The organism is Synechococcus sp. N26 (assembly GCF_900473975.1).
Taxonomy (GTDB): Bacteria; Cyanobacteriota; Cyanobacteriia; order PCC-6307; family Cyanobiaceae; genus Parasynechococcus.
In genome coordinates, this window is record NZ_UCNM01000010.1 from 52,116 (window position 1) to 155,201 (window position 103,086).

Consider the following 103,086-nt stretch of genomic DNA (forward strand, 5'->3'; position numbering starts at 1 on the left):
TGGCGGTGAAGCTGGTGGACGATCTCGAGGCAGCCACCGATCACATCCGCTCCTATGGCTCGCGTCACACCGAAGTGATCCTGACGGAGGATGCCCAGGCGGCTGATCGTTTCCTTGCGGCGGTGGATAGCGCAGGCGTCTATCACAACTGCTCCAGCCGCTTCGCAGATGGCTTCCGTTACGGATTCGGCGCTGAGGTGGGCATCAGCACCCAGACCCTGCCGCCCCGCGGACCCGTTGGTCTGGAAGGGTTGGTGACCTACCGCTATCGGTTGCGCGGCGAGGGCCACATCGCTGCCGACTACGCCAACGGCAGCCGCGTCTTCACCCACATCGATCGGCCGCTCTGATGGATTGCATCGGTGTGAGGGACCTGCGGTTGTGGGCCCACGTCGGGGTGTTGGAACACGAACGTCGGGATGGCCAATGGTTCAGCCTTGATTTCAGTGTTCAGCTCGATCTGAAGGCTGCTGCCGTGGCCGACGACCTGAGCCGGAGCCTGGACTACGGCGTGGCCATTCAGGCCCTGCAAGGCTTGTCCCGGCAGGTTCGTTGCCTCACGATCGAGCACTTCAGCGAGCAGATGCTGGATCGGCTGGAAACGTTGTATGGGCCCATCCCGGTCTGGCTGCGATTGACCAAATGTGCTGCACCGGTTCCAGGATTTAACGGCCGCGTTTTCGTGGAACGCTCCCGCCATGGCGGTAGATCAGCCCTGTGAGCATCCCGTTGGTGCTGGTCCATGGTCTCTGGGACACGCCCCGCCTGTTTCATCGATTAATTCAGGGGTTGGACCAGCCCGATCGCTCGCTGCTGGCGCCGCATCTGCCACATGGTCTGGGTTGGATTCCCCTGCGGCAGCTGGCCTCTCGCCTCGATCAGCACATCCAGCAGCGCTTTGGTGCTGACACCAGGGTCGATCTTCTGGGGTTTTCGATGGGGGGCGTGATCGGCAGGATCTGGCTGCAGGAACTGGGGGGGGTGCAGCGCACCCGGCGTTTCCTAAGTGTGGGCAGCCCGCAGCAGGGCACCCTGGCTGCTCAGATGATTCCCCGCCCGCTCCTCGCCGGTGCGGCAGATATGAAAGTGGGAAGTCGCCTGCTGCGCGAGCTGAATCGCCAACCCGATGCCCTGGCTGGGGTCGAGTGCTCCAGTTTCTTTTGCCGCTGGGATCTGATGGTCTGCCCCGGCTGGAGGGCTGTTCTGCCCATGGGCCGGTGTGAGGAAATGCCGGTCTGGACCCATCAGCAACTGATCAGCCACCCCGCCGCGATTCGACGGCTCTGCAGCAGCTTGCGCGCCTGAATTCAGGCCGCGGCCACCAAGCCGGAATGGCGAATCAGGGCTTCGGTGCTGGCAGGACGGCCTCGGAAGGCTTCAAACACCTCAGACGGGGAGCGGCTGCCACCGAGGCTGAGCACGGTGTCGCGGAAGCGGGCTCCCGTTTCACGAACCTGATCCTCCTGATCCAGACCCACCTCCTCAAAAGCGGAGAAGGCATCTGCGCTGAGCACCTCAGCCCACTTGTAGGAGTAGTACCCGGCGGAGTAGCCCCCCGCGAAGATGTGGCCGAAGGCGCAGAGGAACTGATCCTCCGGGATGGGATCCATCACCGTGGTGGTGGCGGCGATCTCACGGCGCAGTCCATCTGGGCTGACGCCGAGTTCAGGGGTCCACTGGCTGTGGAGACGAAGGTCACTCAAGGCAAAGTGAACCTGCCGCAGGGTGGCGAGGCCTGCATTGAAGGTGCGGCTGCTGCGCAGCTTGTTGAATTCCGATTCAGGCAGGGGTTCACCGGTTTGCCAGTGGCGCGCCATGCCCATCAAGGTGGCGTGATCAAGGCACCAGTTCTCCATGAACTGGCTGGGGAGTTCCACGGCATCCCATTCCACGTTGCTGATGCCGGCGGCTTCCGGTTCCTCAACGGTGGTGAGCATGTGCTGGAGCCCATGGCCGAATTCATGGAAGAGGGTCTCAACTTCCTCAAAGCTCATCAGGCTGGGCGTGTCGCCCACAGGTGGGGTCTGGTTGCAGACCAGGTAGGCCACCGGCAGCACCACAGAGCCATCAGGTTTCTTGCTCAGGCCCAGGCATTCATCCATCCAGGCTCCGCCGCGTTTGCTGGCGGGCCTGCTGTAAGGGTCGAGGTAGAAGCCGGCAATCGGTGTGCCATCGGAGCGCTTCACCCGGAAGAAGCGCACATCGTCGTTCCAGGTCGGTGCCTCGCCGTCGGCGGCAACGATCTCGACGTCGAACAGACGCGTACAAAGGCTGAACAGTCCTTCGAGCACCTGCGGCAGCGGGAACCAGGGACGCAGCGCCTCTTGGTCCAGATCGAACCGGGATTGGCGCAACTTCTCCGACCAGTAGGCGATGTCCCAAGGGGCCAGCTCATCGGCTTCGGGGGCCTTGTGCTCCCTGGCGATGGCTTGGAGATCCTGCAGTTCTTGCTCAGCTGCTGGGTATGCCGCAGCGCGCAGTTCTTCCAGCAGTGCTTCCACCGCCGGAACATCGTCAGCCATCTTGGCGCTGAGGCTGAGGTCAGCCCAATGGGCATAGCCCAGGCGGGACGCTTGCTCGCGCCTCAGGGTCAGGATCTCCTCGATCAGTGCCCGGTTGTCGAGTTCGCCTTCACTGGCTCGCCCCACATGGGCGCGATAGGCCTTCTCCCGCAGGGATCGGTTGTTGGCGTGTGTGAGGAAGGGCAGATAGCGGGGCATGTCCAGTCCCAGCAGCCACGGGCCGGACTCCGCAGACGCATCAGCATCCCCTGCTTCACGCGCTGCGGCGGCCAGTGCCTCCAAGGCCCGTTGCGGCAGGCCTTCCACCTCATGGGGCTGGCTGAGTTTCAGGGTCCACTGCTGCGTGGCATCGAGCACGTGGTTGCCGAACTGGGTGGAGAGAGCAGCCAGGCGTTCACTGGTGCTGTTGAAGGCTGCCTTCTCCTCGCCACTGAGGCCAACACCGCGCTGCTGCATCGAGAGCAGCTCGGATTTCAGGATCCGCTCCTGGGTTGGGTTGAGCGGTTCGGAGGGATCGCTTTGGAGGGCCATCAAGGCCCGATGAAGAATCTGGCTTTGGCCAAGCCGGTTGCTGAGGCGTACAACATCCGGTTGCTGGGCGGCATGGGCATCGCGCAGCTCAGGGGAATTGCAGACGCCATTGAGGTGTGCCACCACACCCCAGCTCCAACGCAGCCGTTCGCCGATGGCCTGCAGCGGTTGCATCACCCGATTCCAGGACAGCTTCGAGGGTCCGGCGAGAGCTGTCTCAAGAGCCTGCTCGAGCGCAGTGAAGTCCTGATCCAGCTGTGCGAGCAAAACCGGGATGTCTGTGCTGACGAGCTCAGGGGAAATGGCCCGGAACTCGGGAAGCCCTTGGCCGCGCAGGAGGGGGGAAACAGTCGACATCTCAGCTGGCAATGAACTGCAGGGCCAGAGCGTTGGTGGAAGCTTCGTAGAGGTCCATGGCAATGCGGGGCCAGATGCCGATCACCAGGGTTGGCACCAGCAGGCTCAGGCCAATCACCAGCTCCCTGGGGCGCATGTCAGCGACGCTGGCCAGGGCCGGAATCCTGGGGCCGAAGAACACCCGTCGGCACATGGAGAGCAGATAAATCGGTGTGAGCACCAGTCCGATGGCGGCCAGCAGAACGGTGATCGATCGGAACACGGACGTGAAGGCTTCCTGGCTGGTGATGCCGAGGAACACGGTGATTTCACTGATGAAGCCACTCATGCCCGGCAGCGCCAGCGACGCCAGGGAGCTGGCCAGGAAGAAGGCAAAGGTGATGGGCAGCGCCTTGGCCAGACCGCCCATGTTGGGGATCGAGAGGGTCTTGGTTCGCTCGTAGAACACGCCCGTCACGAAGAACATCGCGGCTGCGATCAGGCCATGGCTCACCATCTGGAGCATGGCTCCGCTGATTCCCAGGGCATCAACGGCACCGATCCCCACCAGTACAAAGCCCATGTGGCTCACGGAACTGCAGGCAATCCTGCGTTTGACGTTGTCCTGGGCGAAGGCGTTGAGCGCGCCGTAAACGATGTTCACGATCCCAAGGATCACCAGGGCTGGCGCCAGGGTGGCGTGCGCTTCAGGAAGCATCTGCACGTTGAAGCGCAGCAGGGCGTAGCCGCCCATCTTGAGGAGCACCCCTGCCAGCAGCATCGACACCGGAGCGTTGGCCTCACCGTGGGCATCGGGCAGCCAGGTGTGGAGCGGGAACATCGGCAGTTTCACGCCGAAGCCAATCAAGAAACCCACGTAACACAACAGGCCGAAGCTGCCGCCGGGAGAACGGGCCGCCAGTTCCGTGATGTTGAAGGTGAACGTGTCACCGGAGAGGGCCAGTGCCAAGCCGCTGATCAGGATCAGCAGAGAGGCCAGGGCCGTGTAGAGGATGAATTTGGTCGCGGCGTACTGGCGGTTTTGTCCGCCCCAGATGGCAATCAGCAGGTAGACGGGAACCAGTTCCAGCTCCCAGGCCAGGAAGAAGAGCAGGAAGTCCTGCGACAGAAACACCAGGCCCTGGGCCGAGGCCTGAACAAGCATCAGGGCGAAGTACAGCCTTGATTTGCGCTGAACCGACCAGCTGGCCGCGACAGACAGGAAAGTGACCAGGCCGCTGAGCACCACAAGAGGTGCTGAAAGACCGTCCACACCAAGGGACCATTCGAGCCCGAGTGCTGGGAGCCAGCTCACCCGCTCCACCAGCTGCAGCCCTTCAGTGCTGGGGTCGAAGCGGGTGGCAAACACCCCCATCATCAAAAGAAGATCGACCAGAAGGACGACCAGGGTGATGATTTTGGGCGCGGGGGAAGGCTTCTCTTCGCTGCTCGGAACCAGTGGCAGCACCAGAGCTGCTGCCGCCGGCAACAGCACAATCAGCGACAACCAAGGGAAGGGACTGCCCGAGACAGCAAGCTCTGCTAACCCAGCATCCATTCTGTGTCTGCAATCTTTAACAAAGCTAACAGGGCTGAATGCCCTGTTTAGGTGGATCTACTCATCGTCGGCCGGTTGCCAGTGGCTGCCTGAGGTCTGCAAATTCAGCACCGGCGCACGGCTGGCGACCCCGGCAGCTTCCCAGGCTTTGACCATGGCTCGGCTGACGGCTGGGCCTTTGTCTTCCTCGCACAGAGCCAGAACGCTTGGTCCGGCCCCGCTGATGGCGCAACCCCAGGCTCCCGCGTCCATGGCGGCCTGTTTGACCTGGTCGCCGCCTTTGATCAGGCGCCAGCGGTAAGGCTCGTGCAAGCGATCGTGCATGCCGTCGGAGATCAGATCACCATTGCCGGTGCGCAGCCCTTGCAGCAGCAGTGTCAGGGCACCCAGGTTGACCACAGCGTCGCCAACGGGGATGGCCTTGGGCATGGCCCGGCGGGCTTCGCTTGTGCTCAGGCGAATCGATGGAATCGCCACGACGGCCTTCACGCTCGGCGTCCATTCGCAACGCACCACGCGCCAGCGCTGAGACGCGGCCTTGGCGGTCATGCAGAGGCCCCCCAGAAGGGAGGGCACAACGTTGTCCGGGTGACCTTCGATATCGATGGCCAGCTCCAGCAGCTTCTCCTTGGAGAGAGGCTCACCGACGAGGGCATTGGCTCCCATCAATCCCGCCACGATCGCCGTGGCACTGCTGCCCAGCCCCCGTGCCGGCGGCACGGCAAGACGCACCCGTGCCTCAAGGGCGACGGGTTCCAGCCCAGCCGCTTTCCACACCCGTTGGGCCGCTCGGTAAACGAGGTTCTCAGGCCCACCCCGGAGGTGACTGCCTTCAGTTCCCTCAATAATCAGCTCAAATCGTTCACCGCCCCCTTCGATCCGCCGCATCGCGAAGCGGTTGTTCAGATCAAGGGCTGCACCGAGGCAGTCAAATCCAGGGCCGAGATTGGCGGTGGTTGCCGGGACGTCCACGACCACTTTCTGACCGATGCGCGGCTGCGCCATCGCTGATCCTCTGCTCAGGCCAGTGTCCCACCTGACTCCGCCAGCATCCGGGCGCGACAGGCTGCACTGAATAGTCCGGCATCGGGATCGATCACCGCTGTGACCTGCATCCCTTCGATCAGTTCGCGGAAGCGTCCCTTGGCGCGCATCGCATTGAGAAAGCTGGCGGATTGCAGTCCTTTCAGTTGTTTTGATGCGGTCCCCCCGCCAACCCAGAGGCCTCCTGTGCAGAGTTCCTGAAGGGCAAGATCGCCTGCCGCTGAGCCATAGGCCTCCAGCCAAAGCTGTAGGGCGCGTTGCATCAAGGGATCACCCCCTTCAGCGGCAACGCTCACCTGAGCGGGAAGATCGTTGGAGCTGTTGCGCCGCCAAGCCTCAGCCACGCTGCGCAGGGGGTGCATGGCGGCATCGGGTTTCTGAAGCAGCCAGTGGGCCACATGCCCCAGGCCGGTGCCACTCACGATGCGTTCGATCGAAAGGCGGCTGACGCCGAGGTCTTGTTTGAGCCAGCAGGCCAGCTCCCATTCCGCTTCGTTGCGCGGAGCAAATTCGCGGTGCCCTCCTTCGCTCGCCAGGGCCACCAGTCCCTGTTCGCTCTGCAGGCCTCGCGCCATGCCGAGACCGGTGCCTGCCCCAAGAATGGCCAGGGGGCCCTTGTCTTGGTGGCCTTTTTGAAGGATCACCTGCTGATGGCTGTCGAAATGGGGCAGCCCGTAAATCAGCACGCCGAAATCATTCACCAGCTCGAGCTGTTCCATGCCCGCAGCCCGCGCCAGGTCGGCCTCCCGCAGCCGCCAGGGCAGGTTGGTGATCCTGGCCTCCCTGTGTCGCACCGGACCGGCAACGGCGATGCAGGCATGCGCTGGAGCCGGGAGATCGGCGGGGCGATTGTTGAGGAAGGCCTCGAGCATCGGCTCAAGGGATGGCCATTCTCCCGAACGGAATCGTTCCTGATGCAGCAGGCGCAGCTGGCCCGCCTCACTCCCGTAGAGAGCAAGCAGAGTCTTGGTGCCTCCCATGTCCCCCGCCAGGAGTGTGCTGGTGGCCATCCAGGGCTGCGGCAACTCCTACCAGCGTGGTTGGCTCAGGAAAAGAAGTCCAGTGGGAGTGGTCCCCAGGTGGTGCTTGGCGTGGTGTCGTCGTCACCGTGGCCACTGATCAGAATTCCTTCGCCAAGGCCGTGTTCGATCCGAATGCGGATCGTGCCTCCCTTCTGATTGGCTTTCAGGAAAACAGGGCCCTGCTCCTCGGGGCTGTCGACGAGCTCCAGCGGCTCCCACTGTTGGCTTTGCTCGAGGCTGCGCAGCGCTGTGAGGGCCTGCTCCCTGGACGGGGCCATGACTCCGATGGTGAACCAGCTGGCCTGGGCCATCGCCTGATCGAGTTCTCCTCGCAGCTCGTTTCTGATCTGGGGAGGCAACTCCGGCGCTCCCCGCAGACGCGCGAGATCGGCCAGGTGCTGCACAGGGGTATCCGTCATCGGTTCAGCTCCAGGCCCGCGGCGCGCTCGCTGTTGGCCATCTGGGCAGCACTGAGAAGGTCGGCAACCGCTGTGACCCCGAGGTCACCGTCCCGTCGGCTGCGAAGGCTCACGGCGTTCTGCTCCGCTTCCTTGGCACCGATGACCGCCAGCACGGGGATCTTCATCTGTTCGCCGGTGCGGATCAGCTTGCCGAGGCGCTCACCGCTGCGGTCGATCGTGGCGCGAACACCAGCTTTGGTGAGTTGGTCCAACACCTGTTCGGCGTAGGGCTGCACCTCGTCGGTGACCGGCAGCAGACGCACCTGCTCGGGGGCCAGCCAGAAGGGGTAATCGCCGGCGTAGTTCTCGGTCATGATCCCGAAGAACCGCTCCAGCGAACCGAAGATGGCGCGGTGGATCATGATCGGCCGCTGCTTGCTGCCGTCGGCGGCGATGTAGTCGAGCTCGAACCGTTCCGGCAGATTGAAATCCAGTTGGATCGTGGAGCACTGCCACATCCGGCCGATGGCGTCTTCGATCTTGAGGTCGATTTTCGGGCCGTAGAACGCACCGCCGCCCTCATCGATTTTGTAGGCCCAACCCTTGCGCTCCAGGGCTTCAATCAGTCCCTTGGTGGCCAGGTCCCAGACGGCGTCATCGCCGATGGACTTCTCGGGGCGGGTTGAGAGGTTGATCTCGTAATTGCTGAAATCGAAGGCGGAGAGAATCCGTTCGGTGAGATCGAGGATCTTCAGAATCTCGTCGCTGATCTGCTCCGGCAGGCAGAACACATGGGCATCGTCTTGGGTGAAGCCCCGCACCCGCATCAGACCGTGCATCACACCGGGCCGCTCGTAGCGATACACCGTTCCAAGCTCCGCCCAGCGGATGGGCAGTTCCCGGTAGCTGCGCAGTTTGCTGGCGTAGGTGAGCACGTGGAACGGGCAGTTCATCGGCTTGAGCTGGTACTCCCGTTCATCCACCTCCATCGGGCCGAACATGCTCTCGGCGTAGAAGTCGAGGTGGCCTGAGGTCTTCCAGAGGCTGATGTCCGCCACGTGGGGGGTGTAGAGGAGCTCGTATCCGCCCTCGAAGTGGGCCTGGCGCCAGAACTCCTCGATCAACAGGCGCATGCGAGCACCGCGGGGGTGCCAGAACACCAGACCAGCCCCGGCCTCATCCTCGATCGAGAAGAGGTCGAGGTCTTTGCCGATGCGGCGATGGTCGCGGCGAAGCGCTTCTTCCTTGCGACGTTTGTGTTCCGCCAGCTGTTCCGGGGTTTCCCAGGCCGTGCCGTAGATGCGTTGCAGCTGCGCTTTGGTTTCATCGCCTCGCCAGTAAGCGCCTGCCACGCTTTCCAGCTCGAAGGCCTTGGCATTGAGTTGGCCGGTGTGATCCACGTGGGGGCCAGCACAGAGGTCCCACCAGTCCTCACCAAGGGTGTAAAGGGTGATCGGCTCCTGCAATCCTTCAAGAATCTCGAGCTTGTAGGGCTCGTTCTGGGCTTTGATTTTTTCCTCGGCCTCGTTGCGGCTCACCTCAACGCGTTCGAGAGGCAGCTTCTTGTTGATGATCTTGATCATCCCCTTCTTGATGGCCTTCAGGTCGGCCTCGTTGAAGGGATCGGGATTGTCGAAGTCGTAATAGAAACCTGTTTCCGTCCAGGGGCCGATGGTGACGCGCGCCTTGGGAAACAACTGCTGCACAGCCATGGCCATCACATGGCTCATGGAGTGCCGAATCTTCAGCAGTTGATCGCTCTCGCTGGTCTTGGGCAGAACCACCGGTGCTGAAGGGGCTGGGGTGGTTGCTGCAGCGCTGCTCACCGGTTCAGGTTCAGGGCCCGCCATCCTATGGGCGAGACCCGAGGACATCAGGTGGGTGAGTCAACCAATCAGGAAGCTGGCGCGCTGTTGGATGAGTTGCTGGCATCCCTGCTCGATGACTTCGAGCATTGGTTTCAGCGCGGTGAGGAGCTTCTGCAGGCCTGTCCGGAGGAGGTGATGCCGTTTCAGGAGCGCCGACGCATGCAGGAGCGGCTGCAGGAGGGCAAGAAGGCCATTGCTGCAACACGCTCCCTTGTGGCTGCATCAACGCAGCCCATGGCGGTCTCGATGGAGGTGATGAACCCTTGGCACGGCTTGGTCACCGAGGTGTGGGGCCTGGCCGCGAGGTTGGGGTCGAACCGTTCGCCTCAGGCCCCGAGCTGATTGCGCAGCTGGCGCAGGTTGCTGCTGTAGAAGCTCGCCAGGTCCTGAGGGCTCTTCACCGGTTGACCGTAGGCGGAGCGGCCGGTCCAGGTGGGGAAAGATGCCCATTCGGGAGCCAGCTTCGCCATGGCGTTTCTGGTCAGCCCTTTCCGGTCAATTTCCTTGAGAGCACCGCGACGCTCAACAAGGTGCAGAGCGGCTTGATCCTGGTGCCTGGGCTCGAAGCTGGACAGCTTGAGCTCCTTCGCCACGCCCTTCCAGGTCTTGGGCAGGAATTGATAGGCCCCCGCTGCGGCGCTGGTGTAGCGCTTCACGATCACCCGCTCGGGATGACGTGAGAGGTCCTGAAACTGCCCGCCGCCATAAATGATCCGGTAGCCCTTGTCTTCACCGTCTTTCCAGGTGCCCTCGGCATAGCGAATGGTGTTGAGCAGGGCGCGTCGCTCGGGTGTCAGCTCGTAACGACCACCCTCTTTGCCGGAGGACAGGGTGGCGCGGCTGCTGGTGTTGCGGCTGCTGGTGGCGCTTTGCTCAACCTGTTCTGCGGGCGCCTCTGTGTTCTGGAGAGGCTGTTTGGCTCCTGCGGACAGCACCAATCCTGCGGTCAGGGCTGCACCGACGACAGGCCGACTCCAACGTGTGGCTGGGCTGAACGCAGAAAAAAGGCGATGCACGCAGAACAATCAGGTGGACGATCACAGTGCTGGCCCACGAGGCCTGGACGCGAGATCGGCGCCTTAGGGGTTGACGCGTTGTCTGTGCTGTGTATTTGCAGCTGAGAGAAGGCTGAGAGTCTTGCGAGACTCGCCTCTACGGCTGACGTTGTCTCCCTCAAGCCTCAGGGGCCATGGCTTGAGCCCATGGCCGTCGCATTGATCAGAGCAGCTAATGCTTCTCTTTGTTGCTGATCAGGCTGGCCGGGCGAAACCCAAGGCATCCCGAACCCGTTCAAGCGTGGCGTTGGCCACGGTTTCGGCCTTCTCACGGCCTGTTCTCAGCACCTGATCGAGCTCTGTGGGGTCCTGCATCAGCTCCCGGTAGCGGGCCTGGATGGGTTCCAGCGCGCTCACGGTGGCTTCGGCCAGCAGCGGCTTGAACTGTCCCCAACCCATCTCGGCGCATTCAGTGGCGGCCTGCTCCCGCCCCTTGCCGCTCAGGATTGCGTAGAGCCCAAGAAGGTTGTCGGTTTCCGGTCGATCGGGGTTGCCGAATTCGAGGCCACGCTCTGGATCGGTCTTGGCGCGTTTGATCTTTTTGGTGATCAGCTCCGGAGGGTCCAGAAGCGTGATGCGACTCCCCTCGTTGGGATCGCTCTTGCTCATCTTGCTGCGACCATCTGTCAGGCTCATCACCCGTGCCCCCTCCTTGAGGATCAGCGGTTTGGGCACTTTGAGCACCGGCGTGTCCTTGCTGCCGAAACGGGCATTGATGCGCTGCTGGGCGATGTCGCGCGCCAGCTCCAGGTGCTGCTTCTGGTCCTCACCGACGGGCACCAGGTCAGCGTCGTAGAGAAGGATGTCGGCGGCCATCAACACCGGATAGTCCAGCAGGCCCACGGAGACGTTGTCCCCCTGCTTCACCGCTTTCTCCTTGAACTGAATCATCCGCTCCAGCCAGTTGAGCGGCGTGACGCAATTCAGCAACCAGCACAGTTCGCTGTGGGCTGCCACCTGGCTCTGCACAAACACCGAACAGCGTTTGGGGTCCATGCCACAGGCCAGGTAGAGCGCTGCTGTGGAACGGGTGTCCTCAGCCAGGCGGCTGGGGTCATGGGGAACGGTGATGGCATGGAGATCCACAACACATACAAAGGTGTCGTGGGTCTCCTGCAGATCAACCCAATTGCGGATGGCACCCAGCCAATTGCCGAGGTGCAGTGCTCCGGTCGGTTGCACCCCGGAAAGAACCCTTGGCCGGCTCATCAATCAGGCCTCGGTTGCTGCGGTGTTGGTGTCGTCGCTGGAGGTTGCTTCTGATTCCACCACCGGCTCCACCACTGGTTCGGCCTCCGGCTCGGCAACCGGTTCAGCTGCAGCCTCCGGCTGGGGTTTGGCTGGTCGGGCAAAGGGATTCGGACGGGACCCACGGCCACCACGCTCATCGTCAAATCGGCGGCCACGACCACCACCATCACGACCACCACCATCACGCCGGCCACCTCGGGCAGGCTGATTTTTCTGCTGTTCGATCAGAGCGTCGAGTTGGCCGTCCTCCAGCATTTGGCCAAGGCTGCGGACCGCGAAACCCAGCACAGCCACGGTCGAGCGGAGATTGAAGGCCTCCTGCAGGGCCCGGGCTGAGCGCATTTCGTTGTCACTCAGGCGAATCCGGAAGCCTCCGCCTTCACGGCCGCCACCACGGTTGCCACGACTGCGCTGACCATCTCGGCCGCCGTCTCCCTGTCCCGCCTGTTGTTGGGGATCGCTGTAGGAATCACTCATGGCCCATGGCCTGGAATCAGGCGCAAGTGTGACGCATCACCGGGGTTTTTTCGGTGATCCAGAGCAGCTGGTGGCATTCAACGCTGTTCTTCCGAGCCAGCACCAGCATCGGAACCACCGTGATCCCCCGTTCAATCCGTTCGCGATAGCTGCTCACCAGTTGTCGGTACCGCTCGGCTGTCCAACCGTGGATGGCCGTGTCACGACTGTTCCAGTAGTCCTGCAGCGCTCTTTGGCAGTCCTCGATGCCGAACTCCCGCCAGCAGCTCTGTTGGGCCAACAGTGGATCCATCCCCTGCTGCAGCAACCGCCGGTAATGCACCAGTTCCGGGGCTTCATCACGCCCATCCGGAGGGAGCCAACGATGCAGCTCGGTCAGGGGAGTTCGAGACAGCCGCAGCCAGCAGCGCTCCCGCAGCAACACCGGCAGTTGCCACGACCAGCTCTCGGCACGACGGACTTCATCGAGCACCTCAATCAGCCCCCGCTGCTGACGCTCGGTCAGTCCAGCGAGCGCCTGGGTTGTGGTGTCGACCTCAGCCATGGGCGCCGGTGTAGGTGATCCCGTCCTCCACGTAGTCCTTGGGTTCCAGATGGATGGTGCACCGCACCGGCCCGAAACTTTCGTCCAAGCGCTCTTCCACCTCTTCGGTGATCCGGTGCGCCTTGGTTAGGTCGTCTGCGTCGACAACCATATGCATTTCGATGAACACCTGCTGGCCCAGAACGCCCCGGCTGGCGATGTCGTGGCAGTTCAAGACACCGGCGGTGGCCATCGCTTCGGCATAGATGGCTTCAGGTGCAACCGCCATGTGGTCCACCAGCCAGGGCAAGGTTCCGCGCAGCACCTGCCAGCACACACGGATCAGCAGGAGTGCCATGGGGATGGCCAGCGCAACGTCGAGCCAGCTCACCTGCAGCCACACCGCCCCGGCCATGCCCACCAGCACCACCACGGTGGTCCAAACGTCGCTCGCCGCATGTTGAGCATCCGCTTTGAGCAGGTTGCTGTTCAGCCGCCGACCTTCCCGCAGCTCATATCCCGCCAGCAGGAGGTTGAACCCCAGCACCAGCGTGAGCAGCACCAGCTCCTGACTGGTCACCCGGATCGGTGGCAGGCCCTCGAGCAGCCTTTCCCCCGAACGCAGCAGGATCTCAAGGGCTGTGAACAGGATGAAACCAGCGATGCCCAGGGCTCCCACCGCCTCGTATTTGCGGTGGCCGTAGGGGTGATCCCTGTCGGGGCGCGGATCAGACAGTTTGTTGGTGACCAGTCCCGTGAGGCTGGACAACGCATCGGTGGCGCTGTGCATACCATCAGCGATCACCGCCAGGGAACCACTCATGGCCCCCACCAGAAGCTTCAGCAGCGACATGCTGATGTTCAGGCCCAGGGCCACCATCAGAACCCTGCGCACCCCCCGGCGGTTGTCGACCATCGCATTGGGATGACTGTGTGTCACGGCTGACTCCGGCCTGTTCCCAACTTATGGAGAACTCGTGTTTCTGGCCTGAAGTTCTGGTTTCAGGTGGTGGGTTGAGCTAAGAAGGGCCACTGCTACAGCAGCCGTTCTGTTGAAACTCCCGGCTTCATGGCCAGAACTGGTGATGCCACCGTCGTCGCTGCTGCGGCCGTTGGCTCTGGCTGGAGCTGGTCTGCTTGCTGGACAGTGGCTGGTCAGTGATGTGATGCATGTTCCCGGCGGGGGGCTGGGGCTGCTGGCCGCCGGTGGCGTTGTGATCTGGCTTGGCCGCAAGCCAAGTCAGCCGCGGTTTGCGGCGCCGGTTTCCCTGGATGGATGGATCGCTCGGTGCCAGGAGGTGCTGGATCAATTCGCACGTTTTGAGCAGCAACACTCTGCCGATCTGGCACGTCGCGCTGAACTGAAACGGGTGCTGGACCGTTGTGGTCCGGTGCGCATGGCGATGGTCGCCTTGGGGGGCTCTCAGGGACCGAATGAGGCAGACCTCAGCAGCTCTCTTGCTGGCCCGGCGCCGGTGACGCTGTCGCTCTGCCATCCCCTGACCACCGACGACGGCAGCCGTTCCTGGCCCGGCGGCCTGCTGGATCAGGATCTGATCCTGTTCAGCCTGCAGGCGCCACTCCTGGCCTCGGATCTGCTCTGGCTTCAGCAGGTCCCGGATGATCAGCCGGCCTGGCTGCTTGTGTCGACCGATGCGAAGGACGCATCCACCAATGCCGTCGCGGCTGTTCGGGACGATCTTCCCGAGCGCTGGCGTGAGCGGATCCTGGTTCAGGAGTCTTCGATGCAGCTGCGCACTGCGCTGGCACCGTTGCGCCGTTCGCTGAAACAGGCTGCGGTGGAGACGCGTCCGCGACTCCTCGAGGACTTGCATCGCCGTTGGCAGCGTGACCTCGAATCGCTTCGGCGCGAACGCTTTCTGCAGATTCAGCAGCGCACCCAGTGGGTGGTGGCCGGGTCGGTGATGGCCTCCCCCATCGCCAGCCTTGATCTTCTGGCCGTGGCAGTGGCGAACGGTTTGATGATCAAGGAGATGGGAGAGATCTGGGGAACATCGCTTCAGCCGGATGTGCTGAGGGAAGCGGCGGCGCAGCTGGCTCGGGTAGCCCTCGCTCAGGGCGTGGTGGAGTGGACCGGACAGACCTTGCTGGGGCTGGCCAAGCTGGATGGGGGGAGCTGGCTGATCGCCGGTTCGATGCAGGCCCTCAGTGCGGCTTACCTCACCCGTGTGGTGGGACGCTCCATGGCGGATTGGCTGGCGATCAATGCCGGCGTTGACGAGCTTGATCTTGTGGCGTTGAAGCAACAGGCACCGTTGTTGGTGGCTCGGGCTGCAGAGGAGGAACGGGTGAATTGGAATGGCTTCGTTCAGCAATCCCGCGAGTGGTTACTTCATGCAACTTCATGAATGCTTAGTAAAGCACTTAATGAAGTTTTTTTGAGACCTGATTCTGATTGTTGAGTTGTCATGTAACGGAACGTTCCGTCCATACACTTGATCCACCTGTCCCTTTTTTTAGGGAGAGGTTCATCCGTCTTCTTTTCTTCCATGTCCACCGCAATTCGCAGCGGACGCCAGAGCAATTGGGAAGCCTTTTGTCAGTGGGTGACCGACACCAACAACCGCATCTATGTGGGTTGGTTCGGCGTGCTGATGATTCCCTGCCTCCTGGCGGCCACCATCTGCTTCACCATTGCCTTTATCGCCGCTCCCCCGGTTGATATCGATGGCATCCGCGAGCCCGTCGCTGGCTCCTTGATCTACGGCAACAACATCATCTCCGGTGCTGTTATTCCGTCTTCAAACGCCATTGGCCTGCACTTCTACCCCATCTGGGAAGCTGCTTCCCTCGATGAGTGGCTGTACAACGGCGGCCCTTATCAGTTGGTCTGCTTCCACTTCCTGATCGGCATTTCCGCCTATATGGGTCGTCAGTGGGAACTCTCCTACCGCCTGGGTATGCGCCCTTGGATCTGCGTCGCTTACAGCGCTCCGCTGTCTGCAGCGATGGCTGTTTTCCTGGTGTACCCCTTCGGTCAGGGTTCCTTCTCTGATGGCATGCCCCTGGGCATTTCTGGCACCTTCAACTTCATGTTGGTGTTCCAAGCTGAGCACAACATCCTGATGCACCCCTTCCACATGCTGGGCGTCGCAGGTGTTTTCGGCGGCAGCCTGTTCTCCGCCATGCACGGCTCCCTGGTGACCTCCTCCTTGGTGCGTGAAACCACCGAGGCTGAGTCCCAGAACTACGGCTACAAGTTCGGCCAAGAGGAAGAGACCTACAACATCGTGGCTGCCCACGGTTACTTCGGTCGCCTGATCTTCCAATACGCCTCCTTCAACAACAGCCGTAGCCTTCACTTCTTCCTGGCTGCCTGGCCTGTTGTAGGCATCTGGTTCACCGCCCTCGGCGTGTCAACCATGGCCTTCAACCTGAACGGCTTCAACTTCAACCAGTCCATCCTTGATGGTCAGGGCCGCGTCCTGAACACCTGGGCTGATGTGCTGAACCGTGCCGGCCTCGGCATGGAAGTGATGCACGAGCGCAACGCTCACAACTTCCCCCTCGACCTGGCTGCTGCTGAGTCCACTCCTGTGGCTCTGCAGGCTCCTGCCATCGGTTGATCTGGATCAACCTGTTCCCTTTGGAGCAGCCAAAACGATTCAGATCAACTGAATCGGAAAGCCCCCTCCTCGGAGGGGGCTTTTTGTTGCTGTGTTGGCTGTGAAGGTTGGGCGGCGCATCAGGCCCCTTCAGGGCACCAGCCGATCTCCTTCTCCAGCCGTTGCATCCATTGATGGCAGCGGTGTGTGAGGTGTGCTCCTTGGGGGATGCGCTGTTGGTGGTGTGCGCAGGCTGGCTGGGTAACCCCTGCCTCAGCAAGGGTGTGTTGAAAGTGCTGGCAGGTGAGGCACACCATGAGGGACCGGCTCGGTCGGAGTTGGCCTGATCCCATCGGTGGCCAGGCGCTTGGCGGAGGAGCGTTGACGATGCCCATACGCGTTTTATTAGTAACTATGTACTACTTGCAGTCCTTTTGGTTGTCAACGTGGTGTTGGGGAGAATGGAGTCATGAGTGAGCCTCGCCCCACCCTCCAGTTCGATCTGGACCTTGAAGCTGTTCGCCTGCTCCACCGCTCGGTGAGCTTTCACCTTGAGAAATGGCCCGGGGGGCCAGATCCCAGAGAGCAGGAGGCCCTGCAGTCGATGAAGACCTTGCTCACGGCAGCGTTGCTTGAGTTCAGCCTTGACCAAGACGGTCAGCGCTGAAACCTGCTCCCTTCACGGCTGAGCAGGGAAGCCGCGACAGCGCTGCGTTGGCCGCTGTACAACGCATTGAGTCGGTTCAGGCCTGGCTGGACTGCATCGCCAGCTGTTGCATTAACGATGGAAGAGAACTGGGCTCCAGCAGCTTTGGTTCCTGCGTTGTTCTCTTAAGCCGTTGTTCCCGTGGGTTGGTTGATCGCCCTTGCCATCGTCGTGGTGCTGTCCTGGCTGGGATGGCGTTGGAATCAGCTCGAATGTGCTGAAAGCCGCTCCGTCAGCGGTCGTTTGGTGAAGCGGATGCGTCGTCATTCGCGGCGACGCAAGCACCATCACTAGGCCTTCAATCAGGCCATGGGCATGCGACAACCCAGTTGAATCGTGCCTTCGTCGATCAACCGGCCAAGCCGTTGGGCGACAGCCTCCTCAGTTCGTGTGAATTGATCCTGGCGGGCGGTCACCCACGCCATCTCTCCGTTGGTGATCACGCCGGTGGACATGGCTTCGAGAAAGAGTTCGCCGAGTGTCATGACACTTGTGCCGTTGCGATCACGTTGATGGGACTCCGAAGGGGGTGCATGACCTGCTCACCTTTCTTCATGGCAAGGGGTCAAGGATGGTTTGGAGGGCTCGGTTGATCTGATCGCTGAGCTGGGAGCCGGCGGGATTGAGGCGGATCAAGCTTGTGAATCCTTCGCTGAGGTCGGGCCTGTTGGGAGGTTGGCTCAGCGTCATGTGCATCGCACGAATCACGGCTTCTGGAACGCACCGTTGGCGGCAGCGGTTCCAGACCAGACACTGATCCAATGGTGTCTGCAACCACCAGCCGGTCCATGGCAGGTGCTGGCCCCCCATGCTTCGCTGCATCAACCCTTGGCGCCAGTTGAGTTGCGCATGGGTTGCATCCACTAGCACGTTGTCGCCATCGGCGATGGCGCGGTCGATGACGCCATGCAGATGCGGTTCCAATTCAGACCAAGGGCCCTGCACATTTGCATCACCCCACAGCTGTTCCCTCAGCACGTCATTGGCGATCACCCGTGCAGGGACCAGCGGAGCGAGGATCGCCGCGAGGGTGGACTTGCCGCTGCCTGGGGGACCGATCAACAGATGGCCTTGGGGCCGTGGTTTAGGCAACGAAGCGTTTGTAGAGCCAGCGCACCAGTCCACCAATTACGGGCACTGGAGCAAACGTGGGGCCGACGAAATCGAAATAATCGCGGTGGTCCCCGATCTTTCCATCTGGATTGAAGCGGAGCCGGGTCGCCCCGGGGTAGATGAACTCAATCCCTTTGATCTTGAGGCCCATGCGCCATTCAACAAAGGCTGTTTCACCGTTCACCACCACCGATTCCGTTTCCAGGAACACGTCATCACAGCGCTGCATCAGACCGTCCTGGGCAAGGATGTAGGCGTCAATGCCCTGCCGTTCCTGGGTTGGATCGGTGAAATGCACGTCACTGGCATAGACGGCTTTCCACTGCGCAGCTGTGGGGCCAGGCGCGCCGTAGGGCTTGGTGAACAGGGCACGGATCTGTTCTGCGTCCAGCGGAGGATGAAGCATGGGTGTTGTCATCAGAAGTCGGCGCCCACCTGAGCTGTCATGGTCTCGGCCCAGCTCACGCTGGGAACCAGGCCGAGGCCGAGAAGTCCAGCCGTGGCGAGGAATGGATGCATGGCGTCAGTTGAAAAACCCCTTGGACTGAAGCCAGAGGCCGATGGCGACCAGGGGCCCGAAGCCGGCGATCAACACCGTGATCTTGAGGCGCAGCGGTGACACCTGGGGTTTGGTCTCTCGAAGAGCCATGGCAAGGCACGAAGGCAAGTGAACCTAAACGCTGTGCTGCGTTCGTGCCTGCTCAGAGCTCGTACTCCTCTTCAAACTGCTCAATCAAGCCCTTGTAGAGCGCCAGAAGGCCCTCGGTCTCTTCGCAGAATCCGTCCGTTGTGTACTTCGCGATCAGATTCACCACGGCACTGCGGATTTGCGTGAAGGCGCCGAGGTACTCACCCTGGATGTCTTCATCGCGGATGTCGTTGATCAGCGCGCCCACCAGCTCAATCTTGCGCTTTGCAGCGGCCATCTCCGCTTCCATCTCTTTGTTGAGCTTGCGGCGTTTCTTCGGCATCCCCTCAACCGGTTCAATCAGCGACATTACGGGAGCCGCAGGCCTTCCTCGTTCGAGCGACTTCCCCTAGCGTCGGGTTCGCTCGACCCTTGGCCTTGTGAATCGGACCTTCCGCGGTGTTGCCTACGTGTCCGTCTGGGTGGTGATCTGGGGAACGGTGGCGTCCTTGATGGACTGGATGCTGCTGACAGGTGAGGTTTACGAAACGGCCAGCTCTGGTCAGGCGGTGACGTTCATCGCCTACGGGGCCGCAACAGTGGTGTTGGCCACGCGGTTTTCGGGGCGTTTCCTTGCAGACGCCGATTCAGAGGCTGCGGATCAGGAGTGATCCGCCCATCAGCAGCGCCAAGATCTCGAACGCTTGTTTGACCAGGCGGCTTCCTTTCACCAGGGAATAGTGGGCCCCCAGGAAGCCTCCGATCAGCGAACCCAGCACCAGCGGTGGAAGCCAGTCCCAACGGATTTCACCGCTCAAACCCAGCACCAGCGCCCCGGTGCCATTCCACCCCAGGCCCACCAGCACCAGGGTGTGAGCAACGGCTCTGGCGTAGCTCAGCCCAAACCAGCGCACCAGCCACAGGGTGACGAACAACCCCGTGCCTGAAGTGAGGGAACCGTTGAGAACGCCAATGATGAACAGCCCGCAACTGCCAAGCCCAACGGTGCGAGCTGTAAGCGGGTAGGGCTGGTCTGTCGTCCCCAGATCCGGTTTCCGGGCCGAATAAACCCCCAGCCCAAGGGTCAGCAGCCCAAGGCTCGCTGTGGCCACTTGATCGGGCAGCGCAAGAACCATGCTGGCTCCCACAAACACACCTGGAAGACCGGCCGCCAACACCAGCGCTGAGCGTTTCAGATCAAGACTGCTGGCACGCCAATGACGCCCACTCGCTCCCAGCCCCAGCGCAACACTGGCCACCTTGTGGGTGGCCAATGCCATGGAGAAAGGAAGGCCCAGAAGGATGAGGGCGGGCAGTTGCACCAGTCCTGCCCCCCCTCCCGCCAGAGCCGAGAGGGCATTGGCGCCAATGGCGATGCCCAGCAGGGCGATTTGCATCAGCAGTTCGGACACACTCAATCTCGTGTCAGGAAGGCGATGGGAACTGAAAAGGTGATGATGCGGTGGGGATCCCCCGGAAGAATGGCAACGCAGGCCACTTCACGATCAGCGTGAGCCTCGCGGGACTGCACCACAAAGGCTGTGGCGTCTTCGATGCTCCACATCGGGGCATCACCACAACGGCGTTCGTCCCTGTAGGCCTGCCAGACCTCGCAGAACGCCTCCCCATCCTCACCACTCTTCATTTCTGTCAATGCCTGTTCCAGACCCACGTCTTCGAACCGTTCGAACAGGCGCACCATCAACGGGTGGGCAATGGTGGATGAGGCCTTCAGGGTTGAGTTGATCGTGCCGATGGCACTCACCATCAGCTTTGGTTTGGAGCGTCGTGCATCGATCACCCCCACAGGCAGATTGAGATCCCAGCTTGGGTGTCCGCTGACGGCACAGGCCAGATCGAATAGCCCCAAGCTGCATTGCTTGATCAGGCTCTGAATGGTCTCTCGATCCATAGCTCAGTTCCGCGTGGCCCGATTCACCGTTTGCGTTCCAGTGTTGCCAGGATGGCCGTCGGTTGATGCCGCTGTGGATGTCCCTGGTTCAGATTTACCTTGATGCCGTCACCCACCAGGTGATCACCAGTGAAGAGCTTGCCTATGTGGCCGGCCATCAGGAGCAATTTGATCGAACCGAACGGAAACTCACTGCACGGCTTGAACAGTTGATTGGCGCAGGGAATATCAGTGTTGGAACGCGTTGATTATCCGAACAAAAAGCGTTGAAGCCGTTTCAGGAATTGGCGCAGTGGCTTTTTGTCACGGCTAAAAATCTGCCGCTCATCTGACAACATCGCGCGACTCCCCCGATCTGCGCTTCTGATAGGCGGGAAAGCCTGTCCCGTCAACCTTCACGGCAGGGCAACCACCCCAGACCAACTCTGCAGAACGTCAGGTGCGCCTTGGGTCAGGGCGGCAACAGCACTGGCTGAGCCAATTCCGATTCCCACCACAACTCCTACGGCGAAGACAAGCAGCCCCGTCAGAACGCTGCGTTCGGAAAATTGCATCCACTCAACATCAGCCAACCCGACTTTCCTGCGGCCATCGTCCAACGGCCACTGTGGTGTCACAGGACGTGATGGGGCCCGGAGCGGATCTGTTGTGTGGTTTCGGCCACAAAGGTAGATCTACCGACTGATCGATCGGGGTGGTCTTCGCTAACAACCGAATGTCAGCCAGATGACAGTTTCAGTCATGAAAACGATTGACGAGCACATCCAGAAGGACCAGGAGGAGTTCCTTAAGGCCCTTTCTGAGCACAACGAAGGCAAGGTGCGTCATCTCACGGAGGAGCTGCAGTGGCTGTTGGATCACAAGAAGGAATTTCCTGATGATCCCCATGACCCCTCACCCCTTGAGCTGTTCTGCGAGCAGAACCCCGATGAGCCCGAGTGCCTGGTCTACGACGACTGAGTAGAAGTACCCATTCCTTGCTCCGCCCTGGCGCGAAGCCGCGTAACTACACGCAACTTATTTAAGTTGTGTGTAGTCGATGTGTTCTGTGGTGATTCGCGCCATTCTGACCCGCCCCATTGCCGGCGATCTCGGTCTGCTCCTGCTTCGGGTTTTCACCGGCGCGCTGCTGATTCACCACGGTTACGAAAAGCTCGCCAATATCGAGAATTTTGCAGATGCATTCGTTCGCCCTCTGCATCTGCCCTTCCCGATCCTTCTCTCCTACGTCGCAGCGTTCTCGGAGGTGATCGGCAGCTGGCTGTTGATTACTGGCTTGCTGACGCGGATGGGAGCCTTGGCAGTCGCCGGGACCATCTCCGTCGCCATTTATCACGCCATCGTCACAGCGGGCTTCAACATCTATCTTTTGGAGCTTCTTGGCCTTTATTTCGCGGCTGCCGTGGCCGTTCTCGCCTGCGGCCCAGGTGTCTTTTCCATTGACGAGCTCATCGCCCGCCGCCTTGAGCCCGACATGCAGTTTTCCGCTGCGGAAGACACGGATTTCGCCGCTGGCGAAGCCGCTGTTCTGGAAGAAGCCGTGGCCAGCCGCTGAACACCAGCGTGATCAGATTCAAAAGCCCCGCCATTGCGGGGCTTTTTTCATGGCTGGCGACGGTATGGGCGAAAGACGCGTCAGAATCATCGAAGTTGGATCAACGCGATGAAAGAGGTCAGCCTGCTCGAGATGATTGGCCGTTCTCTGGCAAAGGTTGCAGCAGGCGCTGGTGTTGCAGCAGTGCTGATTTGGCTCACCTACGTGATGCTTGATGTTGGTCATATGCAGTCGGGCTTCACCCTGCCCCAATCCAGTTACTGAACTCAGATGCAGTGGAATGATCTTGAATCTCCGGTTCTGATCATTGCTTCGCTGTTGATTGTTCTGCAGGTTTGTTGGATTGGAGCTGTGCTTCGGCGCAACCAACGCAGGCGCCTGGGGGAACCCCTCAGTGCCACAGCATTTCAACGCGAACTCCAGCGGATTTTCTCAAGAGCGAACGGACTGTCCTGAGCCATGAAGCAACTTCCAGGTCAACAGAGCAGAACCCTGCCGCGATGGCTGAAGACGTTCATGGCAGGTGCAATCACCGTGATTGCCACCATTTGGCTGGTGTCGTTGCTCCCCTTTCTGCTTCTCGCAGCCTTGGTGCTTTCAATCGCGCTCATCCCAATCACCCGTCGGCTGAGACGGGAGATGGAAGAGGCTGGATTCAGTGTTGATGAACCCAGGTCGAATGTTCAGCGCCCTGATCTCAACATCACCCCCTGGCACCGACAGATTCGCAATCTCTGGAGAGACTTCAGCTCTTGAACAGGTCGTTAGCCATTGAGCGATAACGATCAAGAGAACTGCCTGCGCGACGAGAATTTGTGGGCACACTTTGTCCAGGCAACAGGTTCAACGGAGCGAAATTCACCAACGTCAGCTCTGAGCGCTGCTTCTGTTCGGCTGCCAGCAATTCGGCAATGGCTTCTGCTGTGGTTTGTGCGGGAGCTGCGCTCTCCGAAATAGCTTCGGTGGTCTCCACCGGCTCGGTCATGAGAGATGTTTTGGCCTTGGAGGTGCCGAGGGGCCACAGAAAAACCAGACTCAGCAAAAGAGCAACGGCAGCCGTGAGGGTGCCGGTGAGTCCAAAGGCCAAACCCTGAAAATTCCACAGCAACCCGGAACCCGCCATGCCGAAGGTGCCGAGGATTGCCAGCATCAGGCCGAGGAAGGATGCCTGTGGTGCCTTGAATTTGAGCGGCTGGCTGGCTTCAGGGACTTCAACGGGTGAAAGTCGTGGTTCAGGCCGAAGCAGAACAAAGCTGATTCCCAGCAGAACCAATGCCGTAACCGTGCTGCCAAGCCCCAGAGTGCGGCCCTGAAAATTCCAAAGCAAACCACCGCCGGCAAGACCTGAAACTCCGAGGGTTGCCAATGCAAGTCCGCTTAAAAAAGGAAGACGATTGCGCATGGCTCAGTTGCTCCGGTTTTGCATGGCGGCGTAAGCAACGGCTCCGCCAGTGATCACAGTGAGGAGGCCTGTGGTGAGTAAGAAGCTCACCAACATGGCGAATCCAAGAACAGATCCCAGGAGGGACATCTTGATTCGCAGCAATTTCGACTTCATCAACAACACCAACAGCAAGACCACGGTGGTCTTCAAGCCAGCGATTTTTGCCGCACTGATCGGGCAAAAAGGATTGATCAACACCATTGACTGGTCTTGGTCTTCTTAAGCATTTATGAAGTCTGGCGAAAACCAGAGCGCACCGTGAAAAGAGCACCGAGAAGAGGGCACCGTGGCGTGACGTGGCGACCTGATCCGCTTTGAGCGACGGATGGGCACAAAAAAACGGGCCCGAGGGCCCGTTTGCAGCTGACGTGTCGTGCTAGCTCAGCGACGACGGTTGCGTGAACGCTGCTTCAGCTTGCGCTTGTATTTCTCAACGGGGGTCTCGTGGTGACGGATCCGACGCAGATCAGAAAAGATGCCAGCTTTGGCGACGGAGCGCTTGAAGCGCCGCAACGCGGATTCAATACCTTCGTTTTCGCCGACAGTGACCTGACTCATCCGTTCCCCGAAAGAGAGCAATAAACAACAACTTTACCAGCCGCCCTCTACCCCATCCCCCACCACCTGCCCGGGGTGGGATGGGTCTCTTGCATGACGCTTGTTGAAGAGATCGTGGCGCGTCCCGGCTTCTGCTTTGGGATGGGTCCATCACTCCGGCAGGCCCCTGTCTTGACCCTCACGCACTGCCCCCTGTGCATTGGTCTGGCTGTTCTTTCGGCCGTTCGATTTATGGCCCACTGCGTGATGGCCGTTCAGCTCGAACGCAGCACGGCAGGGGAGTCAACCCATCCCGCCATGCTGCTGGGCACTCTGTTTGAGCTCTAAAGCAGTTCCGCCTCAGGGATCGCTGGGATCAACCAGCTGCAGATAGGCCGTATCGGCGTTCTGCAGGGCTACATCATCGTGATGAGCGTCAACGCTGTAGATGAGGTGAAGCAGGCGGCCGCGATCCATGCCACGGTCGGCCACGTCTTTCCAGAGGCGTGAGCTGAGCTCCGCATCACGCCATTTGAGCTGGGCATTGACCAGTGCCCGCGTCATCGCGATGTAGCTCTGCCGGTCGTTGCGCAGCCGGTCTTCGGAGAAGCTGTGTTGAGTTGCCGGCTTGAGCAGATTGCGAATCGTCTGTGAGGCCGCCTTCAGCACCTTTGGCATCGTCGTCGTCCGACTCAGTTCAGTCTGATTCGGTCGTCTGGGCTGACAACGGAGTGAAATGCCTATGCCTGGATCAGAAATGAGTATTTGAACTCACTCCAGCGGGACGGTAGTGCTGATGACTTTTTGTGAAGTCAAGCCCGTTAGATTCAATTAGCTGTTCTTAAGCCCGTGGAAATACTTGTGATGGCGGCCGTATTTGTGCCCTTTTCTGCCCTCGTGATGAATTCATTTTCCGGTGATTCGGAAGACGATTTCGATTTCCTCTGAATGGAAGCCAAGCTCCTGGCGATGATGGCCTTTGGTGCCGCTGTTATGACCCTTTGGGCTTGGTTGATGGCAAATTTGCCGCGGATGGGGTCTGACAGGAGCAAGCCTGACAACCGCCGTTGATGCGGTAAGGCGCGAGGTGTCCACGCAGGCAAGTTGTGCCGCGGAAGAAGAGTCTTTGTCCCAGTTCTCGTGCGTGAGCATCGGTGAGTGGCAGGGAAAGCCAGCGATCAGGCACTTGACCCTTCAGCTGTGATCTGGCTTCCAGCGCTGCTTGGCGGCGTTGTTTTTCCTCCCGATCGTTTTTGCGATAAACCCCTTCAATTTGAAGTTCGCGGGAACAGGTTTCACAGGCATTCACGGTGGGCTTGCGGCGAGCCGTGTTCAGCGACAACTTGTCGCTGGGAACTTCCCGCTCGGCCCCGCAGCTGCAGCGGCACCACCAAAAAGCGTTTCCTGCTTTGGTTCGCCGTTCGGATGCGCGCACCACGGTGAGTTTGCCGTAAACCTCGCCAATGCGGTTGCGTGGACTGGAGGGCATGGCTCAGGCCGATTTCTGATCAGGAGCGTTGTTCAAGTCAGCAAACTTGGCTGCCATCGTTGGATTGCGTCGGGTCAACTTTTTAACGGTCACATCCTGTGCCTTGTCATTGGCAAGCCTCAGGTTTCGATCAGCACCCATCAGGGCATCCTTGGTTTTTTGGAGGTGATCGATCGACTTATCGATTTCATCGATTGCCGTTTGGAAGCGTCTGGAGGCGAGGTCGTAGTTGCGTGAGAAGGCTGTTTTGAAGGTTTCGAGGTCGTTCTCGAAATTGGTGACATCAATGTTCTGTGCTTTCACCAGAGCTAGTTCAGCCTTGTATTCCAGAGACTTCATTGCTGCATTGCGGAGCAATGTGATGAATGGAATAAAGAATTGTGGGCGAATGATGTAGGTCTTCGGGAAACGATGAGACACATCAACAATGCCTGAATTGTAAAGCTCATTTTCAGGCTCCAGCAGGGAGACGAGCACCGCATACTCGCAATTTTTTTCGTTTCTATCTTTATTTAGCTCTTTGAGAAAGTCTTCGTTTTTCTTTTTGGTGGCCGTTGTATCAGCCTCATTTTTCATCTCAAACATGATCGAGATGATTTCGTTGTTGTGGTCGTCCTGGTCGCGGAAGATGTAGTCACCCTTGCTTCCACTGCGCGCGTCGTTGTCTTTTTCGAAATAGGCCTTGGGGAAAGCCGCTGCACGAATCCTGTTGAATTCGGTTTCGCAGTGTTGCTCAAGGGTTTCTCCCACCATTTTGGTGGAAAGCCGCGCCTTCATGTCGCGCAAGCGTTCAATGGCCTGATCCCGATCACTGAGCTGGGCTTCGTAGCGATCTTTCAGTGATTGAGATTCCAGTTGATGCTTCAGTTCCGCTTCCTTCAAGCCGCTTTGAAGTGCATCGCGTTGCTTCTCCACGGAACTGACCGCTTCATTCACGGCCAGCTGGCGCTGCATGGCTCCAGCCTGGAGCTTCGCCTGCAAATCCCTCACTTCACTGTCTTTTTGTAGCGTCATCGCCTGCATTTCTTTGGCGAATTTGGTTTCAGCCAGGCGTAGTTCTGTGGCCTGCTGCTCACGAATCTGCTGGAGTTCAGCTGCAATGCGATCACGCTGCTTCTCCGCTTTGTTCACGGCATCTTTAATCGCCAGTTCCTGATGGATTGCACTTTGCTTGAGTTGGGCCTCAAGCGTTTGCATTTCCCTGTCTTTTTTGGCAACGGCCAACTCGATGGCATTGCGTTTGTCCTGTTCGGCGAGGGCCAGTCGTTTGTTCAGTTGCTGTTCAAATTCATGATCCCTCACCTGTTTGAGGATGTCGGCATACCCGGCCTCATCCACCTTGAAGGCGGTATTGCAGTGAGGGCAAATGATGTCGTGCATGTCTGACGATTTGTGTTGAACGTTCGCGCTACGTGCTGGGATTTTATCCGGCTCTGGCTAATACGAGATCAGCCCACGGTTCATGCCATGCCTGATTGGATCGATCCACGTTCGCTGCTCGACACGGTGATCATCTTGAGCATCGTGGCCTTGGCCGCCATCGGATTCGTGGTTGGCATCAAGGAAATGATCACCGATCTGAGCAAACTGCGTCGCGCCAAGGTTTAAGCGGCCTTCAGCTCTCCAGTCCCGACCGCAGCGCCGCCAATCGTGCGGCGTTCACACCAAGATCCGAGTCGCCGAGACGCGACTCGGACCGTGCCTGGATCCGTTTGTTGTCGCGATCAGCGAACAGCTCCAAGTCATCCACAAAGCCAAAGAAAGCGCTGCTGGCCTCGGCATGCAGGTAGGTCTCGGTTTGATCAATCACAACCGTCCGCGGCGACTCCTGCACCAACCCACTTAGCTTGCTGAAGTCCGCCATCGGGTCGGAGCTCGCCCAGGTTTGGCTGGAACAGTGAGCTGTTGTCGGGCAGTCGCGCAACGCCCCGTTGCTCACGCCGAGATCCGCAGGGACGGGGCCAGAAAGATGGAAGAGCATCAACACGGGGGCCAGTAGGCCGGCAAGGAAGGTCACTGGTCTCTGCGGGAACGACCGCCCCAGTTCAGCATCCAAAGCCAGATGCCGATCAGGGTTCCAACTGGTAAGGCGATCACCGCCAACTGGCTGATCACGAACTGGCGCACCTTAGGATCCACGGTTGCGCTGGTGAGGGGACATGCAGGCAAGACTCGCGTCCCGTTCGCCATCATGGAGCGCATTGCTGGGCAACGATGACGAATCCGGGTTGGATTGTGCTCGCATGGTTGGTGGTGGCGCTGGCGTCTGCCCTCAAGTTTTGGTCGATCACGCGCCACTACCGCGACAAAACAGCTCTTTCCCGTGGGCAAACCGTTGACGAAGCACGTCAGCGCTTGGAACGACGCTGGCGAAACGACAGCAAAGTGTGATGCTTATTTCTCGGCGATCACCCAGGCCGTGGCAGCTCTCTGACGCACATAGAGATCTGCGAGTTCCCGTGCCAGAGCTTTCAACTGGTCAAGATCGTCGGTTTCGTTGATGGACCGCTTGATCGCTTCAGCTTCGAACTGCTGAGGCAAGCTCAGGTTCATGACTTCCAAGCATGTCAACCAACTGTAACGAAGCGTTATTTCTTGTGTGGGAAGGCTGCTGCCCGTGAGCGGGCAATCTCCTGCTGCCAAGCCAGAAGCAGATCTTTGCTGATCTCCTGAAGCTGTTTCACGTCAGTCATTGAATTGATATCGCGACTGCGCTGTTCAATGTCGAATTGTTGGCCAAGTGTCAGAGCGATGGGCTCCATGGTGACGTCGGCAGGATCAGCTCAAAGTATTGACTAGATCCTGCGTTGTCGTAACAACGGGTACGTTTTATCCCTGCTGTGTGCTGTTCCGTACTTGGTCTGGATGAAAGAACATTAACCCTCGTTCTTGCCATCGTGATGTGAAGCAAGCGCCGGTCGCTAAATGTTGACATCGAAGGCGATGCCGTTATGCATTGCTTATATTTTGAGGGTGATGCAGGTAGAGCTTTGGACGGTTCTGGACAAAATCTCGAGCGCCGTTATCACCTTGAAGTTTGGAGGGAAACGGTGTTCTGGATGCAAGCGCGATGTAGCGACCTGCAGGAGCTCGATCGCGAGGGCGATGCCGCTTCGATTTATATGGAATTTCGCCTAAAAGGTGTCGGCTGACTCGAAATCAGTTCTGGGATTCAGCGACGGGCAGGGAAACAGCCACTAGCAGGGCAATTCCGATCTCCGTGGTAGCGATCAGCAGCTCGGTAACGATTCCCATGCTCAATTGCGGTTCTCGTCGATGGGTGGCATGTCACTGGGACGCATCAGGGCAAACACCACAGCAGCAGTCAACACGATGCCAATGCCCACCATGGCGATGATTGCGATTGTGTAATCACCCATCAGGTGCGACCAGCTCTCATCACGTTACACGAATGTAACGCTCTGTAAAGCGTCTCTCAGCTGGTTGGAGCCGTTGCCGTTCTCTGATTCAACAGCTCCTCTCCGCGGCGATGGATCTCCTGGGCATAGTCGGTCCAGATTCCTTGACCCCAGTAGCGAAAACAACTGGTTTCCAGCAGCAGCACATGCAGCAACGCTTCCTGATAAGCCCTGGTCCCGGTGGTGGTGGGGTCTGCGGCGACTGAGCGGTCGAACAGCGCATGAAACTGAGCGCTGAGTTGATTCATCGGGCCCAGCACGTTGGCGTAACCCTCAACCCAGCTCAGGTCGTTGGTCCAGGACGCACCCTCCATGCTGAAGCTGGTGTCGTCAGCCCTCAGTTTGCTGATGGTCTCTTCCATCGCTTCGGCTGAGGCGTTGTTGTCAAGCTCTTGCCAAAGGCGGTGTTGTTGTAACGCCTGGATGGTGGGGAAGTGGTGGCGATTCACTCCCTTGCGCTCCAGGGCCTCTAGGTATTCACTGCCGTTGATGGCCACGGTGCCGTTGGGGTTGTCACGAATGTGGTGATTGGCCTGCCGGAAAGCCTCTGGGAATTCATTCATCATCACCCCACCGTTTTCTCCGTCGGCGATCTGGCTCACCAGGGATGGCAGCGCAACGTCACCAAGACGTTGCCGTTCGCAACCCAATGCCTCGTAATAAGGCTGCATCTGGCCCACAAGTTTGGTGTCAGACCCCTGGGTTTTAATCAATGCCGTCATGCTGATCTCCTCGCCTCGACTGTTTCTGGCGAGAAGTTGATTGGGAATGAAGCATTGGCTGCGCGGCAGTGGACTGCCGTCCATGCGTTCAACGCTGTGCTCTTGCACCAGAAGCCACTGATATCCAGCTTCTTTGAGGGCTTTGATGAATTCGAACAGGGTGTCGGGATGGTTGGGCAAAGCCATCTCCGGCGGTGAGAACCCCTTGACTCGCTCCAGGGCAGCGCTGCCAAAACAGGCCTCGAACTGCTGTTGCCAGGCGCTGATTTGCAGTTTCAGGTCTGGGATGGGTGTGGATGGAGCCACGGCATGGCTCCAGAAGGTTCCAAGCCACTCCACATGTCCCTGCATCAAAGGGTCACAGGCGAGGTAGTGGAGTGCATCGCCAATGTCGCGGCGCCCCATCTGCTCGATTCCCCAGAGCAGATTGCCCGAATAGTCGAGCATGATTCTTGGGCTGCAGCCTTCGTTGATCAGTTCCGGCAACAAGTCGGCAAGACGCCGATAGCAGTGGGCGAATGGTTCGGCGTTGTGGTTATCACCCTCGTTGGGGTGATCCAGCATGTACTGGAGATGGGAGATCAAGCTCTTGTTCGCTCCCGCCGGCACCGTCGGTTGGTGCATGTGGAGAGCGCAGGCGAAGCCGGAATGCAGGTGTTCAAGATCGATCGCACTGTTCGACCAGACCTGCCGTTGTTTCCGCATCACAGCAGCAACGTCGGCTTCTCGTCCGCTGATCGGGGGACAGCCTGTCATTGCACTCCGCTCGTGATCACCATCCGGCACGCGGTGTTTGGCGCAGCATGCCTTCCCAATGATCACGCCAGGTGTGCTGATCGCCAATGCCCGCCAAAAGTTCAACCTCAGCAGGGGCCTGATCCAGCCGATGTCTCCAGCGGGTGATGTCGTCGGCTTGATCAAGCCAGGTGCTCATCACGTCGTGACGAATCGCCTCCCCATCCCAGTGGTGCTGGTCAGCCATGTTTTGCGACCAGTGCATCAATTCGTCCAGGCACAGTGGCCTGAATCCCATGATTGTGAGACCTGTGATCTGCTCGAGTTCAAAGCGACGCAGAACGTCTCCAAGGCCAAAGAAATGAAGAAGGATCATTGAGCTGATCACTTTTGAGTGAAACCTATGAGCCGTTCTCCGTTCGAATTGTTCAGGTTGATGGTCTTTGCTTTTGGAAATATTTCAATTAGATCAACATCCAGGAGTTGGCACTCATGACTTGAGAGTGCCAAGCTTCTCCCAGCATTCTTGAGCCGATGCCTCTGATTAATGTGCGCACGTCGCTTCCAGGACTGAAAGACGGATCGGCTTTGCTGCAGGAGCTTTCGTCTGAGTTGGCCAACCAGACGGGCAAGCCGGAGGCCTACGTGATGACGCTCCTGGAGACGGGCGTGCCGATGACCTTCGCCGGCAGCCATGAGCCTTGTGCCTACGTGGAGGTGAAGTCGATCGGTGCCCTGCGTCCGCCCGCGATGACGGCCGCATTCTGTGAACTGATCCAGGCACGCACGGGAATCCCTGCCAACCGGGTGTACATCGGTTTTGAGGATGTGCAGGCCAGCTGTTGGGGTTGGAACGGCAACACCTTTGGCTGATGCTCTCCCATACTGAGGCCGAGATCGCGCTCTGGTGGTGACAAGCTCCCTTCCCGGCACTCCGGGCAACCTACGTCAGACCACGTTGATCGCATCGTTGCGTGAAAGGTTTCGCTTGGCTGAACAGAACCGTGATGCCAAGGCGAAGCAGGCTCTCTTCCGCGAAGCGATCTATCTCGGCATCCAGCCGCAGCTGTTTACAGAGATCAATTGAGCAGCCCTGGGTTGCTGCTGTTCAAAACACTGTGGGGCTGGACTGCCTCCCTTGAACAGGCCTGCTCATCTGCTGAAGGCCAGCGCTTCGATGGCCTCGAGGTGAACCTCGATCACCCTTGTCTTAAGGCTCTTCAGCCTGAAGGGATTCGACGCTGCCTCTCCAATGCAAAACAGCATCTGATTCTCGAAATTGTTACCGGGGGGGATTACACCCCCGATCTCAACTGCTCTCCTTCGCAGCATCTTGATCAAGTTCAGAGTGGCTTGGAGCGGGCCATGGAGCTGGCCCCGCTCAAAATCACTCTGATCACCGGCAGCGACAGCTGGAATGAAGTCGAGCAGCATCGCTTCCTCGACAGACTGCTGGATCAAGTTGATGCCTTTTCGATTCCGGTGACGCTCGAGACGCATCGTAGTCGTTCTCTCTTCGATCCCTGGCGCATGCCCGGATTGCTGGCCCGCCATCCACGGCTTCGGCTTACAGCGGATCTCAGTCATTGGTGTGCGGTATCGGAACGGTTAATGACGCCTGAACTGTCCCCCATTCAGGCGATGGCCGCTCGGGTTGATCACATTCATGCCCGAGTTGGTCATGCTCAGGGGCCCTCAGTCAGCCACCCTTTCGCACCGGAATGGGCTGAGGCCCTCGAGAGCCATCGCCGCTGTTGGCAGTTGTTTCTCGATCAGAGCGCGAGGCCCGATCGACCGATCACGATGACGCCTGAGTTTGGCCCCGATGGCTACATGCCGCTTCAGCCATTCACAGCTGCACCTCTTGCGGATGTTTTGCTCCTCAATGCAGAGATGGCCTCATGGCTGCGTTCCTCAATGCTGATTCCTGCTGATTCCAACCGTTCTCGGTAGAGACCCTGCCAATGCAGGATCCTTCGTTCCAGCCGATGCGGAGGTCCTGGCTGGAAATCGTCTTGATATCCGTGTTGGACTGATTCAACCAAAGCCTTGTCTTCGTCCAGAAAGGTGAGCATGTCCCTCAGCCAGGCGTCGGCTGTGGCTGCATCCATGGCGCCGCTGCCTGTGAACAAGTGCAATTGCATCGTGCAGTGGTCGGGTCGTTCGGGCATGAATTCCAGCCATACCAATCGCCCGTCTGGCCAGACCAGAAGATGGCTCCATGGCGGTAGTCCGAAGGTGAGGAATCGACCACCGTCCGGGTGGGGGGTCTCCAGAAGGTTGTTGTGTTGGCTGAAGCGATGGCGGTAATCCCGCACCGGCCCTTGTTCGCGGTGCAGCGTTGTCGTATGGGCAATGGCGACGTGGTAGTCGTCAAGTGTGTTGTCGTGGGCGATCTTCCAGTTGCAAGCCAGGCTGCTTCGGCTCTGGCGCACCAGGGTGGATGAAGTATTCCAGGCTGCTCCGGCTTCGGTATGAACCAGCTGCAACTGCTCCTCGAGCGTTAGAGCCTGGTCGCTGAAAGCGATCCAGATCAGTGGACCATCGATGCGGCAGGCAAGCTCTTGCAATCCCCATCTCTGCCGGTCAAAGTCCTGCACAAAATCGGCTTCACGCGCCGCGGCCAGCAGCTCTCCGCGCAGGGTGTAGGTCCAGCCGTGATAAGGACAGACCAGGCGTCGACAGGACTGCCCCGTTTCTCCGCTTTGCCGAAATGCAACACCGCGATGGGGACAGCGGTTGCGAAAAGCACGGGGATTCTCTCCTGTGGGCCAGGTGAGCAGAAGTGGCTGATCCAGCATGGTGATGGCCACCACCTCTCCCGGTTGGAGATGGCTGATGGGTGCAACCGGATGCCAGTAGTGGTTGGCATACGTGTGGATGTCCCATTCATGCATCGCGTCGCTGCGGTACAGCGATGCAGGAAGGAACGTCTGATTCAACACGGCTTCACTTAAGACAGTTCAGTCAGGACAGTGCCGGCTCCAGCTCCCGCATGGTGGCGGAGAGGGAACGACGCATGGAGAGGAAGTCGCTGCTTAGGCGCAGCTGATCGAGATCGGTTTTATCGAGATCGACATTGAGGGATCGAATGATTCGCCCTGGATTTGGGGCAAGCACGTGAACGCGCTGGGCCAGCACCAAAGCCTCTTCCACGTCGTGGGTAATCAGCAGAACTGTCAGGCCTGTTCGTTGCCAGAGCTTGAGCAGGAAGTCCTGCATCGATTCGCGGATCTGTAGATCCAGAGCCCCGAAGGGTTCATCCAGCAGCAGAATGCTGGGGTTGGTGGCGAGGGCCCGGGCGATGGCCACCCTCTGTTGCATGCCGCCCGACAGTTCGCGCGGCAATTTTGTGGCAGCGTCACTGAGCCCAACCACTTCGAGGAAATAGGCGGTTCGCTCCTTGATCTCTGCTGCTTTCATCCGCTGAAGTCGCATCCCGAAGGCAACGTTCTCAGCGGCGTTGAGCCATGGATAAAGGCTGTATTTCTGAAACACCATGCCCCGGTCTGGCCCGGGACCAGAGACTGGGGCGCCGTCAACAGTGATGCTGCCGCTGCTCGGTTGATCCAGACCAGCAATCAGCCGCAGAATCGTGCTCTTCCCTGACCCAGAGCTGCCCACAAGGGCCATGAAGTCTCCGGATTTCATGGAAAACGAAAGGTGATCGAGGATCAATTTCTCCCCGAAACGCTTGCTTAGGTTGTTAACGATCAGTTCCAAGGCTCACACCGCCCATTTGCAGCTGAGACGCAGCAACAGCCTGAATCCCGTGTCGATGGCAAAGCCGATCAAGCCGAGAACGATCAACTCGGCGAAGATCTGATCGGTGCGGAAAAAGCGCTGAGCCAGCTGGATGCGTTTGCCAAGGCCCACTTCCGCGGCCACCAGCTCAGCCACCACCACAAGGTTCCAGGAGGTTGCGATGTTGATTCGCAAGGTGTCGATGATGCTGGGCAGGCTGTAGCGGGCGACGACTTGCACCAGGACCTGCCGGCTGCGACCACCCAGGGTGAGTGTGGTTTCGATGAGTTCTTTGGGAACGAACTTCACCGCATCCATCACCATCAGGATGTTGAAGTAGATCGTGCCGAGAAAAATCAGAGCGATCTTGGGTTCCTCCCCGATGCCGAGGTAGATGATCAGCAGAGGGATGAATGCCGCTGCAGGCATGTAACGCAGCATGGCGATCAGCGGCTCGCAGATTGCGCAGATCGCTGGGTACACCCCCATGCAGATGCCGATCGGCACCGCCAGAAGTGTGGCGAGAAGAAATCCTCCAAACACGCGGCCGGTGCTGGCCACAATGTCTTGGAAAAGGATTCCGCTCTCGGCCATGGAGGCCAGGGAGCGGAACACGGCCTGCGGAGAGGGAAGGAATTTTTCATCCACCAGCCCGAGGGAAGCGATGGCGGTCCAGAGCAGCAGGGGCACCAGCAGTGATGCCACCTGCAGGCCGCCACGCACGGCCTTGGATGGCATGGCACCAAGGGTGAACAGGGAGAGAAGCCCATTGCTTCTCCCCTTGCGAGCGGCGGCGGCCGTGGCAGTCATCAGGAGGCGGCGACCTTCTTGATGAAGCTGTCGTCAAACAGCTTGGTCAAGTCTGGTTTCTCAGGGATGAAGCCCACCGAAACCATGAAGTCGGCCATCGACTCAGCGGCGAATGGCATGAACTTCATTCCCTCACCAGTGCTGAAGGCCTCGAGGTTTTCCTCGATGGAGAAGAAGCGGGTGCCGTCTTTGTACTGCTCGTATTCCTCAGTGGGAATGCCGGCACGCTTGGCCATGATCGCCTCGGATTTTTCGGGGTTCTTTTCCATGAACTCGCGAACGTCCCACCAGGTCTTCACGATCTTCTGCACATCGTCGGGGCGCTCCTTGATCAGATCACCGCTGACGGTGAGCAGATCAGGAATGGCACCTGGATACTCCTTGGAGCTGGCAATCACCTGGGCACCTTCTCGCTGCATGGCGGTGCCTGTGTAGGGAGGGAAGGCACCAACGGCATCAACTTGACCGGCCGCGAATGCAGTGGCTGCCTGATCGGTGGGCATGCCTTTGATCACCACGTCGTCGCGGCTCATGCCCGCATCCTTGAGGGCCAGGCTGAGCAGATAGTCATCCACAACGCCTTCCTCAACAGCAACGGTCTTGCCTTTGAGATCGGCGATGGATGTGATGGAGGCATCGGCAATGATCTGGTCATTGCCAGCAGAGTTGTCGTTCACCAGAACCACCACTTCACCGCCGTTCTCACCCGGCAGGAAAGAAATGGTGTCGTTCAAGGTTTGGGAGTTGCCGTCGATCTTGCCAGCGGCGAAGGTTTCCATCGACTGCACGTAGCCGTCGAACCACTTCATCTCCACATTCACGCCGTTCTTCTCGAACAGCTTTTCCTCCACGGCAATCGCCCAGGGCCACCATCCGGCCCAGTTGCTGTAGCCCAAAACGATCGGGGTGCCACCCACCGTCGGTGTGGAGGGCTTGGAGCAAGCGACGGCCAGCACGATGGCGAGGCCGGCGAAGAGAAGGTTGCGCAGTTGTTTTGTCATGGCATGGGCGGGAGGAACAAGACGTTGAATTGATCTGCTCAGGCGGTGGCCAGAGCAGGGGTTGTGGTGGTCCGGCTGGCGAGGGCTTGCCGCACCCAGATGTGCCAGGCATCCAGGCCTTCACCTGTCAGGGCGGAGACCTCGATCACCGTGGCCTTGGGATTGATGCTGTGGATGTTGCGGCGGATCGCTGCCACATCCACAGGCAGGTGGGGCAGAAGATCCACCTTGGTGATCAGCACCACATCTGCGTTGCGGAACATCAGGGGGTACTTGAGCGGCTTGTCATCGCCCTCGGTCACGCTGAGCAACGCCACTTTGTGGTGTTCCCCAACGTCAAATTCCGCAGGGCAGACCAGGTTGCCCACGTTCTCAACGAGCAGTAAATCCAGCGCGGAAGGATCGAGCCGTTGTTGCAGCAACTCCAGGCCACCACTCACCATGGCCGCATCGAGGTGGCAGGCTCTGCCTGTTGTGATGGGCACCACCGGGATGCCAACGGTTTCCAATCGGTCGGCATCCAGCTGGGTGGTCATGTCGCCTTCCAGCACGGCCATGCTGAGTTCGCGAGCCAAGGCTGGGAGGGACCGTTCGAGCAGGGCGGTTTTTCCTGCGCCAGGGCTGCTCATCAGGTTGAGGCAAAGCAGATCCCAGCTCTGGAAATGCTCGTTGTTGTGTTCGGCCTGATGGTTGTTGGCGGCAAGCAGATTGAGGCCGAGGGTGTCCTCAAGAGGCATATGCATGGCAAAAGGGGGGGTATTGGTTTCAGCGCTGACGCTGGATTGGAGCGGACTCAAGGGCAGCGGCGGCATCGCTGCGGTAATCGATGCTGCGGATGCGCAATTCCCTACCGCTGACGATCTCCTCAAGCGGGTGATCGCAGCAGGGTGAGCGGTAGGCGTTTTCGGGTACGGGGTCGTAGGTGCCGTTGCAGATCAAGCAGCGGCCCACAAAGCGGATTTCCTTGATCGTGAGCCGGGATCCATCCAGCCAGGTGCCCTGCACCGCAGCGTTGTAAGTGGTCACCAGCTGATCGGGTTCAACGCAGGTGAATCGCCCCACATCGAGATGAACGGTTTCGACCATCGCAGAGGTGTCTTCGCGATGGTCGCGCCATTCATTCAGGGAGATCAGCAGGCACTTGGTCATGTCGACTTCATGCATGGCCTATCTCCACTTCTGATCAACGTTCATGTTGCAGGTGTCGCTGATCCAGTCCGGCTTCTCTTTGCGGGGTAACTGACCGCTCACCACAAGGTGGGCCATGGTGTCGCAAATCACCCGGGTGGCCATCAGGGAGGTCATGTCACTGATGTCGTAGGGAGGTGAAACCTCAACGATTTCCAGGCCGCAGACGGGAACGTTGCGCACGATCAGCTCGAGCAGCTTGAGCGCTTCTCGCGGCATCAGGCCACCGGGCTCAGGCCAGCCAGTACCCGGCACGAAGCCGGCATCGATGCAGTCAATGTCGAAAGAGATGTAGACGCAGTCCGTGCCATCGGTGGCTCGTTCAATGGCGTACTGGGCTGCGGCTTCCAGCCCCATTTCAGTGATGTCGGTCACCGTGAGCACATTGGTGCCCCGCTCCCTGCAGACCTTGACGCCCTCGCGAGGCACTTGCCAACCACCAATGCCCAGCTGCACCAGGTTTTTTGCCGGGGCGTTGGCCATGTTTGTGGCATGGAACCAAGGGCAGGTGTGCATCCGCTCATCAAGGTCGATCTCCTGGGTGTCGACGTGGCGATCGAAATGGATGATTCCCACTTTTTTATCGCTGAGATGGCGACACACCCCACGCACCGTGGGGAAACCGATCGAGTGGTCGCCACCGAGGATGATCGGGAAGGCACCGCTCGAGAAGACGTGGGCGATGCCTTTGGAGATCTGATCGAAGCTCTTTTCGTTGTTGGCCGGGATCGTGAAGATGTCACCCACATCGCAGAGGGTGATCTGTTCACGCAGGTCGACCCCCATTTCGTAGTTGTAAGGGGTGTAAAGAGCTGAAATTCGTCGGATCCCCTGGGGGCCGAAGCGCGTTCCGGGCCGGTAGGTGGTGCCGCAGTCGTGAGGTACACCAACGATGGCGACGTCGTAGTTGCCCACTTGGTTCACATCTTCCAAGTAGGGCGCTTTCATGAAGGTGTTGATGCCGGCGAAATGCGGCAGTTCACCTCTGGAGAAGGTGGAGATGTTGCGGTCAACAATGCTTTCAGCGGCTTCAAGCCCGAAGCGTTTGGCCTGGTCAACTTCTTGCTGCCAGCCAGTGAGTGGAAGCTTGCGTTCCTTCTCGAGTGCCTGCATGCCTTCGCTGGGATGCGAACGCTGGAAGGCCCCTGAAGGGTCCGATGGGGATGACATCAAACAAGGGAGTGGGCGTTGAGGCGGTCTCCCGGGCTTTTGTCCCTCCGTGCAACCGGCAAGGCCGGTGGAAACCTCTTGGACCAGGCATCCCCGTGAAGAGATCGGAACCCTAGGTTTCATCCGCAATTTCACTGTCTGCGGCTTTGATGCTCTGCGGAGTGTGAACCGCTACAAATGATTGGTGTGGCCGATTTTGCAGAAGATGGCTGTTGGGTAACAACAGCTGCTAACAGCACGTAACAGGCCAATTCGCGTTGTCAATCGTGCTGCTTAGCGTTTGCTCAACACGGATGATTGCTGTGAGTGAATCCTTCGGTGGTTTGCCTAACAAAGAGTTGAGTTCTGGTGTTTCGCAGTGGTGGCGCGAACGAGTTCAACATCTGATTGATTGCGGCCGGGCTGAGGATGCCCGCTGCCTTTACCTGGAGTTCGGGGAGGACAGTGCAGGAACGCTGGGTTTCTGAAAAACTGCATAAAAAAGGAGGGTTCCCTAGGCCCTCCCGGAGTCGACGCATTACCCCTCACCGGGGTGCACCAAGTGTTACGTGCTGAACACTCAAGTGCTGTAAGTGTTGATACTTATTTTATGCCGTAACGATCAACTTAAGGATTGTTCCTGACGCCGCAGAATTTCATAGGCCTGCCAGAGACCTTCAACGTCAGAGCACACCGCCTGTCGATTGCAGACGCGATAGCGGCCCTGGCCGATGGCATCAATGGTTGTGCCCTTGGAGGTGGCACAGATGCGACTGATGCTCTCCATGGGATTTGCTCAGTTGATCAAGGATCTACAGCCGTGAGGGGGCGCCATGCACATCTCATTTGCAGTTCTAAATCTCTTTTGCAGGAGAAAAGATCCATGGCTAACAGCTCAGCGCCATAAAAAAACCGGGCCTGGCCCGGTTTTTGTTCAGCTTTTGCTGGCGTTTTGAACGCTCAGGCTTTGGAAGGCTTGGTGGTGAGTGCAGCAGACATGGCGGAGGCCAGGAGCACGCATCCGGCGACGGCGAGGAAACCCATGGATCGGGGGGAGGGAACGACCTGGGAATCATTCCCACAGCTGGCGTCAGCTTTTGTTGCTGTTGGCACGGAATTCGGAAGAACCTTGCTTTCGGCCGCCCTCGGCCGTTTTCACAGGCATCTCCTGACGGTCGAGACACGATGAGCACAGCAATTTCCCCTTGTTGCGCCAGTACGCCGCCATCGATCGCTCGATGCGCATGGAGCACCCTTCACAGCGAAATAACGGCATCGACGGCTCCGCGACGCAGCCCCTTCTAACGCAACGGCGCGGTTGAACCGGTGTTCTCTGTGACGATGGGTGCGCTTCGCTTGCCCCAGCCTTGTGATCCAGGCCCTGCGTTTGTTGCTGCTCACCCTGATGGCGTCCGTCGCCTCTGCCTCCACGTCGTTTCAGCCCTTGGATCGGGTGGAGGGTTGGTTGATCGAGCGACGTTTGGATGCAAACCAGGATCCGATCTGCCGTGCGTCTGTGCCAGGACCTGGCACCTGGTTCTCGGCACGGGTTCATCTGGATGCGAACGACGAGATGGTGGTGCCTGCCGGACTGCATCGGCCGGACGAAACGAGGCTGGAGGCTGTGCGTGATGCGCTCCGGCGTTGTCGCGCCAGTGTTCTTTATCTGTAGCGGATAAAGCTTTGTGGCCGGGGCCGCTGCTGATCTGAAATTGAGCTATGAAATCGGTGTCGGCAGTTGCAAAATCGTCGACTCCTCACACCACCTGAGCCTCCGCTAAGCGCGGGGGCTTTTTTTTGATTGATCCCGAACATCACCTTTCGATTTTGTGCTCAGCAAATGTTTTGCGGTTGTGATGTTTTTAACCGCTAAATCTCTGATGTATTGCATCGAGAGGCTTGATACAGGAGGGCAGTGGATCCAGGAGATCTGCTTCAAAACGGAGTTCAAAGCCTTTGTGAATGCCCGCACCAAATCGCGCGCCACGTTGAAGACCTATCGCGTGGTGCATGCCACCTGGAACCAGGTGGTCACCGTTGTGCAGGGATCAGCTGAACCCCATTGATCTGGCCTGCTTCGGCGTCTCCCGAGCCATTGCGATCCCGAAGACTTCAAGGTTCTTTCTTGGATGTGCAATGTCCTAAGCCATAACCGGTGGCCCAGGGGCCTGTGGGCATGATCCTCACGCGGTATCTCAGCAGTGAAGGTTGGGTGGAGGAGTGTTCCCATGCCAACGCTTTTGATGCCTACATCGACGCACGGCGACGCTGCGTGCTCCGAGGCTGCCCCTATCTGCTGGTGGATGCAGAGACCGGCAGCCCGGTCTCAGTGCTCACGGTGAAACAGTGTTTGCATCAGTACGGCGTCGAGGGGGATTTCCCGGCGTGATCGCGTCAGGGGATCGACGCAAGAGCCGGCAGGATGGCGGTTGCTGAAACCTCCCGATGGCGACGTTTCTGGTCACCGGCGCAAACCGTGGGATCGGCTTGGAATACTGCAGGCAGCTCAAGGCCCGTGGCGATGACGTGGTGGCCGTTTGCCGTCAAACCAGTGATGAACTGGAGTGCCTAGGGGTGCGGGTGGAAGCCGGCCTTGAGTTGAGCGACAGCCAAGCCATTGATGACCTGGTGCAGCGACTGGATGGTTTGCCCCTCGATGGCGTCATCCTCAATGCCGGGATTTTGCAGTCGATGGGCCTGATGGATTTGGATCCCTCCGGGATTCGCCGCCAGTTTGAGGTGAACGCCCTTGCTCCTTTGCTGCTGGCCAGGGCGTTGGTGGATCAGATGCCCAACGGAGCGAAGTTGGTGCTGATGACCAGCCGCATGGGCTCCATCGACGACAACAGTTCGGGAGGCTCCTATGGCTATCGGATGTCGAAGGTGGCGCTCAACATGGCTGGAAAGTCGTTGGCGATTGATCTGGAACCGCGGGGCATCGCCGTGGCGATCTTGCATCCCGGATTGGTGCGAACTCGCATGATTCGCTTCAATCCCAGCGGGATCCCCCCCGAGCAGTCGGTGAAGGGGCTGTTGGCCCGGATCGATGGCTTGACCATGGCCACCAGCGGCAGCTTCTGGCATGCCAATGGTGAGTTGTTGCCATGGTGAGGCGGGAGACACGCTTTGGGCTTTGATCCGCGTCAGTGGTCAGGCGGACGCCCTGAACAACGGGTCACCAGCAATGTTGAGGCGTTGTTGGCGGAGAACGATGCTTTGCGTCGCGAGGTGTTGCGGCTAAACCGTGAGTTGGAGCGACTGCAACGTCAGCAACGCCAACGCATTCGTACGGAGCCCAGATCCCATCGCCCCTGGACTGAGCCATCGGCACAAGCTCCACCGCGCATCAGCAGCCAACAGGTGCGCGCCTGGGGGCAGGCCCTGGCTCAGCAGCCGGGATGGACCGCATTGCGTCAGCGCGGATTGGAGCTGTTGATCGAGCAGCTCAACCGCAGTGGTTTTCCTGCCCACTTAACCCTTGAACAGCGGTTGGATCGGTTGGTTCGGGGGCTGGGAACAGATCTCATGGCGGCGGTGGGAGCCAAGCCGAACAAGCAAACAACGGCCGTTCTGGCGGCGTTTGCCTTGTTTGGGGTTCGCGCCAGTGAATGGCTGGATGAGGATCCACAGCGTGTGGTGGAGCAGTTGCGTCAGCGGCAGGACCAATCAGGTTCAAGCCGGCAGGGTCGCCGCACCCGAACGGACCAACGTCAAACGGATCGTCAGGACGATGGCCACGTCCGTGATCCACGCCGTGCCGCTTTAAGGGTGTTGGGCTTGGAGGCAAACGCGTCCCTCGCTGAGATCAAGCAGGCGCATCGAAAACTGGTGAAGCAGCACCATCCCGATCTCGGTGGTTCTGCTGAGGCGTTTCGACGCGTCAATGAGGCGTATCAGTCGTTGGTTCAGTGACGCTCTTGTCCGATGATCTGGGGTAGCAACAGGTGGTGTTGATGCCGGTGGAAGTTGGTGTGGTGCTGATTGGTGCCGGCTTTGCCGTGGGTGTGTCCCTCGCCGTCGCCGTTTGGTTTGAACGTTGGAAGGCAAAACAGCCCGATCCTGAAGGCAAATGAGCCAAAAAAAAGCCCCGCCTCGGCGGGGCTTGTAAGAGGTCGTCGTGCTGTTGTCAGCTGGCGACTTTCTGACCGCGATAAACAAGAACCGGACGCTGAACGTTGGATGCAGCAGCGTTGTTCTGGTTGTACTTCTGGCCGCGATAGGTCAGGGTCATGATGGGTTCCTCGAAGCAAGCTCAGGTCCCCGTTCCATGGCCTGAGTCGAACTGCGCTTCGCCGAAGACGAAGTGAACGTGATTGCGTAGCAGTTGCTACAGATCCTTTATAGGGATGGTGTCGTCCGACGTGTCGTTCGCGCTGTTACAGAACAAGAATTTTGTTCTGTTCAGGTTGCTTGATTCAGGCCCTTTAAGTGCCTCAAGCGCGTTTGGGTGGTGTGTGCACCGGGCGTGGCTTGAGTTGAGGTGCTTTCTGGGTCATCACGGCTGAAGGTGAATTGAATCGATTTTGTCGCCGCTTGAATGGTCGGAATGATGGATCGGCTACCGATCACGAGGTTCAGGCCCTTATCGCTCTGGCTTGGACTCAAAGCTTCCATTAATTCGTTGTTCTGCTGAACAGTTCGGCTGCGATTGAGTGATCCTTGATGCTTACTCAGTGTGAAGCTCATGGCGCCGAAGGACGCCATCCGTACGGTGTGGACAGGTCAGTTTTCGCGGTCATGAACAGCGCTCAGAGCAAGGATGATTGGGTGAAGGCGCAGCAGCACAAGTTCCATAAACCGATTGATGTGGACACCTTGATGTGGGTGCGCAATCGCCTGATGCGTTTGGAAGTGGAGGCTCGTTGGGCCGACCGCATCTGCGTGTTTGAAGAGTTCTTCCCCAACGACGCGATCATTCCGCGCATCTGAACCTCAGCCATGTTTTTGACTGTCTTTGGCCAGAAGGGTGGTGTGGCAAAAACCTGCACCAGCATTCATTTGGCTTGTGCCTGGGCCCAGCAGGGCCTGTCGGTGTGTGTTGTTGATGCGGATCGCAACCGCTCGGCAACCGCCTACGCAGCCCGGGGGATGCTTCCGTTTGAAGTGGTGCCTGTGGAGGCTGCAGCAAAGGCCACCCGCCATGCCCAAGTGATCATCACCGACGGGCAGGCCAGCAGCCACGAAGATGAACTCAAGAATCTTTCGGCCGGAGCAGATCTTGTTTTGCTGCCCACTACGCCGCAGGCGAGATCGGTTGAGCTCACTGTTGAACTCTCCTCAATCCTCAGGCAGATGAACACCATGCATGCCGCATTGTTGGTGAAGGTGGACAGCCGAAAACAACGGCTTGCGCAGGAAGCACGCCAAATTTTGGAGGGTTTTGATGTGGATGTGATGCAGGCGGAAATCCCCTTGTTGGCGGCGTTTGAAAAAGCAGAAGTGGAGGGTGTTTGTGTGTCGAATGCCGTCGATGACCGTGGCCGTGCCGATCTGAGGCGCATGGGGGGATGGGCGGCCTATTGCCAGGCTGCTGTTCAGATCCGTGATCGCTTGTCGGCAGCAACGCCTGACGCTATTAGTGCTTGATCAAGAAACAGCTCACTTTTGGCGTCGGTCGCCAATCAGACAGATCTTCTGAGCTTCACCCGCAATCCTTGGCACAGCTGATTGATGGTTGATGGGTCGCAGTTCTTGGTTGAAAAATCCCACCCGTTGCTCAGCCGCATCCACCTGGCAGCCCCAGGCGCAATCCGCTTCCTCTGGCCAGGCGAAGGTGAATCCTTCCGCTGCGGCGCTTCTGCTCAAGACGCCGAGCATCTCCACCAAAGCCGCATGATCGAAGCCGTTGTGATGCTTGCCATTGGTTTGTCGATGGCAGGCGTTGTTCTTGGCAATCTGAACAACGACGAGTCCGTTTAAGTTCAAAAGCTGTTGCTGCTTTTGATGGCGACCTTGTTGGCTTTCATGCTCGGGCAGCTTGAGATCAGCAATCTCACAGCAGCCTTCCTCGCTCTTGTGGCGTTGGTCTTTGTGGGCAGCTTTGCTGTGGTGTCGTTGCAGTCCGGTGAGCTGATCAAACCCCCAAAAAACGACTGAGTCTGAAAGGTTGATGCCTGAACAAGCCAAGGTCGCCAGCGCGGATGGCTCCCATGTGATGGTGATCGGCGCTGGCTGGGCCGGCTGGGGTGCAGCCAAAGCCCTCTGTGAAGCCGGCGTTCGCGTCACCCTGGTTGACGGGATGTCGGATCCCACGGGGAGGACGCCGATGAGCACCGCCAGCGGTAAACCCTTCGAAGCGGGCACCCGGGGCTTTTGGAGGGATTACCCCAACATCAATGCGCTGACCGATGAGCTTGGACTCACCGACGTGTTCACTGCATTCACCACAAGCGCCTTTTGGTCTCCCGCCGGTCTGGAGGCCACGGCCCCGGTGTTCGGTGAAGGGTTGCAGTTGCCCAGCCCCCTGGGGCAGGCCATGGCAACGATCAAGAACTTCAAGCGCCTGCGTGTTGCCGATCGCCTGAGCATTGCCGGCCTTTTGGTGGCGATGCTTGATCTGAACCGCAACGAGGAGACCTTCCGGCGCTACGACGCCATCGATGCGTTGACCCTGTTCAGCCAACTGGGAATCACGGAACGGATGATCGACGAATTCTTGCGTCCGATTCTTTTGGTGGGTCTGTTCAAGCCACCGGAGGAATTGTCGGCAGCCGTCACCATGGAGCTGCTCTACTACTACGCCCTGGCGCATCAAGATTCCTTTGATGTGCGCTGGATTCGTTCCGGCAGCATCGCCGAGCAGCTGATCGCTCCCCTGGCGGAACGCCTGCTGGACTCCGGTTTGCTCACTGTTCTGGGAGGAACGTTGGCAACGCGCCTGAATTTCGATCAGCCAGGCGAAGCAATTCGGTCGGTGGAGGTCCGTTGCAAAGCAACAGGCCGCTCCAGCGTTGTTGATGACGTTGATGCGGTTGTGCTGGCGGTGGGTGCCAAGGGCATGCATGCCCTGATGGCGGAGTCGCCGCGTTGCAGTGATGTGCTGCCGGAGCTGGTGGCTGCTGGCGGTTTGGGGGCGATTGATGTGGTGTCGGTGCGGTTGTGGCTGGATCGCACCATTGCGGTCGCCGATCCCGCCAATGTCTTCTCGCGCTTCGACGCTTTACAGGGTGCGGGCGCCACATTTTTCATGCTCGACCAGCTGCAGAATGCGGATCTTGATGCGCTCTGGGGCGGCAGCGAGCCCCAGGGATCCGTGGTGGCCAGCGACTTCTACAACGCCACGGCAATCGCAGCCTTGAGTGATCAGGAGATCGTTGACACCCTGCTGAAGGAGCTGTTGCCCCAGGCGGTGCCTGCCTTCCGGCTTGCCCAGGTGCTGGAGTTTGAAGTGCGGCGTTACGCGGGCTCGGTGTCGTTGTTCTCCCCCGGCAGTTTCAGCCAGCGGCCGCCGCTGCAGACGGGACTTCCGTCTGTGGTCTGCGCTGGCGACTGGGTGCGGATGGGCGAACGCGAGCACGGTGCCAAGGGCCTGTGCCAGGAAAGGGCCTACGTCTGCGGCCTCGAGGCGGCCAACGCCTTGATGCGCAGTGGTGTGGTGAGAGGGGCGAATGCTGTGACCCGCCCAAGGCATTTGGTGCGGCCGATCCGTCCGGAAGAACCCCAGGTCCTGTTGGGCCGTGCCCTCAACAAACTCGTGATGGACCCCCTGGAGGCGTTCGGGATCCGTTGGCCTTGGCTGGCCTGAGCTCAGAAATTCAGTTGACCTGAAAGCCAGAGTTCCTGCCAAGACCCTGCGGCTGAGGCATTCAGCGCCATCAGGATGGTCACGCTGATGCCACCCAGGGTGAGCCCCACCCCCATCATGATCAGGGCGGTCAGTCCTTCCGCTTCGGTGAGCGGTTGCTTTTTGAGAAAGCGACGCTTGGCCATGGCTGCTGATCCGATGCACCCGTTCTGCATCGGCCCAAGGCCACTTGGCAACAGGCCGTATCACTCATTCACGCAGAGCTGCTGGGGGATGACTCGGTGTTGCTTAGGTTGCTGGCCTGCGCTTGACGCCGCCCCGATGGGTTTCATCATGCAGCCATGACTGGTTTGATCTGTGGCATGACCGCCCTGTGGCTCCACGCCTGGTGGTGTTGCAGAACAACCAATTCGCCTGCGGTCAAGCGCAGCTGGCCTTACCCGCGCTCCTGGAAAAACAGCGCTGATCTGTATGAGAGGCCCTGTCGCCGTCACCGTCATCTCAGGGCGCGCACGCAACTCAGCGCACGCAGCCGCCGCGACATCGCCGGCAGAACGCCTGTGTTGGTAGCTCAAGTTACTGAAAACGCTTAAGTTGGCGCGTCTGGATTTTTCTGTTGAACGGCAGCCAATCTGTCGAGGCCAGAAGTGAGAAGCGCCGTCAGCAGCTGATGGAACTTTCGTTTGTGGCTGCAGCGCTCGGCGTTCTGGTGTTATTGACGATCCGTCTTGGCACCTGTTGCTCCTGGTTCGGTTCGCACTGACCTTTTCGGTTTGGTAGCTGGTGGTCTGTGGTGTCGGCTGCCTCTGCAAGCCTGCGCTAGCCACCAGATGTGGTGTCCTCAGCCCTTGATTGTGGGTGCAGGGCCGGTATGTTTCGTCTGTTCCCCATCACCTGGCTTCAGCCCATGCGGCTGAGGCTTTTTTATTGCCTACTTGCAGGACGTTGTATCCAGGCAGACCAACTTCCGATTGTCTTAAGTGACATCGCTTGGTCGCAACGGCCACATCGATATCACGTTCCTTAAGTTGAACAGCCACGTCTTCCCTGGATGTCTCCTGCTGAATTGTCGAGCATCAAATGGGAGAATGACGGGGAAATGTCTGCGCAAGATACCTGGACTCTGGTGAAAAAGCTCACCAAGGTGGAAGAGCAAGACAAGGCATCCAACCTGTTGCATTTGTCGTCGAAACACAGCCACTCCAAGCGCTCCAATCGCCGCTGAATTCGACACCCTTTTTTGGAACGCGGTTTGGTCGCTGATGGAAATGTGGGTGAGGTATTCGTTCTGACTCCCCCCTTTTAGGGAGGGCGCCGCCTTGAACTCTCCCTCAGATGAGGGATGGACCAATGGTGCTGGTGGGTTGGCGGCAACCGGGCGAGTGGTGCTGTTCTGCGCCGGAGTGGGTGGTTTGAACCTGGCCTGATCCATTCCTCTGCAGAATCACTGCATTGATGGGGGGTGTGGTGGCTGGAGCTGGTGTGAATCCTGCGGATCAGCGCTGGAGTTTCTGGCCGCTGCTGCCGCTTTACCCCTACGGCCGCCGCCGCACGCTGTTCAGTGAGCTGATCCCTGGCCAGCTCTGGAGCCTGGAGCAGCTGCAGGGGGTGTATTACGTGGCCGTGCCGGTGCGGCTCACCGTGGCCAAGGTGCCCGGCGGCTTGATGTTGGTGAACCCTCTGCCGCCCACCGGTGAAGTGCGCCAAGCCATCGCCGGGCTGGAGCAACAACACGGCCCCGTGCGCACGATCGTGCTGCCCACCGCCTCTGGCTTAGAGCACAAGCTTCCCCTCGGGCCCCTGGCCCGCGCCTTTCCGGATGCGGAGATCTGGGTGTGTCCAGGCCAGTGGAGCTTCCCGGTGCAGTTGCCTCTGTCCTGGTTGGGCGTGCCGGCCCGTCGCACCAAGGTGTTGTTCGACGATGGCCTTCCCCATGGCGATGTTTGTGAGTGGTTCTCCCTTGGACCGCTCGACCTTGGCGTGGGCCGTTTCCAGGAAGTCTCCTGTTTGCATCGCCCTTCAGGCGCTCTGTTGGTGACCGATGCCCTGGTGGGCATCAGTGCTGAACCCCCGGCCGTGTTTGACCTCGATCCAACGCCGCTGTTGTTCCATGCTCGCGAACGTGGCGATGAGCCCCTCATTGATTCAGCGGAAGCTCGCCGTCGCGGCTGGGCACGGCTGGTGCTGTTTGCCTCCTACCTGAGGCCGGAACCGCTGGAGGTGCCTGCGCTGCCGGAGTTGCTTCGGGATGCGTTCAAGCCCGGGCTGCGTTCCTTAAAAGCCCACTTCGGCCTCTACCCCTTCCGCTGGAAAGCCGGTTGGCAGATGGCAGCCGATGGCTTGATCGGCGAAGACGCGCCCAAGTTGCAGGTGGCCCCGGTGCTTGAGCGGTTGGTGTTGCCCAGAGCAAAAGAGTCTCTGTTGCGATGGCTGCAGGAGTTGAGCGGCCAGACTGAGCTGCGCTGGCTGGTGCCGGCTCACTACAGCGCGCCGGTCACATTCACGCCCGAAACCGTGCAACACCTGCTCGCGTCATTGAAACAGCGGGACTGGGCTCCAAGTTCTGAGAACTGGGAGTTTCTTGGATCCATTGATCAGCGTTTGCTCGATCTCGGCGTTGTGCCTGATCAGCCCGTGATCAAAGCTTGAGTTCGTCTTCCGGCTCGATCGCCATCTGCTCATCAGCGAACAGGGTCTCTTCCAGTTCCTTGCGCTGTTCCATCTGGCGCAGGAAATAACCCGTCATCATGGCCGAGGCCAGCATGTTGGCGAGGTTGTCGCGGTTGGCCGTCACCTTCACCTCAAAGTGCTCGCCAGGAAGCATTCCCAGCAGACCCTGAACGTTGTGGCGAATGATGTCCTGAATATCGTTGCTTGCTGATTTCGCGACCCGTTGCAAGGTGTCTGGAGACTGCTCCTGCAGGTACTGGATCAAGCTGTTCCCCACGTGACCGTCACTGCTGTCAGTTGTCAGGAACTCGGGGTTAAACATTCGTGTGTGATCTACATCACGGACTTGACCTTAACGCAAGCCATTGGCATCAACCGCCATCGCTGCTGTCGGTGATCCGTAACGGACCGAACCTCTGCAGCGGCCAATACCGCCACACCGCCGTGCCCAGAATATTGGTTTCCGGCAGTGATCCCCAGAGGTGGGAATCGAGGCTGGCATTGCGGTTGTCCCCCATCACCCACAGCTGATCCGCCGGCACGGTGATCGGGGCCATTTCGTAGTTGATCGCTTCCGCTAACCAGGGTTCCGCAGCCGGTTCACCGTTGCGGAACAGCCTGCCGTCGTGCACGTCAAGCTGATCGCCAGGCAGCCCCACCACCCGTTTGATCAGTGCTGCGGATGCGTCGTAGCCAGCGGCCACGAGCTGCTCCGGCGGGGTGAACACCACCACATCGCCCCGGTGCAGATGGCCGTGGCGGCTGCGAGCCAGGCGCGGCCTCACCTTCTCCACCAGGATGCGGTCCTGCAGCTGCAGGGTGGGCAGCATCGAGCCTGAGGGAATCCAGCGCGGTTCCACCACCAACCAGCGCAGCAGCAGCGCCAGCAGGGCCCAGAGAATCAGATTGCGCCAGAAGCCCTTGCTGTCTTCTCCTGGAGCGGGTGTCGTGGGTTGGGTCATCGTTGACCGAAGATCACACCAGCCTGGCCTGCTGCACTGACCATCGCTCGCGCCAATTTGCAGGCCGCCCTCACGCTGCTGGAGGCTCTTTGTCTCCAGGGGCTGAAGCAGCTGGTGCTCTGCCCTGGCAGCCGTTCCGGCCCCCTGGCAACCGCGGCGGGAATGCTGGCCTCCCAGGCGAAGCTGCAGCTGGTCACGGCCATCGACGAGCGTTCGGCCGCCTTTCTGGCCCTCGGCATGGCGACCGCCCATGGCCGTGCCGTGGCAGTGGTCACCACCTCCGGCACCGCGGTGGCCAACCTGCTTCCCGCTGCGGTGGAGGCGGACCGCTCATGTCAGCCCTTGCTGCTGCTCACGGCGGATCGCCCCGCCCGGCTCAAAAACTGCGGCGCCAACCAGACGGTTAATCAGGAATCCTTTCTGCTCTCGGCCTGCCGCTGGTTTGCCAGTGGAGCGGCAGACGGTGTCCACACCCAGGCCAGCAACGCCCTCAATGCCCTGGCGGTTCAGGCCTGGCAGCAGGCCCAGGGTGCAGGCACTGGGCCGCCGGGAGCGGTTCACCTCAACCTGCCCTTCGAGGAGCCGCTGCACACCACGCTCGAGCAGCAGCAACAGCTGGTCTCAGCTGCGCTCCCGCCCACGGCTTTCCCTGAGCCTTCACGCGAGATCGCGCCTGCGCCTCGCCTCGATCCAGAGCGCCCGGGGGTTGTGATTGCTGGCCCTTGGCGCGGTCTTTCGCCCGCGGCGGAGGCTTTTCAACAGGCGCTGCATCGCTGGCTGAACCTCAGCGGTTGGCCTCTGTTGGCCGATCCCCTCGCTGCCCTTGCTCCCGATTGCCCCAACCGCATCGAGCACTGGGAGCTGCAACTGGATCGGCTGAACCTGCCTCACGACGCTCAGGTGTTGCGGCTTGGACCGATGCCCGCCAGTCGGCGGTTGGAGGCCTGGCTTCAGCGCCATCAGGGCCCTCAACTGGTGATCACCGAAGGGGATTCAAGGCCGCTGGATCCGCTGCAGGTGGCCAGCCAATGGTCCGGGGGCATGGCCGCTTGGATCGCCCAACAGCTTGGGCTGGACAAGCAGAGCAAGCCATCGGTTGGCACCGACGACCTCTCGGCCTGGATCGAGGCCCAGCTGCCCTTGCGTGGCGCCGTGAATGAGCCCGCTCTGGCCCACTGGCTTCCCCAGCTCCTGCCGGAGCGGTTGCCAGTGATGTTGGCCGCCAGTTCACCGGTGCGCGATTGGTTGACCTGGGGTGGGCCCGCCTGCGGCCGCCACCGTTGCTTCAGTTTCCGCGGGGCTTCGGGCATCGACGGCACCTTGTCGCTTGCCATGGGTCTGGCGGCGAATCTCGGTCCGTTGGCGCTGGTGTCCGGTGATCTGGCCCTGCTGCACGACAGCAACGGCTGGCTCCATGCATCGTCTGCCGCTGCTGCTGCTGCTCCACCACTGCTGGTGCTGCTGATCGACAACGGCGGCGGCGGCATTTTTCAGCAGCTGCCCATTGCCACGCCGGGCTTCGAATCACTCTTCGCCATGCCTCAGCAGGTGGATCCCCTGGCCCTGGCGGCAGCCCACGGTGTGCCTGGACGCCAGGTGGCCTGTCTGGAGGATCTGCAGGAGGCCTTGGCCTGGGGCTTGTCGCAGCATCGGCCGGTGTTGTTGCGGTTGTGCAGTGACCGCGGTCGTGATGCTGCCCTGCGTCAGCAGCTGCGCGCCGCTGCTCAGAATGAACGCACCGAGCCCTGAACCCGATGAGTGACATGCGTCAGGTGCTCCCCGGTGCGCCAACCGCGCAATGGACACCGTGGGGCAGCTACCAGGACATCCTTGTGGACCGTTGCGCAGACGGCCTGGCGCGTGTGGCCATCAACCGCCCCGCCAAGCGCAACGCCTTCCGCCCGCAGACGGTTATGGAGCTCTGTGATGCCTTCACGCGCATCCGGGATGACCGTGACATTGGTGTGGTGCTGTTCACCGGCGTTGGTCCAGCCCCCGATGGTGGCTATGCCTTCTGTTCCGGCGGCGACCAGAGTGTTCGCGGCGACGGCGGTTACGTCGGTGAGGACGGCTTACCCCGCCTGAATGTGCTGGATCTGCAGCGCATCATTCGCAGCCTGCCCAAGGTGGTGATCGGCCTGGTGGCCGGCTATGCCATGGGCGGCGGCCAGGTGTTGCATCTGCTCTGCGATCTCAGCCTTGCTGCCGAGAACGCTGTGTTCGGCCAGACCGGCCCCAAGGTCGGCAGTTTTGATGGCGGCTTTGGTGCGGGCTACCTGGCGCGGGTGGTTGGCCAGCGCAAGGCCCGTGAAATCTGGTTTCTCTGCCGCCGTTATGGCGCCAAGGAGGCGTTGGAGATGGGGCTCGTCAACGCCGTGGTGCCGTTGGAGCAGTTGGAGGCGGAGGGGGTGCGCTGGGCCCGCGAGGTGCTGCAGCACAGCCCCACGGCCATCCGTTGCCTCAAGGCCGCATTCAATGCCGAAACCGATGGCCTCGCCGGGTTGCAGGAATTGGCGGGCAATGCCACCCATCTCTTTTATCGAACCGAAGAAGCCGTGGAAGGCCGCAATGCCTTCCTTGAGAAGCGGTCTCCGGATTTTTCCGAGACAGGCTGGTTACCCTGACGGGGATGCTTCCTCTTCCTCCGCCGGAACCGCTGGCCCTGCTGCAGGCGGCGGCTGAGGATTCCGTGACGGCAGGCCTGGCTTTACTGCCTCAGGATCTGCGGAGCAACAGCACTCGCCATGTGGTGATGTTGCGCGGCCGTCGCCGTTTGTTTCTGCTCGACAACGGCAGGCTGCGCAACGCCTTTCCGGTGGCCATCGGCATGCCCGGCTGGGAAACCCCACCGGACGCTTTGAAGTGCTTCAGAAGATCCCCAATCCGGTGTGGGTGCATCCGGTGAGTGGCGATCGGGTGGAGGAACAGGGGGTCAACAATCCCCTGGGCAGCTACTGGATCGCTTTCCATCGCGATTGCCGCGGCCGTGATGCCCATGACGGCGATGCCTGGATCACGATCAAGGGATGCACCACCACAGGGTTCCATGGCACCCCCCACCGCTGGACGGTGGGACGGGCCGTCTCTCATGGCTGTGTGCGGCTTTACAACGAGGATGTGCGTGCCCTGTATCGCCAGGTGTCGCTTGGAACTCAGGTGACGGTTCTTCCCTGACGGAACAGATTCCTAAATTCCCCTTAAAGTCGCCGCGCCAACGCCGATCTGAGACATGCGCATCCTCTTCGCTGCAGCGGAATGCGCCCCGATGATCAAGGTTGGAGGGATGGGCGATGTTGTTGGCTCTCTGCCCCCGGCATTGGCCAAGCTCGGCCATGACGTGCGCCTGATCATGCCGGGCTACGCCAAGCTCTGGAGCCGCCTCAACGTGCCGGCGGAGCCGATCTGGCGAGCCCAGACCATGGGCACCGAGTTCTCCGTCTATGAAACGAAGCATCCCACCAATGGGATGACGATCTACCTGGTGGGTCATCCGGTGTTCGACCCGGAGCGCATCTACGGCGGCGACGACGAGGACTGGCGCTTTACTTTCTTCGCCAGTGCTGCTGCCGAATTCTCCTGGAACGTCTGGAAGCCCCAGGTGCTGCATTGCCACGACTGGCACACCGGGATGATCCCGGTGTGGATGCATCAGGACCCGGAAATCAGCACGGTCTTCACCATCCATAACCTCAAGTACCAGGGCCCCTGGCGCTGGAAGCTCGATCGGATGACCTGGTGCCCCTGGTATATGCAGGGGGATCACACCATGGCCGCTGCCCTGCTCTACGCCGATCGCGTCAATGCGGTGTCGCCCACCTACGCCCAGGAGATCCGCACGGCGGAATACGGCGAAAAGCTGGAGGGTCTGCTCAACTTCGTCTCGGGCAAGCTGCGCGGCATCCTCAACGGCATTGATCTGGATGCCTGGGACCCAGCCACCGATCGCTCCCTGCCGGCAAACTTCAGCGCCGACGATCTTTCCGGCAAGGCGGTCTGCAAGAAGGTGCTCCAGGAGCGCATGGGGCTGGAGGTGCGGGAGGATGCCTTCGTCCTCGGCATGGTCAGCCGCCTCGTCGACCAGAAAGGAGTCGATCTGTTGCTGCAGGTGGCTGATCGGTTGCTGGCCTACACCGACACCCAGATCGTTGTGCTGGGCACCGGCGACCGGGGGCTCGAATCCGGGCTCTGGCAACTCGCATCCCGTCACCCCGGCAAGTGCGCCGTCTTCCTCACCTACGACGATGACCTGTCGCGGTTGATCTACGGCGGCAGCGATGCCTTCCTGATGCCCAGCCGGTTTGAGCCCTGTGGCATCAGCCAGCTATACGCCATGCGCTACGGCTCAGTGCCCGTTGTTCGCAAGGTTGGTGGTCTCGTTGACACTGTTCCGCCCCACATCCCCGCTGCCGACAGCGGCACAGGCTTCTGCTTTGATCGCTTTGAACCGGTCGACTTCTACACAGCCTTGGTGCGTGCCTGGGAGGCCTTCCGCCACCGGGACAGCTGGGTCGAGCTGCAGAAACGCGGCATGAATCAGGACTACAGCTGGGATCGTTCCGCGGTCGATTACGACCTCATGTACAAGGACGTCTGCGGCATCAAGGAACCCACCCCGGATGCTGCCTTGGTGGAACAGTTCTCTCAGGGGCAGGCTGCTGATCCTTCCCGTTCCGAGGGGCAGACTGAAGAGGCCAGGGTTCCTGCTGAGGTGACCTCCGCCGGTCGGAATCCCCTGAATCGTCTCTTCGGTCGTCGATCCAGTTGAGTTTGAGCGAGCCCGCCCGATCCGACTCCCCACCTGAAGCTCGTTCCGAGCTCCAGGGGGTGGAGCCATCGGGCAATCTCCCGGCTACCTACGTCAGCCCCTGGCAGGAGTTCGGCCGCAACCTGCAGGCGATGGCCGCCGATCTTCGGCTCAGGGGGCAGGAACTCTGGCGCCGCAATCGAGAGGGTGAGCTTTCGGTGCCAGGCTTCTGGCCCCGGGATCTGGCCCCCAGCTTCTGGCCACTGCTGCTGGTGCTGCTCCTGCTGCTGCCGCTGGCTGGAGTCCGCTTCTGGCAGGACCACGCCCGACCCGCCCCGCGTCCGGAGCCGGTCGTGGAGCAGCGGACGTCTCCCCTTGAGCTTCCCGTGCCGGAGCTGATTCCAGCTCCACAGCCCATGCTGCAGGAGCCATCCCCTCCGCTGGAAGCTGTGGATGCGGAGCCGGCTTTGGAACCATCGGAGCCGGAGCAGCCCCTCCAACCCCAACTCAGTTTCGATCCGCTGTTCGAGTTGTTTCAGGACAAGGCCGTCCCCGAAGGACTGCTCCGTTCAGCCAAGCCCGTTCCGGAGCAGGACCGCTTGCTGTTGGAGTTGTCTGTTGACGCTTGGCAGCAGTTGCCTCTCGATCAGCGCCAGAGCCTCTCCTCCAGTTGGCTTCAGTCGGCGTTCGAGCTGGATTACGCCAGTCTTCAGTTGGTCAATGAACAGGGCGATCTGCTGGGGCGGTCAGCTCGGGTTGGGGGCGGCATGATCCTGTTTGACCTCGGGTTGGTGGGATGACCCTGACGCTGCGTCAGCTGCTGGATGCCTGGGGAACGCCGCAGGGCTGCAGCTTTGAACCCGATGCACTGGTGCGACGGGTCTGCACCGACAGCCGACAGCTCCAGGCTGGTGATTTTTTTGTCCCCCTGGTGGGCGATCGCTTCGATGGTCATCATTTTCTCGCCCAACTGCCTGAACACAAGGTTCAGGCTGCTGTTGTGAGCCGCAGCTGGACTGAACCGTTGCCTTCGGGCCTGTTGCATTGGCGGGTGGACGACACACTGCTGGCCTATCAACAGCTGGCCTTGCTGCATCGCCGTGCCCTGGCCAAGCCTCTGGTGGCGGTGACGGGCTCAGCCGGCAAAACTACAACCCGGGAGTTGATTCGAGCTGTATTGGCTCCGCTGGGAGCGATTCAGGCCAGCGAAGGCAACAACAACAACGATGTTGGCGTTCCCCTCACCGTTCTGGGCTCCACTGCTGCTGATGCGGCTCTGGTGATTGAGATGGGCATGCGGGGGCCTGGGGAGATCGAGCGTCTCTCCCGCTGCACCGAGCCAGATCTTGCGGTGATCACCAACATCGGCACGGCCCACATCGGTCGTCTCGGCAGCCGTGAAGCGATTGCAGCGGCCAAATGTGAAATTACGGCTGGGTTGCATCCAAAGGGAACCGTTGTGATTCCCGCCGGTGATCCCCTGCTGGAGTCGGCTGTGGCGGCGGTTTGGTCCGGCCGCGTGCTGCGCGTGCGCCTGGCTGACGATCCCGAGGTCGAATCCGATCTGGTTGGAGACGTTAACGGCGACCAGTTGCTGATCGGTGCAGATCGTCTCCCGCTACAGCTGGAGGGGCGCCATAACGCCCGCAACCTGCTCTTGGCCGTCGCTGTTGCAGACCAGTTGGGCGTGTCCCGCCAGGCCTTGCAAGCCATGCAGGTGACGGTGCCGGGCGGACGCAACCGTCGCCTGCAGCAGGGTGGTTTGACACTCCTCGATGAGACCTACAACGCCTCGCCTGAGGCGGTGTTGGCGGCTCTTGACCTGCTGGCGGCGCAACCTGGGCGACGTTTTGCCGTGTTGGGCACCATGCTGGAGCTAGGGGAGCGCAGCCTGGAGCTGCATCAGGAGGTTGCCGCCCGCGCCGTGCAGCTGGGCCTGGATGGTCTGGTGCTGGTGGATGGCGGTGAGGAGGGCAAGGCGATGGCTGAAGTGGCGGCTCCCCTGCCCCGCCTGCAGCTGGTGTCGCACCCCGAAGACGCCGCAGCGCCCCTGGCTGCCTGGCTGAACTCCGGTGATGTTCTGCTGCTCAAGGCCAGCCGCGGTGTCGCCCTGGAACGGTTGATTCCGCTGTTGCCAAGTCTTTAGAAAGGCTGGATTAAACCTTTCGTTCCGCCCAGCCGTCCTTGGTCATCTGACGGGCGCGACCGATTGCCAGAGCGCCATCCGCCACATCCTTGGTGATCGTTGACCCGGCACCGATGGTGGCGCGTTCGCCGACGTTGATGGGGGCCACCAGCACGGAATTGGCACCGGTTTTGCTGTTGCTGCCGATCACGGTGCGGTGCTTGTTCACCCCGTCGTAGTTGGCGGTGATGGTTCCGGCCCCCACGTTGACCTTCTCCCCGAGTTGGGCGTCGCCGATGTAGCTGAGGTGGTTCACCTTGGTGCCAGCCCCCAGCTGGCTTTTCTTCACCTCCACAAAGTTGCCGATGCGGCAGCCATCACCGACATCGGCGGCCGGCCGCAGGTGAGCAAAGGGACCGATGGCAACGTCGTTGCCGACGTTGGCCTCTCGCACCACAGAGTGCACCACACTGACATTGGTCCCAACCGATGCGTCCTCGATCAGGCTGCCGGGGCCGATCCGGGAGTTGTCGCCAACCACGCAGCGGCCGCGGAAGTGGGTTTGCGGTTCGATCACCACATCGCGGCCGAAACTGCAGCCTTCGCTGAGGGTGCAGCTTTCGGGATCAACGAACGTGACCCCTTCATCCATCCAGTGGTGGCGCAGCCGTTGCTGCAGCAGGGCTTCGCACTGGGCCAGTTGCCGCCGGTTGTTGATGCCGTTCACCTCATCGGCATCGGCCACCTCCAGGTGCATGGCCTTCGGCAGCATCGCCACCGTGTCGGTGAGATAGAGCTCCCCCTGATCGTTGTCGGTGCTGAGCTTCGGCAGAACGTTGGCCAGGGCTGTCCAGTTGAAGCAGTAGATCCCGGCGTTGGTGAGGTTGTTGCTGCGTTGCTCGTCTGTGCAATCGCGATGCTCAATGATGCTGCTCACCTGGCCCTCGGCATCGGCGAACACACGCCCGTAACCGGTGGGATTCTCGAGCCGTGCCGTCAGCAGGGTGACATCGGCACCGCTGCCCCGGTGCTGTTGCACCAATGCGTCGACGGTTTCACGTCGCAGCAGCGGTACATCGCCGTTGAGCACGAGCAGTTCCCCTTCAAAGTCCTGCAGCGATGGGATCAGCTGTTGCACCGCATGGCCCGTGCCGTTCTGGGGCTGCTGCACAACAAATTCCAGGCCTCCGAGCGGTGCCAGCTGCTGCTCCACCCGTTCGGCTTGATGCCCAACGATCAGCAGCCGCCGTTCCGGTTGCAGGTTGCCGGCACTGGCGAGCACCCGTTCCACCAGGGTGGCTCCCGCCAGCGGTTGGAGCACTTTCGGGAGTGCGCTCTTCATGCGGGTGCCTTTTCCAGCGGCCAGTACGGCTACGGCAAGCATGCGGACCGAGGGGAAGACGGGCGGAATCTACCGGGCTCAGGACGGACTGTCCTTGCGCCAGCGCCTTTGCCAGGCATTGGTGGGTTCATAACCGCAATGCTCCTGTTCAAAGCGGCGGCGCTCAAGGATGTCTTCAGCTGTGGCGTTGCCCTGGGGATCACGAAATGGCACGGCCGCCCGGGTCTGCAGGTGTTCCCACTCCATCGCCGAGAGCTGGCGCCAACCGGGGCCGTCCAGAGGACAGGCGGCGTCTGCAGGCGTGGCCATGGTGCCGCTGCTCCATCCCACCCGTTCGCCCGGGGCCGGCAGCAGGGAATACATGCTCAATCCCGCTCGCTTCAGGCTCGCCCGCACCGCGGCGGAACGGCTGTAGGTGAGCAACCGTCCCTGCGGAGCCAAGCGCTGCGCCAGCGCTCCCAGGAATTCCTCGCTCCACAGTTCCGGGCAACGCTGGGGAGAGAAGGCGTCCAAAAGCACCAGATCAAAGCGAACGGGCTCGGGAATCTCCTGGAGCATCGATCGGGCATCGCCCCAGAGCTGGATCCCTTGGCTGTTGGGTTCTTGCCAGTTGTTGGGCTCTTTCCAGCAGCCGTGGTCGCGAATGGCTTCAAGTCTCGCCAGCACCGGGGCTGACCAGAGGGCTTTGAAGCTTGCCTGCTCCAAGGCTTGTTCCAGGGGGCGGCGGTCCAGCTCAAGCCCCCACCACCGCAGCTTCGGCCTTGCCGTCGGCAATGCTTCCAGCACAGCGGCCGTGTTGTAGCCGAGCCCCAGGCACACATCCAGGATCTTTAATTCAGTGCCGCTGCTGAAGCGCTGCAGCTCCGCGGGTTGGACGAACTTGGCCCGCGCCTCATTCAGGGCTCCCGCCGAGTTGTGAAAGGCCTCGCCGAAGTGATCGCTATGCAGGCTGAAGCTGCCATCCGCCGTCGGATAGACGCGGAGCGCACCGAGCTCAGCAGCGGAGCCGTTCAAGTTCGTCCCAGAACGAGGGATACGACACGGCTGCAGCTTCGCTTCTCGCGAGGCTCGAGTTGCCGTCGGCGAGCATGGCCGCCACGCCGAGGCTCATCGCCACCCGGTGATCGGTTTCGCTGTCCAGCACGGCTCCCTTGAGCGGTCGACCGCCGCGGATGGTCATGCCGTCCTCATGCTCATCAATGTCGGCACCCATGGCCTTGAGCTGACGCGCCATCACCGCCAGCCGATCGGTTTCCTTCACCCGCAGTTCAGACGCTCCACTGATCCGGCTTTCGCCCTCGCAGAAACAGGCGGCGACGCTGAGGATCGGCACTTCATCCACGAGGCGGGGCATGATCTGCTCGCCGAAGTTGAAGGGCTTCAATGGGCCGTGGGTCACCCGCAGATCGCCCACCGGTTCGCCCGCCACGTCGCGGGGGTTTAGCACCTCGATCCGGGCACCCATCTGCTCCAGCACCTCCAGGATCCCGGTGCGTGTTGGATTCAGCCCCACGTTTTCGATGGTGAGATCGGCACCTGGAATTAGGGCTCCAGCCACAAGCCAGAAGGCCGCCGAGCTGATGTCACCAGGGACCACCACGTTCTGGCCCTGCAGGGTGGCGCCGGGACGCACGCTGATGTGCCGTCCCATTTCGCCGCCAACGGTGAGATCAGCACCAAAGGCCTTCAGCATCCGCTCGCTGTGATCACGGGACTGGGCCGGTTCGATCACCGTGGTCGGGCTCTCGGCCGTGAGCGCAGCCAGAAGCAGGGCTGATTTCACCTGAGCACTGGCCACGGGCGTGCCGATCACCGTTCCTTTCAGCTGCCGCCCCTGCACCGCCAGCGGCGCCAGGTTGCCCCCATCACGGCCACGCACTTCCGCACCCATTGAGGCCAACGGTTGGCCCACCCGGCGCATCGGGCGGCGGCGCAGGGAGGCATCGCCATCCAACACGAAGTGGCGACCGTCGCGGCCCGCCAGCAGGCCCAGCATCAAACGCATCGTGGTGCCGGAGTTGCCGCAGTCGAGCACTTCTGCTGGCTCCTGCAATCCGTCCAGGCCAACCCCTTCAACGGTGACGATGCCGCCATCGGTGATCAGGCTGATGCTGACGCCCATCGCCCGCAGGCAGGCGGCGGTGCTCAGGGGGTCTTCGGCCGGGAGCAGACCATCAATGGTTGTGGTGCCCTCTGCGATGGCGCCGAACAGCAGCGATCGGTGCGAGATCGATTTATCGCCTGGAACCTTCACCCGTCCCTGGAGGGTTCCTCCGGCCTTGAGCTCACGGGGTTCGTCGGATTGGCCTGTGCCGCTCAAGGTTGTTTCGTCGTTGGGCTGATCCTATTGGCCGGTCTTCAGGCCCTGAATCAGGCGATCGAGGGCATAGCCGAAGAGGCTGGGGTCGGGGTCGTCGGTGCCGAGGTCCTCCAGACCCAGCTTGGCCCAGCGGTCGCTGACCCGCTGTTCCAGATCCGCCGGACGGCTGAGGGGTTCGCCCCATTCGTGATTTTTCTCAGGTCCCACCTTGGTGGTGGCATCAATGGCCAGTCGTCCCCCCAGGCCCAACTGCTCGCTGGCGAAGTCAAGGGTGTCGAAGGGGGTGTTTTCCAGTGTGAACAGGTCGCGCTGGGGATCCACCTGGGCCGCGATGGCCCAGACCACCTGACGCGGGTCGCGCACGTTGATGTGACTGTCCACCACCACAACGAACTTGGTGTAAGTGAATTGCGGCAGGGCACTCCAGAAGGCCATGGCAGCACGCTTGGCCTGCCCCGGATAGGCCTTGTCGATCGAGATCACCGCCAGCTTGTAGCTGAGCGCTTCCATCGGCAGGAAGAAGTCGGTGATCTCTGGGATCTGCTGCCGCAGGATCGGCGTGTAGATCCGGTTCAGCGCGATGGCCAGCATCGCTTCTTCCTTGGGAGGACGGCCGCTGAAGGTGGTGAGAAACACCGGATCCCGCCGTTGGGTCATGCAGTGGAAGCGCACCAGAGGTGAGTCCTCCACACCGCCGTAGAACCCCATGTGATCCCCGAAGGGGCCATCCGGCAGCACTTCACCAGGGGTGATCGTTCCCTCCAGCACCACTTCGCTGTGGCTGGGCACCTGCAGGTCGATGGTTTTGCAGGGGGCCAGACGCACCCCTTCTCCGGCATAGATGCCTGCGAACAGCCACTCGCTGAGTTGCACCGGGATCGGTGTGGCTGCGGCCATCACCAGCAGCGGGTGCACGCCGATGGCCACTGCCACCTCCAGCTTCTTGCCCATGGCGGCTGCCTTGCGCAGGTGACGGGCACCACCGCGCACGCTCAACCAGTGCACGGTCATCGTGTTCACCGACTGCTTCTGAAGCCGGTAGACACCCACGTTGGGGACTCCGGTTTCGGGGTCTTTGGTGATCACCAGTCCAAGCGTGATCACGCCCCCTGCATCCCCTGGCCAGGGCCGGATCAGGGGGATGTTGTCGAGATCAACCTCATCGCCACGGAACACCTGCTGACGGCAGGGGGGTGTGAGGTCGCGGTCGGGCTTGGCCTTGACCAGGTCCCAGAAGACCCGCGCGAACTGTTTGGTTTCCTCCAGCCCTTTGGGGGGGCGGGGTTGCTGCAGCAGGGCCAGGCGTGACCCCAGCTCCTCCAGCTGCTCGGCCCGTTCGAGGCCCATGCTCCACACCACCCGTTCCACGGTGCCGAGGGTGTTGACGGCCACCGGCATCGACGAGCCGATCACGTTCTCGAACAGAAGAGCGGGCCCCCCTTGGCTCAGCACCCGGTCTGCAATGGCCGCCAGCTCAAGGTCGGGATCCACCGGTGCCGTGATCCGGCGCAACTGGCCGCGGTCCTCGAGCAGCTTCAGGAAGCCCCGCAGATCTCGGGTGGCCGGACCGGATTGGAACAGGGCCATGGGATGACGGTCTCGGCGCAAGCGGTCTCGGTACTGTGTCGCACGCCGGTGTTCAGCGTGGCCATGCAGATCTCCTACTTCCATGTGCCGGCAGAGATGCCGCAGGACCTTCGCCCCGATGCGGCGGTGGTGATTGATGTGCTGCGGGCCACCACCACCATTGCCTGGTCGTTGCACAACGGTGCCGAGGCGGTGCAGGCCTTCGCCAGCCTCGACGATCTGCGCGCTGCTGCAGCGGCATGGCCTGCCGATGCGCGGCTGCTCCTTGGCGAGCGCGGTGGGCAGATGCTCGAGGGGTTTGACCTGGGCAATTCACCCGTTGCCGCGACGCCTGAGCGGGTGGCTGGCAAGCGTCTGTTCATGAGCACCACCAATGGCACACGGGCGCTTGATCGTGTCCGGGAGGTTCCTCTGCTGTTAACGGCGGCGTTGCCAAACCGTGAAGCCGTGGCCCAGCGCTTGCTGGCGAAACAACCCAGTCACGTGGCGATTGTCGGCAGCGGTTGGGAGGGGGCCTATTCCCTCGAGGATTCTCTGGCCGCTGGTGCCTTGGGCCATCGCTTGCTGGAGCTGGATCCCACCGGGAGTAGTGCCGCCAACGACGAACTCACAGCAGCGGTCTCCCTCTGGCGTCAGTGGCAATCCGAACCAGAGGCTTGTCTTCGCACGGCAACCCATGGTCAGCGCTTGATTCGCCTGGGCGATCACGATGCGGATTTCCGCTGCTGTGCTGGCCTCGATCAGCTCAGTGTCGTTCCGACACAGGTCGAGCCTGGGGTGCTTCGGGCGGCCTGACCCTCACTAAAGTTCGCCCACCTGATCAGTGCATGTGAGCGACTTCCTGGCGGCTGCTGTCCAGCTGACGAGTGGTCAGGACCTGGAGCTCAACTTCAATGCAGCTGAAGAGCAGATCGATCTGGCTGCCCGCCGTGGTGCCGAGCTGATCGGCCTGCCGGAGAATTTCGCCTTCATGGGCGAGGACAGCCGGCGACTGGAGCTGGCTCCCACCCTGGCGGAGCAGAGCAGTCGCTTCCTGGTGACCATGGCGCGTCGCTATCAGGTGGCGCTGCTGGGTGGTGGCTTTCCTGTGCCGGTGGGTGATGGATCGCGAACCCTGAACCGCGCTGAGCTTGTCGACCGTGACGGCATGCTCCTGGGCCGTTACGACAAGATTCACCTCTTTGATGTCGACCTGCCGGACGGCAACACCTACCGCGAGTCGGCAACGGTGAACCCAGGCAGGGATCTGCCTCCGGTCGTTGAGATTCCTGGTCTCTGCAAGGTGGGGCTGTCCATTTGCTACGACGTGCGGTTTCCTGAGCTCTATCGCCATCTCGTCGGTGCCGGCGCAGACCTGTTGATGATTCCTGCGGCATTCACGGCCTTCACCGGAAAAGACCACTGGCAGGTGCTTTTGCAGGCCAGAGCCATTGAAAACACGGCCTATGTCCTCGCTCCGGCTCAGACCGGTGTCCACCATGGTCGCCGTCAGAGCCATGGTCACGCCCTGGTGATTGATCCCTGGGGAACGGTCCTCGCGGATGCGGGTGTCCAGGCGGGAGCCGCCATTGCTCCGGTGAACACCAACCATCTCGGTCATGTTCGGGGTCAGATGCCGAGCCTTCGGCACCGCCAACCCACGCTGTTCTGAGCGCCATGGCTCCGGCCTCGTCCCGACGGATGGCCTGGCTTTTGGCCGCAGCCCTGCAGTGCATGGCCTTCACCCAGGCGTTGCCTGCCCGAGCCGCGAGTGCCTTGGCCGCCTGGGCCTTCACCGAGGAGGGGGTGCTCAAGCTGCGCACCAGCCGGAACGCTCGCTTGGAGGCGTTTTTTCAGGCTGCCAGCGATGGCCGCGGCACCCGGGTCTGGATTGATATTCCAGGTGAGCTGAGATTCCCGCGGCGTCTGGCGGGGCGCGGTGCCGTCCGTGAGATCCGGCTGGGCAAGCCCCGCGCGGGTGCCACCCGTCTGGTGGTGGAATTCCGCCCTGATGTGGATCTCAACCCCAACGATCTGCGCCTGCGTGGAACCGCTCCGGACCGTTGGGAACTTGTGTTTACCGGCCTGCCCACCCGCGGCTTGGATGATTTCGGTGAAGGCGACCTCAGCGGTCGTGCCACGGCCTGGCTCCCACCGGGTGGATTCCGTCCCACCCGCACGCCGGTGGATCCTTCCGGGCTGCCCACCGTGGCCCGCAACCGTTATCGCATCGTGATCGACCCCGGTCATGGGGGGCCTGATCCGGGGGCCATCGGCATCGGCGGTCTGCGCGAGACCGACGTGGTTTTGGATGTGTCGCTGCAGGTGGCCGACCTTCTGCGGGCGAGGGGCGTGGACGTGCGCTTGACCCGCACCCGTGAAGTGGATGTGGACCTGCCGCCGCGGGTGTCCCTGGCAAACCGCAGTGGGGCCACGGCCTTCGTGAGCATCCATGCCAATGCCCTGAGCATGAACCGCCCGGATGTGAACGGGATCGAGACGTTCTTCTTCTCGGACCCCCGTTCTGGACGCCTCGCGTCCTATCTGCAGCAGCAGATGATGGATGTGTCCCCCGGAACACCGAACCGCGGCGTCAGACGTGGTCGCTTCTTCGTGATCCGGCGCAGCACCATGCCTTCGGCTCTGGTGGAGATGGGATTCGTCACCGGGGCAATTGATGCGCCGCGTCTGGCCAAGGCCGACCATCGCCGCCGCCTGGCCTTGGCCCTGGCGGCCGGCATCCTCAACTACCTCAAGCAGGAGGTGCGATGACGAAGCAACTGCTGGGGTTCTTCGACAGCGGCCTCGGTGGCCTGACGGTTCTGCGTCGGGTGCTCGATCGCCATGGACCGGTGCCCTGCGTGTACCTCGGTGACACGGCCCGGGTTCCCTATGGCAACCGTCAACCGGATGACATCCGGCGCATCGCTGCAGAAGTGGTGGGTTGGTTGCGTGACCAACAGGTCTCCACGGTGGTGATGGCCTGCAACACCACCAATGCCCTGGCGAGGGATGTGGCCGAGGGACAGGCCGGGGTGCCGGTGATCGGTTTGATCGGCGCCGCCGCAGCGATGTTGGAAACGCGCCGTGTTGGCGTGCTGGCCACACCAGCCACCGTGGCCTCCTCGGCCTACCGGGCCAGCATCGAAGCGCTTCATCCCGGCTCGGTGGTGATCGAGCAGGCCTGTCCTGCCTTTGTGCCTTTGATCGAAGCCGGCGAGATGAACAGCGACGACATGCGTCGTTCGGCCCAGGCCTATCTCGAACCCCTGCTGGCGGCTTCCGTGGACTCGATCGTGCTGGGTTGCACCCATTACCCGTTATTGGTGCCGCTGTTGCGTCAGCTGCTGCCGGAGTCGGTCCAGATTATTGACCCGGCCATCGGTGTTGCCCGTCAGCTGGATGCCGTTCTGGGGCCACCGGCGCGGATCTCGCCGGCTCCAAGGCCGTTTTCCCTGGAGAGCTGCCGCTTCTGCGTCACCGCAGACCCCGATGGCTTCGCTGTGCGCGCCACCCCCTGGCTGGGCCAGCGGCCTGCCGTCAGCCTTCAGCTGCTGCAGGACTGAGCATGGGACCACTAGGATCGCGGCGCCGAGGGGAGTCATGAGCACCGTTACCGAGCTACTCCAACCGGTAGAGACAGATCTTGAAACCCTGCTCGGAGACCTGCGCAGCCTGATCGGGGCAGGTCACCCCATCCTCCAGGCCGCTGCCGAGCATCTGTTCAGCGCCGGTGGCAAGCGGTTGCGCCCCGGAATTGTTCTGCTTCTGTCGCGGGCCTTGTCCGCGCAGGGAGAGCTCTCGCCCCGCCACCGCCGCCTGGCTGAGATCACTGAAATGATCCACACGGCCTCGCTCGTTCACGACGATGTGGTGGATGAGGCTTCGACTCGGCGCGGGGTGGACACGGTCCACAGCCGGTTCGATGCCCGGGTTGCTGTTCTTGCCGGCGACTTCCTCTTCGCTCAGGCCAGCTGGCACCTTGCCAATCTCGATGACCTCGACGTGGTCAAGCTGCTTAGTCGCGTGATCATGGATCTCGCGGATGGGGAGGTGAAGCAGGGCCTCTACCGCTTCGACACGGCCCAAACCTTTGAGACTTACCTCGAAAAGAGCTACTGCAAGACGGCATCCCTGATTGCCAACAGCTGCCGTGCCGCAGGCGTGCTCAGCGGCTGCTCACCCTCCCACCTCGACAGCCTCTACCAATTCGGTCGCCAGTTGGGCCTGGCCTTCCAGGTGGTGGATGACATCCTCGATTTCACCGGGAGCGACCAGCAGCTCGGCAAGCCCGCCGCCAGTGATCTCGCTAGCGGCTATCTCACGGCTCCCACCTTCTATGCCCTTCAGGAGCATCCATCGCTGCAGCCGTTGATCGATCGCCAGTTCTCCGAGCCCGGTGACCTGGACAAGGCACTGGAGATGGTTCGGGCCTCCAAGGCGATTGAACGCACCCGTGAGCTGGCGGAAACCTTTGCCCGCGAATCCCGGGAATCGATCGCTTGGCTGCCGGAGTCTGCGGCGCAACGCGCCTTGATGGAACTGCCGGACTTTGTCCTCAGCCGCCTGTACTGAGCTGCGACTTCAAGTCAACAGCCTCCACACAACAGCCAGGCTGTTGATGGCACAGGGGTTGGTGTTCAGGTCGGGTTGGTCTGAGCCCTTGGGGCTCACCAGCCAGACCTGACACCCAGCGCCAAGGGCTGATTGGCTGCCGGCCTGGGAATCCTCCAGGGCCCAGCAGTTGCTTGGGTTGAGCCCCAACCGGTGGGCAGCAAGTCGAAAGGGTGCGGGGTCGGGTTTGCCCGCGTTGAGCTCGGGATCGTCGCCGTAGACCCGTTCCTGGATTAGCTCCAGCCAGGGATGGGGTGCTGCTTTGAATGCAACGGCCTCGCTGCTGCTGCTGGTGACCAGTGCCATGGGGATGCCCCGGTTGTGGCAATGCGCCACCAGCTCCTGCGCGGCAGGCATCGGGGCAGCATCCGGAAGCAGGGCACGCACGATCGGCTGCTGCACCGCCAACAGCGCATCCGCGCCCACCGGTTTCGCCAGCCATGCATCCACCTGGGCCGCACAGTCGAGCCGGCGACGGCCCTTCAGCTGCATCAACTGGGCCTCGCTCAGCTGGGTGCCGAAGTGGGCCGCGGCTTCCCACCAGCCCCGGCCATGCAGCGGCTCGGTGTCGAGCAGAAGCCCATCCAGATCGAACAGGCATGCGGCAGGTGGCAGTTTCATCCCGGGATGGCGATGCCCAGCTCAATCGTTTCGCATCGACTGCATCATCGTCCGACGGATTGATACGGGACCTGGATCAGCGGGGTCCTGCTCCTTACCCTTCCAGGAGAAGCACTGCGCAGTCTGCTGTGACCGACGCCAACACCACCATCGAAAGCGTGCTGCAGGAGCAGCGGGTGTTCGAGCCGCCAGCAGACACCTCCGCAAAAGCGCGCATCGGCAGCCTCGAGGCTTACCGGGCCATGGCCGATGCCGCCAAAAACGATCCTGATGCGTTCTGGGGTGAGGCCGCCCGTCGAGAACTGCATTGGTTCGAGCCCTTCCACACCGTGCTCGATTGGTCGAATCCTCCGTTCGCGCGCTGGTTTGAGGGTGGCACCACGAACCTCTCCTACAACTGCCTGGACCGTCATCTCGATGGGCCAACGGCGCAGAAGACAGCGTTGATCTGGGAGGGAGAACCGGGGGATGTGCGCCGGTTCACTTACCAGGAACTTCATGTCGAGGTGTGCAAAGCCGCCAATGGCCTCATGGCCATGGGCATCGGCAAGGGTGACCTTGTGGCGCTCTACATGCCGATGGTGCCGGAAGCGGCGATCGCCATGCTCGCCTGCGCGCGCATAGGTGCACCCCATTCAGTGGTGTTCGGCGGCTTTTCCGCCGAAGCCCTGAGGGATCGGCTCAACGATGGTGAAGTGAAAGCGGTGATCACCGCTGATGGCGGCTTCCGCAAGGACAAGCCGGTGTCACTCAAGCCCGCGGTGGATGCGGCGCTGGCCAATGGCGCCTGCCCCTCGGTGACCGGCGTGCTTGTGGTGCAGCGCACCAAGCAGAACGTGGAGATGGTCTCCGGTCGCGATCAGTGGTGGCATGACCTGGTGGAGGGTCAGAGTGCCGACTGCCCCGCTGAGCCGATGGCCAGCGAGGACCGACTGTTCGTGCTCTACACCTCCGGCTCCACCGGCAAGCCCAAGGGCGTTGTGCACACCACCGCCGGCTACAACCTCTGGGCCCACCTCACCTTCCAGTGGATCTTCGACATCCGGGATGAGGATGTCTTCTGGTGTACGGCCGATGTGGGTTGGATCACCGGCCACAGCTACATCGTCTACGGCCCCTTGTCGAACGGTGCCACGACGGTGATGTACGAGGGTGCGCCGCGACCGTCCAAGCCCGGTGCCTTCTGGGAGTTGATCCAGAAACACAAGATCTCGATCTTCTACACGGCTCCCACCGCCATCCGGGCGTTCATGAAGAGCGGCCGCTCCGTTCCGGATCAGTTCGACATGAGCAGCCTCCGGCTGCTCGGCACCGTCGGCGAACCGATCAATCCGGAGGCCTGGATGTGGTATCGCGACGTGATTGGAGGCAACCGCTGCCCGATCGTCGACACCTGGTGGCAGACCGAAACCGGCGGGGTGATGATCAGCCCCCTGCCGGGGGCAACGCCCACCAAACCCGGCTCCGCCACCCTGCCCCTGCCCGGCATTCAGGCCGACATCATCGATGCGGAAGGCAACAGCTGCGGTGCCGATGAAGGCGGCTACCTGGCGGTGCGTGCCCCCTGGCCTGGAATGATGCGCACCGTGCATGGCAACCCCCAACGCTTCCGCGAGAGCTATTGGGAGCACATCCGTCCTGCCGATGGGTCCTACCTCTATTTCGCCGGGGACGGTGCCCGTCGGGATGCCGATGGCTACTTCTGGGTGATGGGTCGCGTCGATGACGTGATCAACGTCTCAGGCCACCGTCTCGGCACGATGGAAATTGAATCAGCGCTCGTCAGTCACCCTGCGGTGGCGGAGGCGGCCGTCGTGGGTCGGCCCGACGACCTCAAGGGTGAAGGCATCGTGGCCTTCGTCACCCTGGAGGCGGGCCGCGAGGGCGATGACGCCCTGGTGAAGGAGTTGCGCGCCCACGTGGGAACGGAAATCGGTCCGATTGCCCGGCCGGACGAGATCCGTTGCAGTGATGCCCTGCCCAAGACCCGCAGCGGCAAGATCATGCGCCGGATCCTGCGAGCCCTGGCGGCGGGTCAGGAGGTGAGTGGCGACACCAGCACCCTGGAAGATCGCTCCGTGCTGGATCGCCTCAGGGCCTGATCGCCTGGCCGATGGTTCGGCTCAGCTGACGGATGACCGCCACCCGCCTGGGGTCATCCGCCCAGTCTCCGAGAAAGCTGCGCCGCAGCCCTGCACTGGCCGGGGTGAGGTGATCACCGGGCAGCTCCAGGGTTGAGCTGGCGTCGGAAGCACGTTCTCGCAGGGCCTGGATCAGATCGCCGCTTTGATCCAGTTCATCGCGCCCGAAGCGCACCACCAGGTTCCGCTCCTGTTGGTAGTGGCGGCTGATCAAGCGAAGCGTTTCAGCTGGGCTTGGGCTGAACTCGGTTTCCACCCCGAGCCTTGGTGCCAGTTCCCCCAGGAGCGGAATCGAGCGATCGGCGTTGAAGTTGTTGAAGCTCAGGGCCACCAGAGCCCTGCTGCCTCGCCCCCCATCGGGTGCCAGCAGGTGAAGCTTGCATCCCAGGCTGTGGCCAAGCCGCAGCGGAGCCCCAAACGTCCCGCAGCGCTCCTCAAGTTGGCGACGCGCAGAGCGGAAGGCACTCCAGGCATCGCGGGCCTGACGTTGATGATCGAACCCGGGTACATAGGCCCAGGCATGCACCGCCAACCCATCCGTCGCTAGCTCTTCCAGCAGCCTGCGGTAGCTGATCTGGGGGGTGGCTGCCAGATAGCTGCCGCCGATGAATTCGATCAATCCCGTGGGTTCGGCCGGCCGCAGTTGCCAGATCGAGCCCAGCTGACGCCAGTTGGCCATGCTCAACCGCGCAGCTGATTCAGCACTTGCTGTGCTTCACGCACGTGGGCCGGGCCATCCAGGAGGTTGCTGAAGGTGTGGCGGATCACTCCCTCGCCATCAACGATGTAGGTGACACGACCGGGCAGCAGGCCAAGGGCTTTGGGCACACCCATCTCGCGGCGCAGGGCGTTGTTGCGGTCGCACAGCAGCGGAAACGTGAGGTTGTGGCGGCTGGCGAAACGGCGGTGGCTGACGGCGTCATCACCGCTGATGCCCCAGACCTCTGCATCGAGGGCAGCAAAGCTCTCTGCGTTGTCGCGGAAGCTGCAGGCTTCAGCTGTGCAGCCAGGTGTGTCGTCCTTGGGATAGAAAAACAGCACCAGCCAGCGGCCCTGCACCGAAGCGGGAGTGCGAAGGTCGCCGTTCTGATCCTCCAGGCTGAAGGAGGGGAGCCGGTCGCCGATCCCGAGGGCCATTCGATTGAAATGAAGAGGTTGAACCCTAGGCAGCAGGCACCTTGCCCGGGGCGGGAGAATCAGGGGCGGGAGGAGTCACTGCGCCATGCCTGAACAGCTCGATTTGCTTGCGGGATTTTCAAGGCCTCAGGCGGAGCCCCAAACAGCGGCAATGCCGATGCCTGTTCCGCCAGCCGCTGAACCCGAGGCCAAGGTTGATCAGACCGAGGACGCGCCAAAGGCCTCACCCACCACCCTGCTGATCATCGACACCGAAACCTCCGGTCTGGATCCGCAGCAGGACCAATGCCTGGAGGTGGGCTGCATTTTGTTTGATGTGCCGAGTCGTTCGGTGCTGGCCCAGCAATCGTTTCTTTTGCCGGTGGACTCCAACGCGGCAGAGGCGATCAACCGGATTCCCGCCGCCGTCACCCGCAGGCCTCAGCCCTGGCGGGAGGCGCTGGTGTGGTTTGAGCATCTGCTTGAAGCTGCCGATCTGCTGGTGGCCCATAACGCGGCCTTCGATCGCCAGTGGTTCGGTCTTGGCGTTGTGCCGGCCACCGCAACACCGTGGCTTTGCACCATGGAAGACATCCGCTGGCCGGCGGAGCGTCAGCTGCGTTCGCGGCCTTCGGTGCGGGACCTCGCCCTGGCCTACGGCGTTCCGGTTTGGGCGGCCCACCGCGCCCTCAGCGATTGCATCTACATCGCGGAAGTCTTCGCCCGCTGCGACGACCTGGAGCAGTTGTTGGAGCGGGGCTTGGAACCCCGCCAGTTGATGCGTGCCCGGGTGTCGTTCGACGAACGCCACCTCGCCAAAGCAGCGGGTTTCCGTTGGAACGATCCGATCAAGGGGGCCTGGACCCGTCGTTTGAGCGATCGTGAGGTGGCGGAGCTGGAGTTTCCGGTCTCCCCCGTTGAGGTCGAAGCCGATCGCCTCAGCGCCTGAGCCTGCGCATTTGCTTCAGCACTCCGAAGCGTCTGGGTGATTTTGCAGAGAGTGCTGCTGAATGCAGCAGGCTGAAGCCATGACGGCTTTTCTGCATCCCCATCAACGCCCCATCCGCTCTCGCCTGCGTCAATGGCAGCAGGTGCGCACCTGGGCACGTTTGATCCGTGAAGCCGAGGCGCTCTGGCATGTGGATGTGCGTGCCCTGCGCCGCATGGGGGCGTATGAACTCAGCCAGTTGATTGAGGAGGTTCCCGCCCCCCACCGCAAACGGGTGAACCGCTGGCTGCGCTGTTATGCGGTGGCAACACGGCTCACCGTCGCCTCCACCGTCGTGCCCACCGTGTAGGCCACCTCTGAGCCTGGATCAACGACGCGGGAGGATGGAGCAAATCACTCAAACGGTTTTGGCACATCGTTCCCTGGTTGTTTCAAACCTGAGCGTTCTCGCTGTTGGCCTCGCCGCCTGTGGCGGCAGTTCCAGTGTGTCCAGCCTCAATGCGGCGGGGGCCTCCTTCCCCGCCAAGGTGTATCAGAGCTGGTTCGCCGAGCTCGCCGGCTCCGGCGGAATCAAGGTGAACTACCAGGCGGTGGGTTCCGGTTCCGGCCGCAAAGCCTTCATCGATGGCACCGTGGATTTCGCCGCTTCGGACGACCCGATCAAGGAGGCTGACCGCAAGCAGGTGAGCCAGGGGGTGGTTCAGATCCCGATGGTGGGGGGAACGATCGCCTTCGGTTACAACAAACCGGGTTGCGAGCTTCAGCTCACCCAGCAACAGGCTGTGGAGGTGGCCATCGGCCGCATCAGTGATTGGAAGGAGCTCGGCTGTGAAGCGGGCACGATCACCTGGGTGCACCGCTCGGACGGTTCTGGCACCACCAAGGCCTTCACCAACTCGCTGCAGACCTTTTCAACGGATTGGACCCTCGGAAGCGGCAAATCGGTGAAATGGCCGGTTGGCGTGGGTGCCAAGGGCAACTCGGGCGTTGCCGGGGTGATTGACAACCGGGTCGGCGCGATCGGCTACGTGAATCAGTCGTACATCAAGGGGAATGTGCAGGCTGCTGCGCTGCAGAACAAATCCGGGGAATTCCTCACGCCCTCCGTGGAGGCTGGTGCCAAAGCCCTCAACGGCATCGAGCTTGATCAGTACCTGGCGGGCAGCAACCCAAACCCCTCCGCTGCCGGTGCCTACCCCATCGCAACACTCACCTGGGTGTTGGCCTATGCCGAGGGCAATGGTGCCAAGGCTGAAGCTGTGAGGAAAGTCTTCAACTACATGCTGGAAGATTCCACCCAGGAGGGTGCTGCGGCCCTGGGCTTTGTACCTCTCCGGGGCAGCATCCTTGAAAAATCCCGCAGTGCGGTGGCAGGCATTCAGCCTTGAATGCGAACCCTCGATGGGTGAACGACATGCCCCGGTTTGGATGACCAAACCGGGGTTTTTTGAAGGTTTAAACAGGGTTTTATGGTTCCTTAACCATCGTTAATGGCCGCATAACGACAGGTGGTTTGCACACCGATTAGGTCTTGGTTGCTACAGCCTCTTTCCTCTTTCGGTTGTCGTGATGCGCATTGCACAAAAGGCCCTCCTCGCCTCGTCCCTGCTTGTCCTCGGGGCAGGTATGTCAGCTTCTGCAGCTCCCAAGCTGAACGGCGCTGGCGCCTCCTTCCCGGCCAAGATCTACCAGCGTTGGTTCGCCGACCTGGCCAAGGCTGGCGGCCCTCAGGTCAACTACCAGGCCGTGGGTTCCGGTTCCGGCCGTAAAGCCTTCATTGACCAGACCGTGAACTTCGGTGCATCGGATGATCCGATGAAGAAGAAGGACATGGCCAAGGTCACCCGTGGTGTGGTTCAGATCCCGATGGTGGGTGGCACCATCGCCTTCGGCTACAACAAGCCCGGTTGCAACCTGAAGCTCACCCAGGAGCAGGCCGTCAAGGTTGCCATGGGCATGATCAAGGACTGGAAGGAGCTCGGCTGCAAGCCCGGTACCCTCACCTGGGTGCACCGTTCCGATGGCTCTGGCACCACCAAGGCCTTCACCAACTCCATGCAGGCCTTCTCCAAGACCTGGACCCTCGGCACCGGTAAGTCCGTGAAGTGGCCTGCTGGCGTTGGCGCCAAGGGCAACTCCGGTGTGGCTGGCCTGATCCAGAACCGTGAAGGCACGATCGGTTATGTGAACCAGTCGTACATCAAGGGCAAGGTGGTTGCCGCCGCTCTCCAGAACAAGTCCGGTGAGTTCCTCAAGCCCTCTGTGGCTGCGGGTGCCAAGGCCCTCAATGGCATCAGCCTGGACAAGGACCTGGCAGGCAAGAACCCCAACCCCACCGCCAAGGGCGCGTACCCCATCGCAACCCTCACCTGGGTTCTGGCGTATAAAACCGGCAACGGAGACAACGCCAAGGTGGTTCAGGACGCCTTCAACTACATGCTGAGCGACGCTGCTCAGAACAAGGCTCCTTCCCTGGGCTTCGTTCCACTCAAGGGCGACATCCTGGCCAAGTCCAAGGCCGCTGTGAACAAGATCGGCAAGTGATCTTGGCTTGAATTGGTTTTTCAAAACCAAACATCAAAGGGGGCCCCTCGGGGCCCTTTTTTTATGGGCTGAATGATTCGAGTTGCGATCAGTGTTAGAGCCTTCTTAACCGAATCTCCCCCGAATCTCTCCCAGCTCTTTGTTGGGAATCGATGTTGTCCTCAATACAGTTTTCTGGATTCACGGGATTCCAAATGCTTGCTACTCCATCGGCTGATCTGAGTTCAACAGCTCTTGGTTTCAAGGCGTTTCTTGAAAACAGCTACGACAATCGCAATGTTGTTCATGTCACCGCGGGAAGTTTCGTTCCTCTGCTGAAGAACAGTGTTTGGTTTGTGGTGCGCGGCATGGTGAAGCTCGGGGCGCTGTCGGTGCATGGCGACGAGCTGGTGCTTGGCCTGGTGGGTCCCAACGAACCCTTCGGTGCCGCATTCACCAATGTGGAGGCCTATGAGGCTGTAGCGCTCACCGATTGCGATCTGCTCTGCTGCAATCTGGCGGAGCTCGAGCAGTCTCCTCAGTTAGCGCTTGGTTTGGCCAAGGCCATGGCCGCCCGCTACCGCCAGGCGGAGTCGCTCCTGGCCCTGCTGGGGCTGCGTCGCGTTGAAGAACGGGTCCGGGGCTTTTTGGAGCTGCTCGCCACGGACTTTGGCGAACCCTGTGAGGCTGGGTTGCGGCTCAACCTTCGCCTGACCCATCAGGAGATCGCCAGTGCCCTGAGCACCACACGGGTGACCGTGACCCGCGTGTTGGGGCAGTTGCGGGATGAAGGCTGGCTTCAGATTGATGCCTCCAGGCATCTGGTGGTGACCGGCGCTGGTCGCCGCTGAAGGCAAAAAAAAGCCGGCGAAACCGCCGGCTCAATCCCTGAAGTATTGATGTTCAGGTGGGGAAATAAGACGGTTGAATCGGAGCGGCGGGATTTGAACCCACGACCCCCACTACCCCAAAGTGGTGCGCTACCAAGCTGCGCCACGCCCCGTCAGATTTAAGTTATCACAGTGCATCCCGGCGTCTGAGTCGCCTGAGCAACCGAGTGGTGAGCTGGTCTCTCGTTGCGGATCCGTAGTGGTACAGCCGCAGTTCTGCGGCGGCCTGGCGAAGCTCAGCCAGGGTCATCGCCGCCAGACGCAGCTCGGGCAGGGTGCGCCAGGCTCTCGAGCGCATCGGGAGTGAGGCAGGGCCTTTGGCCTGGCCCAGATTCAGGGTTCCATCCGCCAGCCATTCGGGGATGAGCACCACCAGAACGGCGATCAAGCCATAGAGCTCGACCAGCCCCCTCGGCAGGGGATGCAGTTGACGCTGCTCGGATCGATCAGGCCGTTCACTCACCGCAGAACGGAGGGGTCCTTATTGCCCCACGATCGCACCAACAGGAAGCGAGCCCGCCGGTTGGTGGTCAGATTGCCAAAGGTTTTGTAGTGGGTTGGGGGGTCTCCCGCCACAGCATCGGAGACTGCTGCTCTCGATTGAAGGAGACACTGCCGAGGATCAGGCCCAGAACCAAAATCAAGGTGAGGGCGATCGCCAGGATCACCTGCCGATCAGACCAGGGCTCGGGCATGACATGGGTCGGGACCTTGTTCATTTTGGCCGAATCAGCCCAGGGCGATCGGGCTGTTGTCGGATCGAAGCACGCAGTGACTGATGGACCAGTCGTACTTGTCCCAGACCTGCTTTGGGAGTTTGTAGTTCGACCCCTCGAAGTCACCAAGCAGCGTTTGGGTTGGCATCGCGGAGCAGTAGGGGCGGCTGCCAGGTTTGGCGAGGTATTGCTGGTGGTAGTCCTCGGCGAAATAGAACGTCTGGTCCGCCAGGATTTCGGTGGTGATGGCCCCGTAGCCCTTGGCCGAGAGGGCGAGTTGATAGGCATCCCGGCTGGCCAGGGCCAGTTGCAGATGCTCCGGATTGAACGTGTAGATGGCTGATCGGTATTGGCTGCCGGTGTCGTTGCCTTGCCTGTTGCCCTGGGTGGGGTCGTGGCACTCCCAGAACAGTTTCAGCAGGTCGCTGAAGTCGAGGGCTGGTCGGCTCCACACCACACGCACTACTTCCGTGTGTCCTGTTCTGCCGGAGCAGACCTGGTTGTAGGTGGGTTGCTCGGTCTGGCCGCCCGCATACCCCACAGCAGTGCTCACCACCCCAGGCAGTCGCCAGAACCCTTTTTCAGCACCCCAGAAGCATCCACAGGCAAAGATTGCTTCCTCCTGGTCGGCCGTCAGGGGTGCCTTCAGCGGCGTTCCCAACACGGCGTGCGTTGCCGGGGCCGATGATTCGGCGCTGCCGCGGGGAGACAGCCAGGAAGGAAGCATGTTGGTTGCGTTGGTCCGCAGAGCTTAGGCAGCGGATTCAGCGCAGTGATGCTGCCGCGTCGAGGGCCATCTGTGAACTTTCAGTGATGGCTCCCCAAGTGAGGGGTACATAGGGAACGAATCAAAGCTTGGCTTGAAGAGTGGTTCTTCTTTGAACAATGTTCTGCAGAAAGGTGTTGATTGTTTGTCAGTGGTTTTCAGCCTGAATGGCGCTGTTGCTGAGCTGTCCCAAGACGAGTCTGCGGGTCAGGTACATTTGATTGTTGACACTATTGGGAATGTCATCAGGGGTGGAGGAGATTGTGCCGATGGCGGGCTATGGCCAGAAAGAAGACGAATTGGATGGATTAATCAATTGCAAGCCATTGATTGATGGCTTGTTGATGAAGAAAGCTGTTTCTAAGAAACAAAAACAGGTGGTTCATTCTGTTGAACCAGAAAGCGCACCTGCGCCAGGACTGTCTGCCCTCAATCGCTGTGCAGGATGAAACGAGCTTCTGCTGATGGCCGACCAAGGGAAAGTTGTCTCGTCCTGCGGAACCATCGCGGGATAGCCGTTCCGGACGTGTTGACAGGCCCTCGTTTCTTGTTGCCGTTGATGCTCAGGACGCGTTGGCTTCGCCCTCAACTGGGTTGAGCTGGATGTGATTCAGCAGCGTTGTGACGAAGGCAAAGAGCAGAAACGGCAGGCTGAGCACTAAAATAAGCCCCACTCCCACCAGCGCAAATACCGGTCGCGACGAGCCCATCAGGGCAAGCCCCGCAGCCAGGCTCACAAAAATGACGGCCATCCAGGCCAGCACCTGTCCATAGATATCTCCAAAGGTGAGCGTGCAGCGCACCGCGAAGGGGGATCCGCTGGTCATAAGCAAGGAGTTGCCTTCACAGCTAAGCCACGAACGTTGGTGTTGTCAGAAACCGCCCGGAGATTCTTCAGGAAGCCAACGCATCCAGTTGTTGCGACGCCTGCTGACGCTCCCAAAGCCGTTTGTACACACCCGACTGCTGAATCAAGGCGTTGTGGTGTCCCTGTTGAACGATACGTCCGTTCTCCATCACCAGGATGCGATCACAGGCCGCTGCGGCTGAAAGTTGATGGCTGATCATCACGATAGTCCGGTCGTCCTGAGCTCGGATCGAATCCAGAATCGCCGCAGCCGTGTTGTTGTCAACGCTGGCTAAGGCGTCGTCGAGGACCAACACCGGCGCTGACATCAGCAGAGCCCGGCCCAGAGCTGTGCGTTGACGCTGACCACCACTCAAGGTGATGCCGCGTTCACCAACGATGGTTCCGAAACCATCGGGAAAGCCCTTCACGTCATCAGCCAGGCGGGCTTGCTCTGCCGCCAGTTCAACCTGCTGATCACTGGCTTCAGGGTCGCCATAGCGCAGGTTGTCCGCCAGGGTGCTTGTGAACAGAAAGCCCTCCTGGGGAACGATCGCCACGTCATGGCGCAACCTCTTCAGGGGCATCTGGGTGACGTCCACACCATCCAGGAACAGCTGTCCCGGTTCCAGTGGAACCATCCGACCGAAGGCCCGAGCCAGGGTGGTTTTGCCGCAGCCCACGGCCCCGACAACAGCCACCAACTCCCCAGGCTCGATGCAGAAGCTCAGGCCATTGAGGGTGTTCTGCTCTGCGCCCTGGTACTGAACCGTCAGGTCACGGGCTTCAAAACGCCCCCGGCGTTCGGTCGTTGGCCGGGGCTGAGCATCAGAGGGATCAGGGTCTTTGATCTTTGGTTCCCGTTTCAGTAACTCCTCAACCCGCTCGAGGCTCACCTGGCCGGTCTGGAAGGTGTTGAGCGTGAATCCCAGCAGTGCCGTTGGGAAGACGAGCTGCTCCACATAAAGGATCAGAGCCACCAGTCCTCCAATGCTCAAACGACCGACTTCGAGCTGACCGCTGCCGATGGCCAGCAGCAAAAGAACCGAGAGGGAGGAAATGCCCTGAAGCAGCGGGAACAGAGTGCTTTGTGTTCTCGCCAGCTGAATGGCACTGTCGCGGTAGCGGCGGTTGCGCGTGGCAAAGGCCTGCTGTTCTGCTCCCTCCTGGCCATAGATCTTGATGGCCCCGATTCCCGAGAGATCCTCTTGAATCAGGTTGCTGAGGGCGGAGAGTTCTTCCTGCTGCGCGCGCTTCTGACGCATCATGCGTCCACCGAATAGGCGCACGGTGCTGAGCATCACGGGGTAAAGCCCGACGGCAGCCAGGGTCAGCCACGGATCGATGGCCAACATCGCGGGCAGCGTCAGCGCATAGGACAGCAGCGTGTTGGTCAGACTGAGAATCGCGAATCCGAGCAGGCGCCGGATGTTTTCCACATCGCTGGTGGCGCGACTGATCACTTCACCGCTGCCTTTGCTCTGAATCCAATCGGGTTCCTGGCGGAGCATGTGCTCGAACAGGCGCTGACGCAGATCCACCTCCACTTGCCGGCCCACGCCGAAGATGAGTTGTCGCGAGGCCAGCCGGATCACCCCCATGGTGCTGGCGAGCAGCACAACCCATCCCGCCTGGCGCAGGACTCCGGCGTAACTGAATCCCTCCTGCAGCTCGTCCACAACGCTGCGCACTTCCATCGGGATCGTGACCCGCAGAACGTTGACCACCACCAGAGCGATGGCTCCCAGCAGCACCGTGCGGCGGTGGGGACGCAGATAGCGGCCGATCAGATCGAGACGAAGGGCGGCCATGCGAGCTCGTGGGTCCCGTTGGCAGGCCAACCTAGGCATCCGGCTTCAACGGCTGGTCGTTATCCGTTGATCTGGGGGATAGTGGGACTGTCCCCATCACCCGGCCCGGCGTGCCTCGCACCCCGGGTTTTTTACTGCTAGCCCCCCTCCATGTCTTCAGACCCGCGTTCCTGGTCCGGTTGCTTGGACCATCTGCTGCAGGGCAACAACCTCAGCTCCGATGAGGCCACTGCTCTCATGCGTGCCTGGCTGGCCGAAGAGCTCGAGCCCGTGCAGACCGGGGCGTTCCTGGCTGGACTGCGGGCCAAGGGGATGGTGGCCGATGAGCTGGCGGCCATGGCGGCTGTCCTACGCGAGGCCTGCCCCCTTCCTTGCCCCCGGCCCGATCTGGCCATGGTCGACACCTGCGGCACCGGTGGTGATGGTGCCGACACCTTCAACATCTCCACGGCGGTCGCATTCACCGCCGCCGCCTGCGGGGTCAATGTGGCCAAGCACGGCAACCGCAGCGCCAGCGGCAAAGTGGGTTCAGCCGATGTGCTCGAGGGGCTCGGCCTCAACCTCAAGGCAGCGTTGAACAAGGTGGTCGACGCTTTGCCGGGAACCGGTGTCACCTTCCTGTTCGCTCCCGCCTGGCATCCAGCTCTTGTGAATCTGGCGCCGCTACGACGCAGCCTGGGGGTCCGCACGGTGTTCAACCTGTTGGGTCCTCTGGTCAATCCGCTGCAGCCTCAGGCGCAGGTTCTTGGCGTGGCGCGTCCGGAACTTCTCGACCCCATGGCGGGCGCTCTGCAGCACTTGGGCTTGAGCCGTGCCGTGGTGGTTCATGGCGCTGGAGGCCTCGATGAGGCGTCCTTGGCGGGGCCCAATGCCTTACGTCTGATCGAATCCGGGGGCATCAGCACAAAGGAGGTTTGCCCTGAAGATCTGGGCCTCACCCGTGCTGGTCTCAATCAGCTGCGCGGTGGTGACTGCGCGGTGAACCAGCAGATCCTTCAGAACGTTCTTCAGGGGCAGGGATCCCTTGCGCAGACGGAGGTTGTGGCCTTCAACACAGCCCTGGTGCTCTGGGCTGCCGGGCTGCAAAGCGATCTGCCGGCTGCTGTTGCTCAGGCTCTGGCTGTTCTCAACGAGGGCAAGGCCTGGGACAAGCTTGTGGCTCTGCGGGATGCCCTGTCCGACGGAGATGGAGAATGAGTGACTGATGACCTGCGGCGGCCCTTCGATGCCCGATTCCCCATCAGACAAGGCTTATCTCGTCCTTGCCGATGGCACGGTTCTCACCGGTGTCGGCTTCGGCCATCGCGGCACCACCATCGGTGAGGTGGTGTTCAACACCGGCATGACCGGTTACCAGGAGGTGCTGACAGACCCCTCCTATGCCGGGCAGCTGGTGAGCTTCACCTATCCCGAACTCGGCAACACCGGGGTGAATGCTGACGATCAAGAAGCTGATCGCCCCCATGCCCGTGGCGTGATTGCCCGCCAGCTGGCCCCAGTTCCCAGCAACTGGCGCTGTGAACAGTCCCTTGAGAGCTGGATGCAGGCCCACCAGCTGGTGGGCATCAGCGGTTTGGACACCCGTGCCCTGGTGCGTCACCTGCGTGAGGTGGGGGCCATGAATGGCGTGATCAGCAGTGACGGCCAGACCCCGGCGCAGTTGTTTGAGCTCCTGAAGCAGGCCCCGTCGATGCAGGGGTTGAACCTGGCGGACCGCGTCACCACCCGTGAGCCCTACCAGTGGAATCAGGCCTGCAGTGTTGACTTCGATCAGCGTTTGCAGCGCCGCAGCGACGCGCCCTTCCGCGTTGTCGCCATCGATTTCGGCATCAAGCGCGCCATCCTCGATCGATTGGTCGCCCATGGTTGTGATGTCACGGTTCTGCCGGCAGACACGGATCTGGAGACGGTTCGTTCCCATCGCCCGGACGGCGTCTTCCTGTCCAACGGCCCTGGCGACCCGGCAGCGGTGACCCGTGGGATCGCCCTGGCCAAGCTGTTGCTGGAGGAATCCGATCTACCCCTGTTCGGCATCTGCCTGGGCCATCAGATCCTTGGTCTGGCCCTGGGCGGAGAGACGTTCAAGTTGCCTTATGGCCACCGCGGCTTGAACCATCCCTGTGGCACCACAGGCCTGGTTGAAATCACCAGTCAGAACCACGGCTTTGCCCTCTCCGCTGATTCTCTGGATTCAGACGTCATCGACGTCACCCATTTCAATCTGAACGACCGCACCGTGGCAGCGATCGCCCACCGTCAGAAGCCGGTGTTCGGGGTGCAGTACCACCCAGAAGCGAGTCCGGGCCCCCATGACGCAGACCATCATTTCGCCCGCTTTGTGACGCTGATGGCCGATCGCCGTTGATGAGGTGGTAGCCAACGCTCAGCATCACTACACTTCGTGCCGATGATGCCTGGGGGGCTTGATCCCATCAGCGAACTGCAGCGACTGACCGTCTCTCTCCGGGGCGGATTCGAACAGAAAGACGGCTGTCTGGTGTTTCATTTCACCGGTCAGCTGGATGCGTACTCCGAGAAACAGTTCATGGAGTACATGGGTGATGTTTTGAAGGCCAACAAGCTTCCTTCTGTTCTCGATCTCAGCAAGATCGATTTCCTCGATTCATCCGGCCTTGGGGCTTTGGTTCAGCTGGCCAAGCAATGCACGGATGCCAAGCGGTCGTTTGTGCTGGTGGGGAACTCAAGGGTGACGCAAACGATCAAGTTGGTGCGTCTTGAGGAGTTCCTACATCTGGTGGAGGATCTGCCCACAGCCCTCAACCAGTTGGCCGCTTGAGCGATTGGATTCGAAGCCAGTCTCCCAGGGACACCAACGAACAGCTGGGACCATTGCAACTGGCTTGGATTGGTGATGCCGTGTGGGAGCTGCATCAACGGCTCCGCCATGGGTCGAGGCCAGGACGTTCTGACGACCTGCATCGTGCCGTCGTGGCTGATGTTCGTGCTGACGCCCAGTCCCGTTTGTTGAGCTGGCTGGAAGAACGCGAGCTCCTCTGCTCAGAAGAACTCGATCTGGTGCGGCGGGGTCGCAACAGTGCCGGGCGGGGGCCACGGCGCGCAGACGCTGCTGTTTATGGAAGGGCCACAGGGTTTGAGACAATGGTGGGCTGGCTGTTTCTGAACAATCCAGCCCGGCTTGCGGAGCTCTTCGATCACTTGGAGCAAGCCGGATCCAACCCATAACGTTGCCTCGCACACCATGAGCCCTCGCTTTGAACGCCGCTCCAGCGGCCCATCCCGCGATGGCCGTTCAGGGCCTGGTGGCAGTGGACGACCGGCAGGGGGGCGCTCGTCGATGGGCCGTTCCGGCAATGGTCGCCCCATGCCGGGCAACCGCCGTTCTGACGGCGGTCGCTCCCCTTATGCCAAGCCTGGGCGTGATGGCGGCGGTTATCGCGAACGACGCGCTCCACGGGATGGAGAGTGGGACCAGTCGCGAGGTGGCGATCGACCCGGCAATCGGTTTGGTGAGCGCTCTGGTGATCGACCCGGTTATCGGTTCAAGGAGCGGTCTGGTGAGCGTTTCGGTGATCGCGCCGCTGATCGCGCCGCTGATCGATCCGGTGATCGAACTGGAGAACGTTTCGGTGATCGCCCGAAAGAGTGGTTCGGCAACCGCTCCCGTTCCTTTGACCGAGATCAGAACGCCCCCCGCTCGGCCTCTCAAAACGAACGCTCAGGGCCTGGACGTTTTCGCGATCGCAACTATCGGTTCGGCGACCGCCGTCGCTCCGGGGATGAACGGCGCCAACCGTCCCAGCGCCCCAGATCCCGTTTCGATGAGGCTCGTCCTCAGCGGCCGGATGCAGCCCCGGAGGCTGCAGCGGCCACCCCGCCAGCGGACGATCTGATCTGGGGGCGTCATGCCACCCAGGCCGCGTTGGAGGCCGGACGCCCCATCCATCGCATCTGGTGCACTGCCGAGATGCGCAGTGCCTCCAAATTCCTCCAGCTCCTGCGCGATGCCAAGGCCTCGGGCGTTCTCGTGGAAGAGGTGACCTGGGCCCGGTTGGGACAGATCACAGGTGGGTCCGTTCACCAGGGCATCGCCCTGCAGACGGCGGCGGCGGAAACCCTTGATCTCGACAGCCTCATCGAGGGCTGCTCGGATCTGGGGGAACCCCCCCTGTTGGTGGCCCTGGACGGTGTCACCGACCCCCACAACCTCGGGGCGGTTGTTCGCTCCGCTGAAGCCATGGGAGCCCATGGCGTGGTGATCCCCCAGCGCCGCAGTGCTGGCTTGACCGGTTCCGCCGCCAAGGTGGCCGCCGGAGCCCTGGAACACCTGCCGGTGGCACGCGTGGTCAACCTCAATCGCTCCCTGGAAAAGCTCAAAGACTCCGGCTACAGGGTGGTGGGCCTTGCCGCTGAAGGGGATGTGACCCTCACCGATGTCGACCTCAGTGGGCCGATGGTGCTGGTCACCGGATCCGAGGACCAGGGCCTGTCGCTGATGACCCGGCGCCATTGCGACCAGTTGGTTCGCATCCCGCTGCGGGGCATCACACCGAGCCTGAATGCCTCCGTCGCCACAGCCCTGTGCGTCTATGAAGTGGCACGGCGCAACTGGATGAAGGACATTCACGGCCAGGCACCGTCGCCGCCGATTCGGAGGCCCAAACTTGCCGGTGCTGAATCGCCTGTTGTGGCTGAACAACCTGTTTCGTCTGAACAGCCCGCTTCGCCCAAACAGCTTGCTTCGCCTGAACAGACTGAAGCTCCTGTTGAGAAGGCCCCGGAACAGCGGATTGACCTGGATCTGAACCCATCGCAGCCGGATGCTGCCCTGCCGTTCGATCAGAACATCCAGCTATCTCCCTGAAAACAGTGAGGTTGACCAAGATATCGGGGCACAATACCCCGAGGTCCTGTTCATCCCATGAGTCCCCTGATTCGGCCTCTGCGCAGCCTTGCCAATGGCTTTGGAGTCGCTTGGTGGGCTCGCGTTCAGACGTCAGGCCCTGATGTGACCTACTGGTTCGGACCTTTCATCACTCGCAAGGGGCTGGAGAGCGAGCTCAGTGCCTTCTTGGACGACGTCAAGTCGGAGCAACCCCAGTCGATCAGCCATTCCCTGCTGCGGACCCGGCGCTCCGAGCCCCTCACCATCTCAGCTGAGGGCTGATCCTGCGGCTGATAGCGTCCTTGCTGCAATGGATCGCAGGGACATGACGATCAGCGCGTGGCGTCAGCAACTGCAGAGCGGCGAGGTTTCCTCCCGCGAGCTCGTTGATCAGCACCTCAAGCGGCTCGAAAGTTCTGAGCCTTCGCTGAACGCTTTTGTTGAAGTCACGGCTGATCAGGCCCGTGCTGAGGCGTCCCGCATTGATGAAGCCCGGGCCGCCGGCGAGACGCTCGGCCCCCTGGCGGGATTGCCGCTGGCCATCAAGGACAACCTCTGTACCAAAGGTGTTCGCACCACCTGTTCCAGCCGCATGCTCGAGCAGTTCGTGCCGCCCTACGAATCCACGGTCACCGAGCGGCTCTGGCAGGCCGGTGGTGTGTTGGTGGGCAAGACAAATCTGGATGAGTTCGCCATGGGTGGCTCAACCGAAACGTCCGCGTTCGGGGCCACACAGAACCCCTGGAACACCGCCCATGTGCCGGGTGGAAGCTCCGGTGGCAGTGCAGCGGCCGTCGCCGCCGGCAGTTGCGTCGCTTCGCTTGGTTCCGACACCGGTGGTTCCATCCGCCAACCGGCGTCGTTCTGTGGTGTGGTCGGCCTCAAGCCCACCTATGGCCGCGTCAGCCGTTGGGGCCTGGTGGCCTTCGCCAGCTCTCTGGATCAGGTGGGTCCCTTCGCCGGCAGCGTTGCTGATGTGGCCGAACTGCTCCAGGTGATCGCCGGACCCGACCCCCGCGATTCCACCTGCCTTGATGCAGCGGTTCCCGATTTCAGCGCCGGCCTCAACCAGTCCATCAAGGGGCTGAAGGTGGGGGTGATCAAGGAGTGCTTCGATGCCGAAGGCCTCGATCCCGAGGTGAAGGCATCGGTGCAGGCCACTGCTGCCCAGCTGGAGGCTCTCGGTGCTGAACTGGTGGAGGTGAGCTGCCCCCGGTTCAACGACGGCATCGCCACCTACTACGTGATCGCACCATCGGAGGCTTCGGCCAACCTGGCGCGGTACGACGGTGTCAAATACGGCTTCCGTGCCGAAGACGCCGAGAGCCTTGCCGCGATGACGGCGCGAAGCCGTGCTGAAGGATTCGGCGCTGAGGTGCAACGGCGAATCCTGATCGGCACCTACGCCCTGTCTGCCGGATATGTCGATGCCTACTACAAAAAGGCGCAGCAGGTGCGCACCCTGATCCGGCGGGATTTTGATGCGGCCTTCCAGAGTGTTGATGTGCTGCTGACGCCAACAGCGCCGTCCACGGCCTTCAAGGCTGGTGCCCACGCCGACGACCCGCTGGCGATGTATCTGGCTGACCTGCTGACGATTCCGGTCAACCTTGCTGGACTTCCGGCCATCAGTGTTCCCTGTGGATTCAGCGCGGCGGGTCTGCCGATCGGGATGCAGCTGATCGGCAATGTGTTGGATGAACCGCGTCTGCTTCAGGTGGCGCATCAGTACGAGCAGGCCGCTCAGGTGTTTGCGTCACGCCCGGAAGCTGCACTGGTTCCCTGATCTGCGCCACATGTGGGGGGTTGTGTTCCCCTTGAACGCTGGATCTTGCGTTGGGTCCTAGGCTGACCCCATGGCTTTCGTTCCTCTCCACAACCACAGCGACTACAGCCTTCTGGACGGTGCGTCGCAGTTGCCGGCCATGGTGGAGCGGGCGAAGCAGTTGGGCATGCCCGCCATCGCCCTGACGGATCACGGCGTGATGTACGGCGCGATTGAGCTGCTGAAGCTCTGTCAGGGCACAGATCTCAAGCCGATCATCGGCAATGAGATGTATGTGATTAATGGGTCCATTGACGACCCGCAACCCAAGAAGGAGAAGAGATATCACCTGGTGGTGCTGGCGAAAAACGCCACCGGTTACCGCAATCTGGTGAAGCTCACCAGCATCAGCCACCTGCGGGGGATGCGGGGACGCGGGATCTTCTCCCGTGCCTGCATCGACAAGGAACTGCTGAAGCAACACAGCGAAGGCCTGATCATCTCCACGGCGTGCCTCGGCGGTGAGATCGCCCAGGCGATTCTGCGGGGTCGCCCCGATGTGGCTCGCAAGGTGGCGGCTTGGTATCAGGAGGTGTTCGGCGACGACTACTACCTCGAGATCCAGGATCACGGATCCCCGGAAGATCGGATCGTCAACGTTGAGATCGTCAAAATTGCCAAGGAGCTCGGCATTCAGATCGTTGCCACCAACGATGCCCACTACCTGAGCAAGCAGGACGTTGAAGCCCACGATGCCTTGCTTTGCGTGCTCACAGGCAAGCTGATCACCGATGAGAAGCGGCTGCGTTACACCGGCACTGAATACATCAAAACCGAAGAGGAGATGGGCCTTCTCTTCGGGGATCACCTCGAGCCTGAGGAGGTTCAGGAGGCGATCGCCAACACCGTCAAGGTGGCCGAGAAGGTGGAGCCTTACGACATTCTCGGGCACTATCAAATGCCCCGCTTCCCGATTCCCGAGGGCCATACCCCCGTCAGCTACCTCAGGGAGGTGACCGAGCAGGGATTACGGAATCGGCTCGAGCTCAGCCCTGATGCTGCCTTGCCCGACGACTATGCCGAGCGCATGGCCCATGAGCTCAAGATCATGGAGCAGATGGGATTTCCCACCTACTTCCTGGTGGTCTGGGATTACATCCGTTTTGCCCGGGAACAGAACATTCCCGTCGGTCCGGGTCGTGGCTCCGCCGCAGGGTCGCTCGTCGCGTACTGCCTGGGGATCACCAACATCGATCCGATCACCAACTGCCTGCTGTTCGAGCGCTTCCTCAATCCGGAACGCAAGTCGATGCCTGATATCGACACCGACTTCTGCATCGAGCGTCGTGGTGAGGTGATCGACTACGTCACCGAACGCTACGGCGAGGACAAGGTCGCGCAGATCATCACCTTCAACCGGATGACCTCCAAGGCGGTTTTGAAGGATGTGGCCCGGGTGCTCGATATTGCCTACGGGGATGCCGACCGTCTGGCGAAGCTGATCCCGGTGGTTCGCGGCAAGCCCGCCAAGCTCAAGGCGATGATCGGCGAGGAATCACCCAACCCTGAGTTCCGCGAGAAGTACGAGGCGGATCCAACGGTGAAGCGTTGGGTGGACATGGCAATGCGGATTGAAGGCACCAACAAAACCTTCGGTGTTCACGCAGCTGGTGTGGTCATCGCCGCTGATCCCCTCGACGAACTGGTGCCGTTGCAGCGCAACAACGATGGTCAAGTGATCACGCAGTACTTCATGGAAGATGTGGAATCCATGGGTCTGTTGAAGATGGATTTTCTGGGGTTGAAGAACCTCACGATGATCGAAAAGACCCTCGAACTGGTGGAGGTGAGCAGTGGCACCCGTGTCGACCCCGACAAATTGCCGCCCCAGGATGAAGAGACCTTTGCCCTACTGGCGAGAGGTGATCTGGAGGGGATCTTCCAGTTGGAATCCAGCGGAATGCGGCAGATCGTGCGTGATCTCAAGCCGTCATCCCTGGAAGACATCTCTTCGATCCTTGCCCTCTACAGACCGGGGCCTCTCGATGCTGGCCTGATTCCCAAATTCATCAACCGCAAGCATGGCCGGGAGGCGATCGACTTCGCCCACGCGATTCTTGAGCCGATCCTGTCCGAGACCTACGGGATCATGGTGTACCAGGAACAGATCATGCGGATCGCGCAGGATCTGGCCGGTTACTCCTTGGGTCAGGCCGATCTGCTCCGGCGGGCGATGGGCAAGAAAAAAGTGTCTGAGATGCAGAAGCACCGCGGCATCTTCGTTCAGGGTGCTGGAGAGCGCGGCGTTGATGAAAAGGTCGCCGACGAACTGTTCGATCAGATGGTTCTCTTCGCTGAATACTGCTTCAACAAGAGCCATTCCACGGCCTATGGCGCCGTTACTTACCAGACGGCTTACCTGAAAGCGCACTACCCGGTCGCTTACATGGCGGCCCTGCTCACGGTGAACGCCGGAGCTGCCGACAAAGTGCAGCGCTACATCTCCAATTGCAATGCGATGGGGATTGAGGTGATGCCCCCGGATGTGAATGCCTCGCTCACCGATTTCACCCCCAACGGCGATCGGATCCTGTTTGGCCTTTCCGCCGTTCGCAACCTTGGTGATGGTGCGATCCGTCAATTGATCGCCGCCCGCGATAGCGATGGGCCTTTCCGTTCCCTGGCGGACCTCTGCGACCGGATCCCGTCCTCAGTACTCAACCGCCGTGGTCTGGAGTCGTTGATTCACTGCGGTGCCCTGGATGCCATGGATCCGCAGGCCAACCGTGCTCAGTTGATGGCAGACCTTGATCTGCTGCTCGACTGGGCCTCGTCACGGGCCAAAGACCGAGACAGCGGCCAGGGCAACCTCTTTGATCTGATGGCTCCTGCCGCCGATGCCGATGGGCCGGCGGATCTCAGCCATGCACCCAAGGCGGCGCCGGTACCGGACTATCCCCCAACCGAAAAGCTTCGTCTCGAAAAAGATCTGGTGGGCTTCTACCTCTCTGATCACCCACTCAAACAGCTCACACCCTCGTCGAAGTTGCTGGCCCCCATCGGTCTGGGTTCCTTGGAGGAACAGCCCGACAAAGCCAAGGTGAGTGCCATTGCGATGGTTGCTGAAATGCGCCAGGTCACCACCCGTAAGGGCGATCGCATGGCGATCCTGCAGCTTGAGGATCTCACCGGAAGTTGCGAAGCGGTGGTGTTTCCCAAGAGTTACGCGCGCCTAGCAGATCACCTGATGGCTGAAGCCCGTCTCTTGGTGTGGGCTGGGGTTGATCGCCGTGACGAGCGCGTGCAGCTGATCATTGACGACTGCCGCGCCGTCGATGAGCTCAATCTGCTGCTGGTTCAGCTCCCTTCCGATCAGGCCAGCGACATTGCCATTCAGCACAAGCTTCGGGAATGCCTGAACCAACATCGCCCTGAGCGGGATGAACTGGGAGTGAAGGTGCCTGTGGTCGCCGAGGTGTGCCACGGCGACAGCGTTCGCTATGTGCGACTCGGTTCCCAGTTCTGCGTCAAAGACGTTGATGCAGCGATCGCGTCACTGCGCACCCAGTCTTTTGAAGCCCGATGCAGCGATCGTCTGGTGCTCACCTGATCGTCTGATCAGGAGGGCCTGATCCACAGAACTTGATCAGGATTTCGATTGCTGTTGCTGCTGCTTTTGGGCCCGAATCGACTCCTTCATCCGCTGAATGTTCGGCTTGAAGTTCTCGAAGCCGAGCAGAGAACCCGGTTCGGGATCCCAGCTGGCAGTCAAAACGCCAACGCTCAGGCCCACCAAACCCAGGAGGAAAAACAGTCCGGAGCCCGTCAGCGTGAGTCCTGGAGCGATATCGGCGATGCCACGGGTGACGACGAAATAACTGCCAACAAAAACTCCCATCCCAGCGAGGGACGGGAGTCCTGTGAACACAGCAACCCGGCGAGCCATCCGATCGGCCACGTAGCGAGGAATGGCTTCCTGCCGAGGCATCCCTGAAGCAGGCTTGCTTCCCTTCCCGGACCCTTTGGGCTCAAAGGGGAGGGCGTTGCGTTGCTCAGGCATGGGGGACGTCGATCAGCCGCGGATGCCAAGTTTGGCGATCGTGTCGGCGTAGCGTTGCTCGCTCTTGCTGCGCATGTAGCTCAGCAGGCGCTTGCGGCGGCCAATCATCTTGAGCAGCCCCTGCCGTGAGGAGAAGTCATGGATGTTGTTCTGCAGGTGGCTGCTGAGACGGTTGATCCGCTCACTCAGCATGGCCACCTGGACCTCGGCAGAACCGGTGTCGGTGCCGTGGGTCTGGTGGGTGTTGATCAGCTGCTGCTTCTCGGTGGTATCAAGCGACATGCGCGGGGGGCGGCCCTGTCATTGCAAACAACCAGCTTACCTTCGCGTGGGGCGGCTTAGGCCGATTCGCGGCTCAGCCATTGCAGGCAGCCCCGCAGCCAGGCGTCCTGGTCGTCTCCAGCAGGCGGTTGGCCATCGGCGCCCTCAGCGATCGCACGGATGGCTCGACGGATTTCCAGATCGTCGTAACCCAGCATCGAGAGGGTCGCTTCCACGTCGGCACCGCTTGCCGGCATTTGCTCCGAGCTGACGCCTTCCGCCAGCGATGGGGCGGGATCCACGCCCGCGAAGGCCGCAATCGAGGCCCTGAGTTCCACCGCCAAGCGCTCAGCGGTGCGTTTGCCGATGCCCTGCGCTTTGCAGAGGCGACGCAGATCACCGCTGCTGATCGCTTCCACCAGCTCCTGGGGCTTGCATTCCTGCATCAGCGCCAGACCGGCCTGGGGGCCCACACCGCTGACGCTGATCAGCAGCCGGAACAGATCCCGCTCCTGGCGCAGGGGAAAGCCGTAGAGGCTGCTGCCGTCCTCCCGCTGCACCTGATGAATCCACAGGTTCAGGTCGCCATCCGCCGGAAGGTTCTGCTGATGCCGCTCGGTCAGGTGCACCTCATATCCGACCGCACCGCAGAGCAGCAGAACGCCGCTACGGTTGCCTTGAGTCCAGCACTCCATCGGTCGTCCCTGCAGCCAGCCGATCATGGGGAGAGGTTTCAACCGCGTCATGTTGCCGCAGCTGTCATTGCCTGTCTCTGCTTTCAAGCGCGTTGTGCGCCGTTTGCTTCAGGTGCTGTGCGTTCTATCGATCGTGGTTTCACTGACGGCATGCAACGGATCTCAGCCGCCACGGGCTCTCCTGAATGAAGCGCTGGCCCTGCAGATTCAGCTCACCCAGTCGGCCATTGCCAGCTCCCTCGATCTCACCCCGATGCCCATCGCCCCAAGCGTGAGTCGGGTGCGGGTGGAGGACCAGGAAAGTTTTGCCCTGGGTGACGAGCAGGGCTTCAGGATTTCAGGCCGTTTCGACTGGCAGCTGCCCGGCGACCGTGTGCAGGTGGATAGCCCGTTTGAACTGTTTCTGCAGCGGGGCTCCCGCGGTCAGAGCTGGCGCCTGGCCAGACCCAAAGGCGGATCCGACGACCGCCAGGCCTGGCTGACGTACCCCCTGGGTTTGGACAAAGCCTGAGCTCTAACGTCGCGCCGACAGGCTGATCAGGGTGGCGGCCAGCACCAGCAACCCGCCTCCCACCTGCCAGGCATTGATCGATTCGGCGAACCACAGCCAGCCCCAGCCTGCGGCAAAGACCACCTGCACGTAGTTGATCGATGTGGCTCGGGCGGCAGGCAGGCAGCGCAGGCCCTCGGTCACCCAGATCTGGCCCAGCTGGGTCATCACCCCGACCCCCAGGAGCCAGAACCATTCGATGCCTTGGGGCCAGACCCCTTGCTGCAGCACCCAGGGCAGGGTCAGGGGAACCGAGATCATCGGGAAATAGAGGATGATCACCAAGGGGTGCTCGGTTTGCGACAGCCGTCGCACACTCACGTAGGCCAGGGCGGTCATCAGAGCCCCACCAATTCCGATTAGGGCAGGGATCAGTTGCGCAGGTTGGGCTGTTCCCGTGAGCCACTGCGGTTGCACCACGAGGGTGACGCCGATCCAGCCCAGCAGAACCGCTGCACTGATGCGTCGGCGCAGGGGCTCGCCCAGCAGCAACAGCGCTGCCACGGCGGTGAAGGTGGGGTAGGTGTACTGGAGCACCGTCGCTGAAGCGAGCGGCAGCTGGTCAATCGCTTCGAAGAAGCAGAGCAGGGCCAAGCTGCCCAGCACCCCCCGCGCCACCAGCAGCCCCCGTCTCTGGCCCCACGGGGAGACCCCGGCCAGGCGCAGGCCCACAGCGGTCAGAACGATGCTGATCAGGGCCCGGCACAGCACGATTTCCGCCACCGGAAGCCGACTGTTCAGTTGCTTGACGCAGACCGTCATCAGGCTGAAGGCCAGGGAGCTCAGGATCAGGGCTCGGCTGCCCCGCACCGAGTCCCGGTTCCACCAGTGCTGTGGGGTCTGCGGTTCGGCCATGGCTGTTCTGATGACGGGGTGCACGGAACCCTGCGACTTCGCAGAATGGACTGATGGTGAACGCCCGCCTGCACCCAAGAACGATTGAGGCCGTCAAGGAACGGGCCGACATCGTTGATGTGGTGGGCGAGCACGTGGTGCTCAAGAAGAAGGGACGGGAATTCGTCGGGATCTGTCCGTTCCATGACGACAGCAAACCGTCGATGACTGTGTCGCCCGCCAAGCAGTTCTACTACTGCTTCTCCTGTGGTGCTGGCGGCAACTCCATCAAGTTCCTGATGGAGTTCCAGCGCCAGAGTTTCAGCGATGTGGTGCTGGATCTTGCGCGGCGTTATCAGCTGCCGATCGAGACGGTGGATGGTCCGCAGCAGGAACGGCTGCGCCAACAGTTGTCCCGCAGGGACAAGCTGCAGCGGGCCCTGGCCCTAGCCGCCGGTTGGTTTCGCAGCCAGTTGATGGCGCCTGCTGGCGCAGAGGCCCTCAAGTACCTCAGTGAGGCCAGAGGGTTGAGTCCCGCCACCCAGGAGACCTTTCAACTCGGCTATGCGCCGGATCAGTGGGATGGTCTGCTGAAGCATCTTCAGCAAGTTGAGGGGCTGGCGCCTGAGCTTCTCGAGGCTGCTGGGCTGGTGGTTCCCCGCAAGGGGGGCAACGGTTTCTATGACCGCTTCCGCCATCGGGTCATGGTGCCGATCCATGACCGTCAGGGCCGGGTGATCGGTTTCGGGGGACGCAGCCTTGATGGCAGTGAACCGAAATACCTCAACTCCCCCGAGACCGAAGTGTTCGAGAAGGGGAAGCATCTGTTCGGTCTCGACAAGGCCTCCAATGCCATCCGCAAGGACGACAGAGCGGTGGTGGTGGAGGGCTATTTCGATGTGATTGCCCTGCATGCTGCCGGCATCACCAACGCTGTGGCCTCCCTCGGCACGGCCCTGAGCAGTCAGCAGATCACCCAGTTGTGCCGCGTCAGCGACAGCAAGCGGATCGTTCTGAATTTCGACGCCGACGGTGCCGGTGTCCGTGCAGCCAATCGAGCCATTGGCGAGGTGGAGCAGCTGGCGATGCAGGGCCAGCTGGAGCTGCGGGTTCTGCACCTTCCTTCAGGCAAGGACCCCGATGAGTTCCTCAAACAGAACGGGGCCGGCGATTACCGCGCCCTGCTCGATCAGGCCCCCCTCTGGCTGGATTGGCAGATCGAGCAGGTGCTGGAGGAGCGCGATCTCAGCCGGGCCGACCAGTTCCAACAGGCGGTTACGGCCCTGGTGGGGCTGCTGGGCAAGCTGCCCCAGTCCGCCGTGCGCACCCACTACCTCCAACGGGTGGCCGAGCGCCTCAGTGGTGGCCAGGGACGCCTGGCGCTTCAGCTCGAGGACGACCTGCGGCAGCAGGTGAAGGGCCAGCGTTGGCATGGGCGCTCCAGCCGTCACGAACAGCCCGGTGAATCCGGACAGCGGGAGCGTTGTGAGGCCGATCTGCTGCGGCTGTATCTGCATTGCCCCCGACATCGGGCCACGATTCGCCAGGAACTGCGCAAACGCGAACTGGAGGATTTCGCCATTCCCCATCATCGCCATCTCTGGGCGGCCATTACTGATCTTGAGGAGACCAACCTGGGTGAGGGGCGCATGGAGTCGATCAGCCGTTGCGACGACGACGGCGAGGGTCTGGATCTCATCGATCTGCCCCGCTTGCTCACCGATCAGCTCTTGCTGGAGAGCAGTGCGCTGGTGTCCCGCCTGACGCCCCTTTTGGAGCCAGGTGAATTGCAGCGTGTTGCCCTGGCGGAGCCCCTGGAGCAGCTGCGGGGTATTGCTGCCCTGCTGGAGCGTCAGAAAAGCTTGAAGCGCTGCCGGCACCTGTTGGAGGCCTGGGGTAGCCAGCGTCTCCAAACCCTGGAATCCTGCATCGCTGTTCTGATTGATCAGGAGGCTTCGTCAGATCAGGCCTCCGTGGACATGGAGGTGCGGATTCAGGCCCTCTTCGATGACCTCAACCGTGATGCGCTGCGCTACCAGGAGCTGTATTACACCGAGCGAAAACACATCGGCCATCTGGATCAGCAACGTTGTGCCAGCTACACCGTTCCCCCGGCTGCCTGAGCCATGGGCCGGTGGTCTGGGCAAACTGCATCAGGATCTGTTCCTCGAGTTGAAGATGTCTGAATTCTTCGAAGCGATCTGGCACGGTGAGGGCGTCGGCGACGGCGGTGATCTGGAGGAAGCGCTGCAGGCCTACGTCGCGGTGAAGCCGGAGGAGGGGGATTGGGTTGAGGCTTGCGCCGCCGAGGGGGCCGACCCTGTGATCGAGCGCTTCGCCTCGTTTGACGCCTACCTCGACAACGCTGATCCGCTTGAGCGCATTGCCGTCACCCCGCAGATGATCAGCGAAGCCCTTGCGTTGTTGCCGTCCTGATGACTGATTCGCAGCTGGATTTCGCCGCGCTCGATCCGGTCAACCACCTCTGGCCGGCCTTTGTGGAGCGTCTGGGTTCCGAGAAGGCTCAGCGGGCTGTTCGTCAGGCGCTGGATCTGCAGGGCATGCGAGGGCACCAGGGCACCCTGCCGGTGCTGTTCACTGAAACCGGAGGACTGGCGTTGGCCAGCACCGATCTGGTGCGGGAGCAGACGGGTCTTAACGCCCACGGCGAGCGGATGGTCTTGCTGCTCAGCACCCGTGAGCAGGTCATCCAGTTGCTGCAGGAGGTTTGAGGCCTAGATCAACGCTGTGGGTCAGGCCTTCACCACCGGTAGATCCTGCAGACGGGTGGTGGCGGCGCGGCTGAGTTGCTCACGCCGCATCAACCAGCTGGGCTGCAGTCCGCAACCGGCCCATTGCAGGTTTCCACGCCCGTAACGCCGATTGATCCGGTCGATGGTCTGCATCAGGCACTCCCGTTTCTGCTGCTGCTCCTCACTCATCGGCACCATCAGATGGGTCTGCAGGATGTCGTGGCTCTGCAGGTGCTGCATCAGCACGCCGGCCTTGGCCAGTGGACGGTGGGGGCGAAAGATCCGTGCCACCAAGGGCCGTGCCGCCTCCAGCAGCACGGCTGTGTCATTGCTCGGTAGGTCCAGCTGCGTGCTGGCGGCTTGGCTGTAAAACCCAGGAGCGAACGGGCTGGTGCGGGTGTAGATGGTGAGCGCTGCTGCCCGTTGCCGTTGCCTGCGCAATTTCTCGGCGGCGCGCACCACATAGGTGGCGATGGCCTGGTGCAGCTCCTCCTGGCTGGTGATGGGGCGACTGAAGCTGCGGCTCACGCAGGTTTCTTGCTTCGGTGCTGGTGCCAGCTCCAGCGGCAGGCAGGCATGGCCCCGCAGCTCCTGTTGCAGCCGCAGACCCACCACGCCGCATTTGGCGCGCAGTTCACCGCTCGGCATGTCCCGGAGGTGTCGTGCGTTGCTGACGCCCCGCAGGCGACACCAATGGGCCAGTTGTCGACCGATTCCCCAGACATCCTCGATCGCAATGGTTTCCAGCCAGCGATCGGGGTTGTCGCACTGGCCGAGGTCGAACATCCCGGCATGGTCTGGGGTCTGTTTGGCCAGGCGATTGGCCAGCTTGGCCTGGGCCTTGCTGGCCCCTAAGCCGATGGCGATCGGTAGGCCAAGGTTCTGCCGTGCCCGTGCCCGCAGCTGGCGGGCCCAACCCTGCAGGTCGCCATCGCGGGGACGACGAATTCTCCCGAAGGCCTCGTCAATCGAATACACCTCCAGCTCTTCACAGTGGGCCTCCAGCAGGCTCATCATCCGCTGGCTCATGTCGGCATAAAGGGCGTAGTTCGAACTGCGCACCACCACGTTGTGCCGTTCCAGCTCCCGGCGCGCCTTGAAGTACGGCGTCCCCATGCGGATGCCGAGGGCACGGGCTTCGGCACTGCGCGCAACGATGCAGCCGTCGTTGTTGGACAGCACCACCACGGGGTGACCGAACAGAGCCGGATCCAGGCTCTGTTCGCAGGAGGCATAGAAGTTGTTTCCATCGATCAGGGCCGTGGCCTGAGGCATGGCGATGTCGCTTCAGAGCGGATGGATCACGTGGATGGCGACACCCCAGATCTGCACTTCGCCGCAGCGGTGAAGCTCCAGTGGCGGATAGTCCGGATGGGCGGCTTCCAGGCGCAACCGGCCGTGATGACGCATCAGGCGTTTGAGGGTGAAGGCACCGTCGAGCACCGCCACAACCACCTGGCCCGGACGCGGGTCGAGGCTGCGATCGACCACCAGAAGATCGCCGTCGTGGATGCCGGCGTCGGTCATCGATTCGCCGCTCACATGCAGGAAAAAGGTGCTGGTGGGATGCCGGATCAGCTGTTCATTGAGGTCGATCCCCACGTCGATGTAGTCATCGGCGGGGGACGGGAAGCCTGCGGCGACCCGTTCCCCGGCTAGGGGCAGCGTGAGCCGACTGCGCTTGGGCTGCAGGGGAAGCGGTCTGTGTTGGAGCTCCACGGCAGCAGCGACAACTGGTTAAATAGTACGCATGTACTGCTCATTGTGGGGAGGATCCGGTGAGGATGGTGGCCTTCGACATCTGGTGTTGGCTGACTCCCCTTACCTCGTGGCCATGGCGCTGATCGATCAGCAGGGCCGGCGCGCCCTGCCCCTGGGGGGACGGTCTCAGAAAGAGGTGGCTCAGCAGGGTGAGGCCCCGGAGGCGTTGGGCCATGCACTGGTGCTGGAGCTGTTGCTGCGGGTGTGGCAGCGCAGTGATCAGGGTGCGCTGCAGCGTGCGGCTGGAGCCGACAGCCTGCTGCTGGTGGAGCTGCCGATGGAACGACTGCCGGAGGACGTGCCCAGGCTCAAGGCGGACTGGTTGAACACGGGGGATACGGCCGCGTTCAAAGCGGCATTGCAGGCTTTCTCCCCGCGGGCCTGGACGGTTTCGATCGAAAAATTCAAGCCGGTGGTTCTGCAGCCGTTGTGGTGAGGGGTGCTTGCTCCCAGATGTTCACGGCCACGGAATAGCGCTCGCCTTCGAACGGGTTGATCCGGTGCAGGATGCCTGGGGAGAACAGCACCAGACGGTTCACCACCGGTGGGATCGAGATCACCGAGCGGAATGTGGATAACGGCCCCTGGTATCCGTTCTCGATCGGAGGGCTATCGGCCACCAGCAGTTCGCCGCCAGCGCAGCTCACGTGGAGGTAAAACACGGTGGACAGCAACGGAAGCAGGAAACGGCCGCTGCGTCGACCTTCCAGCTCGTCCTTGTCGATGTGCTAGTCGAGATCGTTGTTGGTGTTGCACCACCACTCGACTCCGGCCCGCTGGGGTGCGAACGGTGTTGCCAGAGGGAGCAGGGCCTCGTCGAGGTAGTGATCGACGACGGCTTGCTGAGCGGCTGCGTGAATCGAGCGGGGAGAACCGGTTTCGGGTCGCCAGCTGAATTGAGCATCACCGTCGTGTTCCTCCTTGAGTCGCCCGTGGATGTCACAGAGGTCGCGTAGGTCCTGAAGGGCGCTGGCGGGCAGAAGGTTGTCGATGATGTGCAGCATGGTCGTGGCTGAGAGATCAGCGGCCATCGCCGAACCCTAGGCACGGTGATAAGGGCTGCCTTGAACAATCGCCTGGGCTCGGAACAGTTGTTCCACGAGCATCAGCCGCGCCAGTTCGTGGGGGAAGGTCATCGGTGAAAGGCTCAGGCGCCATTGGGCCTGTGCCTTGAGCTCAGCCGTCAGACCGTCGGCCCCACCGATCACGAAGGCCAGCCGTTGGTTGCCGAATTGCTCGAGACGTCGCGCGAAGGGAATCGACGCCAAGGTGTCGCCCTGTTCCATCAGTGCAATGAGGGTTTCGTCGGGTCGCAGGGCCGCTCTGATGGCATCGGCTTCCTTATCTGGATTGCTGTCGCGCAGTTCGCTGATGGTCAACCCAGGCAGGCGTTTGAGGTAGAGGTCAATGCCGTCCTGAATCCAGCAACGACGCACTTTGCCCACCGCAAGAATCCGGCAACGGGCCGGGTTCAAACGTCATCTCCCTCATCCTCGAGCAGCAGCTGCCCGAAAGCCACGTAGAGGCTTTCCTCCTCGCTGCCCGGGTCCACCTTCGGCCGTTTCGGCTGGGTGTTTTTTCCCGGTCCGGGCTGGCTGCGCGCTGGTGCGGCAAGGGCTGGGGTGGTGTCGTTGTTGTTGAACGGCGATGGTTGAGCCGATGGTTTGCGTTGGGCCTCCAACTGTTTGAGGCGGTCCATGAGGTGCTCAGGAACGGTGCCGTCCTGGCTGGCCTTCATCAGTTCCCGGAAGAGCTCCTCGGGGTTCTTCTCCGTTTCAACGCGATGGCGCACTTGGCTGGCTTTGGGAGCTGACGCAGGCTTCTCCGGTTCCGGCAGGCGTGCAGGGAGTTGACGCCCCAACTCACGCAGGCGCTCGAGGCTGCGGGGATCAAAACTCATGGTTCAGGCGCAACCGAGACTTTCACGGGTGCTGCGGCCCGTGACGGAATTCGTTCCGTCGGCAACGGCGCAGAGGCTTTTGAGTTGGTCCCCGCGCATGGGAACGTCGGTGAAGTCGGCCCCCGTGATCAACACATCGCTGAAGCGGGTGTTGAAGGCAAAAGCCCCCTCCAGCACCGCATCCTCAAGGTTGGTGCCTGTCATCACAGCGGCGTCCAGGGTGGCTTCGCGCAGGTCGGTGCCGCTGAGGTCGGCATCCTGCAGCTTGGCGCCGTAGAGGCTGGCTCCCCGCAGATCAGACCCGGACAGGTTGGCTTCGCGCAGGTTGCTGAGGTTGAAGGTGGCCCCCCGCAGGTCCTTGTTGGAATAGTCGGCACCGATCAGCACCTGTTTGGCCACATCCATCGCGGCGTGGGCCGGAGCCGGCATCAGCCACTGGCATGTGAACACCACCAGAGAGATCAGTACGGCCGTGAAGCGTCTGCCCATGATCGGAACCATCACCGCCGAACCCTAGAACCGTTCCAGGGGGGAATGGTTTGAACCAAGACGTAAGGTTTCAAGCCGGTGGGGTCTCAATGCAGCGGTGGCTGGGCGGAGCAGCAGGCCTTGCAGCAGCTAGAAGCGCAGGGATGGCGGTTGCTGGGCCGCAACTGGCACTGCCGCTGGGGCGGGCTCGATCTGGTGCTGGAGCGGCAGCAGCAGCTGCTGGTGGTGGAGGTGAAGGGCCGTCGCACGGGGCATCGGGACCGCCATGGCCTTGATGCCTTCCATTCCGCCAAACGGCGCCGCATGGCCCGCGCCATCAGTTGCTGGAGAGCTGGGCATCCGGCGTCAGCTCAGCAGCTGCTCCGGGTCAAGCTGGCTCTTGTTCCCTTGATGACGTCCCGCCGAACGATTCGCTGGATTGATGTGGAGCGGCTGTGCTGATGCACAGTTGACCCATGGGTTTCTCCGGACATCACGCCCGCAAGCGTTTCGGTCAGCACTGGTTGCGGGACGAATCCGTGCTGCAACGAATCATCGAGGCTGCTGACCTGCAGTCCACCGATCGGGTGCTGGAGGTGGGGCCAGGTCGCGGGGCGTTAACCGAGCGTCTGCTGGCCGCGGGGCTGAAGGCGGTGCATGCGATTGAGCTCGACCGCGATCTGGTGGATGGTCTTCAGGAACGTTTTGAAGCTCAGCCTGGGTTCAGCCTCCATCAGGGCGATGTTCTTGAAGCCCCACTGGAATTGAGTGATGGCCGCATCGCCGACAAGGTGGTGGCCAACATTCCGTACAACATCACTGGCCCACTGCTGGAGCGGTTGGTGGGCCGACTGGACCGGCCGGTGGATCCGCCCTACCAACGGCTTGTGTTGCTGGTGCAGAAGGAAGTCGCGGAGCGGATTCGTGCCCGACCCGGCCACAGCAGTTTCAGTGCCCTGAGTGTGCGCATGCAGCTGCTGGCCCGGTGCCGTTCGGTGTGTCCGGTGCCACCACGGTGTTTTCAGCCACCACCAAAGGTGCAATCGGAAGTGATCTGCCTGGAGCCCTTGCCGGCCGCGGAGCGGGTGGAGCCGGCTCTGGCCGCTCGGGTGGAATCGCTGCTGAAGCAGGCGTTCCTGGCCCGGCGCAAGATGTTGCGCAACACCCTGGCGGGTGTGGCTGAGCCAGACCGCTTGAAGGAGCTGGCGGCCTCCGCGGGTTTCAGCCTGCAGCAACGCCCCCAGGAACTCGCGCCCGCCACCTGGGTCGCCCTGGCCAGGGGTTTGAATCGGGGCGACTGAACAACCACCATGATCACGGTGACGGCCCCGGCTAAAGTCAACCTGCACCTGGAGGTCCTGGGGCTGCGATCGGACGGTTTCCATGAGCTGGCCATGGTGATGCAGAGCATCGAACTGGCGGATCGCCTGAGCTTTCAGAACACCGCTGATGCACAACTCAGCCTCACCTGCGATGACGCCAGCCTCAGCGTCGGCGACGACAACCTGATCCTCCGGGCGGCTCAGTTGCTGCGGGACCGTTCGGGTTTCAGTGAATTGGGGGCGTCCATTCATCTCGAGAAGCGCATCCCCATCGGTGCTGGCCTGGCTGGTGGCTCCAGCGACGGCGCCGCGGCATTGGTTGGTCTGAATGCTCTGTGGGGCTTGGGCCACAGCCCCGCGGATCTTGAGCGAATGGCCGCTGAGCTCGGTTCAGACATGCCCTTCTGTGTGGCCGGAGGATGTCAGCTCTGTTTCGGGCGAGGCGAACAACTGGAAGCAGTGCCACCAACGCCTCAACCCCTGGCTGTGCTCTTGGTCAAAGACCCCACGGTGAGCGTTTCAACGCCCTGGGCCTACAAGCGTTGCCGTGAGCTCAATCAATCCCACTACCTCGCTGACGAGGCGGCTTTTGAACAACGACGGCAAGCCTTGCGCAGCGTTGATTGGCTCCAGCCATTGCGCAGCGAGCTGCCACCTCCCCTGCGCAATGACCTGCAGGAGGTGGTTGCTTCTGAAACAGCTGCGGTGCGTTCAGCGCTCGATCTGTTGAACAGCGTTCCCGAAAGCCTGGCGGTGGCCATGAGTGGTTCTGGACCCAGTTGTTTCGCGCTGTTTTCCGATCTGGCGTCATGCCGCCAGGCGCAGGATCAGCTCACTCCCCAGCTGGACCGCGCCGGCCTGAAGGCCTGGTCTTGCTCCCTTCGCAGCGATGGCGTGAGGATCGAGGCATGACTGATGTCCCCACACCAGAGAGCCCCGAACCACAGGATCCGCGCAAAGGTCCGCTGAGTTTTCTTTCCGGAGCGCTGACGGCCGGGCTGTTGGCCTGGCTGGCCCTGGGCCTGAGTCGGCGGATGGTGGTGTATTTCGCCGTTAATCCCCCGCACTACAGCTCGCCGATTGCCCAGAACATCGCCGTCACCCTGAAGACCCTTCTGGTGGGTTTGTCCTTCCTGGCCACCTTCAGCACAGGTTTTGTGGCCCTTGGCCTGACCCTGGTGTTTCTTCGCAGTCTCTTTACGGCTCGCGATCAGAACCCTGCCTAGCGTCCGTTCATTGCCAGGGTTTGGATGACGCCCCACGACCTCGGCCAGCTGGCGTTGCTGCTGTCTCCGGCCATGCTGCTTTCCGTTTTGTTGTTGTTCACCTTCGCGGCGGGCGGTTGACCCTGCGCTGACTGAGATAGCTTGGCCTCACCACCCGGATTGGCCGGGATCACTGTGACGCCGTGGCAGGAACACTTCTCTTCAACGCCCTCCGGGAAGCCATCGACGAGGAGATGGGGAGAGACCCCCACGTCTGCGTGATGGGGGAGGACGTCGGTCACTACGGCGGTAGTTACAAGGTCACCAAGGATCTGGCGGAGAAATACGGCGATCTCAGGGTGCTCGATACCCCGATTGCTGAGAACGGCTTCACCGGAATGGCGGTTGGTGCCGCGATGACCGGTCTCCGGCCGATCGTTGAGGGCATGAACATGGGCTTCCTGCTCCTGGCCTTCAACCAGATCTCCAACAACATGGGGATGCTCCGCTATACAAGCGGCGGCAACTTCACCATTCCCACCGTGGTGCGCGGCCCCGGAGGTGTGGGTCGTCAGCTTGGCGCTGAGCACAGCCAACGGCTCGAGGCCTACTTCCATGCCGTCCCCGGCATCAAGATCGTGGCCTGCAGCACGCCCACCAATGCCAAAGGCCTGATGAAGGCCGCGATTCGCGACAACAACCCCGTGCTCTTCTTCGAGCACGTTCTGCTCTACAACCTCAGCGAGGAGCTCCCCGAAGGCGACTACACCTGTGCCCTCGACCAGGCGGATCTGGTGAAGGAAGGCACCGATGTGACGATCCTCACCTACTCCCGGATGCGTCATCACTGTCTCAAGGCTGTGGAGCAACTGGAGGCAGAGGGGGTGAGCGTTGAGCTGATCGATCTGATCAGCCTCAAGCCCTTCGACATGGAGACGATCAGCCGCTCCATCCGCAAGACCAACAAAGTGATCGTGGTGGAGGAATGCATGAAGACCGGCGGCATCGGGGCCGAGTTGATTGCGCTGATCACCGAACAGTGCTTCGACGATCTGGATGCCCGGCCTGTGCGTCTTTCCAGTCAGGACATCCCCACCCCCTACAACGGTTCTCTCGAGAACCTCACGATCATTCAGCCGCATCAGATCGTTGAGGCGGCGCAGGCGTTGGTCAACAAGGGCATCTGACGTTGATGGCGCGTTATCAGGGTTGGTTTGCCCTTGTTCTTGCCCTGGCGATCGCCGCCGGGATGTTTTTGGTTCGGACGCCGCTGGAACTGGGCCTCGATCTGCGGGGCGGCAGTCAGCTCACCGTTGAGGTGAAGCCAGCCGGAGAAATCACCCGGGTTGGTGCCGAAGAGATGGAAGCGGTGAAAGCCGTGCTCGATCGTCGGGTCAACGGTCTTGGTGTGGCTGAGTCCACCCTTCAGACGGTGGGTGAGTCGCAGCTCGTGCTGCAGCTCCCAGGTGAGCAGGATCCCACCGCTGCTGCGCGGGTTCTCGGCGACACAGCCCTGTTGGAGTTTCGTGCCCAAAAGGCCGACACCGAAGCAGAGTTCCGAGGCCTGAGGCAGCTCCGTTCCCAGGTGGAAGCGATCCTCAGGTTGCGTGAAGATCAGATCCGCCGTGGTGAGACCCCGGAGCCTCTGGATCTGGCTCAGCTGAAGTCAACCCAGCAGACTCTGGGTCTGGATGGGCAGGCCAGCTCGGAAGAGGAGCAGCTCCGCCAGCTTCTGAACAAGGTTGATTCCGATCTGCTCACGATGCTTGAGCCGGCAGCCCTGACGGGCAAGCAGCTGGTGACGGCAGGCCGCCAACCGCTCCAGAACAACCCGAACAGCTGGGAGGTGACCCTCAATTTCGATGGTGAGGGTGC

Annotated in this window: 140 protein-coding genes, 1 tRNA gene and 1 riboswitch (2 of these 142 running past the window's edge); of the genes, 71 read left to right on the plus strand and 70 right to left on the minus strand. The window is 61.2% G+C overall.

What is annotated here, in order from left to right:
- The 3 genes in view from DXY33_RS07910 to DXY33_RS07920 are tightly spaced (each overlapping or abutting the next) and all read left to right on the plus strand, a layout consistent with a single transcriptional unit that may run on beyond the window.
- Nucleotides 1-350, plus strand: the 3' end of a protein-coding gene (locus DXY33_RS07910) for a glutamate-5-semialdehyde dehydrogenase (RefSeq protein WP_170950991.1). 958 nt of this gene lie to the left of the window's left edge; the window shows 350 of its 1,308 coding nt (coding positions 959-1,308); its start codon lies off the left edge, out of view; it ends in the stop codon at nucleotides 348-350.
- Complete coding sequence (locus tag DXY33_RS07915) at nucleotides 350-721, plus strand: dihydroneopterin aldolase (RefSeq protein WP_114988319.1); 372 nt, start codon at nucleotides 350-352, stop codon at nucleotides 719-721. The genes DXY33_RS07910 and DXY33_RS07915 overlap by 1 nt, the downstream gene beginning before the upstream one ends.
- The gene (locus DXY33_RS07920) at nucleotides 718-1,305 is read left to right on the plus strand and encodes a triacylglycerol lipase (RefSeq protein WP_115132439.1); all 588 of its coding nucleotides are present in this window, start codon (nucleotides 718-720) and stop codon (nucleotides 1,303-1,305) included. The genes DXY33_RS07915 and DXY33_RS07920 overlap by 4 nt, the downstream gene beginning before the upstream one ends.
- A gap of 2 nt (nucleotides 1,306-1,307) precedes the next feature.
- On the opposite strand, the gene DXY33_RS07925 is transcribed toward DXY33_RS07920, so the two are convergent.
- The 6 genes from DXY33_RS07925 to thrS are packed head-to-tail and all read right to left on the minus strand — an operon-like array spanning nucleotide 1,308 to nucleotide 9,264.
- Nucleotides 1,308-3,410 carry a M3 family metallopeptidase gene (locus DXY33_RS07925; protein WP_115132440.1) on the minus strand — a complete coding sequence of 701 codons (2,103 nt, stop codon included), beginning with the start codon at nucleotides 3,408-3,410 and terminating at the stop codon, nucleotides 1,308-1,310.
- Between the two features lies 1 nt (nucleotide 3,411).
- Nucleotides 3,412-4,947 (minus strand): NAD(P)H-quinone oxidoreductase subunit 4, encoded by a 1,536-nt coding sequence (locus tag DXY33_RS07930; protein ID WP_114988316.1) that lies wholly within the window; start codon nucleotides 4,945-4,947, stop codon nucleotides 3,412-3,414.
- Between the two features lie 57 nt (nucleotides 4,948-5,004).
- Complete coding sequence (gene thrB / locus DXY33_RS07935; protein WP_114988315.1) at nucleotides 5,005-5,952, minus strand: homoserine kinase; 948 nt, start codon at nucleotides 5,950-5,952, stop codon at nucleotides 5,005-5,007.
- Between the two features lie 14 nt (nucleotides 5,953-5,966).
- Nucleotides 5,967-7,001, minus strand: coding sequence for a glucokinase (locus DXY33_RS07940; protein WP_115132441.1), 1,035 nt, complete (start codon nucleotides 6,999-7,001; stop codon nucleotides 5,967-5,969).
- Nucleotides 7,002-7,036: 35 nt separating this feature from the next.
- Complete coding sequence (locus DXY33_RS07945; RefSeq protein WP_115132442.1) at nucleotides 7,037-7,432, minus strand: DUF1824 family protein; 396 nt, start codon at nucleotides 7,430-7,432, stop codon at nucleotides 7,037-7,039.
- Entirely contained in the window at nucleotides 7,429-9,264 is a 1,836-nt protein-coding gene (gene thrS / locus DXY33_RS07950; protein WP_115132443.1) for a threonine--tRNA ligase, read from the minus strand. The genes DXY33_RS07945 and thrS overlap by 4 nt, the downstream gene beginning before the upstream one ends.
- 3 nt (nucleotides 9,265-9,267) lie before the next feature.
- On the opposite strand from thrS, the gene DXY33_RS07955 reads away from it, so the two are divergent.
- The gene (locus tag DXY33_RS07955; RefSeq protein WP_115132444.1) at nucleotides 9,268-9,624 is read left to right on the plus strand and encodes a DUF2605 family protein; all 357 of its coding nucleotides are present in this window, start codon (nucleotides 9,268-9,270) and stop codon (nucleotides 9,622-9,624) included.
- Here the strand turns inward: DXY33_RS07955 and DXY33_RS07960 are convergent.
- The 5 genes from DXY33_RS07960 to DXY33_RS07980 all read right to left on the minus strand — a co-directional run bounded on the left by DXY33_RS07960 (nucleotide 9,609) and on the right by DXY33_RS07980 (nucleotide 13,504).
- A complete protein-coding gene (locus tag DXY33_RS07960) occupies nucleotides 9,609-10,298 on the minus strand; it encodes a glycoside hydrolase family 104 protein (protein ID WP_115132796.1) in 690 nt (229 codons plus the stop codon). The genes DXY33_RS07955 and DXY33_RS07960 overlap by 16 nt on opposite strands.
- Before the next feature lie 234 nt (nucleotides 10,299-10,532).
- Nucleotides 10,533-11,546 carry a tryptophan--tRNA ligase gene (trpS, locus tag DXY33_RS07965; RefSeq protein WP_115132445.1) on the minus strand — a complete coding sequence of 338 codons (1,014 nt, stop codon included), beginning with the start codon at nucleotides 11,544-11,546 and terminating at the stop codon, nucleotides 10,533-10,535.
- A gap of 3 nt (nucleotides 11,547-11,549) precedes the next feature.
- Nucleotides 11,550-12,065: a hypothetical protein gene (locus DXY33_RS07970; RefSeq protein ID WP_115132446.1), complete on the minus strand. Its 516-nt coding sequence runs from the start codon at nucleotides 12,063-12,065 to the stop codon at nucleotides 11,550-11,552.
- A 16-nt stretch (nucleotides 12,066-12,081) separates the two neighbouring features.
- Entirely contained in the window at nucleotides 12,082-12,609 is a 528-nt protein-coding gene (locus DXY33_RS07975; protein ID WP_115132447.1) for a hypothetical protein, read from the minus strand.
- Nucleotides 12,602-13,504: a cation diffusion facilitator family transporter gene (locus DXY33_RS07980; RefSeq protein ID WP_115132448.1), complete on the minus strand. Its 903-nt coding sequence runs from the start codon at nucleotides 13,502-13,504 to the stop codon at nucleotides 12,602-12,604. The genes DXY33_RS07975 and DXY33_RS07980 overlap by 8 nt, the downstream gene beginning before the upstream one ends.
- Nucleotides 13,505-13,640: 136 nt before the next feature.
- Here DXY33_RS07980 and DXY33_RS07985 point away from each other — a divergent pair, with 136 nt between their 5' ends.
- The 5 genes from DXY33_RS07985 (at nucleotide 13,641) to DXY33_RS12335 (ending at nucleotide 17,154) form a co-directional block, all read left to right on the plus strand.
- Nucleotides 13,641-14,957 carry a YcjF family protein gene (locus DXY33_RS07985; protein WP_371634712.1) on the plus strand — a complete coding sequence of 439 codons (1,317 nt, stop codon included), beginning with the start codon at nucleotides 13,641-13,643 and terminating at the stop codon, nucleotides 14,955-14,957.
- Between the two features lie 141 nt (nucleotides 14,958-15,098).
- Nucleotides 15,099-16,175, plus strand: coding sequence for a photosystem II q(b) protein (gene psbA, locus DXY33_RS07990; protein ID WP_115132449.1), 1,077 nt, complete (start codon nucleotides 15,099-15,101; stop codon nucleotides 16,173-16,175).
- 173 nt (nucleotides 16,176-16,348) lie between these two features.
- Nucleotides 16,349-16,501 (plus strand): hypothetical protein, encoded by a 153-nt coding sequence (locus DXY33_RS12330; protein WP_206749601.1) that lies wholly within the window; start codon nucleotides 16,349-16,351, stop codon nucleotides 16,499-16,501.
- A gap of 122 nt (nucleotides 16,502-16,623) precedes the next feature.
- Nucleotides 16,624-16,821, plus strand: coding sequence for a hypothetical protein (locus DXY33_RS08000; RefSeq protein ID WP_006851951.1), 198 nt, complete (start codon nucleotides 16,624-16,626; stop codon nucleotides 16,819-16,821).
- A gap of 180 nt (nucleotides 16,822-17,001) precedes the next feature.
- The gene (locus DXY33_RS12335) at nucleotides 17,002-17,154 is read left to right on the plus strand and encodes a hypothetical protein (RefSeq protein ID WP_170950581.1); all 153 of its coding nucleotides are present in this window, start codon (nucleotides 17,002-17,004) and stop codon (nucleotides 17,152-17,154) included.
- An 8-nt stretch (nucleotides 17,155-17,162) separates the two neighbouring features.
- Here DXY33_RS12335 and DXY33_RS08005 read toward each other — a convergent pair whose 3' ends face one another.
- The 5 genes from DXY33_RS08005 to DXY33_RS08020 form a co-directional block, all read right to left on the minus strand.
- Nucleotides 17,163-17,345 (minus strand): hypothetical protein, encoded by a 183-nt coding sequence (locus DXY33_RS08005; RefSeq protein WP_041434599.1) that lies wholly within the window; start codon nucleotides 17,343-17,345, stop codon nucleotides 17,163-17,165.
- Between the two features lie 67 nt (nucleotides 17,346-17,412).
- A complete protein-coding gene (locus tag DXY33_RS08010; protein ID WP_244275947.1) occupies nucleotides 17,413-17,922 on the minus strand; it encodes an ATP-binding protein in 510 nt (169 codons plus the stop codon).
- Between the two features lie 22 nt (nucleotides 17,923-17,944).
- Nucleotides 17,945-18,379, minus strand: a complete 435-nt coding sequence (locus tag DXY33_RS08015; protein WP_115082470.1) for a nuclear transport factor 2 family protein — start codon at nucleotides 18,377-18,379, stop codon at nucleotides 17,945-17,947.
- A 117-nt stretch (nucleotides 18,380-18,496) separates the two neighbouring features.
- Nucleotides 18,497-18,622, minus strand: a complete 126-nt coding sequence (locus DXY33_RS12825; RefSeq protein WP_006850359.1) for a hypothetical protein — start codon at nucleotides 18,620-18,622, stop codon at nucleotides 18,497-18,499.
- Nucleotides 18,623-18,674: 52 nt separating this feature from the next.
- Nucleotides 18,675-18,944: a hypothetical protein gene (locus DXY33_RS08020; protein WP_006850218.1), complete on the minus strand. Its 270-nt coding sequence runs from the start codon at nucleotides 18,942-18,944 to the stop codon at nucleotides 18,675-18,677.
- A gap of 97 nt (nucleotides 18,945-19,041) precedes the next feature.
- Here DXY33_RS08020 and DXY33_RS08025 point away from each other — a divergent pair, with 97 nt between their 5' ends.
- Nucleotides 19,042-19,272, plus strand: coding sequence for a hypothetical protein (locus tag DXY33_RS08025; protein WP_115008869.1), 231 nt, complete (start codon nucleotides 19,042-19,044; stop codon nucleotides 19,270-19,272).
- Here DXY33_RS08025 and DXY33_RS08030 read toward each other — a convergent pair.
- Nucleotides 19,249-19,998 carry a sulfite exporter TauE/SafE family protein gene (locus tag DXY33_RS08030; protein ID WP_115132798.1) on the minus strand — a complete coding sequence of 250 codons (750 nt, stop codon included), beginning with the start codon at nucleotides 19,996-19,998 and terminating at the stop codon, nucleotides 19,249-19,251. The genes DXY33_RS08025 and DXY33_RS08030 overlap by 24 nt on opposite strands.
- A gap of 17 nt (nucleotides 19,999-20,015) precedes the next feature.
- Nucleotides 20,016-20,513 (minus strand): hypothetical protein, encoded by a 498-nt coding sequence (locus DXY33_RS08035; RefSeq protein WP_115132452.1) that lies wholly within the window; start codon nucleotides 20,511-20,513, stop codon nucleotides 20,016-20,018.
- A gap of 77 nt (nucleotides 20,514-20,590) precedes the next feature.
- Here DXY33_RS08035 and DXY33_RS08040 point away from each other — a divergent pair, with 77 nt between their 5' ends.
- Nucleotides 20,591-20,761 (plus strand): hypothetical protein, encoded by a 171-nt coding sequence (locus tag DXY33_RS08040; protein WP_244272198.1) that lies wholly within the window; start codon nucleotides 20,591-20,593, stop codon nucleotides 20,759-20,761.
- A gap of 147 nt (nucleotides 20,762-20,908) precedes the next feature.
- Here DXY33_RS08040 and DXY33_RS12340 read toward each other — a convergent pair whose 3' ends face one another.
- Complete coding sequence (locus DXY33_RS12340; RefSeq protein ID WP_156915504.1) at nucleotides 20,909-21,067, minus strand: hypothetical protein; 159 nt, start codon at nucleotides 21,065-21,067, stop codon at nucleotides 20,909-20,911.
- Nucleotides 21,068-21,254: 187 nt separating this feature from the next.
- Here DXY33_RS12340 and DXY33_RS08045 point away from each other — a divergent pair, with 187 nt between their 5' ends.
- The 4 genes from DXY33_RS08045 to DXY33_RS08060 all read left to right on the plus strand — a co-directional run bounded on the left by DXY33_RS08045 (nucleotide 21,255) and on the right by DXY33_RS08060 (nucleotide 22,824).
- Nucleotides 21,255-21,473: a CP12 domain-containing protein gene (locus DXY33_RS08045; protein ID WP_006852050.1), complete on the plus strand. Its 219-nt coding sequence runs from the start codon at nucleotides 21,255-21,257 to the stop codon at nucleotides 21,471-21,473.
- A gap of 91 nt (nucleotides 21,474-21,564) precedes the next feature.
- Entirely contained in the window at nucleotides 21,565-22,068 is a 504-nt protein-coding gene (locus tag DXY33_RS08050) for a DoxX family protein (RefSeq protein WP_250397550.1), read from the plus strand.
- 108 nt (nucleotides 22,069-22,176) lie between these two features.
- Nucleotides 22,177-22,332, plus strand: coding sequence for a hypothetical protein (locus DXY33_RS12345; protein ID WP_006850963.1), 156 nt, complete (start codon nucleotides 22,177-22,179; stop codon nucleotides 22,330-22,332).
- 195 nt (nucleotides 22,333-22,527) lie between these two features.
- The gene (locus DXY33_RS08060) at nucleotides 22,528-22,824 is read left to right on the plus strand and encodes a hypothetical protein (protein WP_244275949.1); all 297 of its coding nucleotides are present in this window, start codon (nucleotides 22,528-22,530) and stop codon (nucleotides 22,822-22,824) included.
- Here the strand turns inward: DXY33_RS08060 and DXY33_RS08065 are convergent.
- The 3 genes from DXY33_RS08065 to rpsU form a co-directional block, all read right to left on the minus strand.
- Nucleotides 22,814-23,434, minus strand: a complete 621-nt coding sequence (locus tag DXY33_RS08065) for a hypothetical protein (RefSeq protein ID WP_244275951.1) — start codon at nucleotides 23,432-23,434, stop codon at nucleotides 22,814-22,816. The two genes, DXY33_RS08060 and DXY33_RS08065, sit on opposite strands and share 11 nt — an antisense overlap.
- 39 nt (nucleotides 23,435-23,473) lie before the next feature.
- Complete coding sequence (locus DXY33_RS12700; RefSeq protein WP_114988968.1) at nucleotides 23,474-23,713, minus strand: hypothetical protein; 240 nt, start codon at nucleotides 23,711-23,713, stop codon at nucleotides 23,474-23,476.
- A 180-nt stretch (nucleotides 23,714-23,893) separates the two neighbouring features.
- Nucleotides 23,894-24,070, minus strand: coding sequence for a 30S ribosomal protein S21 (gene rpsU, locus DXY33_RS08075; protein ID WP_009790002.1), 177 nt, complete (start codon nucleotides 24,068-24,070; stop codon nucleotides 23,894-23,896).
- Nucleotides 24,071-24,163: 93 nt separating this feature from the next.
- On the opposite strand from rpsU, the gene DXY33_RS08080 reads away from it, so the two are divergent.
- On the plus strand, nucleotides 24,164-24,397 hold the full coding sequence (locus DXY33_RS08080; RefSeq protein WP_006851686.1) for a hypothetical protein: 234 nt from the start codon (nucleotides 24,164-24,166) through the stop codon (nucleotides 24,395-24,397).
- 12 nt (nucleotides 24,398-24,409) lie between these two features.
- Here the strand turns inward: DXY33_RS08080 and DXY33_RS08085 are convergent, their stop codons facing one another.
- The 3 genes from DXY33_RS08085 to DXY33_RS08095 form a co-directional block, all read right to left on the minus strand.
- On the minus strand, nucleotides 24,410-24,727 hold the full coding sequence (locus DXY33_RS08085; RefSeq protein WP_115132455.1) for a hypothetical protein: 318 nt from the start codon (nucleotides 24,725-24,727) through the stop codon (nucleotides 24,410-24,412).
- A gap of 313 nt (nucleotides 24,728-25,040) precedes the next feature.
- Nucleotides 25,041-25,538, minus strand: coding sequence for an early protein (E6) (locus DXY33_RS08090; RefSeq protein ID WP_115132456.1), 498 nt, complete (start codon nucleotides 25,536-25,538; stop codon nucleotides 25,041-25,043).
- A 3-nt stretch (nucleotides 25,539-25,541) separates the two neighbouring features.
- Nucleotides 25,542-26,918, minus strand: coding sequence for a DUF2130 domain-containing protein (locus DXY33_RS08095; RefSeq protein WP_115132457.1), 1,377 nt, complete (start codon nucleotides 26,916-26,918; stop codon nucleotides 25,542-25,544).
- 87 nt (nucleotides 26,919-27,005) lie between these two features.
- On the opposite strand from DXY33_RS08095, the gene DXY33_RS12355 reads away from it, so the two are divergent.
- The gene (locus DXY33_RS12355; RefSeq protein ID WP_170950994.1) at nucleotides 27,006-27,146 is read left to right on the plus strand and encodes a hypothetical protein; all 141 of its coding nucleotides are present in this window, start codon (nucleotides 27,006-27,008) and stop codon (nucleotides 27,144-27,146) included.
- Nucleotides 27,147-27,153: 7 nt separating this feature from the next.
- Here the strand turns inward: DXY33_RS12355 and DXY33_RS08100 are convergent, their stop codons facing one another.
- Together DXY33_RS08100 and DXY33_RS12830 are read right to left on the minus strand one after the other, a co-directional pair.
- Nucleotides 27,154-27,519, minus strand: a complete 366-nt coding sequence (locus tag DXY33_RS08100; protein WP_244275953.1) for a DUF1499 domain-containing protein — start codon at nucleotides 27,517-27,519, stop codon at nucleotides 27,154-27,156.
- A 32-nt stretch (nucleotides 27,520-27,551) separates the two neighbouring features.
- A complete protein-coding gene (locus tag DXY33_RS12830) occupies nucleotides 27,552-27,677 on the minus strand; it encodes a hypothetical protein (protein ID WP_256377192.1) in 126 nt (41 codons plus the stop codon).
- A 75-nt stretch (nucleotides 27,678-27,752) separates the two neighbouring features.
- On the opposite strand from DXY33_RS12830, the gene DXY33_RS12360 reads away from it, so the two are divergent.
- Nucleotides 27,753-27,929, plus strand: coding sequence for a hypothetical protein (locus tag DXY33_RS12360; protein ID WP_170950995.1), 177 nt, complete (start codon nucleotides 27,753-27,755; stop codon nucleotides 27,927-27,929).
- Between the two features lie 3 nt (nucleotides 27,930-27,932).
- Here the strand turns inward: DXY33_RS12360 and DXY33_RS12365 are convergent, their stop codons facing one another.
- The 5 genes from DXY33_RS12365 to DXY33_RS08115 all read right to left on the minus strand — a co-directional run bounded on the left by DXY33_RS12365 (nucleotide 27,933) and on the right by DXY33_RS08115 (nucleotide 30,790).
- The gene (locus DXY33_RS12365; protein ID WP_170950585.1) at nucleotides 27,933-28,091 is read right to left on the minus strand and encodes a hypothetical protein; all 159 of its coding nucleotides are present in this window, start codon (nucleotides 28,089-28,091) and stop codon (nucleotides 27,933-27,935) included.
- Nucleotides 28,092-28,126: 35 nt separating this feature from the next.
- Nucleotides 28,127-28,300, minus strand: coding sequence for a hypothetical protein (locus DXY33_RS12370; protein ID WP_170950996.1), 174 nt, complete (start codon nucleotides 28,298-28,300; stop codon nucleotides 28,127-28,129).
- 495 nt (nucleotides 28,301-28,795) lie between these two features.
- Entirely contained in the window at nucleotides 28,796-28,918 is a 123-nt protein-coding gene (locus DXY33_RS12835) for a hypothetical protein (RefSeq protein WP_256377193.1), read from the minus strand.
- Between the two features lie 56 nt (nucleotides 28,919-28,974).
- Nucleotides 28,975-30,435: a glycosyl hydrolase family 57 gene (locus DXY33_RS08110; protein WP_115132800.1), complete on the minus strand. Its 1,461-nt coding sequence runs from the start codon at nucleotides 30,433-30,435 to the stop codon at nucleotides 28,975-28,977.
- A gap of 16 nt (nucleotides 30,436-30,451) precedes the next feature.
- Nucleotides 30,452-30,790, minus strand: a complete 339-nt coding sequence (locus DXY33_RS08115; RefSeq protein ID WP_115132460.1) for a hypothetical protein — start codon at nucleotides 30,788-30,790, stop codon at nucleotides 30,452-30,454.
- A gap of 158 nt (nucleotides 30,791-30,948) precedes the next feature.
- Between DXY33_RS08115 and DXY33_RS08120 the strand changes: the two genes are divergently transcribed.
- The 3 genes from DXY33_RS08120 to DXY33_RS08130 are packed head-to-tail and all read left to right on the plus strand — an operon-like array spanning nucleotide 30,949 to nucleotide 32,367.
- A complete protein-coding gene (locus DXY33_RS08120) occupies nucleotides 30,949-31,287 on the plus strand; it encodes a phenylpyruvate tautomerase MIF-related protein (RefSeq protein ID WP_115132461.1) in 339 nt (112 codons plus the stop codon).
- A gap of 34 nt (nucleotides 31,288-31,321) precedes the next feature.
- Complete coding sequence (locus DXY33_RS08125) at nucleotides 31,322-31,501, plus strand: hypothetical protein (protein ID WP_115132462.1); 180 nt, start codon at nucleotides 31,322-31,324, stop codon at nucleotides 31,499-31,501.
- Nucleotides 31,498-32,367 carry a sugar phosphate isomerase/epimerase gene (locus DXY33_RS08130; protein WP_115132463.1) on the plus strand — a complete coding sequence of 290 codons (870 nt, stop codon included), beginning with the start codon at nucleotides 31,498-31,500 and terminating at the stop codon, nucleotides 32,365-32,367. Before DXY33_RS08125 ends, DXY33_RS08130 begins: the two co-directional genes overlap by 4 nt.
- Here DXY33_RS08130 and DXY33_RS08135 read toward each other — a convergent pair.
- The 9 genes from DXY33_RS08135 to DXY33_RS08170 form a co-directional block, all read right to left on the minus strand.
- Nucleotides 32,256-33,359: an aromatic ring-hydroxylating dioxygenase subunit alpha gene (locus tag DXY33_RS08135; protein WP_115132464.1), complete on the minus strand. Its 1,104-nt coding sequence runs from the start codon at nucleotides 33,357-33,359 to the stop codon at nucleotides 32,256-32,258. The genes DXY33_RS08130 and DXY33_RS08135 overlap by 112 nt on opposite strands.
- 22 nt (nucleotides 33,360-33,381) lie before the next feature.
- Complete coding sequence (locus tag DXY33_RS08140; protein WP_115132465.1) at nucleotides 33,382-34,137, minus strand: ABC transporter ATP-binding protein; 756 nt, start codon at nucleotides 34,135-34,137, stop codon at nucleotides 33,382-33,384.
- A 3-nt stretch (nucleotides 34,138-34,140) separates the two neighbouring features.
- On the minus strand, nucleotides 34,141-34,968 hold the full coding sequence (locus DXY33_RS08145; RefSeq protein WP_115132466.1) for an ABC transporter permease: 828 nt from the start codon (nucleotides 34,966-34,968) through the stop codon (nucleotides 34,141-34,143).
- Nucleotides 34,968-35,969 carry an ABC transporter substrate-binding protein gene (locus DXY33_RS08150; protein ID WP_115132467.1) on the minus strand — a complete coding sequence of 334 codons (1,002 nt, stop codon included), beginning with the start codon at nucleotides 35,967-35,969 and terminating at the stop codon, nucleotides 34,968-34,970. The genes DXY33_RS08145 and DXY33_RS08150 overlap by 1 nt, the downstream gene beginning before the upstream one ends.
- 38 nt (nucleotides 35,970-36,007) lie before the next feature.
- Nucleotides 36,008-36,712: a hydrogenase nickel incorporation protein HypB gene (gene hypB, locus DXY33_RS08155; protein ID WP_115132468.1), complete on the minus strand. Its 705-nt coding sequence runs from the start codon at nucleotides 36,710-36,712 to the stop codon at nucleotides 36,008-36,010.
- A 22-nt stretch (nucleotides 36,713-36,734) separates the two neighbouring features.
- Entirely contained in the window at nucleotides 36,735-37,133 is a 399-nt protein-coding gene (locus tag DXY33_RS08160; RefSeq protein ID WP_115132469.1) for a hydrogenase maturation nickel metallochaperone HypA, read from the minus strand.
- A 3-nt stretch (nucleotides 37,134-37,136) separates the two neighbouring features.
- Nucleotides 37,137-38,327, minus strand: a complete 1,191-nt coding sequence (speB, locus tag DXY33_RS08165) for an agmatinase (protein ID WP_115132470.1) — start codon at nucleotides 38,325-38,327, stop codon at nucleotides 37,137-37,139.
- A 26-nt stretch (nucleotides 38,328-38,353) separates the two neighbouring features.
- Nucleotides 38,354-38,454: riboswitch (guanidine-I (ykkC/yxkD leader) on the minus strand.
- Nucleotides 38,455-38,928: 474 nt separating this feature from the next.
- On the minus strand, nucleotides 38,929-39,093 hold the full coding sequence (locus DXY33_RS12375; protein WP_170950997.1) for a hypothetical protein: 165 nt from the start codon (nucleotides 39,091-39,093) through the stop codon (nucleotides 38,929-38,931).
- Between the two features lie 303 nt (nucleotides 39,094-39,396).
- A complete protein-coding gene (locus DXY33_RS08170) occupies nucleotides 39,397-39,552 on the minus strand; it encodes a hypothetical protein (RefSeq protein WP_244275955.1) in 156 nt (51 codons plus the stop codon).
- A 99-nt stretch (nucleotides 39,553-39,651) separates the two neighbouring features.
- Between DXY33_RS08170 and DXY33_RS08175 the strand changes: the two genes are divergently transcribed.
- The 5 genes from DXY33_RS08175 (at nucleotide 39,652) to DXY33_RS08195 (ending at nucleotide 42,218) form a co-directional block, all read left to right on the plus strand.
- Nucleotides 39,652-39,978, plus strand: coding sequence for a hypothetical protein (locus DXY33_RS08175; RefSeq protein WP_244275956.1), 327 nt, complete (start codon nucleotides 39,652-39,654; stop codon nucleotides 39,976-39,978).
- A gap of 208 nt (nucleotides 39,979-40,186) precedes the next feature.
- Entirely contained in the window at nucleotides 40,187-40,372 is a 186-nt protein-coding gene (locus DXY33_RS08180) for a hypothetical protein (protein WP_114988977.1), read from the plus strand.
- 89 nt (nucleotides 40,373-40,461) lie between these two features.
- Nucleotides 40,462-40,695, plus strand: coding sequence for a hypothetical protein (locus tag DXY33_RS08185; RefSeq protein ID WP_244275958.1), 234 nt, complete (start codon nucleotides 40,462-40,464; stop codon nucleotides 40,693-40,695).
- 56 nt (nucleotides 40,696-40,751) lie between these two features.
- Complete coding sequence (locus DXY33_RS08190; RefSeq protein ID WP_115132471.1) at nucleotides 40,752-41,417, plus strand: SDR family oxidoreductase; 666 nt, start codon at nucleotides 40,752-40,754, stop codon at nucleotides 41,415-41,417.
- Between the two features lie 15 nt (nucleotides 41,418-41,432).
- A complete protein-coding gene (locus DXY33_RS08195; RefSeq protein ID WP_115132472.1) occupies nucleotides 41,433-42,218 on the plus strand; it encodes a J domain-containing protein in 786 nt (261 codons plus the stop codon).
- Between the two features lie 214 nt (nucleotides 42,219-42,432).
- Here DXY33_RS08195 and DXY33_RS08200 read toward each other — a convergent pair whose 3' ends face one another.
- A complete protein-coding gene (locus DXY33_RS08200; protein WP_071823061.1) occupies nucleotides 42,433-42,537 on the minus strand; it encodes a DUF4278 domain-containing protein in 105 nt (34 codons plus the stop codon).
- A gap of 170 nt (nucleotides 42,538-42,707) precedes the next feature.
- Nucleotides 42,708-43,010 carry a hypothetical protein gene (locus tag DXY33_RS08205; RefSeq protein WP_170950987.1) on the minus strand — a complete coding sequence of 101 codons (303 nt, stop codon included), beginning with the start codon at nucleotides 43,008-43,010 and terminating at the stop codon, nucleotides 42,708-42,710.
- 33 nt (nucleotides 43,011-43,043) lie between these two features.
- Here DXY33_RS08205 and DXY33_RS08210 point away from each other — a divergent pair, with 33 nt between their 5' ends.
- The 5 genes from DXY33_RS08210 to DXY33_RS08225 all read left to right on the plus strand — a co-directional run bounded on the left by DXY33_RS08210 (nucleotide 43,044) and on the right by DXY33_RS08225 (nucleotide 46,050).
- Nucleotides 43,044-43,235 carry a hypothetical protein gene (locus DXY33_RS08210; RefSeq protein ID WP_226400170.1) on the plus strand — a complete coding sequence of 64 codons (192 nt, stop codon included), beginning with the start codon at nucleotides 43,044-43,046 and terminating at the stop codon, nucleotides 43,233-43,235.
- 9 nt (nucleotides 43,236-43,244) lie between these two features.
- A complete protein-coding gene (locus DXY33_RS08215; protein ID WP_115132475.1) occupies nucleotides 43,245-43,892 on the plus strand; it encodes a ParA family protein in 648 nt (215 codons plus the stop codon).
- Nucleotides 43,893-43,983: 91 nt separating this feature from the next.
- On the plus strand, nucleotides 43,984-44,142 hold the full coding sequence (locus DXY33_RS12380; protein WP_170950998.1) for a hypothetical protein: 159 nt from the start codon (nucleotides 43,984-43,986) through the stop codon (nucleotides 44,140-44,142).
- A 107-nt stretch (nucleotides 44,143-44,249) separates the two neighbouring features.
- Nucleotides 44,250-44,402: a hypothetical protein gene (locus DXY33_RS12385; protein WP_170950999.1), complete on the plus strand. Its 153-nt coding sequence runs from the start codon at nucleotides 44,250-44,252 to the stop codon at nucleotides 44,400-44,402.
- Nucleotides 44,403-44,415: 13 nt separating this feature from the next.
- On the plus strand, nucleotides 44,416-46,050 hold the full coding sequence (locus DXY33_RS08225; protein ID WP_115132477.1) for an FAD-dependent oxidoreductase: 1,635 nt from the start codon (nucleotides 44,416-44,418) through the stop codon (nucleotides 46,048-46,050).
- A 2-nt stretch (nucleotides 46,051-46,052) separates the two neighbouring features.
- Here DXY33_RS08225 and DXY33_RS08230 read toward each other — a convergent pair whose 3' ends face one another.
- Nucleotides 46,053-46,265 (minus strand): hypothetical protein, encoded by a 213-nt coding sequence (locus tag DXY33_RS08230; RefSeq protein WP_115132478.1) that lies wholly within the window; start codon nucleotides 46,263-46,265, stop codon nucleotides 46,053-46,055.
- A gap of 836 nt (nucleotides 46,266-47,101) precedes the next feature.
- Between DXY33_RS08230 and DXY33_RS12390 the strand changes: the two genes are divergently transcribed.
- Both DXY33_RS12390 and DXY33_RS08235 read left to right on the plus strand, forming a co-directional pair.
- Complete coding sequence (locus tag DXY33_RS12390; RefSeq protein WP_170951000.1) at nucleotides 47,102-47,275, plus strand: hypothetical protein; 174 nt, start codon at nucleotides 47,102-47,104, stop codon at nucleotides 47,273-47,275.
- A 230-nt stretch (nucleotides 47,276-47,505) separates the two neighbouring features.
- Nucleotides 47,506-48,699 (plus strand): DUF4336 domain-containing protein, encoded by a 1,194-nt coding sequence (locus tag DXY33_RS08235; RefSeq protein WP_115132479.1) that lies wholly within the window; start codon nucleotides 47,506-47,508, stop codon nucleotides 48,697-48,699.
- Here DXY33_RS08235 and DXY33_RS08240 read toward each other — a convergent pair.
- Both DXY33_RS08240 and lepB read right to left on the minus strand, forming a co-directional pair.
- On the minus strand, nucleotides 48,689-49,042 hold the full coding sequence (locus DXY33_RS08240; protein WP_115132480.1) for a DUF760 domain-containing protein: 354 nt from the start codon (nucleotides 49,040-49,042) through the stop codon (nucleotides 48,689-48,691). The genes DXY33_RS08235 and DXY33_RS08240 overlap by 11 nt on opposite strands.
- A 49-nt stretch (nucleotides 49,043-49,091) precedes the next feature.
- The gene (lepB, locus tag DXY33_RS08245; protein WP_115132481.1) at nucleotides 49,092-49,682 is read right to left on the minus strand and encodes a signal peptidase I; all 591 of its coding nucleotides are present in this window, start codon (nucleotides 49,680-49,682) and stop codon (nucleotides 49,092-49,094) included.
- A gap of 57 nt (nucleotides 49,683-49,739) precedes the next feature.
- On the opposite strand from lepB, the gene menD reads away from it, so the two are divergent.
- The 7 genes from menD to murF are packed head-to-tail and all read left to right on the plus strand — an operon-like array spanning nucleotide 49,740 to nucleotide 56,572.
- The gene (menD, locus tag DXY33_RS08250; protein ID WP_115132482.1) at nucleotides 49,740-51,431 is read left to right on the plus strand and encodes a 2-succinyl-5-enolpyruvyl-6-hydroxy-3-cyclohexene-1-carboxylic-acid synthase; all 1,692 of its coding nucleotides are present in this window, start codon (nucleotides 49,740-49,742) and stop codon (nucleotides 51,429-51,431) included.
- A gap of 5 nt (nucleotides 51,432-51,436) precedes the next feature.
- Nucleotides 51,437-52,306, plus strand: coding sequence for a 1,4-dihydroxy-2-naphthoyl-CoA synthase (gene menB, locus DXY33_RS08255; RefSeq protein ID WP_114988990.1), 870 nt, complete (start codon nucleotides 51,437-51,439; stop codon nucleotides 52,304-52,306).
- 5 nt (nucleotides 52,307-52,311) lie between these two features.
- Nucleotides 52,312-52,587, plus strand: a complete 276-nt coding sequence (locus DXY33_RS12705; protein ID WP_244275959.1) for a L,D-transpeptidase — start codon at nucleotides 52,312-52,314, stop codon at nucleotides 52,585-52,587.
- Complete coding sequence (locus DXY33_RS12710; protein ID WP_244275960.1) at nucleotides 52,545-52,856, plus strand: L,D-transpeptidase; 312 nt, start codon at nucleotides 52,545-52,547, stop codon at nucleotides 52,854-52,856. The genes DXY33_RS12705 and DXY33_RS12710 overlap by 43 nt, the downstream gene beginning before the upstream one ends.
- A 55-nt stretch (nucleotides 52,857-52,911) precedes the next feature.
- Nucleotides 52,912-54,447 carry a glycogen synthase GlgA gene (gene glgA, locus DXY33_RS08265; protein ID WP_115132483.1) on the plus strand — a complete coding sequence of 512 codons (1,536 nt, stop codon included), beginning with the start codon at nucleotides 52,912-52,914 and terminating at the stop codon, nucleotides 54,445-54,447.
- Nucleotides 54,448-54,449: 2 nt separating this feature from the next.
- Nucleotides 54,450-55,226: a hypothetical protein gene (locus DXY33_RS08270; protein ID WP_244275962.1), complete on the plus strand. Its 777-nt coding sequence runs from the start codon at nucleotides 54,450-54,452 to the stop codon at nucleotides 55,224-55,226.
- Nucleotides 55,223-56,572 carry a UDP-N-acetylmuramoyl-tripeptide--D-alanyl-D-alanine ligase gene (gene murF / locus DXY33_RS08275; RefSeq protein ID WP_115132484.1) on the plus strand — a complete coding sequence of 450 codons (1,350 nt, stop codon included), beginning with the start codon at nucleotides 55,223-55,225 and terminating at the stop codon, nucleotides 56,570-56,572. Before DXY33_RS08270 ends, murF begins: the two co-directional genes overlap by 4 nt.
- 10 nt (nucleotides 56,573-56,582) lie before the next feature.
- Here the strand turns inward: murF and glmU are convergent, their stop codons facing one another.
- Genes glmU through DXY33_RS08295 form a run of 4 tightly spaced genes read right to left on the minus strand, consistent with a single transcriptional unit; the run spans nucleotide 56,583 to nucleotide 61,800 of the window.
- Complete coding sequence (gene glmU, locus DXY33_RS08280; protein ID WP_115132485.1) at nucleotides 56,583-57,935, minus strand: bifunctional UDP-N-acetylglucosamine diphosphorylase/glucosamine-1-phosphate N-acetyltransferase GlmU; 1,353 nt, start codon at nucleotides 57,933-57,935, stop codon at nucleotides 56,583-56,585.
- Between the two features lie 36 nt (nucleotides 57,936-57,971).
- A complete protein-coding gene (locus DXY33_RS08285) occupies nucleotides 57,972-58,907 on the minus strand; it encodes a tRNA (5-methylaminomethyl-2-thiouridine)(34)-methyltransferase MnmD (RefSeq protein WP_115132486.1) in 936 nt (311 codons plus the stop codon).
- Nucleotides 58,888-60,213 carry a 3-phosphoshikimate 1-carboxyvinyltransferase gene (gene aroA / locus DXY33_RS08290; RefSeq protein ID WP_115132487.1) on the minus strand — a complete coding sequence of 442 codons (1,326 nt, stop codon included), beginning with the start codon at nucleotides 60,211-60,213 and terminating at the stop codon, nucleotides 58,888-58,890. The genes DXY33_RS08285 and aroA overlap by 20 nt, the downstream gene beginning before the upstream one ends.
- 24 nt (nucleotides 60,214-60,237) lie before the next feature.
- On the minus strand, nucleotides 60,238-61,800 hold the full coding sequence (locus tag DXY33_RS08295; protein ID WP_115132488.1) for a UbiD family decarboxylase: 1,563 nt from the start codon (nucleotides 61,798-61,800) through the stop codon (nucleotides 60,238-60,240).
- Between the two features lie 63 nt (nucleotides 61,801-61,863).
- On the opposite strand from DXY33_RS08295, the gene DXY33_RS08300 reads away from it, so the two are divergent.
- From DXY33_RS08300 to sds, 5 genes are read left to right on the plus strand one after another with little or no spacing between them, the layout of a single operon-like run.
- Nucleotides 61,864-62,595, plus strand: coding sequence for a 2-phosphosulfolactate phosphatase family protein (locus DXY33_RS08300; RefSeq protein WP_115132489.1), 732 nt, complete (start codon nucleotides 61,864-61,866; stop codon nucleotides 62,593-62,595).
- Nucleotides 62,596-62,629: 34 nt separating this feature from the next.
- A complete protein-coding gene (locus DXY33_RS08305) occupies nucleotides 62,630-63,451 on the plus strand; it encodes a carbon-nitrogen hydrolase family protein (protein WP_115132490.1) in 822 nt (273 codons plus the stop codon).
- Nucleotides 63,452-63,456: 5 nt separating this feature from the next.
- The gene (locus tag DXY33_RS08310) at nucleotides 63,457-64,551 is read left to right on the plus strand and encodes an N-acetylmuramoyl-L-alanine amidase (protein WP_115132491.1); all 1,095 of its coding nucleotides are present in this window, start codon (nucleotides 63,457-63,459) and stop codon (nucleotides 64,549-64,551) included.
- Complete coding sequence (gene murI / locus DXY33_RS08315; protein WP_115132492.1) at nucleotides 64,548-65,345, plus strand: glutamate racemase; 798 nt, start codon at nucleotides 64,548-64,550, stop codon at nucleotides 65,343-65,345. Before DXY33_RS08310 ends, murI begins: the two co-directional genes overlap by 4 nt.
- A gap of 37 nt (nucleotides 65,346-65,382) precedes the next feature.
- Nucleotides 65,383-66,354, plus strand: coding sequence for a solanesyl diphosphate synthase (sds, locus tag DXY33_RS08320; RefSeq protein WP_115132493.1), 972 nt, complete (start codon nucleotides 65,383-65,385; stop codon nucleotides 66,352-66,354).
- Nucleotides 66,355-66,363: 9 nt separating this feature from the next.
- Here sds and DXY33_RS08325 read toward each other — a convergent pair whose 3' ends face one another.
- Nucleotides 66,364-67,014, minus strand: coding sequence for an HAD family phosphatase (locus DXY33_RS08325; RefSeq protein WP_115132494.1), 651 nt, complete (start codon nucleotides 67,012-67,014; stop codon nucleotides 66,364-66,366).
- Nucleotides 67,015-67,142: 128 nt separating this feature from the next.
- Between DXY33_RS08325 and acs the strand changes: the two genes are divergently transcribed.
- On the plus strand, nucleotides 67,143-69,116 hold the full coding sequence (gene acs / locus DXY33_RS08330; RefSeq protein WP_115132495.1) for an acetate--CoA ligase: 1,974 nt from the start codon (nucleotides 67,143-67,145) through the stop codon (nucleotides 69,114-69,116).
- On the opposite strand, the gene DXY33_RS08335 is transcribed toward acs, so the two are convergent.
- Together DXY33_RS08335 and DXY33_RS08340 are read right to left on the minus strand one after the other, a co-directional pair.
- Nucleotides 69,106-69,834: a DUF1350 family protein gene (locus tag DXY33_RS08335; protein ID WP_115132496.1), complete on the minus strand. Its 729-nt coding sequence runs from the start codon at nucleotides 69,832-69,834 to the stop codon at nucleotides 69,106-69,108. The genes acs and DXY33_RS08335 overlap by 11 nt on opposite strands.
- A gap of 2 nt (nucleotides 69,835-69,836) precedes the next feature.
- A complete protein-coding gene (locus DXY33_RS08340; RefSeq protein WP_114989006.1) occupies nucleotides 69,837-70,292 on the minus strand; it encodes a peroxiredoxin in 456 nt (151 codons plus the stop codon).
- An 85-nt stretch (nucleotides 70,293-70,377) separates the two neighbouring features.
- Here DXY33_RS08340 and DXY33_RS08345 point away from each other — a divergent pair, with 85 nt between their 5' ends.
- From DXY33_RS08345 to DXY33_RS08365, 5 genes are all read left to right on the plus strand, one after another.
- Complete coding sequence (locus DXY33_RS08345; protein WP_115132497.1) at nucleotides 70,378-71,220, plus strand: 3'-5' exonuclease; 843 nt, start codon at nucleotides 70,378-70,380, stop codon at nucleotides 71,218-71,220.
- 79 nt (nucleotides 71,221-71,299) lie between these two features.
- Complete coding sequence (locus tag DXY33_RS08350) at nucleotides 71,300-71,569, plus strand: hypothetical protein (RefSeq protein ID WP_115132804.1); 270 nt, start codon at nucleotides 71,300-71,302, stop codon at nucleotides 71,567-71,569.
- A 34-nt stretch (nucleotides 71,570-71,603) separates the two neighbouring features.
- Entirely contained in the window at nucleotides 71,604-72,608 is a 1,005-nt protein-coding gene (pstS, locus tag DXY33_RS08355; protein ID WP_115132498.1) for a phosphate ABC transporter substrate-binding protein PstS, read from the plus strand.
- A 181-nt stretch (nucleotides 72,609-72,789) separates the two neighbouring features.
- Complete coding sequence (pstS, locus tag DXY33_RS08360) at nucleotides 72,790-73,764, plus strand: phosphate ABC transporter substrate-binding protein PstS (protein WP_115132499.1); 975 nt, start codon at nucleotides 72,790-72,792, stop codon at nucleotides 73,762-73,764.
- Between the two features lie 194 nt (nucleotides 73,765-73,958).
- On the plus strand, nucleotides 73,959-74,594 hold the full coding sequence (locus DXY33_RS08365) for a Crp/Fnr family transcriptional regulator (protein WP_115132500.1): 636 nt from the start codon (nucleotides 73,959-73,961) through the stop codon (nucleotides 74,592-74,594).
- A 78-nt stretch (nucleotides 74,595-74,672) separates the two neighbouring features.
- Here the strand turns inward: DXY33_RS08365 and DXY33_RS08370 are convergent.
- The 4 genes from DXY33_RS08370 to msrA all read right to left on the minus strand — a co-directional run bounded on the left by DXY33_RS08370 (nucleotide 74,673) and on the right by msrA (nucleotide 76,076).
- A tRNA-Pro gene (locus tag DXY33_RS08370) sits at nucleotides 74,673-74,746 on the minus strand.
- Nucleotides 74,747-74,760: 14 nt separating this feature from the next.
- A complete protein-coding gene (locus tag DXY33_RS08375; protein ID WP_115132501.1) occupies nucleotides 74,761-75,096 on the minus strand; it encodes a hypothetical protein in 336 nt (111 codons plus the stop codon).
- 67 nt (nucleotides 75,097-75,163) lie between these two features.
- Entirely contained in the window at nucleotides 75,164-75,352 is a 189-nt protein-coding gene (locus DXY33_RS12025; RefSeq protein ID WP_136975443.1) for a hypothetical protein, read from the minus strand.
- A 10-nt stretch (nucleotides 75,353-75,362) separates the two neighbouring features.
- The gene (gene msrA, locus DXY33_RS08380; protein WP_115132502.1) at nucleotides 75,363-76,076 is read right to left on the minus strand and encodes a peptide-methionine (S)-S-oxide reductase MsrA; all 714 of its coding nucleotides are present in this window, start codon (nucleotides 76,074-76,076) and stop codon (nucleotides 75,363-75,365) included.
- Nucleotides 76,077-76,366: 290 nt separating this feature from the next.
- On the opposite strand from msrA, the gene DXY33_RS08385 reads away from it, so the two are divergent.
- Entirely contained in the window at nucleotides 76,367-76,564 is a 198-nt protein-coding gene (locus DXY33_RS08385) for a hypothetical protein (protein WP_136975444.1), read from the plus strand.
- Between the two features lie 114 nt (nucleotides 76,565-76,678).
- Here DXY33_RS08385 and DXY33_RS08390 read toward each other — a convergent pair whose 3' ends face one another.
- On the minus strand, nucleotides 76,679-76,942 hold the full coding sequence (locus DXY33_RS08390) for a hypothetical protein (protein ID WP_011364125.1): 264 nt from the start codon (nucleotides 76,940-76,942) through the stop codon (nucleotides 76,679-76,681).
- Nucleotides 76,943-77,009: 67 nt separating this feature from the next.
- Entirely contained in the window at nucleotides 77,010-78,773 is a 1,764-nt protein-coding gene (locus tag DXY33_RS08395) for an ABC transporter ATP-binding protein (protein ID WP_115132504.1), read from the minus strand.
- 150 nt (nucleotides 78,774-78,923) lie between these two features.
- Here DXY33_RS08395 and trpD point away from each other — a divergent pair, with 150 nt between their 5' ends.
- The 8 genes from trpD to DXY33_RS08435 all read left to right on the plus strand — a co-directional run bounded on the left by trpD (nucleotide 78,924) and on the right by DXY33_RS08435 (nucleotide 89,012).
- Nucleotides 78,924-79,970, plus strand: coding sequence for an anthranilate phosphoribosyltransferase (trpD, locus tag DXY33_RS08400; protein ID WP_115132505.1), 1,047 nt, complete (start codon nucleotides 78,924-78,926; stop codon nucleotides 79,968-79,970).
- Nucleotides 79,971-79,977: 7 nt separating this feature from the next.
- Nucleotides 79,978-81,138, plus strand: coding sequence for a glutamine-hydrolyzing carbamoyl-phosphate synthase small subunit (gene carA / locus DXY33_RS08405; protein WP_170951002.1), 1,161 nt, complete (start codon nucleotides 79,978-79,980; stop codon nucleotides 81,136-81,138).
- 42 nt (nucleotides 81,139-81,180) lie between these two features.
- Nucleotides 81,181-81,570, plus strand: a complete 390-nt coding sequence (locus DXY33_RS08410) for an STAS domain-containing protein (protein WP_115132506.1) — start codon at nucleotides 81,181-81,183, stop codon at nucleotides 81,568-81,570.
- Entirely contained in the window at nucleotides 81,567-81,977 is a 411-nt protein-coding gene (locus tag DXY33_RS08415; RefSeq protein WP_115132507.1) for a Mini-ribonuclease 3, read from the plus strand. The genes DXY33_RS08410 and DXY33_RS08415 overlap by 4 nt, the downstream gene beginning before the upstream one ends.
- Nucleotides 81,978-81,993: 16 nt before the next feature.
- Nucleotides 81,994-83,616: a 23S rRNA (guanosine(2251)-2'-O)-methyltransferase RlmB gene (rlmB, locus tag DXY33_RS08420; protein WP_115132508.1), complete on the plus strand. Its 1,623-nt coding sequence runs from the start codon at nucleotides 81,994-81,996 to the stop codon at nucleotides 83,614-83,616.
- Nucleotides 83,617-83,673: 57 nt separating this feature from the next.
- Nucleotides 83,674-83,919 (plus strand): DUF1816 domain-containing protein, encoded by a 246-nt coding sequence (locus tag DXY33_RS08425; RefSeq protein ID WP_115132509.1) that lies wholly within the window; start codon nucleotides 83,674-83,676, stop codon nucleotides 83,917-83,919.
- A 28-nt stretch (nucleotides 83,920-83,947) separates the two neighbouring features.
- Entirely contained in the window at nucleotides 83,948-85,423 is a 1,476-nt protein-coding gene (gene gatA / locus DXY33_RS08430) for an Asp-tRNA(Asn)/Glu-tRNA(Gln) amidotransferase subunit GatA (protein WP_115132510.1), read from the plus strand.
- Nucleotides 85,424-85,493: 70 nt separating this feature from the next.
- Nucleotides 85,494-89,012, plus strand: a complete 3,519-nt coding sequence (locus DXY33_RS08435; protein ID WP_115132511.1) for a DNA polymerase III subunit alpha — start codon at nucleotides 85,494-85,496, stop codon at nucleotides 89,010-89,012.
- Between the two features lie 36 nt (nucleotides 89,013-89,048).
- On the opposite strand, the gene DXY33_RS08440 is transcribed toward DXY33_RS08435, so the two are convergent.
- From DXY33_RS08440 to ruvA, 3 genes are read right to left on the minus strand one after another with little or no spacing between them, the layout of a single operon-like run.
- A complete protein-coding gene (locus DXY33_RS08440; RefSeq protein WP_115132512.1) occupies nucleotides 89,049-89,462 on the minus strand; it encodes a PAM68 family protein in 414 nt (137 codons plus the stop codon).
- Between the two features lie 12 nt (nucleotides 89,463-89,474).
- On the minus strand, nucleotides 89,475-89,744 hold the full coding sequence (rpsO, locus tag DXY33_RS08445; RefSeq protein WP_006851408.1) for a 30S ribosomal protein S15: 270 nt from the start codon (nucleotides 89,742-89,744) through the stop codon (nucleotides 89,475-89,477).
- A 56-nt stretch (nucleotides 89,745-89,800) separates the two neighbouring features.
- Nucleotides 89,801-90,445 (minus strand): Holliday junction branch migration protein RuvA, encoded by a 645-nt coding sequence (ruvA, locus tag DXY33_RS08450; RefSeq protein WP_115132513.1) that lies wholly within the window; start codon nucleotides 90,443-90,445, stop codon nucleotides 89,801-89,803.
- Between the two features lie 22 nt (nucleotides 90,446-90,467).
- Between ruvA and DXY33_RS08455 the strand changes: the two genes are divergently transcribed.
- Nucleotides 90,468-90,929: a hypothetical protein gene (locus tag DXY33_RS08455; RefSeq protein ID WP_170951003.1), complete on the plus strand. Its 462-nt coding sequence runs from the start codon at nucleotides 90,468-90,470 to the stop codon at nucleotides 90,927-90,929.
- Nucleotides 90,930-90,932: 3 nt separating this feature from the next.
- On the opposite strand, the gene DXY33_RS08460 is transcribed toward DXY33_RS08455, so the two are convergent.
- On the minus strand, nucleotides 90,933-91,823 hold the full coding sequence (locus DXY33_RS08460; RefSeq protein ID WP_115132515.1) for a DMT family transporter: 891 nt from the start codon (nucleotides 91,821-91,823) through the stop codon (nucleotides 90,933-90,935).
- Nucleotides 91,824-91,876: 53 nt separating this feature from the next.
- On the opposite strand from DXY33_RS08460, the gene dnaG reads away from it, so the two are divergent.
- The 3 genes from dnaG to DXY33_RS08475 are packed head-to-tail and all read left to right on the plus strand — an operon-like array spanning nucleotide 91,877 to nucleotide 94,534.
- Complete coding sequence (gene dnaG, locus DXY33_RS08465; protein WP_115132516.1) at nucleotides 91,877-93,925, plus strand: DNA primase; 2,049 nt, start codon at nucleotides 91,877-91,879, stop codon at nucleotides 93,923-93,925.
- Nucleotides 93,926-93,980: 55 nt separating this feature from the next.
- Nucleotides 93,981-94,238: a hypothetical protein gene (locus DXY33_RS08470; protein WP_115132806.1), complete on the plus strand. Its 258-nt coding sequence runs from the start codon at nucleotides 93,981-93,983 to the stop codon at nucleotides 94,236-94,238.
- Entirely contained in the window at nucleotides 94,238-94,534 is a 297-nt protein-coding gene (locus tag DXY33_RS08475; RefSeq protein WP_006851716.1) for a hypothetical protein, read from the plus strand. The genes DXY33_RS08470 and DXY33_RS08475 overlap by 1 nt, the downstream gene beginning before the upstream one ends.
- A gap of 21 nt (nucleotides 94,535-94,555) precedes the next feature.
- Here DXY33_RS08475 and DXY33_RS08480 read toward each other — a convergent pair whose 3' ends face one another.
- On the minus strand, nucleotides 94,556-95,830 hold the full coding sequence (locus DXY33_RS08480; RefSeq protein ID WP_115132517.1) for a Y-family DNA polymerase: 1,275 nt from the start codon (nucleotides 95,828-95,830) through the stop codon (nucleotides 94,556-94,558).
- A 12-nt stretch (nucleotides 95,831-95,842) separates the two neighbouring features.
- Complete coding sequence (locus tag DXY33_RS08485) at nucleotides 95,843-96,274, minus strand: LexA family transcriptional regulator (protein WP_115132518.1); 432 nt, start codon at nucleotides 96,272-96,274, stop codon at nucleotides 95,843-95,845.
- An 88-nt stretch (nucleotides 96,275-96,362) separates the two neighbouring features.
- Here DXY33_RS08485 and DXY33_RS08490 point away from each other — a divergent pair, with 88 nt between their 5' ends.
- Nucleotides 96,363-96,752, plus strand: a complete 390-nt coding sequence (locus DXY33_RS08490) for a hypothetical protein (RefSeq protein ID WP_244275963.1) — start codon at nucleotides 96,363-96,365, stop codon at nucleotides 96,750-96,752.
- Here DXY33_RS08490 and DXY33_RS12715 read toward each other — a convergent pair.
- Genes DXY33_RS12715 through DXY33_RS08515 form a run of 5 tightly spaced genes read right to left on the minus strand, consistent with a single transcriptional unit; the run spans nucleotide 96,721 to nucleotide 98,705 of the window.
- On the minus strand, nucleotides 96,721-96,990 hold the full coding sequence (locus tag DXY33_RS12715) for a 2OG-Fe(II) oxygenase (protein ID WP_244275964.1): 270 nt from the start codon (nucleotides 96,988-96,990) through the stop codon (nucleotides 96,721-96,723). The two genes, DXY33_RS08490 and DXY33_RS12715, sit on opposite strands and share 32 nt — an antisense overlap.
- Nucleotides 96,991-97,044: 54 nt before the next feature.
- Complete coding sequence (locus DXY33_RS12720; RefSeq protein ID WP_115132520.1) at nucleotides 97,045-97,347, minus strand: hypothetical protein; 303 nt, start codon at nucleotides 97,345-97,347, stop codon at nucleotides 97,045-97,047.
- A 9-nt stretch (nucleotides 97,348-97,356) separates the two neighbouring features.
- Nucleotides 97,357-97,791: a 23S rRNA (pseudouridine(1915)-N(3))-methyltransferase RlmH gene (locus DXY33_RS08505; RefSeq protein WP_115132521.1), complete on the minus strand. Its 435-nt coding sequence runs from the start codon at nucleotides 97,789-97,791 to the stop codon at nucleotides 97,357-97,359.
- Entirely contained in the window at nucleotides 97,788-98,216 is a 429-nt protein-coding gene (locus DXY33_RS08510) for a hypothetical protein (protein ID WP_114989032.1), read from the minus strand. The genes DXY33_RS08505 and DXY33_RS08510 overlap by 4 nt, the downstream gene beginning before the upstream one ends.
- Before the next feature lie 3 nt (nucleotides 98,217-98,219).
- Entirely contained in the window at nucleotides 98,220-98,705 is a 486-nt protein-coding gene (locus DXY33_RS08515; RefSeq protein ID WP_115009256.1) for a pentapeptide repeat-containing protein, read from the minus strand.
- A 78-nt stretch (nucleotides 98,706-98,783) separates the two neighbouring features.
- Here DXY33_RS08515 and DXY33_RS08520 point away from each other — a divergent pair, with 78 nt between their 5' ends.
- The 6 genes from DXY33_RS08520 to secD all read left to right on the plus strand — a co-directional run.
- Nucleotides 98,784-99,146, plus strand: coding sequence for a YraN family protein (locus DXY33_RS08520; protein ID WP_115132522.1), 363 nt, complete (start codon nucleotides 98,784-98,786; stop codon nucleotides 99,144-99,146).
- 14 nt (nucleotides 99,147-99,160) lie between these two features.
- Nucleotides 99,161-99,985 carry a 16S rRNA (adenine(1518)-N(6)/adenine(1519)-N(6))-dimethyltransferase RsmA gene (gene rsmA, locus DXY33_RS08525; RefSeq protein ID WP_115132523.1) on the plus strand — a complete coding sequence of 275 codons (825 nt, stop codon included), beginning with the start codon at nucleotides 99,161-99,163 and terminating at the stop codon, nucleotides 99,983-99,985.
- A gap of 9 nt (nucleotides 99,986-99,994) precedes the next feature.
- Nucleotides 99,995-100,918, plus strand: a complete 924-nt coding sequence (gene ispE, locus DXY33_RS08530; protein WP_115132524.1) for a 4-(cytidine 5'-diphospho)-2-C-methyl-D-erythritol kinase — start codon at nucleotides 99,995-99,997, stop codon at nucleotides 100,916-100,918.
- The gene (locus tag DXY33_RS08535; RefSeq protein WP_006851863.1) at nucleotides 100,915-101,232 is read left to right on the plus strand and encodes a DUF3082 domain-containing protein; all 318 of its coding nucleotides are present in this window, start codon (nucleotides 100,915-100,917) and stop codon (nucleotides 101,230-101,232) included. The genes ispE and DXY33_RS08535 overlap by 4 nt, the downstream gene beginning before the upstream one ends.
- 182 nt (nucleotides 101,233-101,414) lie before the next feature.
- A complete protein-coding gene (locus DXY33_RS08540; RefSeq protein ID WP_011364166.1) occupies nucleotides 101,415-102,398 on the plus strand; it encodes a pyruvate dehydrogenase complex E1 component subunit beta in 984 nt (327 codons plus the stop codon).
- A 5-nt stretch (nucleotides 102,399-102,403) separates the two neighbouring features.
- Nucleotides 102,404-103,086: the 5' portion of a protein translocase subunit SecD gene (gene secD, locus DXY33_RS08545; RefSeq protein WP_115132808.1), read on the plus strand. The gene runs 820 nt beyond the window's last position; only the first 683 of its 1,503 coding nucleotides appear in the window; it begins with the start codon at nucleotides 102,404-102,406; its stop codon lies beyond the right edge, outside the window.

Excerpts from the sequence above, each read along its gene's own strand:
- DXY33_RS12700 (WP_114988968.1), bottom strand. The coding sequence starts at position 23,713 with ATGGTGTTGATCAATCCTTTTTGCCCGATCAGTGCGGCAAAAATCGCT.
- DXY33_RS08240 (WP_115132480.1), bottom strand. The coding sequence starts at position 49,042 with ATGTTTAACCCCGAGTTCCTGACAACTGACAGCAGTGACGGTCACGTG.
- DXY33_RS08030 (WP_115132798.1), bottom strand. The coding sequence starts at position 19,998 with ATGCAAATCGCCCTGCTGGGCATCGCCATTGGCGCCAATGCCCTCTCG.
- DXY33_RS08435 (WP_115132511.1), top strand. The coding sequence starts at position 85,494 with ATGGCTTTCGTTCCTCTCCACAACCACAGCGACTACAGCCTTCTGGAC.
- glmU (WP_115132485.1), bottom strand. The coding sequence starts at position 57,935 with ATGCTTGCCGTAGCCGTACTGGCCGCTGGAAAAGGCACCCGCATGAAG.
- DXY33_RS08475 (WP_006851716.1), top strand. The coding sequence starts at position 94,238 with ATGACTGATTCGCAGCTGGATTTCGCCGCGCTCGATCCGGTCAACCAC.
- DXY33_RS08345 (WP_115132497.1), top strand. The coding sequence starts at position 70,378 with ATGCCTGAACAGCTCGATTTGCTTGCGGGATTTTCAAGGCCTCAGGCG.
- trpS (WP_115132445.1), bottom strand. The coding sequence starts at position 11,546 with ATGAGCCGGCCAAGGGTTCTTTCCGGGGTGCAACCGACCGGAGCACTG.
- DXY33_RS08210 (WP_226400170.1), top strand. The coding sequence starts at position 43,044 with ATGAACAGCGCTCAGAGCAAGGATGATTGGGTGAAGGCGCAGCAGCAC.
- DXY33_RS08080 (WP_006851686.1), top strand. The coding sequence starts at position 24,164 with ATGACGCTTGTTGAAGAGATCGTGGCGCGTCCCGGCTTCTGCTTTGGG.
- DXY33_RS08100 (WP_244275953.1), bottom strand. The coding sequence starts at position 27,519 with ATGCTCTTCCATCTTTCTGGCCCCGTCCCTGCGGATCTCGGCGTGAGC.
- DXY33_RS08395 (WP_115132504.1), bottom strand. The coding sequence starts at position 78,773 with ATGGCCGCCCTTCGTCTCGATCTGATCGGCCGCTATCTGCGTCCCCAC.
- dnaG (WP_115132516.1), top strand. The coding sequence starts at position 91,877 with ATGGTGAACGCCCGCCTGCACCCAAGAACGATTGAGGCCGTCAAGGAA.
- DXY33_RS08035 (WP_115132452.1), bottom strand. The coding sequence starts at position 20,513 with ATGGATCGAGAGACCATTCAGAGCCTGATCAAGCAATGCAGCTTGGGG.
- DXY33_RS07930 (WP_114988316.1), bottom strand. The coding sequence starts at position 4,947 with ATGGATGCTGGGTTAGCAGAGCTTGCTGTCTCGGGCAGTCCCTTCCCT.
- DXY33_RS08090 (WP_115132456.1), bottom strand. The coding sequence starts at position 25,538 with ATGCCCTCCAGTCCACGCAACCGCATTGGCGAGGTTTACGGCAAACTC.
- DXY33_RS08295 (WP_115132488.1), bottom strand. The coding sequence starts at position 61,800 with ATGGCCCTGTTCCAATCCGGTCCGGCCACCCGAGATCTGCGGGGCTTC.
- DXY33_RS08350 (WP_115132804.1), top strand. The coding sequence starts at position 71,300 with ATGACGGCTTTTCTGCATCCCCATCAACGCCCCATCCGCTCTCGCCTG.
- DXY33_RS08225 (WP_115132477.1), top strand. The coding sequence starts at position 44,416 with ATGCCTGAACAAGCCAAGGTCGCCAGCGCGGATGGCTCCCATGTGATG.
- DXY33_RS07925 (WP_115132440.1), bottom strand. The coding sequence starts at position 3,410 with ATGTCGACTGTTTCCCCCCTCCTGCGCGGCCAAGGGCTTCCCGAGTTC.
- DXY33_RS12330 (WP_206749601.1), top strand. The coding sequence starts at position 16,349 with ATGGCAGCGGTGTGTGAGGTGTGCTCCTTGGGGGATGCGCTGTTGGTG.
- DXY33_RS08120 (WP_115132461.1), top strand. The coding sequence starts at position 30,949 with ATGCCTCTGATTAATGTGCGCACGTCGCTTCCAGGACTGAAAGACGGA.
- DXY33_RS08535 (WP_006851863.1), top strand. The coding sequence starts at position 100,915 with ATGACTGATGTCCCCACACCAGAGAGCCCCGAACCACAGGATCCGCGC.
- DXY33_RS08455 (WP_170951003.1), top strand. The coding sequence starts at position 90,468 with ATGTTGCCGCAGCTGTCATTGCCTGTCTCTGCTTTCAAGCGCGTTGTG.
- rlmB (WP_115132508.1), top strand. The coding sequence starts at position 81,994 with ATGAGCCCTCGCTTTGAACGCCGCTCCAGCGGCCCATCCCGCGATGGC.
- DXY33_RS12025 (WP_136975443.1), bottom strand. The coding sequence starts at position 75,352 with ATGAACAAGGTCCCGACCCATGTCATGCCCGAGCCCTGGTCTGATCGG.
- thrS (WP_115132443.1), bottom strand. The coding sequence starts at position 9,264 with ATGGCGGGCCCTGAACCTGAACCGGTGAGCAGCGCTGCAGCAACCACC.
- DXY33_RS08095 (WP_115132457.1), bottom strand. The coding sequence starts at position 26,918 with ATGCACGACATCATTTGCCCTCACTGCAATACCGCCTTCAAGGTGGAT.
- msrA (WP_115132502.1), bottom strand. The coding sequence starts at position 76,076 with ATGCTTCCTTCCTGGCTGTCTCCCCGCGGCAGCGCCGAATCATCGGCC.
- hypB (WP_115132468.1), bottom strand. The coding sequence starts at position 36,712 with ATGCATATGCCTCTTGAGGACACCCTCGGCCTCAATCTGCTTGCCGCC.
- DXY33_RS08235 (WP_115132479.1), top strand. The coding sequence starts at position 47,506 with ATGGGGGGTGTGGTGGCTGGAGCTGGTGTGAATCCTGCGGATCAGCGC.
- DXY33_RS08470 (WP_115132806.1), top strand. The coding sequence starts at position 93,981 with ATGTCTGAATTCTTCGAAGCGATCTGGCACGGTGAGGGCGTCGGCGAC.
- DXY33_RS08145 (WP_115132466.1), bottom strand. The coding sequence starts at position 34,968 with ATGACTGCCACGGCCGCCGCCGCTCGCAAGGGGAGAAGCAATGGGCTT.
- DXY33_RS08040 (WP_244272198.1), top strand. The coding sequence starts at position 20,591 with ATGTCCCTGGTTCAGATTTACCTTGATGCCGTCACCCACCAGGTGATC.
- DXY33_RS08515 (WP_115009256.1), bottom strand. The coding sequence starts at position 98,705 with ATGGGCAGACGCTTCACGGCCGTACTGATCTCTCTGGTGGTGTTCACA.
- DXY33_RS08060 (WP_244275949.1), top strand. The coding sequence starts at position 22,528 with ATGAAGCAACTTCCAGGTCAACAGAGCAGAACCCTGCCGCGATGGCTG.
- DXY33_RS12380 (WP_170950998.1), top strand. The coding sequence starts at position 43,984 with ATGGGTCGCAGTTCTTGGTTGAAAAATCCCACCCGTTGCTCAGCCGCA.
- DXY33_RS08410 (WP_115132506.1), top strand. The coding sequence starts at position 81,181 with ATGATGCCTGGGGGGCTTGATCCCATCAGCGAACTGCAGCGACTGACC.
- DXY33_RS08510 (WP_114989032.1), bottom strand. The coding sequence starts at position 98,216 with ATGAGTTTTGATCCCCGCAGCCTCGAGCGCCTGCGTGAGTTGGGGCGT.
- rpsO (WP_006851408.1), bottom strand. The coding sequence starts at position 89,744 with ATGTCGCTTGATACCACCGAGAAGCAGCAGCTGATCAACACCCACCAG.
- DXY33_RS12360 (WP_170950995.1), top strand. The coding sequence starts at position 27,753 with ATGACGAATCCGGGTTGGATTGTGCTCGCATGGTTGGTGGTGGCGCTG.
- DXY33_RS12705 (WP_244275959.1), top strand. The coding sequence starts at position 52,312 with ATGCTTCCTCTTCCTCCGCCGGAACCGCTGGCCCTGCTGCAGGCGGCG.
- DXY33_RS08205 (WP_170950987.1), bottom strand. The coding sequence starts at position 43,010 with ATGGCGTCCTTCGGCGCCATGAGCTTCACACTGAGTAAGCATCAAGGA.
- DXY33_RS08335 (WP_115132496.1), bottom strand. The coding sequence starts at position 69,834 with ATGGCCAACTGGCGTCAGCTGGGCTCGATCTGGCAACTGCGGCCGGCC.
- DXY33_RS08365 (WP_115132500.1), top strand. The coding sequence starts at position 73,959 with ATGCTTGCTACTCCATCGGCTGATCTGAGTTCAACAGCTCTTGGTTTC.
- thrB (WP_114988315.1), bottom strand. The coding sequence starts at position 5,952 with ATGGCGCAGCCGCGCATCGGTCAGAAAGTGGTCGTGGACGTCCCGGCA.
- DXY33_RS12370 (WP_170950996.1), bottom strand. The coding sequence starts at position 28,300 with ATGGAGCCCATCGCTCTGACACTTGGCCAACAATTCGACATTGAACAG.
- glgA (WP_115132483.1), top strand. The coding sequence starts at position 52,912 with ATGCGCATCCTCTTCGCTGCAGCGGAATGCGCCCCGATGATCAAGGTT.
- speB (WP_115132470.1), bottom strand. The coding sequence starts at position 38,327 with ATGTCATCCCCATCGGACCCTTCAGGGGCCTTCCAGCGTTCGCATCCC.
- DXY33_RS08160 (WP_115132469.1), bottom strand. The coding sequence starts at position 37,133 with ATGCATGAAGTCGACATGACCAAGTGCCTGCTGATCTCCCTGAATGAA.
- trpD (WP_115132505.1), top strand. The coding sequence starts at position 78,924 with ATGTCTTCAGACCCGCGTTCCTGGTCCGGTTGCTTGGACCATCTGCTG.
- DXY33_RS12390 (WP_170951000.1), top strand. The coding sequence starts at position 47,102 with ATGTCTCCTGCTGAATTGTCGAGCATCAAATGGGAGAATGACGGGGAA.
- DXY33_RS12720 (WP_115132520.1), bottom strand. The coding sequence starts at position 97,347 with ATGGCCGCTGATCTCTCAGCCACGACCATGCTGCACATCATCGACAAC.
- DXY33_RS12825 (WP_006850359.1), bottom strand. The coding sequence starts at position 18,622 with ATGGCTCTTCGAGAGACCAAACCCCAGGTGTCACCGCTGCGCCTCAAG.
- rpsU (WP_009790002.1), bottom strand. The coding sequence starts at position 24,070 with ATGAGTCAGGTCACTGTCGGCGAAAACGAAGGTATTGAATCCGCGTTG.
- DXY33_RS08230 (WP_115132478.1), bottom strand. The coding sequence starts at position 46,265 with ATGCAGAACGGGTGCATCGGATCAGCAGCCATGGCCAAGCGTCGCTTT.
- DXY33_RS07940 (WP_115132441.1), bottom strand. The coding sequence starts at position 7,001 with ATGGCCACCAGCACACTCCTGGCGGGGGACATGGGAGGCACCAAGACT.
- pstS (WP_115132499.1), top strand. The coding sequence starts at position 72,790 with ATGCGCATTGCACAAAAGGCCCTCCTCGCCTCGTCCCTGCTTGTCCTC.
- carA (WP_170951002.1), top strand. The coding sequence starts at position 79,978 with ATGACCTGCGGCGGCCCTTCGATGCCCGATTCCCCATCAGACAAGGCT.
- DXY33_RS07955 (WP_115132444.1), top strand. The coding sequence starts at position 9,268 with ATGGGCGAGACCCGAGGACATCAGGTGGGTGAGTCAACCAATCAGGAA.
- DXY33_RS08325 (WP_115132494.1), bottom strand. The coding sequence starts at position 67,014 with ATGAAACTGCCACCTGCCGCATGCCTGTTCGATCTGGATGGGCTTCTG.
- DXY33_RS12835 (WP_256377193.1), bottom strand. The coding sequence starts at position 28,918 with ATGGGTGATTACACAATCGCAATCATCGCCATGGTGGGCATTGGCATC.
- DXY33_RS12365 (WP_170950585.1), bottom strand. The coding sequence starts at position 28,091 with ATGAACCTGAGCTTGCCTCAGCAGTTCGAAGCTGAAGCGATCAAGCGG.
- DXY33_RS08390 (WP_011364125.1), bottom strand. The coding sequence starts at position 76,942 with ATGACCAGCGGATCCCCCTTCGCGGTGCGCTGCACGCTCACCTTTGGA.
- DXY33_RS08300 (WP_115132489.1), top strand. The coding sequence starts at position 61,864 with ATGCAGATCTCCTACTTCCATGTGCCGGCAGAGATGCCGCAGGACCTT.
- DXY33_RS08180 (WP_114988977.1), top strand. The coding sequence starts at position 40,187 with ATGTATTGCATCGAGAGGCTTGATACAGGAGGGCAGTGGATCCAGGAG.
- DXY33_RS08200 (WP_071823061.1), bottom strand. The coding sequence starts at position 42,537 with ATGACCCTGACCTATCGCGGCCAGAAGTACAACCAGAACAACGCTGCT.
- DXY33_RS08000 (WP_006851951.1), top strand. The coding sequence starts at position 16,624 with ATGAGTGAGCCTCGCCCCACCCTCCAGTTCGATCTGGACCTTGAAGCT.
- DXY33_RS08440 (WP_115132512.1), bottom strand. The coding sequence starts at position 89,462 with ATGCCTGAGCAACGCAACGCCCTCCCCTTTGAGCCCAAAGGGTCCGGG.
- DXY33_RS08110 (WP_115132800.1), bottom strand. The coding sequence starts at position 30,435 with ATGACAGGCTGTCCCCCGATCAGCGGACGAGAAGCCGACGTTGCTGCT.
- murI (WP_115132492.1), top strand. The coding sequence starts at position 64,548 with ATGACGAAGCAACTGCTGGGGTTCTTCGACAGCGGCCTCGGTGGCCTG.
- menB (WP_114988990.1), top strand. The coding sequence starts at position 51,437 with ATGAGTGACATGCGTCAGGTGCTCCCCGGTGCGCCAACCGCGCAATGG.
- gatA (WP_115132510.1), top strand. The coding sequence starts at position 83,948 with ATGGATCGCAGGGACATGACGATCAGCGCGTGGCGTCAGCAACTGCAG.
- DXY33_RS08215 (WP_115132475.1), top strand. The coding sequence starts at position 43,245 with ATGTTTTTGACTGTCTTTGGCCAGAAGGGTGGTGTGGCAAAAACCTGC.
- ruvA (WP_115132513.1), bottom strand. The coding sequence starts at position 90,445 with ATGATCGGCTGGCTGCAGGGACGACCGATGGAGTGCTGGACTCAAGGC.
- DXY33_RS12345 (WP_006850963.1), top strand. The coding sequence starts at position 22,177 with ATGAAAGAGGTCAGCCTGCTCGAGATGATTGGCCGTTCTCTGGCAAAG.
- DXY33_RS08150 (WP_115132467.1), bottom strand. The coding sequence starts at position 35,969 with ATGACAAAACAACTGCGCAACCTTCTCTTCGCCGGCCTCGCCATCGTG.
- DXY33_RS08425 (WP_115132509.1), top strand. The coding sequence starts at position 83,674 with ATGAGTCCCCTGATTCGGCCTCTGCGCAGCCTTGCCAATGGCTTTGGA.
- lepB (WP_115132481.1), bottom strand. The coding sequence starts at position 49,682 with ATGACCCAACCCACGACACCCGCTCCAGGAGAAGACAGCAAGGGCTTC.
- DXY33_RS08005 (WP_041434599.1), bottom strand. The coding sequence starts at position 17,345 with ATGACACTCGGCGAACTCTTTCTCGAAGCCATGTCCACCGGCGTGATC.
- DXY33_RS08190 (WP_115132471.1), top strand. The coding sequence starts at position 40,752 with ATGGCGACGTTTCTGGTCACCGGCGCAAACCGTGGGATCGGCTTGGAA.
- DXY33_RS12355 (WP_170950994.1), top strand. The coding sequence starts at position 27,006 with ATGCCTGATTGGATCGATCCACGTTCGCTGCTCGACACGGTGATCATC.
- pstS (WP_115132498.1), top strand. The coding sequence starts at position 71,604 with ATGGAGCAAATCACTCAAACGGTTTTGGCACATCGTTCCCTGGTTGTT.
- DXY33_RS08045 (WP_006852050.1), top strand. The coding sequence starts at position 21,255 with ATGAAAACGATTGACGAGCACATCCAGAAGGACCAGGAGGAGTTCCTT.
- DXY33_RS08480 (WP_115132517.1), bottom strand. The coding sequence starts at position 95,830 with ATGCCTCAGGCCACGGCCCTGATCGATGGAAACAACTTCTATGCCTCC.
- ispE (WP_115132524.1), top strand. The coding sequence starts at position 99,995 with ATGATCACGGTGACGGCCCCGGCTAAAGTCAACCTGCACCTGGAGGTC.
- DXY33_RS07975 (WP_115132447.1), bottom strand. The coding sequence starts at position 12,609 with ATGGCTGAGGTCGACACCACAACCCAGGCGCTCGCTGGACTGACCGAG.
- DXY33_RS08310 (WP_115132491.1), top strand. The coding sequence starts at position 63,457 with ATGGCTCCGGCCTCGTCCCGACGGATGGCCTGGCTTTTGGCCGCAGCC.
- psbA (WP_115132449.1), top strand. The coding sequence starts at position 15,099 with ATGTCCACCGCAATTCGCAGCGGACGCCAGAGCAATTGGGAAGCCTTT.
- DXY33_RS07980 (WP_115132448.1), bottom strand. The coding sequence starts at position 13,504 with ATGGTCGACAACCGCCGGGGGGTGCGCAGGGTTCTGATGGTGGCCCTG.
- DXY33_RS12340 (WP_156915504.1), bottom strand. The coding sequence starts at position 21,067 with ATGCAATTTTCCGAACGCAGCGTTCTGACGGGGCTGCTTGTCTTCGCC.
- murF (WP_115132484.1), top strand. The coding sequence starts at position 55,223 with ATGACCCTGACGCTGCGTCAGCTGCTGGATGCCTGGGGAACGCCGCAG.
- DXY33_RS07970 (WP_115132446.1), bottom strand. The coding sequence starts at position 12,065 with ATGAGTGATTCCTACAGCGATCCCCAACAACAGGCGGGACAGGGAGAC.
- DXY33_RS12375 (WP_170950997.1), bottom strand. The coding sequence starts at position 39,093 with ATGGAGAGCATCAGTCGCATCTGTGCCACCTCCAAGGGCACAACCATT.
- DXY33_RS08085 (WP_115132455.1), bottom strand. The coding sequence starts at position 24,727 with ATGCCAAAGGTGCTGAAGGCGGCCTCACAGACGATTCGCAATCTGCTC.
- sds (WP_115132493.1), top strand. The coding sequence starts at position 65,383 with ATGAGCACCGTTACCGAGCTACTCCAACCGGTAGAGACAGATCTTGAA.
- DXY33_RS08115 (WP_115132460.1), bottom strand. The coding sequence starts at position 30,790 with ATGATCCTTCTTCATTTCTTTGGCCTTGGAGACGTTCTGCGTCGCTTT.
- DXY33_RS08015 (WP_115082470.1), bottom strand. The coding sequence starts at position 18,379 with ATGCTTCATCCTCCGCTGGACGCAGAACAGATCCGTGCCCTGTTCACC.
- DXY33_RS07945 (WP_115132442.1), bottom strand. The coding sequence starts at position 7,432 with ATGACGGATACCCCTGTGCAGCACCTGGCCGATCTCGCGCGTCTGCGG.
- DXY33_RS08460 (WP_115132515.1), bottom strand. The coding sequence starts at position 91,823 with ATGGCCGAACCGCAGACCCCACAGCACTGGTGGAACCGGGACTCGGTG.
- rsmA (WP_115132523.1), top strand. The coding sequence starts at position 99,161 with ATGGGTTTCTCCGGACATCACGCCCGCAAGCGTTTCGGTCAGCACTGG.
- DXY33_RS08340 (WP_114989006.1), bottom strand. The coding sequence starts at position 70,292 with ATGGCCCTCGGGATCGGCGACCGGCTCCCCTCCTTCAGCCTGGAGGAT.
- DXY33_RS08020 (WP_006850218.1), bottom strand. The coding sequence starts at position 18,944 with ATGCCGAAGAAACGCCGCAAGCTCAACAAAGAGATGGAAGCGGAGATG.
- DXY33_RS07915 (WP_114988319.1), top strand. The coding sequence starts at position 350 with ATGGATTGCATCGGTGTGAGGGACCTGCGGTTGTGGGCCCACGTCGGG.
- DXY33_RS12385 (WP_170950999.1), top strand. The coding sequence starts at position 44,250 with ATGGCGACCTTGTTGGCTTTCATGCTCGGGCAGCTTGAGATCAGCAAT.
- DXY33_RS08170 (WP_244275955.1), bottom strand. The coding sequence starts at position 39,552 with ATGCGCATCGAGCGATCGATGGCGGCGTACTGGCGCAACAAGGGGAAA.